Annotated in this window: 100 protein-coding genes and 1 tRNA gene; 28 read left to right on the top strand and 73 right to left on the bottom strand. The window is 53.9% G+C overall.

The window, feature by feature from the left end:
* Window positions 1-374: 374 nt before the first annotated feature.
* The 9 genes from ACFFK0_RS01905 to ACFFK0_RS01865 all read right to left on the bottom strand — a co-directional run bounded on the left by ACFFK0_RS01905 (window position 375) and on the right by ACFFK0_RS01865 (window position 6694).
* The gene (locus ACFFK0_RS01905; RefSeq protein WP_377468083.1) at window positions 375-1187 is read right to left on the bottom strand and encodes an arsenite methyltransferase; all 813 of its coding nucleotides are present in this window, start codon (window positions 1185-1187) and stop codon (window positions 375-377) included.
* A 264-nt stretch (window positions 1188-1451) separates the two neighbouring features.
* The gene (locus tag ACFFK0_RS01900) at window positions 1452-2507 is read right to left on the bottom strand and encodes a flavin-containing monooxygenase (protein ID WP_377468081.1); all 1056 of its coding nucleotides are present in this window, start codon (window positions 2505-2507) and stop codon (window positions 1452-1454) included.
* A 51-nt stretch (window positions 2508-2558) separates the two neighbouring features.
* A complete protein-coding gene (locus ACFFK0_RS01895; RefSeq protein WP_377468079.1) occupies window positions 2559-3008 on the bottom strand; it encodes a MarR family winged helix-turn-helix transcriptional regulator in 450 nt (149 codons plus the stop codon).
* Between the two features lie 104 nt (window positions 3009-3112).
* Window positions 3113-3556 carry a protein-tyrosine phosphatase family protein gene (locus ACFFK0_RS01890; RefSeq protein ID WP_377468077.1) on the bottom strand — a complete coding sequence of 148 codons (444 nt, stop codon included), beginning with the start codon at window positions 3554-3556 and terminating at the stop codon, window positions 3113-3115.
* 3 nt (window positions 3557-3559) lie between these two features.
* Window positions 3560-4030: an ArsI/CadI family heavy metal resistance metalloenzyme gene (locus ACFFK0_RS01885; protein WP_049869721.1), complete on the bottom strand. Its 471-nt coding sequence runs from the start codon at window positions 4028-4030 to the stop codon at window positions 3560-3562.
* A 10-nt stretch (window positions 4031-4040) separates the two neighbouring features.
* Window positions 4041-4466 (bottom strand): arsenate reductase (thioredoxin), encoded by a 426-nt coding sequence (arsC, locus tag ACFFK0_RS01880; RefSeq protein ID WP_377468076.1) that lies wholly within the window; start codon window positions 4464-4466, stop codon window positions 4041-4043.
* A gap of 30 nt (window positions 4467-4496) precedes the next feature.
* Window positions 4497-5909, bottom strand: a complete 1413-nt coding sequence (locus ACFFK0_RS01875) for an arsenic transporter (protein ID WP_377468073.1) — start codon at window positions 5907-5909, stop codon at window positions 4497-4499.
* Between the two features lie 15 nt (window positions 5910-5924).
* Window positions 5925-6248, bottom strand: coding sequence for an ArsR/SmtB family transcription factor (locus ACFFK0_RS01870; RefSeq protein WP_377468071.1), 324 nt, complete (start codon window positions 6246-6248; stop codon window positions 5925-5927).
* 14 nt (window positions 6249-6262) lie between these two features.
* Window positions 6263-6694, bottom strand: a complete 432-nt coding sequence (locus ACFFK0_RS01865; protein WP_377468069.1) for an arsenate reductase ArsC — start codon at window positions 6692-6694, stop codon at window positions 6263-6265.
* Between the two features lie 280 nt (window positions 6695-6974).
* Between ACFFK0_RS01865 and ACFFK0_RS01860 the strand changes: the two genes are divergently transcribed.
* From ACFFK0_RS01860 to ACFFK0_RS01845, 4 genes are all read left to right on the top strand, one after another.
* Window positions 6975-7346, top strand: a complete 372-nt coding sequence (locus ACFFK0_RS01860) for an ArsR/SmtB family transcription factor (protein WP_377468098.1) — start codon at window positions 6975-6977, stop codon at window positions 7344-7346.
* Entirely contained in the window at window positions 7336-9465 is a 2130-nt protein-coding gene (locus tag ACFFK0_RS01855) for a heavy metal translocating P-type ATPase (RefSeq protein WP_377468067.1), read from the top strand. The genes ACFFK0_RS01860 and ACFFK0_RS01855 overlap by 11 nt, the downstream gene beginning before the upstream one ends.
* A 7-nt stretch (window positions 9466-9472) precedes the next feature.
* Complete coding sequence (locus ACFFK0_RS01850; protein WP_377468065.1) at window positions 9473-10126, top strand: class I SAM-dependent methyltransferase; 654 nt, start codon at window positions 9473-9475, stop codon at window positions 10124-10126.
* 87 nt (window positions 10127-10213) lie between these two features.
* The gene (locus tag ACFFK0_RS01845; RefSeq protein WP_377468063.1) at window positions 10214-10666 is read left to right on the top strand and encodes a putative iron-sulfur cluster-binding metallochaperone; all 453 of its coding nucleotides are present in this window, start codon (window positions 10214-10216) and stop codon (window positions 10664-10666) included.
* Between the two features lie 161 nt (window positions 10667-10827).
* Here ACFFK0_RS01845 and ACFFK0_RS01840 read toward each other — a convergent pair whose 3' ends face one another.
* From ACFFK0_RS01840 to ACFFK0_RS01765, 16 genes are all read right to left on the bottom strand, one after another.
* The gene (locus ACFFK0_RS01840) at window positions 10828-11070 is read right to left on the bottom strand and encodes an SHOCT domain-containing protein (protein ID WP_377468060.1); all 243 of its coding nucleotides are present in this window, start codon (window positions 11068-11070) and stop codon (window positions 10828-10830) included.
* Window positions 11071-11238: 168 nt separating this feature from the next.
* Window positions 11239-11568, bottom strand: a complete 330-nt coding sequence (locus ACFFK0_RS01835) for a four-helix bundle copper-binding protein (RefSeq protein ID WP_377468058.1) — start codon at window positions 11566-11568, stop codon at window positions 11239-11241.
* A gap of 242 nt (window positions 11569-11810) precedes the next feature.
* A complete protein-coding gene (locus ACFFK0_RS01830; RefSeq protein WP_377468056.1) occupies window positions 11811-13103 on the bottom strand; it encodes a cell wall-binding repeat-containing protein in 1293 nt (430 codons plus the stop codon).
* Between the two features lie 13 nt (window positions 13104-13116).
* Complete coding sequence (locus tag ACFFK0_RS01825) at window positions 13117-14022, bottom strand: F510_1955 family glycosylhydrolase (protein WP_377468096.1); 906 nt, start codon at window positions 14020-14022, stop codon at window positions 13117-13119.
* Between the two features lie 138 nt (window positions 14023-14160).
* Entirely contained in the window at window positions 14161-15231 is a 1071-nt protein-coding gene (locus ACFFK0_RS01820; protein WP_377468054.1) for a sensor histidine kinase, read from the bottom strand.
* Window positions 15228-15920 (bottom strand): response regulator transcription factor, encoded by a 693-nt coding sequence (locus ACFFK0_RS01815; RefSeq protein WP_377468052.1) that lies wholly within the window; start codon window positions 15918-15920, stop codon window positions 15228-15230. The genes ACFFK0_RS01820 and ACFFK0_RS01815 overlap by 4 nt, the downstream gene beginning before the upstream one ends.
* A 108-nt stretch (window positions 15921-16028) precedes the next feature.
* On the bottom strand, window positions 16029-16700 hold the full coding sequence (locus tag ACFFK0_RS01810; RefSeq protein ID WP_377468050.1) for a TVP38/TMEM64 family protein: 672 nt from the start codon (window positions 16698-16700) through the stop codon (window positions 16029-16031).
* 43 nt (window positions 16701-16743) lie between these two features.
* On the bottom strand, window positions 16744-17598 hold the full coding sequence (locus ACFFK0_RS01805) for a class I SAM-dependent methyltransferase (protein ID WP_377468048.1): 855 nt from the start codon (window positions 17596-17598) through the stop codon (window positions 16744-16746).
* Between the two features lie 103 nt (window positions 17599-17701).
* A complete protein-coding gene (locus tag ACFFK0_RS01800; RefSeq protein ID WP_377468094.1) occupies window positions 17702-17926 on the bottom strand; it encodes a glutaredoxin family protein in 225 nt (74 codons plus the stop codon).
* Window positions 17927-17973: 47 nt separating this feature from the next.
* A complete protein-coding gene (locus ACFFK0_RS01795; RefSeq protein WP_377468045.1) occupies window positions 17974-18594 on the bottom strand; it encodes a nitrite reductase in 621 nt (206 codons plus the stop codon).
* A gap of 22 nt (window positions 18595-18616) precedes the next feature.
* Window positions 18617-19540 carry a DUF8832 domain-containing protein gene (locus ACFFK0_RS01790; protein ID WP_377468043.1) on the bottom strand — a complete coding sequence of 308 codons (924 nt, stop codon included), beginning with the start codon at window positions 19538-19540 and terminating at the stop codon, window positions 18617-18619.
* Between the two features lie 22 nt (window positions 19541-19562).
* Window positions 19563-22010, bottom strand: coding sequence for a heavy metal translocating P-type ATPase (locus ACFFK0_RS01785; protein WP_377468041.1), 2448 nt, complete (start codon window positions 22008-22010; stop codon window positions 19563-19565).
* A 29-nt stretch (window positions 22011-22039) separates the two neighbouring features.
* Entirely contained in the window at window positions 22040-22240 is a 201-nt protein-coding gene (locus ACFFK0_RS01780) for a cation transporter (protein ID WP_048743986.1), read from the bottom strand.
* 33 nt (window positions 22241-22273) lie between these two features.
* Complete coding sequence (locus ACFFK0_RS01775; protein ID WP_048743983.1) at window positions 22274-22603, bottom strand: metal-sensitive transcriptional regulator; 330 nt, start codon at window positions 22601-22603, stop codon at window positions 22274-22276.
* Window positions 22604-22730: 127 nt separating this feature from the next.
* Window positions 22731-23069: a metal-sensitive transcriptional regulator gene (locus ACFFK0_RS01770; protein ID WP_048743981.1), complete on the bottom strand. Its 339-nt coding sequence runs from the start codon at window positions 23067-23069 to the stop codon at window positions 22731-22733.
* 102 nt (window positions 23070-23171) lie between these two features.
* Window positions 23172-24596: an MFS transporter gene (locus tag ACFFK0_RS01765; RefSeq protein WP_377468036.1), complete on the bottom strand. Its 1425-nt coding sequence runs from the start codon at window positions 24594-24596 to the stop codon at window positions 23172-23174.
* 338 nt (window positions 24597-24934) lie between these two features.
* Between ACFFK0_RS01765 and ACFFK0_RS01760 the strand changes: the two genes are divergently transcribed.
* Window positions 24935-26590 (top strand): multicopper oxidase family protein, encoded by a 1656-nt coding sequence (locus ACFFK0_RS01760; protein ID WP_377468034.1) that lies wholly within the window; start codon window positions 24935-24937, stop codon window positions 26588-26590.
* 16 nt (window positions 26591-26606) lie between these two features.
* On the opposite strand, the gene ACFFK0_RS01755 is transcribed toward ACFFK0_RS01760, so the two are convergent.
* The 6 genes from ACFFK0_RS01755 to ACFFK0_RS01730 form a co-directional block, all read right to left on the bottom strand.
* Complete coding sequence (locus ACFFK0_RS01755; protein ID WP_377468032.1) at window positions 26607-27278, bottom strand: recombinase family protein; 672 nt, start codon at window positions 27276-27278, stop codon at window positions 26607-26609.
* Between the two features lie 766 nt (window positions 27279-28044).
* Window positions 28045-28533 carry a hypothetical protein gene (locus ACFFK0_RS01750; protein WP_155615551.1) on the bottom strand — a complete coding sequence of 163 codons (489 nt, stop codon included), beginning with the start codon at window positions 28531-28533 and terminating at the stop codon, window positions 28045-28047.
* Window positions 28534-28537: 4 nt separating this feature from the next.
* On the bottom strand, window positions 28538-31264 hold the full coding sequence (locus ACFFK0_RS01745; RefSeq protein ID WP_377468030.1) for a hypothetical protein: 2727 nt from the start codon (window positions 31262-31264) through the stop codon (window positions 28538-28540).
* Window positions 31261-32784: a tyrosine-type recombinase/integrase gene (locus ACFFK0_RS01740; RefSeq protein WP_377468028.1), complete on the bottom strand. Its 1524-nt coding sequence runs from the start codon at window positions 32782-32784 to the stop codon at window positions 31261-31263. Before ACFFK0_RS01740 ends, ACFFK0_RS01745 begins: the two co-directional genes overlap by 4 nt.
* Entirely contained in the window at window positions 32771-33964 is a 1194-nt protein-coding gene (locus ACFFK0_RS01735) for a tyrosine-type recombinase/integrase (RefSeq protein WP_377468026.1), read from the bottom strand. The genes ACFFK0_RS01740 and ACFFK0_RS01735 overlap by 14 nt, the downstream gene beginning before the upstream one ends.
* 195 nt (window positions 33965-34159) lie before the next feature.
* Window positions 34160-36775, bottom strand: coding sequence for an adenosylcobalamin-dependent ribonucleoside-diphosphate reductase (locus tag ACFFK0_RS01730; protein WP_377468024.1), 2616 nt, complete (start codon window positions 36773-36775; stop codon window positions 34160-34162).
* 378 nt (window positions 36776-37153) lie between these two features.
* On the opposite strand from ACFFK0_RS01730, the gene dat reads away from it, so the two are divergent.
* Window positions 37154-38002, top strand: coding sequence for a D-amino-acid transaminase (gene dat / locus ACFFK0_RS01725; protein ID WP_377468022.1), 849 nt, complete (start codon window positions 37154-37156; stop codon window positions 38000-38002).
* Here the strand turns inward: dat and ACFFK0_RS01720 are convergent.
* The 3 genes from ACFFK0_RS01720 to lipM all read right to left on the bottom strand — a co-directional run bounded on the left by ACFFK0_RS01720 (window position 37999) and on the right by lipM (window position 40572).
* Window positions 37999-38742, bottom strand: coding sequence for a metallophosphoesterase family protein (locus tag ACFFK0_RS01720; protein ID WP_377468091.1), 744 nt, complete (start codon window positions 38740-38742; stop codon window positions 37999-38001). The two genes, dat and ACFFK0_RS01720, sit on opposite strands and share 4 nt — an antisense overlap.
* 2 nt (window positions 38743-38744) lie before the next feature.
* Window positions 38745-39605, bottom strand: a complete 861-nt coding sequence (locus ACFFK0_RS01715; protein ID WP_377468020.1) for an AAC(3) family N-acetyltransferase — start codon at window positions 39603-39605, stop codon at window positions 38745-38747.
* A gap of 124 nt (window positions 39606-39729) precedes the next feature.
* Window positions 39730-40572: an octanoyltransferase LipM gene (gene lipM, locus ACFFK0_RS01710; protein WP_377468017.1), complete on the bottom strand. Its 843-nt coding sequence runs from the start codon at window positions 40570-40572 to the stop codon at window positions 39730-39732.
* Between the two features lie 242 nt (window positions 40573-40814).
* On the opposite strand from lipM, the gene ACFFK0_RS01705 reads away from it, so the two are divergent.
* From ACFFK0_RS01705 to ACFFK0_RS01695, 3 genes are all read left to right on the top strand, one after another.
* Complete coding sequence (locus ACFFK0_RS01705; protein WP_377468089.1) at window positions 40815-42635, top strand: DEAD/DEAH box helicase; 1821 nt, start codon at window positions 40815-40817, stop codon at window positions 42633-42635.
* Window positions 42632-43951 carry a YqhG family protein gene (locus ACFFK0_RS01700; protein WP_377468014.1) on the top strand — a complete coding sequence of 440 codons (1320 nt, stop codon included), beginning with the start codon at window positions 42632-42634 and terminating at the stop codon, window positions 43949-43951. Before ACFFK0_RS01705 ends, ACFFK0_RS01700 begins: the two co-directional genes overlap by 4 nt.
* A gap of 114 nt (window positions 43952-44065) precedes the next feature.
* Complete coding sequence (locus tag ACFFK0_RS01695) at window positions 44066-45145, top strand: hypothetical protein (RefSeq protein WP_377468012.1); 1080 nt, start codon at window positions 44066-44068, stop codon at window positions 45143-45145.
* A gap of 83 nt (window positions 45146-45228) precedes the next feature.
* Here ACFFK0_RS01695 and ACFFK0_RS01690 read toward each other — a convergent pair whose 3' ends face one another.
* The 4 genes from ACFFK0_RS01690 to ACFFK0_RS01675 all read right to left on the bottom strand — a co-directional run bounded on the left by ACFFK0_RS01690 (window position 45229) and on the right by ACFFK0_RS01675 (window position 50763).
* Window positions 45229-45927, bottom strand: a complete 699-nt coding sequence (locus ACFFK0_RS01690; RefSeq protein WP_377468009.1) for a tyrosine-protein phosphatase — start codon at window positions 45925-45927, stop codon at window positions 45229-45231.
* A 53-nt stretch (window positions 45928-45980) separates the two neighbouring features.
* Complete coding sequence (locus tag ACFFK0_RS01685; protein WP_377468007.1) at window positions 45981-49004, bottom strand: DEAD/DEAH box helicase; 3024 nt, start codon at window positions 49002-49004, stop codon at window positions 45981-45983.
* Between the two features lie 596 nt (window positions 49005-49600).
* A complete protein-coding gene (locus ACFFK0_RS01680; protein WP_377468004.1) occupies window positions 49601-49876 on the bottom strand; it encodes a YqzE family protein in 276 nt (91 codons plus the stop codon).
* A 227-nt stretch (window positions 49877-50103) separates the two neighbouring features.
* Window positions 50104-50763 carry a Bax inhibitor-1/YccA family protein gene (locus ACFFK0_RS01675; RefSeq protein WP_377468002.1) on the bottom strand — a complete coding sequence of 220 codons (660 nt, stop codon included), beginning with the start codon at window positions 50761-50763 and terminating at the stop codon, window positions 50104-50106.
* 188 nt (window positions 50764-50951) lie between these two features.
* On the opposite strand from ACFFK0_RS01675, the gene ACFFK0_RS01670 reads away from it, so the two are divergent.
* From ACFFK0_RS01670 to ACFFK0_RS01650, 5 genes are all read left to right on the top strand, one after another.
* Window positions 50952-51428 carry a phage lytic cycle repressor MrpR family protein gene (locus ACFFK0_RS01670; RefSeq protein WP_377468000.1) on the top strand — a complete coding sequence of 159 codons (477 nt, stop codon included), beginning with the start codon at window positions 50952-50954 and terminating at the stop codon, window positions 51426-51428.
* Window positions 51429-51510: 82 nt separating this feature from the next.
* Entirely contained in the window at window positions 51511-52122 is a 612-nt protein-coding gene (locus tag ACFFK0_RS01665; RefSeq protein WP_377467998.1) for a spore coat protein, read from the top strand.
* Between the two features lie 144 nt (window positions 52123-52266).
* A complete protein-coding gene (locus tag ACFFK0_RS01660; protein WP_377467996.1) occupies window positions 52267-52749 on the top strand; it encodes a MarR family winged helix-turn-helix transcriptional regulator in 483 nt (160 codons plus the stop codon).
* 17 nt (window positions 52750-52766) lie between these two features.
* The gene (locus ACFFK0_RS01655) at window positions 52767-53756 is read left to right on the top strand and encodes an ABC transporter ATP-binding protein (protein ID WP_377467994.1); all 990 of its coding nucleotides are present in this window, start codon (window positions 52767-52769) and stop codon (window positions 53754-53756) included.
* On the top strand, window positions 53753-54847 hold the full coding sequence (locus ACFFK0_RS01650) for an ABC transporter permease (protein ID WP_377467992.1): 1095 nt from the start codon (window positions 53753-53755) through the stop codon (window positions 54845-54847). The genes ACFFK0_RS01655 and ACFFK0_RS01650 overlap by 4 nt, the downstream gene beginning before the upstream one ends.
* A gap of 107 nt (window positions 54848-54954) precedes the next feature.
* Here ACFFK0_RS01650 and ACFFK0_RS01645 read toward each other — a convergent pair whose 3' ends face one another.
* A complete protein-coding gene (locus tag ACFFK0_RS01645; RefSeq protein WP_377467990.1) occupies window positions 54955-55812 on the bottom strand; it encodes an SDR family oxidoreductase in 858 nt (285 codons plus the stop codon).
* 138 nt (window positions 55813-55950) lie between these two features.
* Between ACFFK0_RS01645 and ACFFK0_RS01640 the strand changes: the two genes are divergently transcribed.
* Both ACFFK0_RS01640 and ACFFK0_RS01635 read left to right on the top strand, forming a co-directional pair.
* On the top strand, window positions 55951-56793 hold the full coding sequence (locus ACFFK0_RS01640) for a YheC/YheD family protein (protein WP_377467988.1): 843 nt from the start codon (window positions 55951-55953) through the stop codon (window positions 56791-56793).
* A 255-nt stretch (window positions 56794-57048) separates the two neighbouring features.
* Window positions 57049-57315, top strand: a complete 267-nt coding sequence (locus ACFFK0_RS01635; RefSeq protein WP_377467986.1) for a hypothetical protein — start codon at window positions 57049-57051, stop codon at window positions 57313-57315.
* Window positions 57316-57455: 140 nt separating this feature from the next.
* Here the strand turns inward: ACFFK0_RS01635 and fucU are convergent, their stop codons facing one another.
* Genes fucU through ACFFK0_RS01615 form a run of 4 tightly spaced genes read right to left on the bottom strand, consistent with a single transcriptional unit; the run spans window position 57456 to window position 60602 of the window.
* Complete coding sequence (gene fucU, locus ACFFK0_RS01630) at window positions 57456-57890, bottom strand: L-fucose mutarotase (protein ID WP_377467984.1); 435 nt, start codon at window positions 57888-57890, stop codon at window positions 57456-57458.
* Window positions 57891-57903: 13 nt separating this feature from the next.
* Window positions 57904-59049 carry a Gfo/Idh/MocA family protein gene (locus tag ACFFK0_RS01625; RefSeq protein WP_377467982.1) on the bottom strand — a complete coding sequence of 382 codons (1146 nt, stop codon included), beginning with the start codon at window positions 59047-59049 and terminating at the stop codon, window positions 57904-57906.
* Between the two features lie 33 nt (window positions 59050-59082).
* Window positions 59083-60231, bottom strand: a complete 1149-nt coding sequence (locus ACFFK0_RS01620) for a UxaA family hydrolase (protein ID WP_377467980.1) — start codon at window positions 60229-60231, stop codon at window positions 59083-59085.
* A gap of 41 nt (window positions 60232-60272) precedes the next feature.
* Window positions 60273-60602 carry a UxaA family hydrolase gene (locus ACFFK0_RS01615; protein WP_377467978.1) on the bottom strand — a complete coding sequence of 110 codons (330 nt, stop codon included), beginning with the start codon at window positions 60600-60602 and terminating at the stop codon, window positions 60273-60275.
* A 129-nt stretch (window positions 60603-60731) separates the two neighbouring features.
* On the opposite strand from ACFFK0_RS01615, the gene ACFFK0_RS01610 reads away from it, so the two are divergent.
* Window positions 60732-61745: a LacI family DNA-binding transcriptional regulator gene (locus ACFFK0_RS01610; protein ID WP_377467976.1), complete on the top strand. Its 1014-nt coding sequence runs from the start codon at window positions 60732-60734 to the stop codon at window positions 61743-61745.
* A 65-nt stretch (window positions 61746-61810) separates the two neighbouring features.
* The gene (locus tag ACFFK0_RS01605; RefSeq protein WP_377467974.1) at window positions 61811-63196 is read left to right on the top strand and encodes an erythromycin esterase family protein; all 1386 of its coding nucleotides are present in this window, start codon (window positions 61811-61813) and stop codon (window positions 63194-63196) included.
* 77 nt (window positions 63197-63273) lie between these two features.
* Here the strand turns inward: ACFFK0_RS01605 and ACFFK0_RS01600 are convergent, their stop codons facing one another.
* The 4 genes from ACFFK0_RS01600 to ACFFK0_RS01585 all read right to left on the bottom strand — a co-directional run bounded on the left by ACFFK0_RS01600 (window position 63274) and on the right by ACFFK0_RS01585 (window position 68185).
* Window positions 63274-64533, bottom strand: a complete 1260-nt coding sequence (locus ACFFK0_RS01600; protein ID WP_377467972.1) for an MFS transporter — start codon at window positions 64531-64533, stop codon at window positions 63274-63276.
* Window positions 64534-64542: 9 nt separating this feature from the next.
* A complete protein-coding gene (locus ACFFK0_RS01595) occupies window positions 64543-65157 on the bottom strand; it encodes a nitroreductase family protein (protein ID WP_377467970.1) in 615 nt (204 codons plus the stop codon).
* 279 nt (window positions 65158-65436) lie between these two features.
* Window positions 65437-66777 carry a (Fe-S)-binding protein gene (locus ACFFK0_RS01590; protein ID WP_377467968.1) on the bottom strand — a complete coding sequence of 447 codons (1341 nt, stop codon included), beginning with the start codon at window positions 66775-66777 and terminating at the stop codon, window positions 65437-65439.
* Entirely contained in the window at window positions 66770-68185 is a 1416-nt protein-coding gene (locus ACFFK0_RS01585; RefSeq protein WP_377467966.1) for an FAD-linked oxidase C-terminal domain-containing protein, read from the bottom strand. The genes ACFFK0_RS01590 and ACFFK0_RS01585 overlap by 8 nt, the downstream gene beginning before the upstream one ends.
* 113 nt (window positions 68186-68298) lie before the next feature.
* On the opposite strand from ACFFK0_RS01585, the gene ACFFK0_RS01580 reads away from it, so the two are divergent.
* Window positions 68299-69051: a FadR/GntR family transcriptional regulator gene (locus ACFFK0_RS01580; RefSeq protein ID WP_377467964.1), complete on the top strand. Its 753-nt coding sequence runs from the start codon at window positions 68299-68301 to the stop codon at window positions 69049-69051.
* On the opposite strand, the gene ACFFK0_RS01575 is transcribed toward ACFFK0_RS01580, so the two are convergent.
* The 3 genes from ACFFK0_RS01575 to ACFFK0_RS01565 form a co-directional block, all read right to left on the bottom strand.
* Window positions 69012-69662 carry a DUF2306 domain-containing protein gene (locus ACFFK0_RS01575; RefSeq protein WP_377467962.1) on the bottom strand — a complete coding sequence of 217 codons (651 nt, stop codon included), beginning with the start codon at window positions 69660-69662 and terminating at the stop codon, window positions 69012-69014. The genes ACFFK0_RS01580 and ACFFK0_RS01575 overlap by 40 nt on opposite strands.
* An 89-nt stretch (window positions 69663-69751) precedes the next feature.
* Window positions 69752-69834: transfer RNA gene (locus tag ACFFK0_RS01570), tRNA-Leu, on the bottom strand.
* An 84-nt stretch (window positions 69835-69918) separates the two neighbouring features.
* Window positions 69919-71124 (bottom strand): MFS transporter, encoded by a 1206-nt coding sequence (locus ACFFK0_RS01565; protein WP_377467960.1) that lies wholly within the window; start codon window positions 71122-71124, stop codon window positions 69919-69921.
* A gap of 152 nt (window positions 71125-71276) precedes the next feature.
* Between ACFFK0_RS01565 and mscL the strand changes: the two genes are divergently transcribed.
* Window positions 71277-71729: a large-conductance mechanosensitive channel protein MscL gene (mscL, locus tag ACFFK0_RS01560; RefSeq protein ID WP_377467958.1), complete on the top strand. Its 453-nt coding sequence runs from the start codon at window positions 71277-71279 to the stop codon at window positions 71727-71729.
* 56 nt (window positions 71730-71785) lie between these two features.
* A complete protein-coding gene (locus tag ACFFK0_RS01555; RefSeq protein WP_377467956.1) occupies window positions 71786-71968 on the top strand; it encodes a hypothetical protein in 183 nt (60 codons plus the stop codon).
* Window positions 71969-72137: 169 nt separating this feature from the next.
* Here ACFFK0_RS01555 and ACFFK0_RS01550 read toward each other — a convergent pair whose 3' ends face one another.
* Entirely contained in the window at window positions 72138-72812 is a 675-nt protein-coding gene (locus tag ACFFK0_RS01550; RefSeq protein WP_377468087.1) for an adenosylcobinamide amidohydrolase, read from the bottom strand.
* A gap of 143 nt (window positions 72813-72955) precedes the next feature.
* Window positions 72956-73189 carry a hypothetical protein gene (locus ACFFK0_RS01545; RefSeq protein ID WP_377467954.1) on the bottom strand — a complete coding sequence of 78 codons (234 nt, stop codon included), beginning with the start codon at window positions 73187-73189 and terminating at the stop codon, window positions 72956-72958.
* A gap of 156 nt (window positions 73190-73345) precedes the next feature.
* Between ACFFK0_RS01545 and ACFFK0_RS01540 the strand changes: the two genes are divergently transcribed.
* A complete protein-coding gene (locus tag ACFFK0_RS01540; RefSeq protein WP_377467952.1) occupies window positions 73346-73663 on the top strand; it encodes a hypothetical protein in 318 nt (105 codons plus the stop codon).
* Window positions 73664-73740: 77 nt separating this feature from the next.
* Here ACFFK0_RS01540 and ACFFK0_RS01535 read toward each other — a convergent pair whose 3' ends face one another.
* Both ACFFK0_RS01535 and ACFFK0_RS01530 read right to left on the bottom strand, forming a co-directional pair.
* A complete protein-coding gene (locus tag ACFFK0_RS01535) occupies window positions 73741-74061 on the bottom strand; it encodes a hypothetical protein (RefSeq protein ID WP_377467950.1) in 321 nt (106 codons plus the stop codon).
* Between the two features lie 96 nt (window positions 74062-74157).
* A complete protein-coding gene (locus ACFFK0_RS01530; protein ID WP_377467948.1) occupies window positions 74158-74730 on the bottom strand; it encodes a xanthine phosphoribosyltransferase in 573 nt (190 codons plus the stop codon).
* A 216-nt stretch (window positions 74731-74946) separates the two neighbouring features.
* Here ACFFK0_RS01530 and ACFFK0_RS01525 point away from each other — a divergent pair, with 216 nt between their 5' ends.
* The gene (locus ACFFK0_RS01525; RefSeq protein ID WP_377467946.1) at window positions 74947-75714 is read left to right on the top strand and encodes a hypothetical protein; all 768 of its coding nucleotides are present in this window, start codon (window positions 74947-74949) and stop codon (window positions 75712-75714) included.
* A gap of 45 nt (window positions 75715-75759) precedes the next feature.
* On the opposite strand, the gene ACFFK0_RS01520 is transcribed toward ACFFK0_RS01525, so the two are convergent.
* The gene (locus ACFFK0_RS01520) at window positions 75760-76371 is read right to left on the bottom strand and encodes a DedA family protein (protein WP_377467944.1); all 612 of its coding nucleotides are present in this window, start codon (window positions 76369-76371) and stop codon (window positions 75760-75762) included.
* Between the two features lie 110 nt (window positions 76372-76481).
* On the opposite strand from ACFFK0_RS01520, the gene ACFFK0_RS01515 reads away from it, so the two are divergent.
* Window positions 76482-77540 carry a YkvI family membrane protein gene (locus ACFFK0_RS01515; protein ID WP_377467942.1) on the top strand — a complete coding sequence of 353 codons (1059 nt, stop codon included), beginning with the start codon at window positions 76482-76484 and terminating at the stop codon, window positions 77538-77540.
* Here the strand turns inward: ACFFK0_RS01515 and ACFFK0_RS01510 are convergent.
* From ACFFK0_RS01510 to ACFFK0_RS01485, 6 genes are all read right to left on the bottom strand, one after another.
* Window positions 77466-77918: a hypothetical protein gene (locus tag ACFFK0_RS01510; RefSeq protein WP_377467940.1), complete on the bottom strand. Its 453-nt coding sequence runs from the start codon at window positions 77916-77918 to the stop codon at window positions 77466-77468. The genes ACFFK0_RS01515 and ACFFK0_RS01510 overlap by 75 nt on opposite strands.
* Before the next feature lie 19 nt (window positions 77919-77937).
* Window positions 77938-78378, bottom strand: a complete 441-nt coding sequence (locus tag ACFFK0_RS01505; protein WP_377467938.1) for a hypothetical protein — start codon at window positions 78376-78378, stop codon at window positions 77938-77940.
* Between the two features lie 271 nt (window positions 78379-78649).
* Window positions 78650-79102: a VOC family protein gene (locus ACFFK0_RS01500; RefSeq protein ID WP_377467936.1), complete on the bottom strand. Its 453-nt coding sequence runs from the start codon at window positions 79100-79102 to the stop codon at window positions 78650-78652.
* Between the two features lie 13 nt (window positions 79103-79115).
* Window positions 79116-82385 (bottom strand): AAA family ATPase, encoded by a 3270-nt coding sequence (locus ACFFK0_RS01495; protein WP_377467934.1) that lies wholly within the window; start codon window positions 82383-82385, stop codon window positions 79116-79118.
* Window positions 82382-83677 (bottom strand): metallophosphoesterase family protein, encoded by a 1296-nt coding sequence (locus tag ACFFK0_RS01490; RefSeq protein ID WP_377467932.1) that lies wholly within the window; start codon window positions 83675-83677, stop codon window positions 82382-82384. The genes ACFFK0_RS01495 and ACFFK0_RS01490 overlap by 4 nt, the downstream gene beginning before the upstream one ends.
* 161 nt (window positions 83678-83838) lie before the next feature.
* Window positions 83839-84963, bottom strand: coding sequence for a glycosyltransferase family 4 protein (locus tag ACFFK0_RS01485; RefSeq protein ID WP_377467930.1), 1125 nt, complete (start codon window positions 84961-84963; stop codon window positions 83839-83841).
* Between the two features lie 100 nt (window positions 84964-85063).
* Here ACFFK0_RS01485 and ACFFK0_RS01480 point away from each other — a divergent pair, with 100 nt between their 5' ends.
* On the top strand, window positions 85064-86200 hold the full coding sequence (locus tag ACFFK0_RS01480) for a GGDEF domain-containing protein (protein WP_377467928.1): 1137 nt from the start codon (window positions 85064-85066) through the stop codon (window positions 86198-86200).
* Here the strand turns inward: ACFFK0_RS01480 and ACFFK0_RS01475 are convergent, their stop codons facing one another.
* The 5 genes from ACFFK0_RS01475 to ACFFK0_RS01455 form a co-directional block, all read right to left on the bottom strand.
* Complete coding sequence (locus ACFFK0_RS01475) at window positions 86201-86971, bottom strand: Cof-type HAD-IIB family hydrolase (RefSeq protein ID WP_377467926.1); 771 nt, start codon at window positions 86969-86971, stop codon at window positions 86201-86203.
* 41 nt (window positions 86972-87012) lie between these two features.
* Window positions 87013-87963, bottom strand: coding sequence for an MsnO8 family LLM class oxidoreductase (locus tag ACFFK0_RS01470; RefSeq protein WP_377467924.1), 951 nt, complete (start codon window positions 87961-87963; stop codon window positions 87013-87015).
* Complete coding sequence (locus ACFFK0_RS01465) at window positions 87960-88418, bottom strand: MarR family winged helix-turn-helix transcriptional regulator (RefSeq protein WP_377467922.1); 459 nt, start codon at window positions 88416-88418, stop codon at window positions 87960-87962. The genes ACFFK0_RS01470 and ACFFK0_RS01465 overlap by 4 nt, the downstream gene beginning before the upstream one ends.
* Window positions 88419-88540: 122 nt before the next feature.
* A complete protein-coding gene (locus ACFFK0_RS01460) occupies window positions 88541-88816 on the bottom strand; it encodes a hypothetical protein (RefSeq protein WP_377467920.1) in 276 nt (91 codons plus the stop codon).
* A 247-nt stretch (window positions 88817-89063) separates the two neighbouring features.
* Window positions 89064-89270, bottom strand: a complete 207-nt coding sequence (locus ACFFK0_RS01455; RefSeq protein WP_377467917.1) for a helix-turn-helix domain-containing protein — start codon at window positions 89268-89270, stop codon at window positions 89064-89066.
* A gap of 200 nt (window positions 89271-89470) precedes the next feature.
* Here ACFFK0_RS01455 and ACFFK0_RS01450 point away from each other — a divergent pair, with 200 nt between their 5' ends.
* Window positions 89471-89899 carry a helix-turn-helix domain-containing protein gene (locus tag ACFFK0_RS01450; RefSeq protein ID WP_377467915.1) on the top strand — a complete coding sequence of 143 codons (429 nt, stop codon included), beginning with the start codon at window positions 89471-89473 and terminating at the stop codon, window positions 89897-89899.
* Window positions 89900-90019: 120 nt separating this feature from the next.
* Here the strand turns inward: ACFFK0_RS01450 and ACFFK0_RS01445 are convergent, their stop codons facing one another.
* From ACFFK0_RS01445 to queD, 4 genes are all read right to left on the bottom strand, one after another.
* Window positions 90020-91750 carry an ABC transporter ATP-binding protein gene (locus ACFFK0_RS01445; RefSeq protein ID WP_377467912.1) on the bottom strand — a complete coding sequence of 577 codons (1731 nt, stop codon included), beginning with the start codon at window positions 91748-91750 and terminating at the stop codon, window positions 90020-90022.
* Between the two features lie 608 nt (window positions 91751-92358).
* Window positions 92359-93060 carry a 7-cyano-7-deazaguanine synthase QueC gene (queC, locus tag ACFFK0_RS01440; RefSeq protein WP_377467910.1) on the bottom strand — a complete coding sequence of 234 codons (702 nt, stop codon included), beginning with the start codon at window positions 93058-93060 and terminating at the stop codon, window positions 92359-92361.
* Window positions 93061-93089: 29 nt separating this feature from the next.
* The gene (locus tag ACFFK0_RS01435; RefSeq protein WP_377467908.1) at window positions 93090-93797 is read right to left on the bottom strand and encodes a 7-carboxy-7-deazaguanine synthase QueE; all 708 of its coding nucleotides are present in this window, start codon (window positions 93795-93797) and stop codon (window positions 93090-93092) included.
* A gap of 1 nt (window position 93798) precedes the next feature.
* Window positions 93799-94269 carry a 6-carboxytetrahydropterin synthase QueD gene (gene queD / locus ACFFK0_RS01430; RefSeq protein ID WP_377467906.1) on the bottom strand — a complete coding sequence of 157 codons (471 nt, stop codon included), beginning with the start codon at window positions 94267-94269 and terminating at the stop codon, window positions 93799-93801.
* Between the two features lie 163 nt (window positions 94270-94432).
* Here queD and ACFFK0_RS01425 point away from each other — a divergent pair, with 163 nt between their 5' ends.
* Both ACFFK0_RS01425 and ACFFK0_RS01420 read left to right on the top strand, forming a co-directional pair.
* Entirely contained in the window at window positions 94433-95878 is a 1446-nt protein-coding gene (locus ACFFK0_RS01425) for an RsmB/NOP family class I SAM-dependent RNA methyltransferase (protein ID WP_377468085.1), read from the top strand.
* A gap of 131 nt (window positions 95879-96009) precedes the next feature.
* Window positions 96010-97311: an HD-GYP domain-containing protein gene (locus tag ACFFK0_RS01420; protein ID WP_377467904.1), complete on the top strand. Its 1302-nt coding sequence runs from the start codon at window positions 96010-96012 to the stop codon at window positions 97309-97311.
* Window positions 97312-97417: 106 nt separating this feature from the next.
* Here the strand turns inward: ACFFK0_RS01420 and ACFFK0_RS01415 are convergent, their stop codons facing one another.
* The 3 genes from ACFFK0_RS01415 to ACFFK0_RS01405 form a co-directional block, all read right to left on the bottom strand.
* Complete coding sequence (locus ACFFK0_RS01415; RefSeq protein ID WP_377467902.1) at window positions 97418-97828, bottom strand: cupin domain-containing protein; 411 nt, start codon at window positions 97826-97828, stop codon at window positions 97418-97420.
* Window positions 97829-97843: 15 nt separating this feature from the next.
* Window positions 97844-98263: an aldo/keto reductase gene (locus ACFFK0_RS01410; RefSeq protein ID WP_377467900.1), complete on the bottom strand. Its 420-nt coding sequence runs from the start codon at window positions 98261-98263 to the stop codon at window positions 97844-97846.
* 782 nt (window positions 98264-99045) lie between these two features.
* A partial coding sequence (locus ACFFK0_RS01405; RefSeq protein WP_377467898.1) for an ASCH domain-containing protein occupies window positions 99046-99611 on the bottom strand: 566 nt, incomplete at its 5' end.

The following is a 99611-nucleotide window of genomic DNA, read 5'->3' as shown; positions in this document are numbered from 1 at the left end:
ATAAATTCGACAAACCCGTGATAAAGGCCTGCTTTACGCGGACTTTTTCACCGGACTTCTAGAAGTTCATTACCAATTTCTAAAAGAGAAGAAGACTACTGATGTGAAAATGATCCACCGGATCACAAAAGATATTTTCAATTCTATCGAAAAGACAGAATAATGTGCTTGTGAGGGATTAGCATTTGGTTAGTGTCACTGCTCACATAATTTAACTTGATAATAATGGAATAGCATTCGGAATTGTCTACCGGAAGCCGAACGGTCCTATCTCCCCGGTCGGTGAATTCATTCGAAATAAAGGTGAATTATAGCATAAGGCTCCTGCAAATTGCAGGAGCCTTATGTCAATCAAGCTTTTGTTAACTATTCGGTTATGGTTTAACGGCTTTAATCACAGCCGAAGCAATGTAGTTTTGCACGTTCGATCCCGGCACCCAATCTTTTATAAATGTCTTCGAATCATCCTTCAGCTCTACAATTACATCCTTAAATCCGCTTTGGGTTAACATAGCTTTTACTTCATCAACGGAGGAAGCCCCGGAAATACACCCCGAATACATCACATCAAGGTCATTTTTGATTTCCGGAGGAAGCTCAGCGGTTGTGACAATATCCGAAATCGCCAAACGACCGCCGGAGCGCAGAACCCGGGATGCTTCGTCAAACACTTGCTGCTTGGCCGGAGATAGGTTAATCACACAGTTCGAAATAATTACGTCTACCGTTTGATCGGAAACAGGCAAATGTTCAATTTCCCCTAAACGGAATTCTGTGTTTGTAACTCCCGCTTTGGCGGCATTGGTACGGGCGCGGCTTACCATTTCCGGGGTCATGTCTACACCAATCACACGACCGGCTTCTCCAACTTGTCGCGAAGCCAGAAAACAGTCAAAACCTCCGCCGCTACCAAGGTCGAGCACAACTTCCCCCGGTTGTAGTTCGGCAATCGCTTGCGGGTTGCCGCAGCCAAGACCAAGATTTGCGCCGTCCGGAACAGCGGTTACTTCCTCGCTCGAATAACCAAGTTTGACAGAAACATTCGCGTAATCCACCGGTGAATTACAGCAACTGGAGCTTGCGGAAGTTGGCGCACAACATGAGCTGTCCTCTACCGGTTGCAAAGCAATTTCTTTATAACGGCTGCGAACATTTTGACGAATATGATCATCACTTACCTGATTCATGAATAATCACTCCTTAGTTTAATATTATTAAATCAACAGCAGCCTGTAGCACAGCACGCTGTTGGTGTTACCGGCATAATTTTCCGCAAAAAGAATCTCTCCGATTGCATTCGCGTGGCTTTGGACCATTTCCAAGCTTCCCTAGCAAATCGTTCGATTTCGTCTTGTTTTTGTCTCATGAGCGTTTCCGTAACGTACCAATTGTGGTTCATAAGGGGCACCCCTTTATCGAAAATGTGTAGCTTAATATTAGATGAGGTTCAGTCAGCGTTTAAGATGACGCAATAGCTTTTTAACAACAAACTGCGCGTCCGGCCCCACCCCCCTTAAGGTAGCAGAAGCAAAGGAACGCTGCCCTTCCAGCCCCACATAATAAAGCCCCAGAACGTCGCTTATGCCTGCTTGATGTAACGGCCTTCCTTCCGCATCCAGCGCGCCAATCGCTTGAAGGTAGGGAAGATGCGGCCGGTAGCCTGTCGCAAAGATCACCGTATCTACCGGCTCTTTTCTCCCGTTCGGCCAAATGACGCCATCCTCATAAAAGGATGTGAACATCGGTTGTTGATCCGGTTTTCCTGCCGCTACTTTTTCTTTGTAACCGCCCGAATCGTTCACCGCACTTGAACTCGGCGCGGTTTTCCCGAACCGCCAAAATGGAAAGGTGTCAAACCCAATCAGTTTGATCCAAAAATGCACATCCTGACCCAACAGCCTCGATTTCATGAATTGGACCGGCCGGAGTACCGCTAAAGACGTCTTGCTCACCTCGGCCAGCTCAACTCCGATCTGTACGGCAGAATTGCCGCGCCCGACCACCACTACGCGTTGATTGCGAAATGGCTCCGGATTCCGGTATTCGGAGGAATGAAGTGTGCGGCCTTGAAACGCCTCCTGCCCCGGTAAAACTGGCGTATAGGGATTGTGAAATGAGCCGGTCGCATTAATGATGGTGCGTGCCCGAAACGTATCCCCTACCATCGTACGGACCGTAAACCCTTCTCCATCCCTTTCGACCGATGCTACGCGTTGATTGGTTCGGACCGGCAATTGAAATTTTGCCCGGTAATCCTGTAAATAACGAATGACTTCATCACGCTTGGGATAGCCATTCGGATCGCCGGGGAACGTCATGCCCGGCATCGACGAAAAGCGTGCCGGAGAGAACAGTTTGAGACTATCGTAATAACGCGGCCACGAGCCCCCCGCCTCGTCGCTCGCGTCCAAAATCAGAAATCGAAGTCCTTTCTTCTGAAGATGATAGCCGGATGCAAGACCCGCCTGCCCCCCTCCAATGACAATCGTATCCAATACCTCATTCATACCCAACACTCTCCGATTTATTTGCAAATTGCAAGTATATGAGAAAAGAAATCACCCGATGGGGGTGGAACAGCATAGGCTGGATTTTGACATCGCTTCATTCAATAGCTTAATGGAGCGAATGACCGTTTCTTTTTCAAAATCGTTCATGTGAGAGAAAACTTCAGCTAAATAAGCGTTCATTTGCTGGTCAATCGTCGTGGCCACGTACTTCCCTTCTGTCGTGAGCGAAAGCACATACACCCTGCGGTCGTTCGGATCGGGCGATTTTTTGACCAAATTCATTTTAATTAACGATTGGATTTGTCGGCTAAAGGTCGTAATATCGGTCCCTAACGCCTCGGCTACCTGCTGAATGGACGGTTGATGATGGCGATCGATCTCGTAAAGAATATGGCTTTGCACTAAGGAAATATCGCAGCCACCAGCGGAGCAGCAATTTTTATTGAGAAACCCAAAACGGCGTGTCATGATTTGAAATAGTTCGCGAACATTTTCCACTGTGGTTCACCTCATGACTTAGTTATACAGTATTTACTTGCAAATTGCAAATGATTTAATCGCAAAGAGAAAAAACCACTCGGTTGGAGTGGTTTCTAGCGTGCTTATTTATCGGAATATATTTTGTTCAGGGATTCTCTCTGTGATGGTTTAATATCAAGGATGTTGCGAATGCTCTTCGCCTTGGCCTCGGCTTCGTCAAGCGTATCGCTTAATCCCAAAGCAAGCAAGGTGCCAGCGGCTACCGTACCGGTCCGTCCCTTTCCTCCGCCACAATGAAAAGCAACTTTCTTGTTTTGGTGATAAGCTTCAATGACGGCCTGGATCGCTTGCTCGAAAGCTTTTTCTTGCGGCATAGCGGCATGATCCGCTAACGGAATTTGAATCCATTTCGCACTCGCCGCTGGATAGGCGCATTCCGTCGCTTCGCCGCGAAGATCCACGATCACGTCGATACCTTCATTTTTCACCATCGATTCCACATCAGTTGCCGCGCCCATGAAAATTTTATCCGGAATCAAAGCATGGTAGGTTTTTTCAGACGACATGGACTATACTCCTTTTTTAAACGATCCAAACTCAATCGGAACCGGGGCCGCTGGCGGTGCGCAGCACAGGGACAAATCCCTGGCTTCTCCGGCGGATTCGAATTCGGAATCTTCTTTTGTGTAGAAAATCTCCCAAGCGTTGCCGTCCGGATCATATACCCAAACTTTATCCTGTACCGCATAGCAGCATGTGGTATTCATCTCGTCTATCAGCAGCAGTCCGCTTTGACGGAGCCTCTCCCCCATGGCCAGCACTTCTTCCGTATTATTCACTTGGAATCCCAAGTGGTTCAGAACACCCTTTTGTTCGAAGGGACGTACATTGAGCGAAAAATGAAGCGCCGGTTCTTCTAACTCAAATTTGGCGTAGTTATCTTTAACCTTACTCGGTTCTGCCCCAAAAAAAGCGCGATAAAACTCCAAAGACTTGTTCAGCTCCGTACAGTTTAAAGCAACATGCATTCGTTTGATCATCGTCGCCACCTCATTTCCCTTCTTTGACGAATTGTTCAATCCGGCTCTTAATCGAATCGCGAACACTGCGGAACTGGTTCATGATTTCTTCTTCCGTTCCGGTTGCTTTTGCCGGATCATCAAAACCCCAATGCCATTTTGTTACGTTCTTGTTGGAGATCACAGGGCAATGCTCGTCGGCATGTCCGCACAGGGTAATGACATAATCGGCACGATTCAAAAGTTCTGGATCGATCACATCGGAGGTGTTTTTGCTAATATCCACGCCAGCTTCTTGCATGACTTGTATCGCGCGCGGATTCAGTCCATGTGCTTCAAGACCCGCGCTTTTGACTTCATATTTGTCGCCGCCTAGCGCGTTTAAAAACCCGTCCGCGATTTGGCTTCTGCAAGAATTCCCGGTGCACAAAAAATAAATGAATGGTTTTTTTTCCATGGTGAACAATCTCCTTTTGATTTCAATTCGTTAATCGCCTTGATGAACTCTTTTCGCTTGTTTACTTCCCATATAAGACTTCATGATCAATGCAACGACCACCAGGACGATCACAATCACCGCAATACATAGCCATACATTCACCTGTAGCGTCTGGAGAACATAAAGCCATACATAAAGACCGGTAAGCGTAATAAACAATGTGGGAATGGTTAACAGAATGCCGACTTTAAAATAATAGCCCCATCTGATTTTCACATTTTTCGTGGATAGGACATGCAGCCAAAGCAGCGTAGCCAGGGAGCCGATTGGCGTAATTTTCGGTCCTAAGTCCGAACCGATCACATTCGCATAGATCAGCGCCTCACGAATGAAGCCATCGGTTTGTGTACCTTGGATGGCTAGCGCATCAAACATGACCGTTGGCATGTTGTTCATAATGGACGACAGGATGGCTGCAATAAAGCCCATACCTACGGTAGCCACAAATAACCCTTTGTCTGCGATCGCTTGAATGACGCCGCCCAGTGCATCCGTAAGTCCGGCATTGCTCAAGCCATAAACGACCACATACATGCCAATAGAGAAAATTACGACAGCCCAAGGAGCGCCTTTTACCAGTTTCCAGGTATGAATCGCAGGGCTTTTTCTCGCCGCGAACAAAAAGGCAATCGCAGCAACCCCGGCAATAATGGATACAGGAATCGAGAAAAATTCGCTGATAAAATACGCAACAAGCAGCGCGGCTAAAATGACCCAAGATAACTTAAACAGCCGCATATCCTTGATGGCTTCCTTCGGCCTTTTCAGTTGCGTGAGATTGTAAGTGTTCGGGATGCTTTTCCGGAAATACAGATACAGCACAATGAGGCTCGCAATGACGGAAAAGAAATTCGGAACAATCATGCGGCTCGCGTATTCCGCAAAACCGATGTTGAAATAATCCGCAGATACGATGTTAACCAAGTTGCTGACGACAAGCGGCAAGGAAGCCGTATCTGCAATGAACCCACTGGCCATAATAAACGGCAGGACCATCTTTTCATCAAACTTAAGTGCCCGGACCATGGCGAGTACAATCGGGGTAATAATCAAGGCCCCGCCGTCGTTGGCAAACAGGGCGGCAACCGCCGATCCAAGCAGGATGATAAATACAAACATGAGTAGACCGTTTCCGCGTGCCAGCCGCGCCATATGCAACGCAGCCCACTCAAAAAATCCGATTTCATCCAGTACCAGTGAGATTAAAATAATGGCCACAAACGCCAAGGTGGCATTCCACACGATGCCAGTTACGGTGCCGACGTCAGCGAAGCTGACCACGCCAAATAATAAAGCAAGGATCGCTCCGGCACTTGCCGACCAGCCGATGTTTAATCCTTTCGGTTGCCAGATGACAAAAAGCAACGTTACCAAGAAAATGAAAATCGCTACATAAACCATATGCGTCCTCCTGAACTACGTACAGCAATCATTGGTTTCGCAAACGGCAGGCTCAATCAGCGCCGCTTGCGAAGGAATTTCCTTTAGAATATCCAAAATATAAGGCTTGTCTTCCAGGCAGAGCGAATAATAAACCCATTGCCCCCTGCGCGACTCTTTGACCAAGCCCCCGTCCCGCAGCTTGCGCATATGCTGACTGATATTGGGCTGGCTTGTTTTCAAAATGTCCACGATCTCGCACACGCACAGTTCCTTCACCTGCAACAAGGCTACGATGGTGAGCCTATTCCGGTCCCCCAATAGCTTCATGGCATCCGCTACTTCTTCTAGTTTGCTCAACTGCTTCACTCCTTTTAAGCGACGGGAATGTCCATCCCTTTTAGCAACCCGATCACTTTCTCCCGAATCTCGTCACGCGCTCTCTTCACGTCTTCCAGGCTGCCGCCGTCTTCGCCCAGCGGATCAGTGATGTTCCAATCGACGTTCATGATCTTGAACGGCACGATGGGACACCGCTCCACAACTTGTTCGCACAGCTTGACGATCGCATTCGACGAAAGAAAAACCTTCATATCAATTTTTTTGCAAACATGCTGGGAAAGATCGATGCCTACCTCGCGCATGGCTTCAATGGTGTAAGGATGCACTTCATTGGATGGATTTAATCCGGCGCTCTCCACCACCACATGATCCCCGCCATAAAACTTGGCAAAAGCTTCAGCCATCTGACTTCGGCACCGATTTTGCCCGCAAAGGAAATAAATCCGTTTGACTTCCCGTTTCATTCTCCCACACTCCCCTGCCCGTTGTAAATAGCCATATAATTATTTGCTTATTTCTATTATGATCATATACGCCAATTGTTAACGCAGTATCAACGTTGAAAAAAAAGCCGCTACTAGTGAAGGATCTACCAATTATTGGTTCCGGGCCAAAAAAATTATCGGTGAATATTTTAGATACGCTTGAGAGATAATCAAATATACATTTGAATAATCGAAAAGTTTGTTGTATGATAACAATCAAATACTCGTTTGATTAAGAGGTGAGAATCATATGAGCGGTATGAAAGAAAAGGACTCATGTGAAATTTATTGTTATGACGAACCAAAAGTCCGTAAGGTACAACATGCACTTGAAGGACAAAATATTCAAGGCATGATAAAGATGTTTAAGGTTTTAGCTGACGAAACAAGAATGAAAATCGCTTTTGCCCTTTGCGAAGAAGATGAATTATGTGTTTGTGATGTGGCTAACATCATCGGTTCTTCGATGGCCACAGCCTCACATCATCTTCGCACCTTAAAGCAGCTTGGCCTAGCCAAATACCGCAAGGAAGGCAAATTAGTTTTTTACTCGCTAGAAGACGACCATGTTCGTCAACTGGTACAGCTAGCTTCTACTCATTCGCGGGAGTTGATCACCAATGGAAAATAAAATTGAAAACACCGAAGATAAAAACGTCTACAGAGTTCAAGGCTTTACCTGTACGAATTGTGCAGGCATTTTCGAGAAAAATGTAAAAGGTTTGCCTGGCGTAAAAGATGCACAAGTCAATTTTGGAGCATCCAAGATTACCGTTTATGGAAGTACCACAGTGAAGGATTTGGAAAAGGCTGGATCATTTGAAAGCCTGAAAGTTACACCTGAAAAGCAACGGGCTGTTGAAAAGAAAAAACCCTTCTTGCAAGAACATTGGAATGTTCTTCTTTCGGCCATCTTGCTTGCCACGGGTTACTTTTTGAGTGAGCAGTATGGTGAGGAAAGCGTCTTGTCCGCTGTTACTTACGTGGCTTCTATTCTCATCGGCGGTTACGAATTATTCAAAAAAGGAATCAAGAATCTTTTCCGGCTTCAATTCGATATGAATACACTAATGACGGTCGCCATCATCGGTGCCGCGGCGATCGGAGAATGGGGCGAAGGCGCGACTGTTGTTATCTTGTTTGCGATTAGTGAAGTTTTGGAACGTTACTCCATGGAAAAAGCGCGTCAATCCATTCGTTCCCTTATGGATATTGCGCCGAAAGAAGCACTGATCCGACGTGGTTCCGAAGAAATGACGGTAAGCGTCGATGATATACAGGTTGGCGACGTCATGATTGTAAAGCCAGGTCAAAAACTCGCAATGGATGGCGTGGTTATTAAAGGGACATCAACCATTAACCAAGCCGCGATAACCGGCGAATCGGTTCCCGTAACGAAAACAATTGATGATGAAGTTTTCGCAGGCACATTAAACGAAGAAGGATTGCTTGAGGTCAAAGTAACGAAGCACGTCGAGGATACAACCATTTCCAAAATTATTCACCTTGTTGAAGAAGCACAAGCCGAACGTGCACCTTCACAAGCGTTCGTTGACCGATTTGCGAAATACTATACGCCCGCGATTATGATTTTGGCATTAGGTATTGCCGTTGTGCCCCCTCTTTTCGTCGGCGCTGATTGGGGCGATTGGGTATATCGGGGATTAGCGTTACTCGTCGTCGGCTGTCCTTGCGCATTGGTCATTTCGACACCTGTTTCGATTGTTACAGCTATCGGAAACGCGGCGAAAAATGGCGTCCTTATCAAAGGCGGCATACACCTTGAAGAAGCTGGTCGCCTTGCCGCAATCGCATTCGATAAAACGGGTACGCTGACGAAAGGATTCCCGGAAGTAACAAATGTCCATACTTTCGGAACGAAAGACGAAAAAGAATTGCTTGCTATCGCGGCAGCTATCGAAAAAGGTTCGCAACACCCGCTTGCTTCCGCTATTGTTCGTAAAGCTGAAAATCTCGGAGCCGACTTATCCCTCGCCGTTGAGGATTTCCAATCCATAACCGGGAAAGGCGTTAAAGCAAGAGTAAACGGGGAATTGTATTACGTCGGTAGCCCAAAACTCTTTGCAGAACTTCACTCCGATATGAATGTTGAAACGAATCAAAGTATCGAAGCTCTACAAAAACAAGGGAAAACGGTTATGGTACTAGGCACAGAACAACAAATTCTTGCCTTAATAGCCGTCGCAGATGAAGTGCGTGATTCCAGTACAGGCGTAATTAAGCAACTACATGAAATTGGAATCAAGAAAACGATTATGCTTACAGGTGATAATCAAGCAACCGCCGAAGCTATCGGGCGGCGGTTAAATGTTACAGACGTTAAAGCCGACCTCATGCCGCAAGATAAATTAGATTACATCAAGCAGCTTCGTAAAGATTATGGCAATGTTGCAATGATTGGAGACGGCGTCAACGACGCGCCCGCGCTTGCGGCTTCAACGGTTGGTATCGCTATGGGCGGCGCGGGTACGGATACAGCTCTCGAAACCGCAGATATCGCTTTAATGGCTGACGATTTGAACAAATTACCCTATACGATTCGACTCAGCCGAAAGACACTTGCGATTATCAAGCAAAACATTACGTTTTCACTTGGGATTAAGCTGTTAGCTTTGGCTCTAATTGTCCCTGGATGGTTGACGTTATGGTTGGCCATCTTCGCAGATATGGGGGCTACGCTTATTGTTACATTGAATAGCCTTCGTCTGTTAAAAGTCAAAGGTAAGTAACCCGGCTATGAATAACCGTTGGAATAAAGTGATCTATAAGTTCTGGGCACCGTTTTATGATTACCTTTTTAATTCTGGGCCTTTTTTAAAGGCCCGGAAAAAGATTTTTGAGAGTCTCGACATTACGCCTAACAGCAAAGTTCTTTTTGTGGGTATAGGGACGGGAGCAGACTTGCAGTTCATTTTGGGCAAAAATGTTTCTGTTACTGCAATCGACTTGTCACCCGAAATACTTGGTCGAGCTAAGAATCAATATGACACTCCAAACGTTACTTTCATGGAAATGGATGCACAAAATTTGACCTTTTCACCGGAATCATTCGATATGGTCATTGCGAATCTGATCTTATCCGTAGTCCCTGATCCGAACCAATGTTTTCAAGAAATGATTCGGGTTACGCGAACTGGGGGACGTATACTCATTTTCGATAAGTTTGCCCCTCCATCTCGGGAGTTGCCTGTAATGAAGAAAATTCTTCGCCCCGTCGTAGCATTGATGGGTACAGACATCGGTCTTCATTTTGAGCAAATCATTATGCCCTACGAGAAACAGATTCGAGTGGATGAAGATGCATCAGCCCTATTTAACGGTATGTACCGAAAATCATGCTTAGAAAAATTACAAGATAACTCATGGCAGGTGACAGGAAGGGGAAAATGAGGAAGAATGACAATAAATATGTTATAAAATGTTGCGGGTAGTGTCAGCTTGAACTGATACTACTCCCTTTAAGGAGTTGCTTTTTGTATGGATTGCTGCACACCGTCCAACAACCTGAAAACATCCAAGACAACCAGTTGTCCTTCTTGCGGAGAAAAAGGCAAAAGTGTACCTCTCATTACACTAAAGTCTTTACTTATAGCTTCTTTTCTGGAAACCATCGAACCAGATAACACATATTATTTCTGTCCAAACCCTTCGTGTAATACAGTTTATTTCAGTGGTACTCATTCGCAAACATTTGAAGAGAACGCCTTAAAAGTATCTGTATTCCAAAAGAACTCCGGCATGGGTGTTCCCGTTTGCTATTGCTTTAATTGGACGAGAGAACGCCTTTTTCAAGCAATTAGTGATAATCAACGGCCAATTGAACAAATAAAAAAACATGTTCAATCGAATCGCTGTGGCTGCGAAGTAAACAACCCTCAAGGGGCTTGCTGCTTGGGCAATGTTACCACGTATATACGAAGTTTGAACTGACGAAAAGAAATGTAGCTCCGAATTTTCCCCATTTTTGCGGGTAGTGTCAGCTTCGCTGAGACTACCCGCAGTCTGTTCATTTTGTTTACGTTTCACCCGACCAAAAATCCCAAATCCCCCAAACAAACGACGGGTGATTAGATACAAAATTTCATTTACCCTTATTTGACGTCATTGATGACTTTTCTCATTCGCAAATACTCATCATCATCAATTTCATCTCTGACGTACCGTTCTTTAAGCAAAATCAAGGGACGATCCACAACACGGCTCTTCATCATCAGTAATCGAGCAACAACGTACACCGTTGCTCCAACAGTCAGTATAAAGATGATCGCACCGATGTACATCATAATGCACATCATGACCATCATCGAACGATCCATCATCATGCCATCCATCATTGTGAACACCTCTCTTTATGTACTGATACAACAACCGTCGTCCAAATGCAAGAATACAGTCCCCTCAATTCAACAAAAGTAGGCTCCAACTGTCTCCAACAGTCGAAGCCTACGCATCAGTTAAAACAGCCTATCCCCCAGAACTCTGGGAATAGGCTGTCATTGTAGCTAATTCGCCATAGACCTACAAGCTTTTGCACAAGAAAAACAGGCGTCGGCACAGCGCTGGCAGTGCTCTTCTTCATGCTTTTTACACTCAGTCCCGCATGCTTCGCAAACGTCGGCGCAAATTCGGCAAAGCTCCTTCGCATAGGAACTGTTATGGGACATTGCTTGCGCAGCAAAAGCACAAAGGTCGGCGCATTCCCGATCCAGCCGGATACAATCTTTCATCATCGCAAGGTGATCTTCATTCAAGCAAGCGTCGTAACAGTGATTGCAAGCAAGCATACACTTTATGCACTCATCAATACAATGTTGAAATTGCTCGTGGGACATGGGTTACCCTCCATTCCAAATGATGTATCTGTTATGTTTTACCCAAACGAGCGAATTCGATACACTATATACGAGTTTTTCTTAAAGCCAGCCTGACCGCTATATAAACGGCAACACCTATAATGGCAGCCATAAACAACGCGCAAAATAGCATCATAACCCACGACCATCCGTAATTCCCCATCATCCCCATCATCTCCAGACACCTGTTTTCATTTGGAAATTTATATTCGACCTCATAATCAATGCTTCATGCCCGGCATTTCGCCGCCTCCGGTTGTGCCCTCACTTGGTTTAGGGGACGGTTCTGTCTTTGTATTTCCGCCGCCATGCCCTTCCCCAGTCTCCGATACGATCTCCAGCATGGAATCGATCTCCCCTTGCGCCACGGCGGACAACGAATCCTCGCTCCCCGTTAACCAAGCATGATTGTAGGGCCCTTCCGTTGGTTCCTTTTTATATTTCGGTTGAACCGACATGACATAGGACATCACCGTATCCGGCAGTTTGTCTTTGTCCGTCCAGAGAAGCGGTGCATGTTTGCCTAAATGCGAGAATGGAGCCGCCGCAAGTGCCAAGGCTGTGGAATCTTTATTGACGAACGAAAAGTTATGGCCCGGTGTTGTGATTCCCCAGCCAAAACCGGTTGCCGAATCTTTATACTTCGCGAAGGCAACGGCATTCGCATATGGATCGTTGCCCGCAATACGAACTACTTTCCCATACTGACCCAATTGTTCTTGAACTTTGGCCGAAATAATTGATTCTGGCCCAAGTAAATAAATATTGGCTTTTCCTCCACGTGTCTTCAAAGCATCCACGGTTTCTTGCGGAACCTCATCCTTTTTAACATAAAGCAGCGGCTCCGGCATATGAGCAATCCAATTCACTGCTGGCATCGTATATTCTTCGCTGTCCATTGAACCAATAATGACCGAAGGCGGATTTCCCTTCGCGACAGCGGTATAATAAGCATCTACAGCTTTGGCTACGGCTGCCGGGTTGCCCCCTGCAATCTTGTCCGTCTTGTAGCCAAGCGCTTTTACCTGTTTCTCTACCTTAGGATCAAGATCCCCGACCAATATAACCTGGGTTCCTTTATTCGTGTCCGTCCCTATCGGTTTTAGTCTTTTCAATTCATTAAGCGTTACATCCGGTACATTATCTTTATTTACAAACAGTACTGGGCCGTTATTCGGGTGATGAATCAAATCTGCACTGACAAGGGCCGTTTGCCAATCTTTCGGGTTCGCCAGAATGACGCCTCCAGGACGGTTCGCATCTCTGGTTGCCATCCACAACGTTTTCGAAACAAGCACTGCAGCTTCCACCGGGTCTCTTGTATTGATGCGCGTCGTGTTTTTTGAGGCAATCCACGGCACCGATACCGTACTGGCCGGGCTTTGTGCCGAACCGGTTTGCTGGCCCATGGTGCTCATATCGTGTGGAGTGGAAGAATTGGATTTGTTAAAGCATCCGGTCAGGGCCAATGCTGTAGCCGCCGAAATAATACCGATTTTCAAGCCTTTTTTCATGCTTAAAAACCTCCTATTTTCGGTTGATAGTTTTGCCTTTCTCTGCAATTTGTATCCATGTAGCGCCGCGATCGGTAGAAAGATAGACATCTTTGGGTTCCGTTGCGATGACCAGCTCTTTCAGATTCGCCGGATTCTGGACAACATAGGTGATCGTCTCCTTGCTTGGCGTCTGGATCGCCAACGATTGTTGGCTCTCTATATTGATTTCAAGCAGTGAAGCATTGGGGCCGGAGGTAGCTGCCAGTACGTTGCCGGAATCCGTGAAAGTCAGGGCCGAAACCGGTTGTTCCGGAACCAATGGGGTAAACCTCTGACCGTAATCCCTCGTTAGATAGGCGCCTGTTGTTGTACCGACAGCAGCGATCGATGCATCAGAAGGGTGAGCTGCGATTGCTGTCATCTGCCCTTGGAGACCGGTTGCAGGACTGTTTGTCCAGGTTTTCCCTTCATCCTTGCTATAAAACAGCCCTGCCTGTTTCATTTTTGAGTTAGGTTCCGGGTTCGCCACGTATAGCGTATGCGAACGATACCCGGCTGTCATACCGTGTAGATCAACCTCTCCCTCAAGAGCGAGAACCGAGATGGTTTTCCCGTCATTCGTACTTTTCACAAGTCCTAATGGATTTTTATACTTCGAACCCGGTGCTGGATGGCCGCTGCTGTAAAATCCGTCATCGACGGCGGTGAAACCCATATAATCGTGCTTCTCTCCCGGACCTTCATTCCATGAACCGTCTGCATATACCTGTAATCCGTTGTGAACGGGAATGAAAAGCCGTTTTCCGTCTGCAGAGTAACCAAGGCCATGTAGGTGCATAAAAGTGGTACTCGCATTGGAATTCGGCGCTTGCTCTACCTTTTTTGAGCATGCCGTGGTCCCGATCAAGAGTACTGCCGCTAGTGCAAGCATCGTCATCTTTTTCAAAAAAAAATACCCCCCTCTGTAAAAAAGAGACCTGAATCCAGTGTCCCCCATGTATTTCCAAACCATTCGTTAAAAATGCAAGTCATATACAGTGTAATCGATACTTTTGAAGATTCGATGTAGAACGTTCTACTGTCTTTTGGGAAGCCGAATTGTAAAAGCGGCACCTTCCCGGTTCTCGGCTGAAATTTCCCCGCCGTGGGCTGCAATCAATTCCTTGACGATGGTTAACCCCAGGCCGCTGCCCCCGGTCTTCCGATTGCGGGACTTATCCGCCCGGTAAAATCGCTCGAACACATAGGGCAAGTCCTCCTGTGGGATTCCCGTTCCCGTATCTTGAACTCGGATCCAAACATGTCCGCTGTCTTCACTCCCCTCAATTCGCACTTCTCCGTGTTCAGGAGTAAATTTCAGAGCGTTGCTAAGCAGATTCACAAGCACCTGAATCATGCGATCATGATCGACAAAAACATGAATATGAGGGCTTACGGAACACCGTAGATAAACGTTTTTTTCACGATAGGCAGCAGCAACCAGTTCTTCGCCTCTCTCGATGATGGCCGCCAATGATTCTTCTTTTTGCAACAATTGAAAACCGGGCGACTCCACATGCGTCAGGTCTTCCAATTCGGCCACAAGCTGCGTCAATCGTTCGATTTCTTCATAACAGGAATGGATACGCTCCGGCGTAGGCTCCCAAATCCCGTCTTCCAGGGCACGCATATGGCTTTTGAGCGTAGCCAAAGGGGTTCGCAACTCATGCGCGATGTCTTCGGTCATCGTGACGCGCAGTTGCTCATGCTGCTGCAACTGCTCTGCCAGCGTATTTAGCGATGCGCCCAAGTCTGCAAGCTCATCTTTCCCTTGAATGTCCACTCTCGTACTCCATTCCCCGTCCGTCATGCGTTCCGCGACTCGCGTCATATGAATGAGAGGAGCCGAAATTCGTTTGGCCACATAAAAACCGAGAAATACGGCAAGTACAATCGCAACTAAACACGTCCAGATGATCGTTTGCATCAACGCTTGTTCCAAATGATAATTCAGTTCGGGTAATTCGTGCGTCATACCGGCTTGAGCTTGATACAAGGAGAAATGATAGTGTGTCGTCAAAATGACGCTAATGGTTGAAATCAGGACAATGCCAGCAGCAATCCCGATAATAATCAGAGCCAAACGGGTATGCAGACGCTTATTCATGTTGTTCCTCCTGCAAATCGATAGCCGGTTCCATACACCGTCACAATATAATTTGGGGACTTGGGGTCGCCCTCTATTTTTTGCCGGATATTTTTTACATGCTGATCGATCGTTCGGCTATCACCGTCAAAATCATAGCCAAGCACGCGTTCCACAAGCTCGTCTCGTGAAAAGTGACGCTGCGGATGCTTGGCCAGGACAAGCAGCAGCTTATATTCATTCGGGGTCAGGTTCACCGGTTGGCCGTCACGGAATACCTGCTGCTTTAACGAATCAATGATAAGTTCCCCTTGATTAAAGGCCAGGCGATCCGCAAGCAAATGATACTCGTCTGTACGCCGCATAATCGCCCGAACCCGAGCCACTACTTCGCGTGGGTCAAAGGGCTTGATCAAGTAATCGTCGGCCCCCATGGATAACCCCTTAATCCGATTATTCTCGGAAACCTTGGCGGTAAGCATCAAAATCGGAACAGAATGGATTTGACGAATCGCTTGGCAAACCTGCTCGCCCTCCATATCCGGAAGCATAAGGTCCAGGATGACGAAATCAATCGATTCGTTTTGCACGCGCCGAATGGCCTCGCTGCCCGTTTCGGCTTCAACGGTCTGAAAACCGTCTTTTTTCAAGTAGGATACAACCACATCCCGAATTTTCGATTCATCATCGACGACCAATATCGTTTTCATGACCATCCTCCGCGAATAACGCCTCTACGTATCACTTTACCCATGACTTATGTAGAACTGATGTAGATGCAAAGATGCCGTGCAGAAACAACAAAAGGGCGACCCGAATCAGTCCCCTTTTCCTCTATAGTATTCATCAGCCGGTTCTTTTTTATAAAGGGGTTCCATCCAGCGAAGCCACCCTCGACGGCCTGCGTATACAACCACCAGAAAGAACATGTAAATGAACAGCGTCCGTAGCATAACGGGCCAGTTTGAATCCAACTGACTCCCCATGACGGCAAACATAACCATGACCGGTACTTTCCCGACCGCAGTGGCCATAATAAAACTTCCAAAGGACATTCGGAAGAGTGCCGCACCGATATTGACGATTACCGCGGGGACGAATGGTAACAAGCGAGCCAGTATGACCGCAAAGAACGCATTACGCTCCAGAAGGAAGATAAAACGTTCTGTTCCTTTCACTGAAGCCATGAGCTGGCGGCCTCGTTCCTGAAAAATCAACCGAACCGCCCAAAAGGTCAAGGCTGCCGCGGCGGTTGAACTGGCCACATTGATCAAACTGCCCCAGATCGGCCCATACGCGGCCCCGATAATTCCGGCTACAATCCCAAAAGGAACGACCGGAATCATCGCAAGAAGGATGGCAGCCCCGATCATCCATGGAAGACGCTCCATGCCTCCAAGAGAGAGCCATGAAAGTAGAGAGTCCTTGAAGGTCATGACGGCGGCAATCACGACCCCATAAAGAAGAACAACCAATCCTTTTTTAATCATGTTTCCATTCCGTTCTCCAAAGGAAAGCTGCGCGCAAGCCCATTTATTTGATCCCCACAACTAGGAGCGATTCTGAAGGCCCAACAAATCCTGCCGGCCCTTCGAATGTCTGCAGCGCACGAATAATTTCCATATGCATCTGCTTGCGTTCTTCCTCACTGAGCCGTTTAATGATCTCGCCCAGCGGACCGGCGGATACCTCTTCTCGCCCACGTCGGCTAAACTCCACAGCCGAAGCATAGCGGTGAACATGCGGGATAGCCTGTACCGTTACATCCCGGAAGCCCACCGTCTGAAAGGCTTCTGCCAGTAAGTCGGGGTTACCAAGTGAGAACACGCCTGGTTTTTTGCCGCCTTCCATAATGGGGATGCCTGCATATCGTGAAATGATAGTCATCGGCAGGGACAAGGTCGGGTTGTTATCCGGACTCGACCATACGAGTGCCGCGAATTTACCGCCTGTTTTCAACACCTCTCGGATACCCGTCAAGGCCTGCTCCAGCTCCGGAACAAACATCAAACCGTGACGGGATATAGCCGCATCAAAGGTGTCTGTCGGCAAATCTACATGCTGGGCATCCATGACATGCGTTTGAATATTTGTGAGCGACTCTTGTTTCGCGATCTCGGCAAGGACCTGGAGCATGGTTGCCGAGATATCGGTAGCAACCACATTTCCCGCCGGACCGATCATCCGGGCGGCCTTGAACGTCTGGTCCCCGGTCCCCGCCGCTATGTCCAGAAGCTGCGTTCCTTCCCTAACGCCAGCTTCCCGCAGCATAAGCTCCGTCGCTTCCCCAAGAAGCCTTTCTCGATCGGCTCTGCTTCGATTCCAAGCCGCTACTTGCTCTGCGGTTTCCCATGATTTTGATGTTTCTTCATTTTGATCGGACGCCACGATAGTACCTCTCCTTATGAATGCTCCTAACATTCGGATTAAGGCAACCCCTCTTTAGTCACGGACACAAATAGCAGCCTGCGCGAGACTTGCCTATAAGTTCTTAGCCTACAAGGAGTTTGCTTATTTCATTCAAGTTCTCGGCAAAACCGACAAACACCTTGTCTTTAATGACGATGGTCGGTACGACCTGCTTTCCTGTCAGCTCCAGAACTTCTTTCGCATATTCGATATTTTCTTCACAATTGTAGTCAACATAGGGAACTTGATGCTCATTGAAATAGCGCTTGGCAAAGTGGCAGTCGCTGCAGGTCGGGATCGAGTAAATTTTGATTGGTTCTTTCGAATCGATTTTCGGTATGGAAGTTCGCTCCTTTACGCGACGATTTGTTTCAACTGCTCCATCGTGATCCGATCCACGAATTTGCTGAACTTCTCTTTTCCTTTTGCTTGTTGCTTGTAGAAATCAATAAGCGTAGATACAACAGGAACAAGTCGTTCCTCTGATATGCCGGAGACAAGCAGCCGACCCGTCGCAGCTTTGATGCCTTTAGGTTCTCCTCCAACGTAAATATCGAATGTATCCCGCATTTTGACGACAGCGATATCTTTCAGCAGCGGTTCACTTGTGCCCAGCGCACAGCCTGCGTAGCCAATCTTCAGCGGCGTGGGCGTCGCGATGCCAGCGATCGCCCGATTCAAGATGCGAGCCGTCTCCAGACCGGCTTCTTCCGCACCTTTGCAGAAGTTGCAGGCGATCAGGCTCTTGGTCGCAAATCCGGCCGGATATACTTCCAGACCGGCACGCTCCAGTTCTTCCTGGATGGCTTCTCGCTCATCAAGAGGCACTTCCACGTAAAGCTGCTTGAACGAGGTCATTTCAATTTTGGCGTCTGAACCGACAACCGTACCGATCTTGGCAAGTTGATCCGGCGTAAATAGGCTTCCCCCGACTTGAATCACAGGCGATACCGCCAGTTTCGTCTTATCTCCCATGATCATTCTCCTCTTCGATCCGTTATTTCACATTGACGACGAAGGGGACGGTGAACACCTCGCCATTGTGCTGAAATTGTCCCCAAATTTTGAACGTGCCGCTTTGCGGAAAAGAAGTCGCGAATTTCGCATCCGGCCCGGTTGCTTTCTCATCGATCGGATGAACATGAAGATACTGATTTGCGTCTTCCGAAAGAATCACGACATGGCCAACCGCGCCCAAATAAGGCTGCAGATTATTGATCCCCTTCTTCGTCTTTGCGTCGCGAATGTTGAAGGTCAACGTCACGTCTTCTTTCGGTTTGGTGGCGCTCATAGAGAGCTCAATTTCCTTGCCATCGACTTCTTTCACAGGATTTGCGTCAGCTGCAATCGCGGCATGCTTGCCTTCTTTGCCTTCCACCTTCACCCACTCGCTGAGCGTTGTATTGGTCCCGCCAGTCGGAATAAAATCCGCAAACACTTTGTACTCGCCGCCAGCCGGGAACGACGTATTCACCGTAAATGTGCCGTCTCCCTTAAACTCGGGGTGAATGTGGTTAAAGAACGATAAATCGTGATTGACGATAATGAGATGAAGCAATTTCTCGTGATTGACATCATATTTATTGACCAGTTTCCCGTCCTTATCCTTCACTTGAATGGTCAATTCTGTTTCTTCATTTGCTTTTGCGGCACCTGCGGGGAAGGCAAATGATGCTTGAAGATTCTCCGCAGCAGGCTTCGCATCTGCGCCATGGCCGCCGTGGCCGCCTCCATGATCCATCTCTCCCGCCTCCTTTTTCTCGTTTCCTGCAGGCTTCTCGGCGTTCTCTTGCCCGCTGATGGCTCCATGACCGGCATGATTATTTCCGCCTGCGGGTTTCTTATCCCCTGCTTTGCCGCATGCGGCCAATATGCTTAACGCAAGTACCGCCGCAGCGACGAGGATGATTTTCTTCTTCATGGTTTATATCAACTCCACTTCATTACAAGTTCGATGCAGAGCGTACTTTGACACGCTGCAGCCGCAAGGCGTTAAGGACGACGGACACGGAACTGAGCGCCATCGCCGCGCCCGCAACCCAAGGGGCCAGCAGTCCAATCGCGGCAATCGGAATGCCGAGGGTGTTGTAGCCGAGCGCCCAGAAGAGGTTTTGGCGGATGTTACTCATCGTCTTGCGGCTCATGTAGATCGCATCCGGAATGCTCGTCAGATCGCCGCGCATCAGGGTGACGTCGGCGGCCTCCATGGCCACGTCCGTACCGGTACCGATCGCCATGCCGATATCTGCCATCGCCAGCGCGGGGGCGTCATTGATACCGTCGCCGACCATCGCCACTTTCTTACCCTGCGCTTGCAGCTTCTTCACTTCTTCCGCTTTGCCTTCTGGAAGCACTTCGGCGCGAACATGATCGATGCCGACTTGCCCCGCAATCGCCCGTGCGGTGCGTTCGTTGTCTCCCGTGATCATGATCACCTCTATGCCCATTTCTTTCAGCCGCGTTACAGCCTCTTTCGATGTTTCTTTAATCGTATCGGCCACCGCGACGAGACCCGCATACGCTCCGTCAACCGCGATCAACATCGCCGTTTTTCCATCTTCTTCAAGCTGCGTCATCCGATCAAGCGCCTGTTCAACCGAAACGTCATATTTCGCCATCAGCTTGCGCGTACCGGCCAGAACCTCTTTGCCTTCAACGACGGCACGAATACCAAACCCTGGAATCGCCTCAAACTGTTCCGTTGCCGGAAGCTCGATGCCTTTAGCCCGGATTCCGGCAACGATCGCTTCCGCAAGCGGATGCTCGGAATCCTTCTCGGCAGCGCCAACTAAGCGAAGAAAAGCATGTTCGTCTATATTTGCAGCGGCAACATCCGTAAGTTCCGGTTTCCCCTTCGTTACGGTGCCGGTTTTGTCGAGAATGATCGCATCGATTTTGTGCGTGGATTCCAGATGCTCGCCGCCTTTGAACAGCACGCCAAGCTCCGCGGCGCGGCCGGAGCCCGCCATAATCGATGTCGGTGTAGCGAGCCCCAGTGCGCAAGGGCAGGCGATGACCAGGATCGCAATCCCTTTCTCCAGCGCATTTGCGAAATCGCCGGGTGTCACCCAGAAGTACCAAACCAGAAATGCGGCAACCGCAATCCCTACGACGATCGGCACGAAGATTCCGGAAATGACATCCGCTACCCGTTGAATCGGCGCTTTCGAGCCTTGCGCTTCTTCCACGACCTTAATGATTTGGGCAAGCGCGGTTTCCTTGCCGACTTTGATCGCTTTCAATCTCAATCTGCCGTTTTTGTTGACGGTAGCACCGATCACGCTGTCTCCGGCTTTTTTCTCGACCGGGATGCTTTCGCCGGTCAGCATCGATTCATCGACCGACGAACTTCCTTCCAGCACTTCCCCATCCACCGGGATCTTCTCCCCCGGTTTCACCACCACGATATCGCCGACGAGTACGTCTTCGACCGGAATCGTCATTTCCTGCCCGTCCCGAACAACGAGAGCCGTTTTCGCCTGAAGGCCCATCAACGTCTTGATCGCTTCGGATGTACGGCCTTTAGCCAGCGACTCGAACAGCTTCCCGAGAATAACGAGAGTGATGAGGACCGCGCTCGTTTCGTAGTACATCGATGGACCGTGATGCGCCATGCTGCCCATTGAGGCCCATTCAATTGTTAAGTATAAGCTGTAAAAGTATGCAGCTGACGTTCCGAGCGAGACGAGTACGTCCATATTGGCGCTCTTATTCCGCAGCGCTTTGAACGCGCCCACATAGAACTGTTTGCCAATGTAAAATTGAACTGGTGTAGCCAACGCCAATTGAAACCACGGATTCATGAAGAGTTCAGGCATCCAGATCCAGGATAAGAACGAGAAGTGGCTGACCATGGACCAGAGCAGCGGCAGCGAAAGAACGGCGGAGATGAGCAGTTTGCGCTTTTGTTGTGAAATGGCTTTCTCGCGATGCTCCGAAGTATTGGCTTCGTCTTGCTTCGGTATCGCTTTATAGCCCAGCTTTTCCACGCGTTGCTGCATATCGGAGATAGATACATCGGCCGCGTTGTACTCGACCCGAGCGGTTTCCATCGCGAAGTTAACGGAAGCGTTCGTGACGCCGGGCAATTTGCCAAGGCCTTTCTCAATCTTATTCGCGCAAGCCGCGCAGGTCATGCCTTCCAGTTTGAAATCAACGACTTCTTTTGCCGTACCGTAGCCGAGTTTCTGAATGCTTTGTTCCATTTGCGCGACATTTACTTTTTTCGGATCGTACGTAACCGTCGCCCGTTCCAGGGCAAAGTTCACGTTCGCTTCCGTCACACCTTCGAGTTTATTGAGTCCCTTCTCAATCCGGTTTGCGCAAGCGGCGCATGTCATACCGGTTAATTGCAGGGACGTTTGCTCCGTTTCCAGCCTGGCTGCATCCATCACGAACACCTCGTTTCTTTTCCGATTCGTTACACTACGTCGTATCCTTGTTCTTCAATAGCTTCCTTAATGGCAGTTATCGTCAGTTGGCTTTCATCGTACGCTACAGCTACCGTTCCTCCCGAGAGATCGACTTTGCCGCTTGCCCCGATTGTTTTCAAAGCCCCTTCAATCGAATTGACACAGTGTCCGCAAGACATACCTTCAACTTTCAACGTTACATTTTTCATGGATTCATTTCTCCTTTGACTGTTTATTGGTTTTTATTTCATCAGCTTTTGAATGGTCTGCAGCAGCTCATCTACGACTTCGGCATCGCCTTGTTGGATACGCTCCACCACACACTCTTTAAGGTGTCCTGTTAAAAGAACTTTTCGCACGCCGTTTAGTGCAGCTTGGATGGCGGCGATCTGATTTAACACCTGATCGCAATAAGTATCTTTATCAATGAGGCCTTTCACACCGCGAATTTGCCCTTCAATACGATTTAGGCGAACGGTCAGGTCCGACTTTACGGCAAGTGAATGGTGACTTCTTCGGCCATCTTCGGACGAACAGCATGCTTCTTCAGCCTTCACTTCCATAACGTCCATCGTCAGCACCTCCTTGATTCGTAGTATACCCCCCTACACTATATGTGTCAACGCTTATTTTACATTACCCCCCAACCCTATTTTTGAATCCAAACAAAAGGGATTCTCACGAATCCCAGGCCATTCCTTATTTCATAAGCTTATTAATGGTGACTAGGAGCTCGTCGATCACTTCGTTCTCTCCATCTTGAATACGTTCGATCACACAACTCTTCATATGATGCTCCAAAAGAAGTTTTCCTACACCGTTCAATGCGGACTGGACCGATGAAATTTGATTTAGCACATCATCGCAGTAAGTATCCTTCTCAATCAAACCTTTAAGCCCCCGAACCTGACCTTCGATTCTGTTGAGGCGGCTTATCAAATTGTTTTTCGTCTTTTCAGAATGGTGACTTTGCCGCCCGTTCGTGCAGCATGAATCGTGGGTAGGCGTCTGGGCATCATCTTGCGTAAGTTGCTCCATCCAAATCACTCCTTTCTCTCACTATTGTACCATAGTCCCCCTACCCTATACAAAGAAAACATAAAACGACCCAGCCGAAGCTGAATCGTCATCGTCAAATTCTTATTGCTTCGGTTTCCGTAAGAAAAGCAGCGCAATGAACGCGCCTGCGAGTGCGGCTATTGCCGCGCCGATAAACGCCGCATGGAAGCCGGTATTCAGTGCGGCAATTTGCTCTGTCCCTTGCTCAAGCTGCCCGCCTGTCCAGGAGGCTGCCACCGCAGACATGATGGCAAGACCAATCGCAGAACCGATCTGATAGCTTGTATTGGCGATCCCTGATGCGAGGCCCGTTTCTTCTGGCTTCGCCCCTGACATCGAAGCAATAGTGCCGGGGATGAAGGCAAGCGCCATTCCCAGTGCGCCAAGCAAAGATGCCGGAAGCACATTGGCCACAAAGTTCCCGTTGATCGGCGTATAGCCAGCTAACAGGAACAGAGAGCCTGCCAGAACAAGAAGCCCGATAACCAGAATGCTTTTAAAACCAAATCGTCCGACTAAACGCCCCGTTAATCCGATCATGACAACCATGACGAGAACCGTCATCGGGACAAGAGCTACGCCGCCAGCAAATGCTGAGAACCGTAATACTTGCTGCAAATACAAATTCAAGAAAAACCATAACGGAATCCACGCACCCGCCAGCAGGCCAAAAGCAATGTTGCCGACAAGTAAGTTCGGCACGGCAAATATGCCAAGCGGTATAAGGGGCTCTCTCTTTACTTTTTGAATCACAAAGAATACGAATAACAGCAATGCGGCAATGAGAAGCAAGGTAATCGTCTGAACTGATCCCCAGCCAACTTGCTCCGCCGTAACAATAGCATAAACAGCGAGCACAAGCGCCGCTGTGATCGCCAGCGCGCCGATAACATCAACACTCCCCTTCTGACGAACTCCGGCTGGAAGAACCCTCATGCTATAAATCAATGCGAATATCCCTACCGGGATATTGATGAGGAATGTCCAGTTCCAGCTGAGCCACTCGGTAATGACACCGCCAAGAAACACCCCCGCAGTACCACCAGCTGCCGCTGAGGCTCCCCAAAAACCGAGCGCCTTATTCAGTTCTTTCGGGTTATGACTGAATAAAATCATCACAATCGTCAGCGCGGCTGGCAAAATGAACGCCGATCCTAGCCCCTGCAGGGCTCTACCGGTATTCATTGCTGCCTCCGACCAGGCAAGACCGGCCAGCAAAGACGCCATGGAAAGAATGAGAAAGCCCAGCATAAACATTCTTCGCTGGCCAAACAGATCAGATAGGCGTCCGCCAAGGAGCATAAGGCCCCCCAGGAATATAACATATGCGTTGAATATCCACTGCAGGTTATCTTGAGAATAGCCGAGCGCTTCCTTTATAGCCGGAAGCGCCACCCCGATAATGGATGTATCCATAATCACCATGAATTGTGCGAGACAAAGCAAAAATAAGGCTCTCCATCTTCGTGCATCCGGCGCTGCAATTACATTTGCTTGCGTTGACATTTTGATTTCCTCCTTGCTGAAATTTTGAATTGGTTTGGTCAGTGCACTGACCACCTTCGATAAAATAGTATAGCCCCCTACCCTATTTGTCAAGAAGATTTTGTCAGCAAATTTTGTTCACGCAAATTGAAAAAAGACAGCCCCTAAGTTGGAGTTGCCCCTTCGCAATTATAAATGGCTCCGGTGTACGAAAGTATAAAGAACTAAACCTTTCTCTGCGAACTCCTTCCGTTCTTCAAAAGTTCTACACAGGCTTCGGCTATGATTGATCTATGGGAAGTTCAGTTACAGAAAGGAATGAATAAGCTATGAAGCTATGTTGGAGGCTCAAAAGTATAATGGCAATCGGAGCTTTATCTGTTATATTGGCCGGTTGTTCAGGTTCGATTGGTGGAATGAGCGGAATGGATCATTCGAAAATGAACATGGAGGGAATCAAGGAAACTCCCGAAACGCCAAATGCTCAAACGGAAAAGTCCGTTGTGTTAACGGGAAAAGAATTTATTTTGACTGCCACCCAGAGCAATCAGGAAATAGCCCCTGGAAAAACGTTGCCGGTTTGGACGTTCAACAATTCCGTTCCCGGCCCGCAAATTCGGGTTAAACAAGGAGATACGATAAAGGTCAATCTTAAAAATCAGTTGCCCGAGCCAGTCACAATTCACTGGCACGGCGTTCCTGTACCCAACGCCATGGACGGCATTCCGGGCGTAACACAAAATGCCGTTCAACCAGGCCAGTCGTTTACGTACGAGTTTAAAGCAGATGTCCCTGGCACTTACTGGTACCACTCACATCAGGATAGTGTAAATCAGTTGGATCGCGGATTGTATGGGGCATTCATCGTTGAACCGAAAGAAGGCACCGACGTTGACCGTGATTATACACTTGTCCTCGATGAATGGATGAGCTCCGGGGAAATGTCCGGCATGAATATGTCCGGAGGTAACATGTCGGAAATGGATCATAGCAAAATGAATATGGGCAGTTCGGATGGCAAAGACAATAAATCCAGCATGAACATGTCTGGCAATATGTCCGGCATGGATCACAGTACGATGAATATGGGGAACGAAAACAAAGCGTCGACCAATACCGATAATAGTTCCATGAATATGGGACACGATATGAGCATGTACGATCTGTATACCATAAATGGAAAATCCGGTTCGCTGGTAGATCAGCTCCCTGTTAAGGAAGGAGATAAAGTTCGAATCCGTTTGATCAATGCGGGCTTTCTGTCTCATCAAATTCATTTGCACGGACATGAATTCAAAGTTATTGCTACCGACGGACAACCTATAAACAATCCAGGTATCCTGAAAGATAATGTCGTAAGTATTGCTCCAGGAGAACGTTACGATATTGAATTTGTCGCCAGCAATCCGGGCCAATGGTTGATCGAGGACCACGGCGACAAAGCTGCTGTTAAAGGGATGAAAGCCACGATTGCTTATGAAGGAGCTCCCGCCGGTTCCGACAAAGCGAATGAAGCAGAGAAGCTGACGGCTGTCGATATGAGCCGTTACGGCCAAGCAGGCAAAGCCAACTTTACGTTAGATCAGAAGTATACGTTGGAATACACGATGAATTTGAATACCGAAATGAAAAACGGCGAAATGGTCTACACCATAAACGGAAAAACGTTTCCGGAAACCGAACCGATAAACGTCAAAAAAGGAGATACCGTCAAGGTTCGCCTTGTCAATAACTCGAAAACTGACGACCATCCGATGCACCTGCACGGTCACTTCTTTCAAGTGCTAAGCAAGAACGGGAAACCGCTTGAAGGATCTCCAATCATAAAGGATACGTTGAATTTGAAGCCGGGCGAAGAATACGTTGTCGTATTCGAAGCAGATAATGAAGGGAACTGGATGTTCCATTGTCATGATCTGCATCATGCTTCTGCCGGCATGGTAACGGAGCTGAAATATACAGACTATAAGACAAATTTTGTTGCAGACCCGAATGCAGGGAATAAACCGGAATAATGACCAGGGGATGGCTTCAAGCCATCCCCTGATTCCCATTCTCTGCATCGTCTTTTGAAGCAACGGGCGATTGCTTGTTCTGTCCATTTGCTCCCTCATACTCCCTCACCCGCCGGTAAAACGTCGGTTTTTTCATACCGATACTTCGCATAGCCTCGGTTGCCGTGATATGTCCTGCTTTCCATTCCCGGTACGTCCGGATAAACTTATCGTCAATCTCCTGCCTTGGCCTCCCGAACGTTACGCCATCCGCTCGGGCAACTTCGATTCCTTCCGCCTGCCGCTGCCGGTTCTTTTTCCGTTCCTGCTCGGCCACATATGCCAGCAGGCTTAAAAACTGGTCCTCCATGACTTTGCCGAAATCACCCATTTGTTTGAACTTTCGGGAATCGAACAGTGTTTCGTTATCCAGACATATGATATCTGCGCCGATCTCTCGCGTAATGGCTTTCCATTCGGCAATTATGCCGTCGTAATCTCGGCCCAGCCGATCCAGCGCATCTAGGTAAACCAGGTCGCCCTCTCTAATCATCAGACGCATTGCCTGATAGCGCGGCCGCTCAAAATCCTTACCGCTCTGCTTGTCGACAAATATGTATCTTTCATCAACGCCCAGCTCCCGGAACTTTACGAGCTGCCGTTCCGGATTTTGGTCTTTTGCCGATACCCGTCCATAAGCCAGCTTCAAGTCCCCCACTCTCCCCTAATTGCGTCTCAAAATGTAGTTGATTGAAACGAAACGTTCCTAAAGTGATTTTAATACATTTTGATACGTATAAACAGAGCAAAAAAATATGTATCAAAAAGCATGCTTTAAGGGACACATATCCTCAGTCTTGTGCACGTTACTAACCTTGGCTGTTTCTCACTCAACAGCATTAGTGAACAGGTAAGTGAGTTCCCTGAAAGGCATATGTTAAGATGAAAGCACCTTTTTGATACTTTTAAATTGTGTCTAGTCAACGGTGACTTTCCAACCACCTTCATGCTCTAAAGCTTTTGACCACGTGAATAGCCTGTTCAAGCAATCACAGTTTACCGATAGTATCTTGACCTTTATTAGGTTCACTCATGTCTACTGATATTCTTTCTATCCTGATCACGAAGATGTCCGACAAAAATTTGATCAGGATCTTCCGGAATATATTTGCGTTTTGATGCTCGTTCAAATTCATCGACCATCTTTGCAAATTCGCTTACATTCGGCTCAAGACCAAAAATACGCTTCATGTCTCTATAGTGGCGAAAAAAAACAACCTTCGCTTGTTGATCAGGATAGCCAATCGCTGCAACTCCGAAATAACGCCTTGTGCGTAATGTTTATACATCATGCGTCGGTTTGTCGTCTGGGAAATAATAAGCTGACTCCTCTCGATTTTGAGTTCCCGTACATTCTAATCATCGTTAAACGTAAAGTCAGCAGAGGACCGTAATTCGGAATAATAATTACTTTATTATTTTGTAAAGTTTCGTTCAAATTTCGTTAAAATTTCCTGTGCTTTTTTCTGGCCAAGTTCTCTTATTAAAACTCCATACAATCCTTGAAGTATTGCTCGGAGTTTATCATTTTCGGTTTTTATATCTTCATAATCCTTTGCTCGCTTTTTGTAATGATCTCTTTGATTTGTTGCTTCAGTGAGTTGTTTCTGAGTATTAGATAATTCCTTCCTAAGTTTTTCAATTAATTGAATCCCATCACTATCAGAGAGCCTCTTTTTCGTCATATGTGTTTGTTTACTTGGTGTTGTTCGCCCTTCATCAATCCATAAACGAAGCTTCTCAGCCCAATCAGGATAATTGTGATACAGTGATGTCGTTGTTATATTAACAGTCTTACAAAAGCTCGTTATTGTTATCTTCCGGTTTTTGAGACTTGTGATATTCTCCCATTCTTGCTCAATTCTTTGCCTTGTATCTTTGCCTGAAATTATTCTTTTCGGCATGTGTTTAATCCTCGCTTGTTTTAATAACTTCATCCAATAGTTCGGTACAATGCCGATATATGAAATGTCTAGAAATTCCGCTTCTTTTCGATAATTGATAGACAGATATCGGTACACGATCCTTGACCATCTGATTAAACTCTTGTATTATTATTTTCTTTTTGCTTTCTATAATGTCTATATTATAAGACTCAATTTTTTCAACCCAATGAAAAAAAGCTCTCGAACTGTCTTTATAAAATATATCCCTTGAAACGTTGCAAAAATTTGCGAACTCAACAACAGTTACTGGTTCGTTCGATGAAGTGATTTCATTCCATTTCGTTAACAACATCTCTTCCATTGCTTTTATTCTCTCGACTCTTTTCGAGTTAGTCCTATTTAAGTCATCCAAACGTTTCTTAGAATCTTTAAACGTAGTATTGAATAGGGTTAGGCCAATTTTAATGATTTTGCAAAAATCTTCAACAGCCACGAACTTACCGCTATTTTCTATGTATAGAAGCTCTTTCTCGATTCGTTCGAGTATTTCTTGGTTTCTTTGTTGCTTTGCCAGTTCCCGTTCTTTCAAATTTCGCTCTTTCTGTTCTCTTAAGATTCTCTGATCATTATTCTTTTTAATATTGCGTACAGATTCATTCCATGTGGCTAATTCTTCAACCAAATCTTTTGGAAAAATGGTATAGAAATCATTCCTATGAACATTTAATCTTTGTGCCAAAACAGTTATCTGGAGTTCTACATGTTGTTCCTTAGCAATAGCTAATTCTTGATAGGCTTGATTCACTTTTTCCTTCTTTTCTAAAGCAACTTGTTTTTCTTTATAAAGAGCGAGAGCCTTATAAATCTCAGGGAACGATATTCTCAAATTTCTTTTTGAAATGTGGGCTCTATCCAGAAATTCATCCAGGTTAATATGGTCATTGTTTGCTCTCATGTTATTATATATTTCATAAACTTTTGAAGTAACTTTATCTTTGAATTGTTTTCCTTTTGCTGAAGGCGGTATGCCCGTGGAATCCTTTGATTTATTTTTGCGCTTCTTTGTCCTAACTTCAATTTCGGCGTCAGTTCTATAAATATCTTTTCCAAATTCTTGTTCTGGTGTACTCTTTCCAAATAATACATTTGCAATACCGTCATAATAGTCCTTCATAAGCAATACATTTTTTAGCCCCCTACTCCCCGGAGCCTCACTTTGCCATAGCTTTGTTTGTTCTTCTAGAAACTTGGTATCATCGTTAATTGCCTCTATCGCACGAGGTGTAATTAACGCGCTAGTGCATGGTTCAGGAGCAGTAACTTCTCTGTTATGAAGACATTTTCTTGGATTTGGACATGGCCCTTTGTGCATCGGCCTAGTACAAAATCCATATCTTGTTGGCTGTACATACATTCCCATAGATTTTATATGCGCTTGATCTATATCCGCCATCCCGCCAACAAATACTGATCGATTTTCTAATAGCGGCTTTGAAATGCCTAATAACTTTCCTTCAGCAAGGGCATTATCAAGTTCAATGAGATGCCTTTCTTCCCCGTGAACATATACACCGGTTTGCTTATTTAGGACTTTGAGATTCCTGTGGTTCAAGTAGTTTGTAACATCTCCGAATCCACCGCCCCCCCTATATACGAATGATGCCAAGGTGTGCCGAGTCTGGTGAGGTCTCAAATAGTAATATTCTCCTTCGTATTTAATATTGAACCTATGTATAAATCCCTCCCTAACGACTTCCCCTTCTTCACTTTCCCGTCCATTAAGCCATGCTCTGAAAGCTTTAGAGGATATATTCCGAATTCCTTCCTCTAATGCTGCTGCTTTTGAATCTGTAAGGAATAGATGATTTTTGCCACTCCTGCGATAAAATTCTTCAGTTACAGTTTGTGCAGCCTCAATGGCTTCCCGAACTATATCTGCCATTTCTAAAGGAACATATTTTTCTTGCTCGCCTTGATGCGATTTACTCTCTATGTATTTGATCCATACCCCCGGTTCTTCATTATTTGTTGAGTCACGTAATGGATCGCGATCTAACAACAAAACTTGTGATATTCGAAGAGGTGTGCAGAGAAGTATTTTTAGAACTTGTAAATACAGTAATTCAGTAATTCTTGTTCGTTTACTAGGAGGCGCGTTTTTCCACTTTTCCCAGAGCTCTTGGTGATAGGTTCCTATAGCCTTGAAAAATTGATCTATGACGTCAATCGGAATAACTTGCGTCTTGTCCTCAAGAAGATCTTTTTCACGCTTTAATTTGACGATGTGATCTGGCCTAAATGTAATTGGCAACTTGTATTGTTTTCTAATCCATTTTCCAAAATTGCCTATATGTCTTGCAGTTAAATAAGCAGTCTGGTTTGGATATCTTTCATTAAGATAATCTGCGAAGCCTTCTGCAACTCTTTGATCTAAATTTATCAGCTGTTTTAGTTGTGGGTAATTACATATGAAGTACTCCGATAATTTTCTCAATGAAGTCAGCTGTCCCTGCATCCAACCGATGCTTAAGTCTTGAGCTAACCACCCGTATGACATATATGCTTTTGCAATTGGTTTGAGCCAGTAAACTATTGACTCGAAGCTTAGAAGACTTTCGCCAGGAGTTGCAGCGACAGTATTCCAATTGTGCAATTTCCATATATCATCCTCATACGTAAAGCCTGCTCCGGGGAACGGTTCAATATTACCCTGTTTGAATAAGTCCAGTGGTACTATTTTCAGTATCAAGCAATAACCCCCGCTAGTTTCATCTTTCGTTTGATATTAAGAATATGTCCCTCTAGCATCCCTGCGTGTGCTAATAAGTGCTCGATATCTCGATCATTTTCAGCAGTTGCCACTTTTGATAAGTACAGATCTCTTTCTATTTCGAAATTTTTAAGTTTTGAGACCATCGGAATTAATAGGGGGCAATCTCCGCAATGTATGCCCTTCTCACAGTCACCTTCAACCTCTTTGTCCTCAGTACATGCTCCGTAGATATTAGTGTGGTCTGGATTTCTTTTTAGCACTTCAGCTATTTCTGGGGGACTATCAGCTATCGGATCTACCACCGCAGGATTATACGCTCTGGAAAATCGTAAAGCATATTCCTTTAAAGCGTTTCGAATGTTTCGTGAAAGCTGGGCTTTTCCTTGCCGCACGTAATATATTTTAGTTGTACCTACATCAGCATGTCTAAGAATTAATCGCACTACTTCCTCATCATTAGTAGTTGATGCAAGGTAAGCACCCAATGTCTTCCTTCCATCGGAAAGTCGGATACCCGGACGATCAACGGGGTATTTACTCCAATATTTCTCCAAAAGTTTCCTCAATCGTTTATTTAATTGATTAGAACCCAAGACGTTTTCATCATCAATAAAAAGCCTTTCCGTTCCATGCGTTCGCCTAGCTTCACTTCCATATTCAATCAGTTCTTTAAGAATGGGAGCTGTTTCTTTACTTACCTCTATATAACCTTCTGCTTTATTTGGGGCACAAAGTAAAATCTCAACTGCTTCGCCAATTCGAATATGTTTGACTTCCATGACATTTAATTCTTCCGGTCTTACGGTTTCTTCAAAACAAAGAATAGTAGCCGCAATGGCTAAAAGATCCGGCATACCCTCAAGCGGTATTTTCCCTGTTGCTTTGAATTCTCTCCACGCATTCCATTCTTCATTAATCATTTCTAACAGATTTAATGTTTCATCTTCATTCAAAGCTCTCTTACTGGCTCGGTACATAGCTAACAAATTCGCATCACGAAATCGCCTTCTCATTGCGGCCTCAATTGTCTCAAGATCTTCATATGTAACACCAAATTTGTCTAAGAAGGCTGCCGTTTTAATTGCACTTTTTATGTGTACAAAATATCCCCTTCTTGTTGTAAGTTTTAATTTTCCACTAATATTCGCATTCTGCTCCTCGAGCCATTTCGCAAATCCCCCCCACTCAGTTTCAGTAAGTTTATTGAAATCGAAATCCTGCCGACCTCCCTCTGCAAGATATCTGTACACCCATCTAACACCATATACAAAGACTAGTGCATTATCTGCACCCTTCTCTTCCATCATCAACTGAGCCATCCCCATAATTTTTGATCGCTGGGTTGTGGGAAAGTCAGTCCAATAAATAAATTGCTTGCTCACTTCTCCTGCACTTCCACGTGAATTAGAAGGTATATGGAATACCCAAGTAAGATCATCTGTCTCTACAACATAACCTTTAACACATGTTATTTTTTGTTTTCTAGTCTTTTTCATTATTTGAACGCCCTGCTTTTATCATTCTACCAACTTTAGCTTTGTCTAACGCTTCTCTCCTGGCTGACGGAACTAGATGGGTATACTCTTTTGTAGTATTAATATCACTATGTCCAAGCTGCTCTTGTGCTGTTCGAATATCCGCTCCATACTTTAAAAGATTGGTAGCTGACGTATGCCGGAACATATGCGCATGCAGTTTTTCCATACCAGCTATACCACCTTCCGAAGGGGATTTATTCATTAAGTTCATTAGATGATCAATCGTATTGCGCGTAATACGCGAACCAATTGGATTCTGCCCGTTTCGATGGATACAGAATAAATATTGGTTCCCTAATTTAATTGCTGCAGTAGGACGATATAAGAGAATGTACTCATTTAGCAAATTAGCTAAATCTTTAGATATCACAATTACTCTTTCGCCTGATTTTTGAAGACCTCCTCTAGATTTTGATATACTAACCCTCTCGTACTCTTCCATATCTACTTTTATTGTTATTTTTCTTTCATGAAGGTCTACTTGATCAAGCTTGATGGATACTAACTCCCCCACTCTCACGCCCGTTTCAAGCAATAGTCCTATTATTGCATTATTTCTAGAAAGAATATCTGGCTGATTCTTATACTTTTCATAAAGCCAATTCCAAATATTTGTTACGGTCGTATCCGAAATATTCTTCGGCAATCTATTTTTATGTCTCCTAATTAGTTTCTCTCTCACCGTTGTCAATTCAGCGAGTGTAATCCCCCCCAGAATCCCCTGTCTCTTACTTCGCCCTCTTCTACTATCTTGAAGTAAAGGTTCATCATCAGGCGAGGAAATAAACCATTCCACAAATTGAAGCGTAGTTCTAAAAATCTGATATCTTGTGTAATCTGTAACTTTTTCCTTAATGAACAGACTATCCGTTTCTGTACTTCGTTTCTTCAATGCACTATTGAACCTCATAAGAGTTTCACGAGTAATATCATAAAGGTCAATTTCGTAGATATGAAGAAATTGAAAGAACTTCAATAAATTCCTCGAATATGTTCTTGCTGTTTCTGGGGAACTGGAAGCCATATTTATTTCCACCAACCACTTATTTGGGTAGAACATTGGTAATGGTCCATTAAAGATGCCTAGTACATACTGATCATTCTCTAAGAGCATCCAATCATTCTTTATCCCATTCATCTAGCTTGATTCCCTCTCTAATATATACATGTATATATAGATAATTCTACATTTATCAACAATTCCCTACCTTTTCCCCCATCATTTTTCTGCACCATAAAATAACACTAAGGCTATATACATGTGTATATAGCCTTAGTGTTATCATATCAAGGAAATTGACATCTTTAATCACATTTATTATTCATACCCGGTCTAACAACGGCTATATCCGCAGTTGGAGCAGTTCTTGCAGCCTTCGCTGTTCACCAGCGAGGCGGAGCCGCAGCCTGGGCACAGATCAAGGGAAGTGACCATCGCAGCTTTGCTGCTGTAGCTAGGTGCCGGAGCACTAGGTGGTGCGGCCGGAACCTCGATCACCTCTTGTGTAGCGGTGATGAACGGCTCGGCGCCGGATGTAGCCTGGCGGTACTCCTCGTGCGTCTCGAGCGCCTTGGCGACGGCGTCGGCGATCGATTCGACGCGGTTCGGGCCAAAGCCGATCGCGCCGGAGCCGCCGATACCCTTCAGGTGTTTAACCAGCAGCTTTACCTTATTGCCGTGGTCGCCGTAGCGCAGGAACAGCGAGATGACGCGGCCGAGCGCTTCGGACATCGCGAAGACGTCGGAGCCGGCTTTGCCTACGTTCATAAACAGCTCGCTCGGGGAGCCGTTCAGATCATTGATTGTGATATAGGCAACGCCCAGCGGAGTGTTGTATTTATACGTAGCTCCGCGCAAAATTTGCGGGCGACGCTTATATTCCTTATCGAAATCCTGCTCGGTCTTAGCGTCGATGTTGACGGCCAGCGCCGATGCGATTCCGGTAAGTGCCGCTGTATCCGCAGGAGCTTCAGCAGCAGGTGCGGCAGCTTCCGCCTTCGGCTCTTCCTTCTTATCGGTGCTCAGAACTTGAACGTCGCGGCTGCCGTCGCGGTAGATCGTTACGCCTTTGCAGCCGAGGTCGAACGCGAGCTCGTACAGCCGCTTCGTCTCTTCGACGGTAAAGTCGGACGGGCAGTTCGCTGTCTTCGAGATCGAGCTGTCGACCCAGCGCTGAATCGCCGCTTGCGCACGGATGTGATCTTCCGCGGACAGATCCATTGCCGTTACGAAGTAAGAAGGCAGCTCTTCATTCGGATGCGCGTCCTTCCATTCCTGGGCGATCGGAACATACTGCTTGTCGAAGCCGAGACGGCTTTGGCGATAATATTCGAAGGCAAAATACGGCTCAATCCCCGTCGACGTACCGACCATCGTTCCCGTGGAGCCGGTCGGCGCCTGCGTGATGACGGTAACGTTGCGCATGCCGTGCTTCTTGATCGCTGCGCCGACTTCCGGATACACGCTGAGCATATTTTTCATGAATCCGCTCTGGAAGAACTTGTCGGCTTGGAAATGCTTGAACGAGCCTTTCTCCCCGGCGATTTCGGCGGACGCAAGGTACGCTTCTTTCGCCATGAAGCCGTACAGCTTATCGAGGAACTCCAGCGACTCCGGCGAGCCGTAGCGGATTTCGAGCTTGATCATGAGCTCGGCAAGGCCCATCGTACCGAGGCCGACGCGGCGCTCGCCCTGCTGATTTTCACGGTTCTCGTCAAAATGATACGGCGTCTTGTCAATGACATTGTCGAGGAAGCGCGTCGAGTAGCGGACGGTCTTCGCCAGCTCATCCCACGCCACGTCATGCTTCTCGGCGTCGTAGAACTTCGACAGATTGACGGCGGACAGGTTGCAGACGCCCCACGCCGGCAAGCCTTGCTCGCCGCACGGATTCGTACAGATGATCGGGTTGAAGTACCAGCTGTTGGACATCTGGTTATAGTATTCCATGAAGACGACGCCCGGCTCCGCCGATTTCCACGCGGATTCGATAATCGTATGCCAAATGTCGCGAGCCTTGACGGTGCGGTACGAGATGACCTTCTTGCCGAGCTTCTTCCATGCGTCGAGGTCGCCGTTCCACACGTCGTTATACTCAGGGTCCTGCGTGTCCGGGAAGACAAGCTCCCAATCGAGGTCTTCCTTCACGGCCTTCATGAAGCCGTTGGAGACGCAAACCGACAGGTTCGCGTTCGTAATTTGGCCCATCGTCTGCTTGACGGTAATGAAGTCCACGACATCCGGATGCCAGTCGTTGATCATAAGCATCAGCGCGCCGCGGCGCGAGCCGCCCTGCTCGATCAAGCCGGTCGTGTAGCTGAACAGTCCGCCCCAGGAGACGGCGCCGCTCGACGAACCGTTAACGCCCTTCACGAGCGAACGGCGAGGGCGGAGCGAAGACAAGTTAATACCGACGCCGCCGCCGCGGGACATAATCTCCGTCATTTCGCTCAGCGTCGCCATAATGCCGCCGCGGCTGTCGTGCGGCGACGGAATGACGTAGCAATTAAACAGCGTCAGCTCGTCGCTCGCATCGGCGCCCGCCGCGATCCGGCCGCCCGGAACGAGCTTCCAGTCGTCCAATATGTAGCGGAATTTCTCAGTCCATTCCTGCTGCTTCTCCGGAGTCGCCTCAACCGACGCCATCGCTTTGGCCAGACGGTCCCACATTTCTTCCGGAGTCTTCTCTATATTGAGCGTCAGCTTCTCGACCGTCGTCTCGACCTTGTCGCCGCTGCGCAATTGTACGGTTACGTTACGGCCGTTACGCGCGATGACCTCTCCGACTTCCTTCGCCGGAAATTTCGGGTCATCCTTCGTCAGCGCGAGTACAACGTCGCCTACCTTCGTTTGCGTTGTATCGGCATTCTTCAATGCGTACCGATCCAAGAAAATTTTCTCGCTTAATCCTTCCAAACGCTTGCCCTGCTTCGCTTGCGTCGTCTCCAAACCGCAACGCCTCCTACGACAATGATAGCAACAAATTACTGCGATTCACACTAGATATAGTGTGCGAAATTCATTATACCTCACTAGATGTTGTGTTTCGAGTGGATGAGGGTGGAAAATCCACCATTAGGACGCCTTACGAGACGAATATCTCTTCATTTCGGCCTCAAGCTCTCTTTTTCGAAGCTAAGTATCTGAGAAAGTTTTACAATTTTCGCGAAAATACGGGCATAAGGACTGTCGAACTATGGCATACATTAATCTATTACGATGCGAACACGACCATGGACCCATAGACTTTGGACACTGTTTTGACGGGTCGATCATGACTTGCTAAACTTTAGGTACATTTGTCTATGGAAATAGGAGGAAGCATGGATGAAATGGATGATTTGGCATCATGAGCTTGTTTTACGTTCCGACGTGCGTGTGTCGCCGGATGATCGGGGCTATGTATTCGGTGACGGAATTTATGAGGTGTTTCGCGTATATGACGGCCGTATATTCGAACCTGAGGCTCATTTCGAGCGGCTCATCCGTACGGCGGAGGGCACGAAGCTGACGCTCCCGTACGATACGGCGTCTATTCAACGTCGGCTCGAGGAGCTGCTGGATCGCGAAGGGGTTAGGGACGGCACGATTTACCTGCAGATCACGCGCGGCGAAGCGCCGAGGGCCCACCCGTTCCCTGCCGGTGCGGAGCCGAATCTGATGGCATACTGCAAGGAGCTGGCCCGTCCCAGCGAAGCCATGAGCCGAGGCATATCGGCAGTTACGCTCGACGATATTCGCTGGCTTCGCTGCGATCTGAAGACGCTCAATTTGCTGCCGAACGTGCTGGCCAAACAGGAAGCGGTCGAACGCGGGGCGGACGATGCGATCTGGCACCGGAGCGGCACCGTGACGGAGTGTTCGGCTTCGAACGTGATGATGGTCAAGGACGGCATCGTGCGCACACATCCGGCGAACCACCTGATCCTGCACGGGATTACCCGCGCCGTCGTCCTGCGGCTGGCAAAGCGGCTGGAGGTGCCGGTCAGGGAAGAAGCGTTTACGCTGGAGGAGCTTGCATCCGCAGACGAGCTGTTCGGCACCGGAACGACCATCGAGGTCATGCCGATTGTCGGCGTTGACGGCCGCCCCGTAGGAAACGGCCAGCCCGGACCGGTGACCCGCAAGCTTCAGCAAGCTTTCGAGGAAGAGATCGCGGCACTCCGCCGCCGTTAAGACTTGAGACCCCGATATTTGGCCGTGCGGAGCTCTTTGGCATAGGCGTCGAGCGACGGCATGCCAAGCTCCTCGGCATCCCGAACCGCCTGCTCGATGTCGTAAGGCACCCGGACCAGCTGGATGGAGAACGGCTTCAAGCCGGTGCTTGCCCGGTCGCCCTCCAGTATGGCGTAAGCGGCTTGCGTCACATCGAGCGGGTTGCCGACGGAGCCGGTATTGAACAGGACGCGCCCGTTCAAATGCTGGACGAACGCATTGTGCACGTCCCCGTACCCGACGACATCCGGCTCTGCGGCCTGATCGTCCGCCGTGCCCGTCAGCTCGGTATTGGCAAACATCGCCATCCGCTCCTCGATCGGCTCCCATGGCTGAACGCGGTGGTAGATGCTCTTCGCCGAGGCGTGGTACAGCCGGATCAGACGTCCGCTGAGCCGAAGGTCGACGGAGAGCGGCAGCATTTTCAAGTAGCGGAGCCGTTCTTCGCCGAGACGCATTTGATGCCAGCGTAAGGTCGGGTCTTCCGTCGGATTCGATATGAAATCGTCCCAATTTCCCCGCACGATCAGCCGGCACTTCTCGCGCATCAGGTCGACCGCCTCCGGAGAATGGGGACCTTTGCCGACAAGATCGCCCAGGCAAATAATGTCTTCGATACCGCGTGTCCCGATGTCGTCCAAGACGGCACTGGCCGCCGTCATATTACCGTGAATATCGGAGATGACTGCAATACGATGCAGCGTCATTCCGTCCCCTCCCCCATAAGATCCGTATGGATGCCGCGATGCAGCCCCATCCACATAACCGCGTAATCGACCAGCTCCCGCTGCGGCATGAGCAGCGCCTGCGCTTGACCTACTTTCCCGTGCGCGACGAGCCCCGTCGCTTGTGCGAACGCGTCCCCGATAGCGGGAAAATCGTCCGTCACGAATTGAATGTCCAAGTACGTCGTCCATTCGCGCCGCCCGTCGATCATAACCGGCGCCGCATATTCCCGCTGCTCTTTGCCCGGGTAATGCGCCCGGTATTCGGCCAAATGAATCGAGGTGTTATTGTCATGTCCGACACCGAGCAGCAGCACCCAGCCGTCATGGTCGTACAGCCGGGCGAGCGGAGAGCGTTCGCCCAATCCGTCGTTCAGCGTCTGTCCGGCGAGCAGCGCGCCGGCCAGCTTCCCGCGTGCGGCGAAGGAGAGCTGGGGATGGGCGCTCCGCAGCGTGCCTGGCCAAGTCCGAAACGTCTCCACGATCGCTCCCATGCCGCGCGTAGGCGTTAAGCCGGGATCGAACGCGGGCATATGCTCGCGGATGATCGGCCACCAAGCCTCGGGGACCGGCGGATTCTGCCATACGGAGGGCTCCGATAAGCCTCCGGTCTGGGTCGGCATGAGCAGCGTGCCTTCTTCGCCGACGGCCTGGGCCAGCGCCATAACGACAGCCTGCGCTCCGCCGACGACCCAGCCGAGCGAGCTGAGCGACGAGTGCACGATCAGCGGCATGCCCGGCTCGACGCCGAGGTCTCGCAGATCGTTTGCCAGCGACTGGGCGGTGGCGGGGAGCCCCTGTGTTGCTTCGATAACTTGGCGTTCGCGTTCCAGCGGCATGAGCAGCACTCCTTCCTTATTGGTAATATCCCCTTCGCTCAGATGGATGCATGCCGGGGTTCGGGCGGGAAGCGTCGCCCGCAACCGCGCCTTGCCGATTCCCTCGTTTCCGGCAGGCAGCGTTCTATCGCCGTCTGTTCCACTCCTCCGTGCCGTACTTCTCGGCCGCAAGCTTCGCTGCCAGCGCCCGCTCCGCTCCGCTCAGCTCCCCGTCCGCCAGCGTAACGCCGAGCGCTTCGGCGATGCCTGCGCGAAACGACGCCTCCACATCCGGGAGCCGGGCGGCCGGCCGCCCCATCTCCCGCAGAACATCGTTAATGGCGACGGCCTTCTGCGTGAAGCTGCGCTTCATCCGCTCCGCCACCTTCTCGCTGGAGAAGGTCAGCAGCCGGAACAGCCGGTCCACATCCATATCGAGCAGAATCGATCCGTGCTGCAGGACAACGCCCTTATGCCGGGTCTGGGCGCTGCCGGCGACCTTGCGCCCTTCCACGACGAGCTCGTACCAGGACGGCGAATCGAAGCATGCCGCCGAGCCGGCAGATGCATACTGCGTCTTCTCCTCTTCCGTGGCCAGCGACACCATTCGGGCGTCGAGCCCGAGCCCTTGAAACCCGCGCAGCAGCCCTTCGCTGAGCACGCGGTACGCCTCCGTCACATTCGCCGGAATGCCCGGGTACGACTCCGGCACGATGATGCTGTACGTCAGCTCCATATCGTGCAGCACCGCACGGCCGCCCGTCGGACGGCGCACGAACCCTACCCCCTCGCGGGCGATCGCATCGAAGTCCAGCTCCGCCGACTTCTGAAAATAGCCGATCGACAGTGTCGCCGGCGCCCAGCCGTAAAACCGCACGGTCGGAGGCACGCTGCCCTCGCTTACTGCCGTCAAAATCGCCTCGTCAACCGCCATATTATAAGCGGGTCCTTGATGACCCGTATGCACAAACCGCCACGTATCGCTCATTCGTCTTTCTCCTTTACCAAGCCCAATCCGGGAATGCTCTAATCTTACTAAATCCGCCAACGCTTGTGAAGGCGAACGACGCACAGACATACACCCGGGGCCGAAGCAAACGCCGCACTCGAAACCGATGACCTACGGCTTCCGCGCTTCCAAGTTATGAAAGCACCTCCGCTGGTACATACTAACAAGTAAATCTGCGAAAGCCGCACAGCATTCCGACTCAGGAGGACACCATGAGCGACATGATGCTTCAACCGGGCGTCCGCCCGATCCAGGATGGGCTTCAATTGCATATGGACCGCAGCCTGCTGCAGGAGCTGCAGAGCCGGAGCGACCAAGGCGGGCCTTGGGATCCATGGGCCATGTTCAAGCTGGCTTACGAAGCGGAGCAGTCGGAGCTCATCCACAGCTTCGAGGATTTGCAATGTTTGCGGTACGTGACCGAGCTGACGCCGATGGCGCATCAGATCGAGACGGCCAAGCGGGTGCTGTACGACATGCGCGGCCGCGCCATTCTCGCCGACGAGGTGGGACTCGGCAAGACGATCGAAGCCGGACTTATCCTTAAAGAATATTTGGTGCGCGGGCTGGTCAAGCGGGCGCTCATTCTCGTCCCCGCCTCGCTCGTCCTGCAATGGGTGCGCGAGCTGAACCAGAAGTTCGGCATTCCCGCCGCCGCCCAGAAGAAATCGTATATGTGGCAGTCTACCGACATTATCGTCGCTTCCATGGACACGGCCAAACGCGATCCGCACCGCGATATCGTACTCGGACTCGACTACGATATGGTCATCATCGACGAGGCGCACAAGCTGAAAAACAAAAAAACGACCAACTATCAGTTCGTAACCGAGCTCCGCAAAAAATATTGCCTGCTCCTCACCGCCACGCCGATTCAGAACGATCTGAAGGAGCTGTACAACTTGATTACGCTGCTCAAGCCCGGTCAGCTCGGCGCGCAGACGAACTTCAAGTCCAATTTCGTGCTGTCCAAGCGGACGCCGAAGAACGAAGGTCTGCTGCAGCAGGAGCTGTCCAAGGTGATGATCCGCAACCGGCGGGGCGACGGCGGGGTGCATTTTACCAAACGGATCGTTCGCAACGTGGAGCTTGAGCTGTCTCCCGAAGAGCAGGCGCTTTACGACGGCGTGACCGATTTCGTCCGGACCCGATACGAAGAAACGAAAGGCGATATCGCCTCGATGCTGGCGCTCGTCACGCTGCAGCGGGAAGTGTGCTCGTCGCGCGACGCCGTGTTCATCACTCTCGTCAACTTGTTCAAGAAGACGGCCGAGGACTCGCCGCAGCGCGCCCGCATCTGGGAGCTTGTGAGCAAAATCAAGGCGATCACCGCCAACACAAAGGCCGAGAAGGCGATGGAGCTTATCCGCGAAATTAACGACAAGGTCATTGTGTTCACGGAATATCGCGCCACGCAGGAGTATTTGCTCTCCTATTTCAAAGAAGCGAAGCTGATCGCCGTTCCGTACCGGGGCGGAATGAACCGCGGCAAGAAGGACTGGATGATGGATCTGTTCAAGAGCCGGGCGCAGGTGCTGGTCGCGACGGAAGCCGGCGGCGAAGGGATCAACCTGCAATTTTGCCATCACATGATCAACTTCGATCTGCCGTGGAACCCGATGCGCGTCGAGCAGCGGATCGGGCGCGTGCACCGGCTCGGCCAGCAGCATGACGTGAAAATTTACAACTTGTCAACGAAGCGGACCATCGAAGAGCATATCCTTTCCCTGCTGCACGAGAAAATCAACATGTTCGAAGCGGTCATCGGCGAGCTGGACACGATTCTGGAGCGATTCGACAAGAAGACGTCGCTGGAAACCTCCCTGTTCAAATTGGCGATGGAGTCCCGCTCCGATGACGAACTGCGGCGGCGGCTCGACGAGCTCGGCAACGAATTCCGTGCGGTATGCGAAGAAACGGAACAAACCGCCGATCAGCCGTTCTCCGGTTTATTGGACGCCGTAGGCGGGGCCGTTGTCCCAATTGCGGCGGGCGGCGGAGGCCAAGCAGCCGGCTCCGGGGAGGTGAGCGCGGACCGATGAATGCCGAGCAAATCCGCAGCTTCGTGCATGCTTATTTGGAAGCGTATCAATGCGACATTGTGGAGAAGGCGCCGACCCATGTCACCGTCAAGCTATCGGTTGAGGCCGATAAGGAGCTGACGAACCGGGCGTATTATTGGGGGTTCGTGGAGCGCACCGGCGCGCCGGCGGAAACGATGACGATGACGTTCGTCTTCGACCCGCCCGCCTACCAAGCCTTGAAATCAGCGAAGCCGTTCTCGGGCGGCGGGCGGCCCGGTCAGCCGGGACAGCCCGCTGCCGGGCCGGGGGCGCAAGGTTCCGCAGCAGGGCTCGCGAGTGCGGCCCCTGCCGGCGGCGGTTCTGCAAGCAGCGCTGCGGCGGGCGGAGGTGCGGCTGGCCCAACCGGGGGAGCCGCGGCGACTACGGGTGCCGGTTCGGCCTCGGGTATCGGTTCGGCCTCGGGTGCCGGTGTGGTGGGAGCAGGCGGGATTGCTGCGCGATCCGGGACATCCGGAGCTGCCGTATCGTCCGGGACAGCTGCCGGATATCGCTCAGCCCCGGGAGGCCAAATGGGGCCCTCCGCACCTGCCTCGCGCCCTGGCATCGGCGGACCACCCGCTCCGGGAACCGGCGCGGTCGTCTCCGCGGTGCAAGGCGCCCCCGGCACGTCGGACAGCATTCTTGGCCGCTATTTCGGCTTCGTGCCGACTACGGTAACGGCCCGCGTGCCGACGGACGACGTGACGTTCGGCTCGCGCAGGCTGCAGCAGCTGTTCCAATCGGCGAAGACGCGGGGGCGCTTCGTCCGGATGTTCGAGGAGCCCCGCGAAACGGCGAATGGACGCGCGCCTGCCTATGAGACGTGGCTGCACGTCAATTTCAAGGTCGAGCTCGTCTGCGATATGAAGCGGAGTGAGGTGCATTCGCTGGCGATCGGGCTTGCATCCGGGATCATCCGCGAGCGCTTCTTTGAGGAGGAGCTGCTGAAGCGCAAGCTGACCGCGCGGCTGCCGGACAACATTCGCCTGCTTCCGGACGTGCTGCCGTACGGCGAAGCGGCGGCGCGTCTGGAAGCGCACGTGGAGCAAACCGTGCGGAGCTACGACCACAGATGGGCCGAGCTGGCCGGCGAACATCTGCGGGAGGAGCTGGAGCGGATTGACGCCTATTACGGAACGCTGCTGCAGAACGCCGACCCCGAGCAGAAGCCGGATATCGAAGCGCAGTACGACAACCGCAAGCGGGAAATCGACTGGCAATACCGGCCGCGCATCGAAGTTTCCGTCATCAACTGCGGTTTCTTTCATCTGCAGGCCGAAGCTGCCCAAACTTAGGCATAAGCTGACGCCAGTCGCTAAAAGTTCCTAAATTCCATAGGACAACAAACAACAACCTTTTTATGACATAGCTAGTACAATCAAAGCATAGAATGGTAGGTGACGTAACGGATGCGACCATCGCTTTGGACAGCCGCCCTGCTTCTGGCAGTCGGCTTCTCCTTCGCCCTTCCGGCGCTGTCCGACCTCGATCCCGGGGCGGACGCCGCCGCCGCTCCGGCCGCTGCCGTGCAGGCGGCCGAACCAGCCTCGGCAGCCGAACCGCCTGCCGCGCCCCAGCCATCGGCGCCTGCGGAGCAGCCGGCGCCGGAAAGCGCCGCTGCAGCCGCCGCGGCGCAAGACTCGCCGCCTGCGTCAGCGGCGGCGAAGCCGGCGGTCGATCTCGACGATTCGATCGACCGGTGGCGCCAGGCGCTCGCCCGCGAAAGCGGCTTCAGCGCCTGGAAGAACGCGAGCTGGACGAGCTATCCGCTCGGTCCCGGCACGCACGGCTACATCGTTCTGTTCGTCGAGGGCGGCAAAGAGGTCGGCTACATGATCGTCGGCGCTTCGCCGGAAGGCACATTCAAGCTGATTGAATACGGAACCGGCCCGCGTCCTCTGTTCAGCTTAACGACGCTGTACCAAGCTTTGGTGCAGCAGGAACTCATTCCTTCTTCCATGAATCTGGCCGAATTTCTGAACGACCGGTTAAGCCGCAAAGAGCGGCTGTACGCCGGACCGATGCATGCCCTATGGAAGCTGACGCTGAATGGCGAGGTCGTCTATTTGGATGCCAAGACCGGTGAGAAGCTCCCGGCGGACGAGACGCTGTTCCCGAAGTCCAACACCGGAAACAAACCGGCAGCCGACAAAGCCGGCACCCCCGGCCTAACCGGTCAACCCGACCAAGCCGCCCAAGTGCAGGCTAAGGCGCTGCTCCCTGAGTTCGATCCGTACGACCGGATCACTTGGGTAACGGGCAAGCCGCTCAGCCTCGCTTCCTTCGACAGCGTGAAGAAAACGCTCTCCGGCAAATCGCGCCTCCTCTACGTCGCGGAGCTGTACGACGGCAAAGTCACCGTACCGCTTGCCGTTATCGGCTACCACGTCTGGAGCAAGCCCGGCGACTCGTATATGGCCGTCGATCAGGACGGCGTCCGCTATATCCGCTACGACTCACTCGGCGGAGTCGGAAGATTTTACCCTTAACTTTGGTTTCTCCTCTTCCTCATATAGGAAAAGCATTCTCGAGCAACGCTCGGAACGCTTTTCCCTTTTTTACGTCTATGCGGTTAGATGCGGCTCATCCGCTCCAGGATCGCGTCCGCCTTGCCGTCGCCCGCGTGCTCGCGAATCCGGCGGAACCCTTCCCCGAGGTTCGGCTTGCGCCGGATGTTATGCGCGTCCGACGCCAGCGTATGCACCCGGTCCTCGTTCAGCAGCTGTACCGCGAACGCCTGTGCATCATCGCCATTCTTGCCGAGCAAGCTGTCGGCCGACACCTGCGTCCAGGCGCCGAGCTCGAGCAGTGCCGTCAACAAAGCAGGATTTTCACGAAAAAAAGGATGCCGCTCCGGATGCGTGATAATCGGCGTCGTGCCCCGGCTCACGAACCACCGGACGATGTCCGGCGATTCCGGCAAATAACCGCCCCACGGCTCCTCCACGAGCACGTATCGCCGCTCCGCATCGAGATATCCGAACGTACCCTGCTCCGCGTAACGATAGACGAAATCCGCACTTTCCAGCCGGATCTCGTTTCCCGCCCTCAGCGTCAGCGGAATGCCGAGCTCGTCCAGCGTCGCCTGCAGCTCCTGCACCTTGCGCCGGACCACGTCGATCTTTACCATCAAGTCGTTCGTAAAATGCGGCGTCGCCACGATTGTCTTGATGCCTTCCTCCACAGCAACCCGTGCCATCTGTACCGATTCCTCTAGATCGCTCGCCCCGTCGTCGACGCCCCAAAGAATATGACAATGAATATCGATCATAGGTCTCCCGTCTCCTCTCCCTATCTCCCTAACGCCCTATCTGTCTGTAACCGTCATATCGTTAAAATCTCGCGAAGCTCCTGCTCCGTCAATCCGGAAAGCGCCTCTTCGCCCGGCTGAATGACATCGTCGATCAGTCTGCGTTTGCGCTGCTGCAGCTCGTACATTTTGTCCTCGATCGTCCCCTGAGCGATAAGCCTGATGACCTGCACGACGTTCTTCTGGCCGATCCGGTGCGCCCGGTCCATCGCCTGCAGCTCGACGGCCGGATTCCACCACAGATCGTACAGCACGACCGTATCGGCGCCGGTCAAGTTCAGCCCCGTGCCGCCGGCTTTCAGCGAAATGAGAAACAGCTCGCGCTCTCCCTCGTTGAACCTGCTGCATAACTGTACGCGTTCGGCTGCCGGAGTATGCCCGTCCAAATAAAAATGCGACACGCCCCGGTACGCCAGCTCGCGGCCGATCAAGTCGAGCATTTCCGTAAACTGGGAGAAGACGAGCAGCCTCCTCCCCGCCGCCCTGCACTCCTCGACAAGCTCGAACAAAAGCTCGAATTTGGCCGAGCTGCCCGTGTAGCCTTCGACGAACAGAGCGGGGTGGCAGATTAGCTGGCGAAGGCGGGTAAGACCGGCCAAAATTTTGATCCGGTTCTTCTGAAAACCGAAGTCGTCCTCGTTCAAATGCTTGTACGCGTCGTGCTGCAGCTTGGCGAGGTGAGCCGCATACAGCTGCTTCTGCTCCGGCAGCAGCTCGCATGCCGCCATCGATTCGATCTTCTCCGGCAGCTCCTTCAGCACATCTCTCTTCAAGCGCCGCAGCAGGAACGGACGTATGCGTCTGGCCACCTCTTCCTGGGACAGCTCGCCGAAGCGCTTCCTGTTCGGAAACAGCTCCGGGAACACAACCGCATAGATCGACCACAGCTCCTCCAGCCGGTTTTCCATCGGTGTGCCGGTTAGAGCGAACCGCTGCCTCGCTTGAATCACCTTAACCGCCTGTGCCGTTTGGGTCGAAGCGTTTTTGAACGCCTGCGCCTCGTCGAGAATGAACGTATGGAACATTCGCCCCGCATACAGCTCGGCGTCGATCCGCAGCAGCGGATACGACGTAATGATGACATCCGCTTGTCCGATCGCTTCGCGCGTCAGCTTATGGCTTCGCTCCTGCCTTTCCCCGTCCGCGACGACCGCGCGCACCTCGGGAGCGAACCTCCGCAGCTCGTTCAGCCAGTTGTACGTCAGCGACGCTGGAGCCACGATAAGCGCCGGCTCTCCGCGGTCGCGGATATCTTGCAGTTCGGATACAAGATAGGCGATGCTCTGCAGTGTCTTGCCCAGCCCCATATCGTCGGCCAGCACGCCGCCGAAGCCGTAGTGAGCCAGTGCCTTCATCCAGCCATAGCCGAACTTCTGGTAGTCGCGCAGTACGGATTCGAGACTTGCCGGAACGGGAAAATCCAATCGCTCGGGATGCCGCAGATGCTCCAGCAGCTCTCGCAGCGACTTGCCGATTTTTACCGAAGAACCGTAGCTTGGCTCGCTTTCCAGCAGCCGCAGTCCGCGTACGGCCGGAACCCGAAGCTCCATGTTCGCGTTCAAGTCGCCTTTGCGGACACCGAGCTCGTTCAGCAGGCGCACCAAATCTTGAAACTCCGCGCTTTCGAGCGGGAGCAGCGCTCCTTCCGGCATCCGGTAATATTGGCGCTTGACTTCCAGCGAACTCACGATGTCGCGGATGACCGATTGCGGGATTCCTGACATATCGAAACGGATCTCGAGCCAGTCTACCCGCTCATCCACATTGACCGTCACCCGCGGCGGCTTCAAATCCGTCACCAGTCTCGCTTTGACTGCCGATGTCGCGTAAATGTCAACAAGCTTCTCCAGCTCGGGAACGATATGATACAGAAACCCGTATTCGGTCTCCTCGTCGTCGATAAAGAAGCCGCCCGCCGTCTGAACAAAGCCGCCCCGCTCCAACAGCTCCATTATGCGCCCTTCCCGGTCTCCATCGCGCATTAGAATGCGCCGCTCGCCGCGCCGGCTGTGCTCGGTATTCAGCGGATCGATCACAATGTCGCCGTATTGAAATTCCAGCCCCGCGAGCAGCCGGTCTTTCACCCGATCCAGGTACAATCGCGCTTTCAACGGCAGGACGACGATCCGATCCGTCACCGCTTGCGCGATTCGCACATTCCCCAGCTTCATCAAGCCGGGAATCGCCTTCTCTACGAAAGCATCGAGCTGCCCCGATAAAATCTCGACATGCTGCTGGTCCGCTCTTTCGAGCAATTGCTTCAGCTCCGCCAGCTGCCTCGCCTGCTCCGGCTCCATGCGGAAGAGGCGATGTCCGCTTAGAGCAAGACCATAAGCTTCCAGAACGGTCATCTGCTCCAGCCCGCGGACGGTTAACCGGCAGCCTTCCTCCGGCAGCTCATCGAGCCGAAACTCGAGCGGCAGCGGTTCATCCGCGACAAGGAAAGTCGGATACGCCGCACCGCCATGCTCCAGCAGCGCATGCTGCGACTGGGCGGCAAGCGGAATCAGCTCCTCCCAGGCATCCGGCGGTACCGTAAGGGTCCGGTCTCCCGCCGTACGGGCCATACCCCCATTTGACAGGTTAACCGAGTCGTAGTACCACTCTTCATGGTTCATCAGATCGATCAGCTTGCGTACGACGGCATGATCCTCCGGCAGCAGAACATGCTTCGCAGGATCATAGACGAACCCTTTGGTGATCGGAAACGCTTGCCCCCGTTCGACGGCGCGCAGGAACTCTCTCAGCTTTTGCACGATGTACAACCGCTTCGGCCCGATTTTCATGTCAATCCCTAGCATCGTTCTTCGGCTTCCGGCCGCAATCGGACTTAGGGTGAACTCCACCGCCAGCGTCGTTCTCGTATCGGCAATATACCTGCCGGCTGTCGAACGCGATGACCTGCCGCTGCCGAACAGTCCGAGAATGCCCCGCACCAGCCCTTCGTCGTCCACAGGCGTCTCCCCATGTGGATACAGCAGCGACGTATACGATTTGCCCCGCGAACGGGCGCTTTGTTGCTCTTCATCGTAGCTCATAGCAGTACCTTCCTAGTAACCTATATAATATTATGATAGCAGAATTCGCTCTGAAGTAACAAAACGCCGGCGTTTCTCTTCTTAAGCGTGATAGCCATGACTGTTACGTCAGGCGGATTTTTCGATAACATTTTTTGCAGCAATGTCGTGATCGATCTTATATGAACGAGTACCATACTATTCGATGTGAAAAATAACACTCTTCTTCGGCATATACAGCCAACAAAGTGTCTTGAAGTCCCGATAAACTTTTGATCAACGTAATTAACTGGAAATCTTACGCTTACATTTGAGAAATCATCCATTTTTGGTTCTTTAAGCGGAATGGTTCCGCTTACATGCGCACAATTCTGTGCAAATCGGCTTTTCACAAAAATTAGGATGAGGTTTTCCGTCTAAAGTACGACAATCGCCTTTTTTCGCCGAAATAGAGGGAGTTTTTCCGCTAAGTCAACGATACAACAGCAGGTTTGTCGACGATACTGTACCAAGCTCAAACGCCTAAGCCACCCGAAGATTGGATTGGCCATGGCCGAATCAAACAATTGCCTATTAAAAAAAGCACCCTCTCGTCTCTCCAACGATCAGGCGCCTCTTCATCCACCGTTGCCGGCACGTTCTTCCTCCCTGCTCACCTTGCCGGTACCGTCTTTCCACCGCGCTGCACGTTTGCGTAAGGATTGCCAAGCGCTGCGCGTTTCCTTGAACCACATCCCCATCGCCAGCGGCAGCATGCCGAACCAATGCACATCCCAGCGGCCGCGCTTCCCCTTGATGGTCTCCTTCACCTTCAGCCGCTCGTCCCGCGGGGTGTCGATATACGTGACGACTCTCTGGGTAATGTACTTGATCAGCTCATCGCTTTTGGCCATCGACGGTTCACCTCCCTTTTCCAGTGTAGCCCGAATGCCGCCCGCCTAAACGAAAAATCAGCGACTGACGCCATACGCAAGGACGAGTGCGTTTACGGCTATAAGCCGGTACGGGATGCAGCGCTGATTGCTCGGCATCTAACCTGAGCTTCAACTCCACCGGAGCGAAATTAGCCAAAATCGACAAAACCCCGGAGCGGGCTCCGGGGTTTCCTGCTATACACCGATTAATCGCGGCTGAAGCCGGCGATCGAGGCGATGAAGCGAAGCAGGTACAAGAACAGGTTGATGAAGTCTAGGAAAATGTTGAGCGCCGCCATCGGCACTTCCGATGCGTGAACGCCGTCGCGATATTGCGCGATGTCGTACAGTACCCAGCCGCTGAATACGACGACGCCGATGCCGGAGAAAATGAACGACATCATATTGCCGAACGGCAGGAACAAATTCATGATGCCCATGAGCATCAGGCCGAGCGTCGCCGCAACAAGGAAGCCGCCCAGGAAGCTGAAGTCGCGCTTCGAACGCGCCGCATAGAGCGACAGGCCGCCGAATATAGCCGCCGTAGCGAGGAATGCGCCGGATACGACGTTCGCGCCCAGCTGGCTGCCGTAGGCCATAATGACCGGGTACAGCGCGACGCCGGTTACCGCCGTAAAGATGTACAGGAACGGATAGCCGATCATCTTGCCGCGCATCCGCATGACGATGGCTGCAATAAGCATCCCCAGCTCGATGAAAATAAACAGCGGAATGATTTGCGGCGGAATGACCATCGCGCCAATCATCATTCCCACGAACGAGACCAGCAGCGACGTAGCGAACGTCTGTAAAATGTGCCCGAGGCTTCCCACTTCCGCCCCTGTGATGGTTCTTTGCATGTACATGTATGTTCACTCCTTATCGTCTTTCTTCAAAATAATTGTAACCGACAGCTGCAACGCTTTCAATCTTAAATACTTTGTCATGTTTCTAGAAGACTTGTATATAATGTACAATCGTTTGTCTCCGCTTATACATAATATTCGACATGTGTGAGAGCAAACTGCACTACTGTATTGGGAGGAAATAGTGAATGGCAGTACGATTGGAAACGGAGTATGGGGTTATTGTTGACAAGTTGGCTGTTTGTCCGCAGGATGCCGTCGTCCTGATCTTGATGTTAGAGGGCATTACGGCAGAAGAAATCGCCGAGCTGACAAGGGGGCAGATTGACGAAGGCACACGGATGCTATCGCTTCCGCAGCGAAAAGGAGGCATCCGGTACCATCCCGTAAGCAAAATCTGCATTCAACTTCTACAGCAAGCGCTCCAGCAAACGAGTTATCCAGCCAAGCTGCCGGACGGCTCGGCATACGAGCTAAAGCTCGAGCCCAGCGAGTATGTAATCAAGCTCAGTCTGTGGGATCATGTCGGGCAAGAAGCTTTCATCCAGGACCCGGCGTCCGTGCGTTTGCGGACCGTCTACACCCGGCTCAGAAAGCTGACCGAGCTCGATCCAAAGCTCAACCTTCCGATGGCGTCAAGCACCGATATCGATCTGGTCTCCTGACGCATACATACGAGCAAGAGGGGTTGGGCAACGCTAAAGTGTTGCTGGAAGGCAACTACACTTTAGCTATCGGAGGATTTACATGTACACGCAGCAAAATGAGCAGTCGTATTACCGAAATTATGCCGCCCACGAGTTTTTGGAGACCCAGGAGGAGCTGCGGACGAAGGCGGCGAACCTTGAGCTGTACGGACTTTTGTTCGCCATGGCGAAGGATACGCATTTGAAAGATATTTTGTACAATCAACAGCGCAGGATGCTGGAAAGCTACAACTATGGCGTACAGCTGGTCCAAGGGCGTGCGGCCTCGATGCTGCCCCATACGCCTCAGCTCCGGATTTACGAGCAGCCTCAGACGGGCATGGAACGCCAGCAAATGGCGACGCAGCCGAATCCGAACGCAACCGAGCTGTCCGACATGACCATTGCCACGCTAGCGCTGCAGATTCATAAGAACGGAGCTGTCAATGCGATGCGCCAAACGCTGGAATGCGTCGACGAGCACATTCGCCGCTACCACGCGACGTGCGCAAACATTTGTCAGGAAATGTCCTATGAAATATACCAATACATGAATTACCGCGGATTTTACCCGACACCCCAGCTCGCCAATCACACGATGTGGACGATGACGCAAGGCATTCAGCAAGCTTCGGAGCAGCAGCCGTATCAAACCCATTTTCACTCCCATTAGCCATTGTCACCGTGAAGACGGAAGGACCTCCTCCTTCCGTCTTTTTCCTGTGTTCGCATTGACACATGACGGTGGGATCGGTATACTTTCTTTGTCAATCTGAAAAATTACCATTTAGGAAATATCGAAGCGAGGCGACACTCCATGACCTTACCAGATGATCGGACCCGCAAACATATTCGATGCGTCAGCGACTTCCTTGCTCTTGTCGGCAAGAAAATGAAGCAATGCGCGGAGTACAATCAGCGGCAATGCTCGCAGCAGCTGGAAGACGGCCGCATTACGGCGCAGGAATTCGCGATTGTGCTGGCACTTACGGAATACGGTACGATGCCGGTCAAAGAAATTGCTTCGCGTCTTCAAGGCGTTTCCCTGAGCACGTTGACCCGCATGCTCGATAAGCTTGAATCAAGCGAATTCATTACACGTACCCTCGATCCCGGCGACCGGCGCAGCTTCCTCATTTCCGCTACGGACAAAGCGCGCGCCGCCGAAGAAAGCTATAAGCGGCAGGTCGATCAAGTTGCGGAGTCAATGATCGAATGCTTAACTGCCGAGGAGCGGCAGCAGCTCATCGAGCTTCTGGGCAAGATGCGCCTTCAGCTGCGAGGCGAATCCCCACAATGAAATTTAGGAGGTAAGCAATGAACAGCCCGGAGCAAGCGAATCGGAATGGCCCATCCAGCGGCCAGCCGATCATCGAAGTTGAGCGTTTGGCGAAACAGTACGGCGCCCATACCGCCGTCGGCGGTGTCAGCTTTACCGTAATGCGCGGAGAAGTGTTCGGCCTGCTCGGTCCTAACGGCGCCGGTAAGACGACAACGATGGAGATGATCGAAGGGCTTCGCAAGCCGGACGGCGGCACGGCCAAAGTGGCCGGCTTCGACACGCAGAAAGAGCTGCAGAAGGTGAAGGAAGTTATCGGCGTTCAGCTTCAATCGACCTCCATGTTCGAATTGCTCAAGGTGAAGGAAATCGTTCAGATGTATGCAAGCTTCTACCCGAAGCCCGTTCCGATCGAGCCGCTGCTCGACTCGATGATATTGACCGAGAAGCTTAACGGCCGGGTTAAGCATCTGTCCGGCGGGCAGAAACAGCGGCTCGCCATCGCCCTCGCGCTCGTAAACGATCCGCAGGTCGTCTTTCTCGACGAACCGACGACCGGGCTCGATCCGCAGGCGCGAAGAACGCTGTGGGATATTATTTTACGGCTGAAAGAACAAGGAAAAACCATTGTGCTCAGTACGCACTATATGGATGAGGCTCACGTCCTTTGCGACAGAATCTGCCTCATGGACCAAGGCAAGGTAATCGCCCTCGATACGCCGCAAGCTCTTGTCCGCAGCCTGCATTCGGACAGCGCCATCGAGTTTCGGGCCCCGGGCTACGAATCGCTGCCGGAGTCCGAGCGAGTCTCCATCGTTCAGCTGCTGCAGTCCGTTAATGAAGTGAAGCAAGTCGAAATGCGCAAAGATGTGTTCGTCCTCTACACCGATAGTTTGCAAACTTCTTTAATCGACTTCATCGGCAAGACGAACGAGGCGAGGGTCTCCTATGCCGAGCTGCAGACCCGCACGGCAACGCTCGAGGACGTATTCATCCATATGACGGGAAGGAGCTTGAGAGAAGGATGAACTCCGCCTACATTCAGCTGACGATCGCTCAGCTTCGTATTTTCTCGCGCAACCGTCAAGTCCTGATCTTCACCCTGATTTTCCCGATTCTGCTCATGGTTGCCCTCGGTTCGTTCGTCGGCCGCGGCAGCTCCGTTTCGCTGGATACGATCGTGATTGACCGGGACCAGACATCGCAATCGAAGTCTCTGTTCAGCGCGCTGCAGGGCCAATCGGCGCTGCGTGCGGAAGCCGCCGGCGATGAAGCGGCCGCCCTCGATGCGATCAAGAAGGGCGAGAAACAGTTTGTCGTCGTGATTCCCCAAGGATATGGCGCCCAAGTCGGCGCTGCCGGCGGAAGCGGCAAGCTTGACGTCTACTTCGACGAGACCAATTCAACCGTTGCGGCAGTCGGTTTGCCGGTTATCGAGCAGATCGTCGACGGCGTCAGCAAAACGATCACCGGCTACAAACCGGCCGTTACGGTTGAACGCAAAGGCGTACGCTCGCTGAATCTGACTTATATTGATTTTCTCGTTCCGGGCATAGTCGGCATGATGATTATGTCCAACAATTTGAACGGAGTCGCCGGACAAATCGCCTCCTGGCGGGAGCGCGGCGTCCTTCGCCGCATGCAGAGCACGCCGCTGCGCGCATCGACGTTCATTGCCGCCCAGATTACGGCCCGTCTGCTGTTGAACGGCATACAAGCGATGATCGTGCTGCTCATCGGCGCGCTGTTCTTTAACACGCAGGTGAACGGTTCTTGGCTTCTGCTGATTATGTTCGTCGTACTGGGCACGCTCGCTTTCATGGCCATCGGCTTCATTATAGCGGGCCTGGCGAAGACGCCGGAATCGGCCGGACCGATCGCTGGCATCATCTCCTTCCCGCTGCTGTTCCTCGGCGGCGTCTTCTTCCCGATCAACTCCATGCCGGAGGCTATGCAGTCGATCGTGAAGCTGCTGCCGATCGCGCACTTGACGTCCGCGCTGCGCCAGGTTATGAACGTCGGCGCCGGGCTCACCGAGCTGTGGCCGGAAGCCGCACTACTCGGCGGCTGGATGATAGTCGCATTCGTTATTGCGAGCTTTACGTTCAAATGGGATTAATTCCAGGCGACAAAAAGGACTTCGGCTGCACTTCAATGCGTCCGAAGTCCTTTTTTTGTTGCATGAGGTCAATATGCGAAGCATTTTTTCTGCGGATTAGCGGGGATTTATGGATGACCGAGCACTCGCTTGACGACAAGCTCAATCCAGCTCCACGGCAGCAGCTGCTTAAGCGCGATGTTGCGTCGCACGCCGCGGCCGATCGGATAGCGGAGCTTGGGCGGCCTGCGGCTTAAGGCGATACGAGCGATCAGCTCCGCCACTTCAGACGGGTCGCCGCCCGACGCGGCAGACTGCTTCATCATCGACTGCACCCCGCTAGCAAGCCTGGCATAGGCGGAATGGGGGTCTGCATGAAAATCGCCTCTGCTCCAAATATTCGTTTGATACGGCCCCGGCTCGACGATCGATACATGCACTCCGAACGGCAGCAGCTCCAGCCGAAGCGATTCGCTGAAGCCTTCCAGTGCGAATTTGGACGCCGTATACGGCCCCATCGCCGGAAAGCCGAAACGGCCGCTGATGCTTCCGATTTGGATGATGCGTCCGCGTCCCGCCTCCCTCATATAAGGCAGCACCGCCTTCGTCATGGCGATGACGCCAAATACATTCGTATCGAACTGCCGCTTCCAGCCCTGCAGTCCGATCTCCTCCGTAAAACCCGCAACAGCGATTCCGGCGTTATTCACCAGAACGTCAATGCGGCCGTATGTTGCGACGATTTGCCTGACGAGCTCCTCCGTACGAGCCTCAATCGTGACATCGAGACATTCGCAGACGAGCCGGCCCTCGACCCCGGCCTGCCTGGCTTGCTCCAGCAGAGGCCCCCGCTTGCTCAGATCCCGCATCGTCGCTACAACGAAGCAGCCGCCGCGGGCCAGCTCGACGCACGTCCCCAACCCAAATCCGCTCGACGCCCCGGTAACAATCGCCACCGGCATTCCCGAGCTCCCTCGACTCGTCACCGTCACCGGCCTCCCCTTTACATATACTGTTTCCATTGTATCGGCTAGCTCCGCCCTATTCCAACCGACGCCCGTACCTCTCTGCTTGGCAACCCATATGATGGGAACAGAGACAAATTCATATGAGGCGGTGATACCATGGTGAAACGTCCGAAGCGCCGATGGGACAACACGAAGCTGGGGAAGGCCGTATTCTTGTCGACGAACGATAAGATTCGCCCCTTCGTACCCGACACCCGCAAAGCGACTAGGGCAGCAGTGGCCTCCATGCTCGAGCAATACGGCACGATCTATGTCAAACCGACGATCGGAACGGGCGGCAGAGGAATTTTTCGCGTGTGGATCCAGCAAACGGCATCAGAACCCAGCCGGCTACTCGATACAGACGAGCAGCAGGCTCAAGGTCAGGAAGAACAAGCTCCGGCACAAACCGTCTACTGCTATCAACGCGGCCTAACCGCTCGGACATTTTCGACGTTTGATGACCTGTATACATCAATGAAGGAGAAAATGGGTCCCAAGTACCACGTTGTTCAGAAAGGCATCGACCTGCTCCATTATGGCGAGCGACCCTTCGACGTTCGCGTGATGGTGCAGAAAAATGTCCGCGGAGCTTGGGTCGTGACCGGGATTATCGGTCGTGTCGCCCACCCTCGCAAAGTCGTCACCAATTACCATAACGGCGGAACGCCTCTTCCGATGCAGCTGCTGCTGAAGCCGCATATCGATCCGGCCGAGCCTCAGGAAGCCTATATTCGTTCACTGTGCAGGCTCGGGCAACAGATCGCCCGCCATATGGAAACCGGCTTTACGTGGGTGCGCGCGATCGGCATTGACTTTGGCATCGATACAGATCTTCGGCCGTGGGTGCTGGAAGTCAATACGCTGCCGGACATGAACATTTTTCGCAAGCATCCGGATCCGTCCGTATATCGCCGTATGGTGCGCCTCAGCGGATTGGCCCGCCGGGCAGGGCATTAGGACGTTTGGACGATATACGGACATTCTTTTCAAAAAATATAGACTTTAGCCCTTCTCGTTTCCTCTCGATTGTAGTACAATAGAACTACAATAACTAGGCAACTACCAATGAGGGAAGCGGTGATGCGTATGGCACTCAGTTTGACAGTAGACAATTGCCCGAAGTGCGGAGCCATTTACCATAAAAATTTGCGAAATATGTGTTCCGCCTGCAGCAAGCAATTGGACGATACACTGGAGATTTGCCATCGCTTTATGTGGAAGAACGAGAAAGCTACCACAGAGCAGCTGCACCAGGCAACCGGCGTGCCGATCGACACGATCGAGCAGTTTCTTAAGCAGGAAAGGCTGCGCATTCGTTCGTTTGTCAATCTGACCTATCGCTGCGAGCGCTGCGGTCGCGGTATCCGGGAAGCCAGAATATGCCTGCACTGCGCTCATGAGTTCAAGCAGGCGTTCCAGCCGGAGAAGCGCGCAGAGCCGGCGGCGGCTGCCGGCATAGGCTTTCGTTCGCGCATGTAACCTAAGACGACCGCTCAGCCTCGGACAGAGGAAGGAGCGGTCGTTTGTTTTGGGCGTCGTCAAACCAGTCTATTGAACGTTGCTGTACTGCGGCCGAATACGGCTTCCCTCTGCTCTGCCGAACAGCCGGGCGTCGATTCTCATTCCGGCTTGATCACTCCTTTGGTCAACAGGATGTTCGCATACGCCGCCTTCTCCCCCGTTGCCACGATTGCATACGCCAGCTTGGCGCGTTCGTAGAATTCGAACCGTTCGATCAGCTCGATGCCGGGCCTGCTGCCTTCATGCTTCGCGATAATCGCTTTGTACTGTTCCCAGATGGCCGGGGCCTCCGGATCGCCCGGTACGACCTGCATCAGTCCGACCGGCTGCGGCACATACGTATCCAGCGGGAATAAGGCGAGAATCGCGTCGAGCAGCGCCGGTACGCCGTGACCGTCCGCACGGATCAAGGAAGAGGCGCAGGAGGCCGCAGGAAAATTGCCGTCCGCCAGCACGATCGTATCGCCGTGGCCCATCTCCATCAGCGTCTTCAGCAGCTCCGGAGATAAAATGGCCGGTATTCCTTTCAGCATGCTGTTTCCTCCTTTAGGCTTTGATGGTAGGTTCGTCAAAAGGCGCCGTATCGGCGATTTCCTTCAGCGTAACGGGCCGGTTCTCGTTCCACGACACATACGCGCCAAACACCATCTGCAGCGTCCGCAGGTTGTCGGTTACGCTGTTTTCCGGTTGCCGGTCCTGTTCAATAGCGAGCAGCAGCTCGCCCATCGTGCCCATGAAGGCATGCGGAAACCATTTGCCGTGCAGACGCGGCGTAAACCAATAATCCTCGTGCACCGCCTTCGTATAAAAGCTCAATGTATCCTCCCGGCCGACCGGATAGTTGTACAACGAGCCGTTCGTTCCCTTGACGATGCCTTCCGTTCCTTCGAAGCGAAACGTCGCATACCAATCGTCTTCCCCGCCGATATGGTTATGATTGTCATGAATGAGTCCGCGCGCCTCACCCGGGAATTTGATATGAAGCAGCGTGCGGGTTTCCCCTATGCATTGTTGTCCGGGAAACCGCGCCCCGTCTGCATACACATATTCCGGCTCCCCGAACAGGAACCGGATCGAGTCGATATAATGAATGCTGTGATACATAAACTCCAGCGTCGGCATTGTTCGCAGCCATGGCCAGCTGGCGAACTCCTGCTTGACGTTGACGGCGATGCTCGCCTGCAGCAAGTCGCCGAGCCAGCCGCGCCGCATCAGCGTATGACTGGCGCGAATGCCCGGCGACCAGCGCATTTGCTGGTTGACCGCCCCCTTCACCCCGGCTGCGGCGCACGCCTTGGCGATGCGAACCGCGTCGGCGTAATTCTCGGCCAACGGCTTCTGGCACAGCATATGCTTACCCGCCTCGGCCGCCTGCACCGCAAGATTCGGCTGCACCTTCGCCGGCACGGCAAAGTCGACGACCTGCACTTGAGGGTCGGACAGCAGCTGCTCGTAGGTATCGTACACTCGACCGATCCCGTATTGCGCAGCCAATGCTTCTGCGCGAGCCTTGTTCACATCGTAGATTCCGGCCACATGGAACCCTGCCATCCGATACGCCGGAAGATGGCACGCTGCCACGATCTCTCCGGCGCCGACGATCGCTATGCCGACATCCTTATCGCTGGGAAGAGCCGGTCGATAATTCAAATCCAGCCATTCCGCTTGCACGCTTCCGTACCCGACACTCACTGTCGACAGCTCCCTTCTGTTCCATCCCGTTTCTTACAAGCTCGGGCCGATCCGGTTGATGCTGAATTCCTGGTGGCCGAGAAGCTCGGCCTTCGTCATTTTCCCGGCGGCAACCTCTTGAATTTCCGTCCAAATGCGCTCACCCGCTTCTTCCAGGCTGAGCGTCCCGCTTAGCATGTCGCTGACATCGACGTCCATGTTGTCCTCCATCAGCTTGGCGACGCGGCTGTTCGCGGTAATCTTGATAACCGGAATAACCGCCGCTCCGGTCGGCGTTCCCCGGCCTGTCGTAAAGCAAACGATATGAGCGCCCCCCGCAGCCATACCGGAAACACATTCGATGTCGTTGCCCGGCGAGTCCATAAAATACAGCCCGCCGTCCGGTATCGGCTCGGCGTATTCGATAACTCCGCGGATCGGCGCCGTGCCGCATTTGCTGATACAGCCGAGCGACTTCTCCTCGATCGTGGATAATCCTCCGGCGATGTTGCCGGGGCTCGGATTGCCGCCTCTCATGTCCGCGCCCATCCGCTCGACCTCCTTCTCGAACCGGTCGACGATATGGTACAGCTTCTCCTTGATTTCCGGCGTCTCGCAGCGCTCGGCCAGTACATGCTCGGCGCCGATAATTTCCGTTGTTTCGCAGATGACGACGGCGCCGCCCTGCACGGCAAGCGCGTCGGCTGCGGCCCCAAGCGCAGGATTCGAAGCGAGACCGCTCGTCGCGTCCGAGCCGCCGCATTTGACTCCGACCTTCAGCTTGCTGAGCGGTACCGGCACCTTCGGCTCGCGCTCCAGCACCGCCATCATCCGCTTCGCTTCCTCTACGCCGTGCTGGATCGCTTTGACCGAGCCCCCGACAGACTGGATGTCGAAGAACACGACAGGTTTACCGGTAACCTTAATGGCATCGGCAAGCGCTGCCGGATCGACGACCTCACAGCCGAGCGACACGACGATGACGCCGCCGACGTTCGGATTGCGGCCCGTACCGGCCAGCACTTCGAACGTCCGGTCTTTGTCCGCGCCGATCTGGGAGCAGCCGTGCTGATGCGGTATGGCTACCGTCCCGGGAACCAGCTGCGCGATCCGGTTCACGACTTGGTTCGCGCAAATAACGGTCGGAATGAGCAGCAGATGATTGCGAATGCCGATTTCGCCGTTCGGGCGCTTATAGCCCATGAATGCCGCCTCATTACCCTTACTTCGTGCTGAAGCTGTCGTCATACGGCCTCACCTGCTTTCTTCGCTTGATCTCCGCGTCCGCGGATGCCTTCGATGTTGTGCACATGCACATGCTGTCCGGCTTGAATGTCGGCGGTGGCCCGCCCGATCACTTCCCCGTATTTGCGTACGTCCGCACCGGCCGGGACGGCCGTAATCGCAACCTTGTGGCCGAAAGGAATCGGATCCGCAAGTGTAACCGTTTCCAGACTGCCGTTCAATAAATAGCGAATCGTTTCGCCGGATTGCATGTCCCGCAGTGCGGTAGCTACGTGGTCGCGCCCGTCCATGACGAGGGCGTCGGCCCCGGCTTCAAACTGATGTCCCATGAGCTGCATCTCCTTTATAACCACAAATTGGGGTTATCGATAACACTAACGTATCAAGCATCCCTCTTGCTGTCAATCATTTTGTTGCTTACAATAGATTCTAATGATTTCGGGGCGGGTGACGTCGGTATGATTACGATCTATGATATCGCAAAGAAAGCGAACGTGTCCGCAATGACCGTGTCGAGAGTTATCAATAACACCGGCAAAATCAGCGAGGCGACGCGCAAACGGGTCAAGCAGGTCATGGAGGAGCTGCACTATGTGCCGAATTCCACGGCCCGCAGCCTGGTTCTGCAGAAGACGATGATGCTGTCGCTGCTCATCACGGATATTACAAACCCGTTCTTCACGACGGTTGCCCGCGGTGCGGAGGATACGGCCAGGAAGTTCGGGTACAAAATGTTATTCGGCAACTCCGACGAGGATTACACGAAGGAGAGCGAGTACGTCGATTCCATTGTCTCGACCCGCGTCGACGGCGTCTTGTTTGCTCCTGCCGGCGACGGCTCGCTTGATCATTTGACGCGGCTGCAGAAGCACCGGATTCCGTTCGTCATTCTTGACCGGGAAGTGCCCGGCATTGAATCGGACCTTGTGCTTGGAGACAGCAAGGAAGGCGCGAGGCGGCTTGTTGAGCATTTGCTGCAGCTCGGCCATCGGCGCATCGCTCTGGTGAACGGATCGCCGGACGTATCGACGGCCCGCCTGCGCCAGCAAGGCTATGCCGATGCGCTCAAGCTGGCGGACATTCCGTATGATGATGAGCTGGTCGTGCACATCAGCTACCGCGATTTCCGGGATGACGGGGCGCTCGACCGGCTGCTGGGCTTGGAGCGGCCCCCTACGGCAATATTCGCCGCCAACAATGTGCTCGCCGTCGGCATGATCCGGGCATTGCGGGAACGAGGCCTGCGCGTGCCGGACGACGTATCCGTCGTCTGCTTCGACGATCTCGGCCTCGCTTCCGTGCTCGATCCTTTCTTGACCGTTGCCGCCCAGCCGGCGTATCAGTTCGGCGCTCTCGGCGTGCAGATGCTCCTCGAACGGATCGAAGCGGGACCGGAGCTGCAGCGAAGAACGATTATGCTGCCGTCGGAGCTGATGCTTCGCAGCTCGGTCAGACCGCTTGCCGATGCATGATCTTGCAGAAGCTGGGGAATCTTACCGCTAGCAGTCATTTCAGAGCTAGCGGAGGTTACGAACATATGGCAGTGAAACGGCAGCAAGTCATCGATGCAATCCGCCGTCAGGCGCAGCCGCTGCAGGCTGCATCCGATTTGGATGCGCTTGTGCAGGCGGCGGCGGGCGCCAAGGTAGTGCTGCTCGGAGAAGCGTCGCACGGCACAAGCGAGTTTTACCGCTGGCGGACGGAGCTGACAAAGCGGCTCATTACGGAGCACGGCTACCACTTTATCGCCGTCGAGGGCGACTGGCCGCCTTGCTACGAGGTCAACAAGTATGTGAAACGGATGTCCGGCGCGAAGCGCGATGTGAATGACACGCTCGCCAGCTACTACGACCGCTGGCCGTCCTGGATGTGGGCAAACGAGGAAGTGCGGGAGCTCGTGGAATGGCTTCGAAGCCACAACGAACGGCAGGCTGACGGACGCGGCGCCGGATTTTACGGCATGGACGTATATTCGCTTTGGGAATCGATGGAGGCGATCATGCGCCACCTGGAGCAGTCCGGACAAACCGAGCTGCTCGAGACGGCTAAAACGGCGTTCTCCTGCTTCGAGCCCCATGGCCGTGAAGGCCAGCAATACGGCTTATCGGCGGTATATTGGGCGGAAACCTGCGAGGATGAGGTCGTCCGGCTGCTGCAGGAGCTGCAGGACAAGCGGCAGCGGGCGCCCGGCGCAGGCGATGCCGAAGCGGCACTCAGCGACGAGCTGAACGCGCTCGTTGCCAGAAACGCCGAGCAGTATTACCGGACGATGATCCGCAGCGACTCAAGCTCCTGGAACGTCAGGGACGAGCATATGACGGAAGCGCTCGACAGGCTGCTGAAATTTCACGGCCCCGAGGCGAAAGCGATCGTCTGGGAGCATAATACGCATATCGGCGACGCCCGCGCCACCGATATGGCCCGCGAAGGCATGGTCAACGTCGGCCAGCTCGTTCGCGAACGTTACGGCCGGGAGAACTGCTATGCGATCGGCTTCGGCACCCATAGCGGTACCGTCATCGCGGGCAAATCATGGGGAGCAAAGGCGGAAACGATGCGTGTGCCGGCAGCCGTGGAAGGAAGCTGGGAGGATCTCGTTCACGAAGGAAGCGGCGGGCGGGATGTCGTTCTCATGTTCAGTCGCGGCAAAAGTGAAGGTGCAGGTACGAGGGCTCCTGATGCCGACGGCAAGCCAATGCAAATCGAAGACTATGACGATTTGATGCTGGCGCCGGAGCCGGACGACCGGGATGTGTTCATGAACACGTTCGATCACCGCGCCATCGGCGTCGTATATCACCCCGGCCGAGAGCACTGGGGCAACTATGTGCCCTCGGTCATGGCCGACCGCTACGATGCGTTCATTTTCATCAACCGCTCTGAAGCGCTTCACCCGCTGGCGCCGGAACGGGTCGGCGTATAAGACCGATCTCCGGCAGCGGAGCGTGACCGCATAAACGGCCTCGGGCAGCTCGGCAAGAGCTGTACGGGGCCGTTTGCTTATGCCGACGCTGCCGAAGCCGCAGCCGATCCAGCCTCTTGCGATGCCGCTCCTGCAGCGCGAGCCGATGCCGCGATGCGAAGCGCCTGCCAGAAGCTGATCGCAAACATCAGCCCCGCCGCGGCAAACCATCCGGACGTGCCGAACCAAGCGGTGATCGCACCCCCAAGCAATGGACCGGCAAGGCTGCCGAAGAACATCCACGAATTGACGGCCGCATACGTGCGGCTCTCCATACCGGGCTGAACAAGCCGGCGCACCTGCGCTTGAATGTTCGGCATCATCCCGGCGATGCACAGACCGAGAAGGAAGCGGCAAGCCAGAATAATCGGGTACAAATGCGTGAAAGCTTGCACGGCGCACAAGCATGCCGCCGCCGCCGTCGACAGCTTCAAGAGCGGCAGCGGACCGATCCGGTCGGCTGCCCGGCCGAGCAGCGGCGAAAACAAGATGACGGCCAGCGACGTTACGGACAGCGTAATCCCGAGCTGCCATTCCTCGCTTAGCCATGCAAAGCGATAGGTCGACTCCGCTACATAATACGGCAGAACGGGCTGCATCCCGACCAGCGAGAAATTGACGCAAAGCGCGCTGAGCAGCAAGGAAGGAAGCGGTTTGCAGCGCCATAGGACGACCCAGTCCTGCTTGAACGACGTCTTCGCCGCGGCATCGGCCGGCTGTGCCAGCGGCGCCTCCTTAACGAACAGCGCGACGCAGACAGCCGCCAGTGCGATGCACAGGCTCATGGCCGGAAACGCTTCGCGGGCCGGGAGCAGCGTAAGCAGCAGCGACCCGGCAAGGGGCCCGAGCAACGAGCCTGTTTCGCCCATCGTCTGCATCGTTCCCGCCGAAACCCCGACCTTGCGTTCCGCAGCTCCGATCAGCACCAGCACCATGGCAAACGGTAGGATGCCGGTAAAACAGCCCTGCACAAAACGCAGCGCCGTGAGCAGCCAAGGCTCGTGAGCAAGCGACATCAGCGCCGTAACGACCGCCATCCCGAAGCCGGACCAGAGCATGACCGGCTTGCGCCCGTAACGGTCGCCGAACCGCCCGAGCAGCGGCATCGCCAGCATCATGGCGATGAAGTTGGAGGAGAAGATCAGCCCCGACCAGATAGGCAGACGACCGCCGCTGACGGCCCCGCTCTCCTGGAGAAAGCCGGGCAGCAGCGGCGTAAACATGCCGTGCGCCGTCGAGACGAGCAGCTGCACGGCAAGCAATGCGGCAAATTGACGATTCCAGCTGTAGCGCTCCATCGCGGCGCCCTAGAAGGAGCCTTCGATGATACTCTCCCGCAGCGGGCGTCGGCCGCTCGGCAGCTCTTTCTCCTGCAGCGCCTCCGGAAGCGCTTCGCGTGCGCCGCGGTAACCAAGCGCGACGATCGCGTGCAGCTCGACATGTTCCGGCACGTTCAGCACTTCGCGCGCCTGATCCTTCTCATACCCGCCGACCGCTCTCGTAGCAAGGCCGAGCAAATGCGCCTGCAGCGCGATGGAGGCCCAAGCGGCACCTGCGTCGAAAGCGTGGGACGGACTCGGCTCCCCGTTGTCCCTCAGCTTGCTCGAAGCGATCAAAATGAGCACAGGCGCGTGATCCGTCCATGCCCGATTGCCTGGCTTGATGAACGACGCGAACTTTGCCTTCTGCTCGTTCGTCTTCGCCACGATGAAACGCCATGGCTGGCCGTTGCTGCCGGACGGCGCCCAGCGGGCCGCCTCCAGCACCGTGTACAGCACGTCGTCCGATACCGGCTTCGCCTCAAACGAACGGGGCGACCAGCGGTTTATAAATACCCCATCAACCGGGTGATCCGCCCGGCGATGAGCCGCGACCTCAGGCACAATTTGCGCTTGCAAAGTTGGTTTGGCTTCCGTTGTCATTTGGATTACCATCCTTTTCCTCGAAGATTTCCATTTTTAATAACCCAGACATACCAGTCAAAATCTGTGCAAAGCCTCATTAAGCATCAAAACCAATTCCATCTGTGCGCAAAACGCAAAACGGAGACATGCCTGCGCCATGGCAGGAACGCCTCCGTTTGTACGGTAGGGTAAGTTATCGAAATAAACTACACTAATCCAATGGGAATTAACTTAATTGAAACCGATCATATCAGGCCCAATGACACTATGCAATATTTATTTTTGGAAAAAAGTTCTCTACGAGTTCCGCTTATAAGCGTCATACAGGAAATCGACGAGATGCACGGCTTGCATCCCTTTGCCCTTCGCATGCTTCTCGATCCCCAGCTTCATCTGCAGCAGGCAGCCGGGGTTGCTCGTTACGATGTAATGCGCGGCGGTCGCCTGCGCATGCCCCATTTTCCGCTCGAGAATGGTCCCCGCCATTTCCGGCTGCGTAATGTTGTAGATGCCTGCCGAGCCGCAGCATGCGCCCGCTTCCATCATCTCCACGAACTCGACGCCGGCCGTGTTATGCAGCAGCTGCCGGGGCGCTTGACCGCCCCTCATTACGTTCTTGAGGTGGCAGGAATCCTGATAAGTTACCCGCACCGAAGGAGCTCCGCCGCCGGCGCGCTTCGGAGGGCCGAGCTCCTTGCCGTTTTCCAGCAGCAGCTTGCTCACATCGATGACCCGGCGGGCGAACCATTCGGCTCCCTCCCTCCACTCCGGCTCATTATGCAGCAAATGATCATACTCCGTCAAAATCGCACCGCAGCCGCCCGCATTGGAGACGATATAATCAACGCCGATATCACGGAACGCGCGAATATTATTCTTGGCGAGCTGCTTCGCCAGATCGGCTTCGCCGCTGTGGGCGTGGAGCGCGCCGCAGCAGTTCTGCGCCTCGGGGATGACAACCTCGAAGCCGGCAGCGGACAATAGCTCCACCGTCTTCCGGTTCGTCTCCGTGAACAGCACATCCATCAGGCAGCCGCGGAACATGCCGACCGTCCCCCGCTTCTCGCCTTCGGCTGGTATACGGGTTCCTAGCAGCTCCACGACGCCTTTGCCCGACGCCTCCGGTAAAATCCGCTCCATATCGGCCATATGTTTGGAAAACATGCCGACGATTCCAAGCTTGCGCGCCGCCTTCTGCAGCCCGGACTGCCGGTACAGCCGAAGCCCTTTGCCGAGCAGACGCATCCGCCTCTGATGCGGGAACAGCCCGCGGAATACGACGCCGCGCACGGCCTTCACCCACCAGCGATGCCTCGTCGTATGGTCCTCGATCGCATCCCGGGCCTGCTCGATCAGCCGGCCGTATTTGACGTCGGCCGGACAGGCCGGCTCGCAAGCCCGGCAGCCGAGACAGTGGCTCATCTGCTCTTCGAAGCGGACGTTCGGCTCGAGCAAGCCGTCGACCGTCGCCTTCATGAGCGAGATGCGGCCGCGCGGCGATTCCGCCTCGATGCCGGTTTCCTTGAACGTCGGGCAGGCGGGCAGGCAGAAGCCGCATCGCATGCAGTTCGTCAGCTGATCGTAATCGAGCTTCTGCTTGAGCGCCTCCTGCAAGGAAGCTGACGATCGGTTAGCCACGGCCGATCACCACCCTGCGCCGGGCTTGTTTCGCGAACATTTTGCCCGGATTCAATATGCCGTACGGATCGAACGCCGCCTTGATCCCCTTCATCACTTCAATCCCCGCTTTTCCGACTTTCCACTCCAGGAACGGCGCCTTGACGAGTCCGACTCCGTGTTCGCCGGTTATCGTGCCGCCGAGCCGGATGGCCGCCTCGAATATTTCCTCGAACGCCTCCTCCACCCGGTGTACCTCGTCGCGATCGCGGGCGTCGGTCGTCGCCGTCGGATGCAAATTGCCGTCGCCCGCATGTCCGAACGTACAGATCTGCACGTTATGCTTCTCCGCGATCCGGTTAATTTCCAGCACCATATCGGCAATCTTCGAACGCGGTACGGTCGCATCCTCGAGAATTGTCGTCGGACGCAGCCGGGCCAGCGCGGTGAAGGCGCTGCGCCGCGCCGTAAGCAGCTTTAGCGCCTCTTCCTGATTGCATGCAACTTGAATTTGATCGGCCTGTTCCTCGCGGCAAATATCGGCAATGCGGGCCATATCCCGCTCCACCGGCTCCGGCTCGCCGTCCTGCTCGATCAGCAATATCGCTGCCATATCGCGCGGCAGGCCGAGCTTCGCGAAGTCGTCGACGACTCGTATCGTCGGATTGTCCATAAACTCGAGCGTAGCCGGAATGATCCGGCTCTCGATAATCTTGGATACGGTGCGCGCCGCCCCGTACAAGTCCTTGTACATCGCCAGCATTGTCTTCTTATGCTTCGGCGGCGGAATCAGCTTGAGCGTAGCCTCCGTAATGACGGCCAAAGTCCCTTCCGAGCCGACGAGCAGCTTCGTCAGATCGTAGCCAGCGACATCCTTCATCAGCTTGCCTCCGGTGCGCAGCACTTCGCCGGAAGCGAGCACGCATTCGAGCCCGATTACATAATCCTTCGTCGTGCCGTATTTCAGCCCGCGGAGGCCGCCGGAGCATTCGGCAATGTTGCCGCCGATCGTCGAGATCGCCATCGAGCTCGGGTCCGGCGGGTAAAACAAGCCGAGACCTTCGATATGCTCGATGAATTGTTTCGTGATCAGTCCCGGCTGAACGGTGGCCGTCAAATTTTGCATATCGACCTCGAGAATCGCGTTCATCCGGTGCATGACCATGACAACGCCGCCTTGGACGGGGACGGTGCCGCCGCACAGATTCGAGCCCGAGCCGCGGGAGATGAGCGGAATGCGGTGCTTGCTCAATATTTGCATAATGGCGGAAACTTCAGCCGTACTGGCCGGGTAAATGACGCCGTCCGGCAGGTGCTGGAGCATCGGCGTACCGTCGTAGGAATGCGTGACGAGCGATTCCGGGTCGTCTTTATAATAGGCTTCGCCGACGACGCCGCGCAGCTCTTCGCGAATGTGCTGATCGAGCATGGGATCATACCCCTCCGCAATCAAATTGATCATGTGATCTGATGACTTTTCTGCCATTGTATCTTATGATTGAATAGTTGTATAGATGCTTTTTACCTTCGGAGGCTACGTTCATGTCGATTCAGCACGTGAAACCGCAAAAAGGCTCGGAAATCGTGATGCAGCACCTCAAAGATCAAATCCGTTCCGGAACATACCTTCCCGGCGCCAAGCTGCCTACGGTCGTGGAGCTGGCGGAAAGCTTCGGTGTCGGACGCTCCACGATCCGCGAAGCGCTGAGCGCGCTGAAGGCTATGGGCTGGGTCGACGTCCGTCATGGCGGAGGGACGTACGTCCGCAAGGAGCTGCCGGACGAAGATGGCGGTGCGGGCGGCGGCGGGAGCGGCGGCGGACCGGGGGATCTGTTCGAAAGGTCGGAATCGTTCGTTGAACTGCTCGAGGTCCGCAAGTTTATCGAGGTCGGCTGTGCCACGCTGGCGGCTGAGCGGCGTACGAACGAAGACTTGGAGGAGCTTGCGGCCATCATCGGCCGGATGGAGCAGGCGCTTGGCGACGAGGAGGCCAGCGACGTTGCCGACATTGACTTCCATCTGCGCATCGCGCGCGCTTCGCACAACGCGTTACTGGCGGACATGATGGCTTCGATGGCTCAGCGCCTGCAGGAGAGTATGAAGGATTCGCGCCGGCTCTGGTTTTTCGCGGAGCGCGCCGCTGCCGAAAGCTTGCTCGCCGAGCACCGGGCCATTTATGAAGCGATACGGGACGGCGACCCCGAAGCGGCTTCCAGCCGTATGATGCAGCATTTGCTGAAGGTCGACCGTGTCGTTCAGCGCGAGAGGCCGGCGCCCGATGAAGGTTCGCGGTAAACCGTTCGCACGATAATTTCGGCGATAACGACATCAAGCGCCAGACTGCCCCATACTCCGGCCGTATAAGCGGCAACATAGTCCGCTCCGAATACGCCGGTTCCGATGAATGCGATCGCCTTCGTGAAGAAATTCGTGAAGCAAAACATGAAGCTGCGTACCATCCACCGGCGGTGCTTGTGTACATTGCCGCGCCGAATATACACGAATGCTGCGGCCGTTGCAGCCAGCCACAGGATGTTCATGACGTTGAACCCTACGCTGCTCAGCTTGCCTCCTGTTGCGTGCGGAGCCATGTAACCGGAAGTCAAATCCGTGACGGCGACCGCAAGCAAATAGGTGTATCCGAGCAGACGATGCAGCTTCTTCCGCCTTGCAAGCAGGACGGGAGAGAAGTTTAGCGCCCCGGCACTGAAAGCGATGGCCGCCGCAGCGAGATGAACATGCATGACTGTCAGCCATACGGGCTTATGAAAGGAGGGCCTTAGGACAAGCTTCTCCTGCAAAAAATGACTCGCCTGCGGATCAACGATAACATACAGAACACCCATATACAGCAAAAATGCGGCGATAAACGCCAGCATCAGCTTATAAGCTACATTAGATCTCAACTCTCCGCCGGACTCCTTTCCCTATGGACACAATAAAAACCCGCGGCAAAGGTATGCTTTGCTGCGGGTTTTCGTTCATTGCCTTATAGTGCGGTCGAGAGGAGTCGAACCTCCACGGGGTTGCCCCCACTAGAACCTGAATCTAGCGCGTCTGCCATTCCGCCACGACCGCATATGATATGTGCACGCCCTTAAGATCGGCGAAACTTATCGTATCACGGTTACGAGCGGAGTGTCAAGCATTCAACAAGCCCATTTATTGGCTGCCGTGCAGCCTTGCCGCCGCCTCGTCGATTCGCCGCGTACGAATGATGAGCGCAATGGCGATCAGCGCCGCACCGTTTAGGGCGAACACGAACGGAATCGAGACGAAGCCGCCAAGAAACCCGCCGAGCATCGGTCCGATCATGATGCCCAGCTGATTGAACGACTGATTGAGACCGAACGCCCGGCCCCGGTATTCCGGCGCTGTCGTCTGCACGATCAAGGCGTTGAGCGCAGGGTACACCCCCGCGAAGAACAGACCGTAGCTGAAACGCAGTACGCCAAACGCCACATAATGGTGGAACACGAGCTGCAGCAAATTCCCGACGCCGCCGCCAATCAACCCGATCATAAGAATCCGGCCGTAGCCGAATTTCGTGCCGAGTTCACCCCATTGCGGAGCGGCAAGCGCCGTCGCCACCCCGACCGCGGAGAATATAATACCCGCCGTCACTTTGGCATCGCTGCCGCTGACGCCAAGCTCCAGCACATAGAGCGTCAGAAGCGGTTCAACGATCATGACGGAAGCCGACACGATCGATACAATCACAAGCACCGACATGAGCAGCTTGTTGTGGGACAGCTCTCTAATATCATTGATAACTCCGGAGCGCTTCGCGGCCGGCTTAAAGTTTTCTTCTTTCGCGAACGCCCAGGCAATGACAAAAGAAAGGAACACGACCCCGCCTGCGACCAGGAACGCTTCCCGGTTGCCTACCCAGCTGCTGACGAAGCCGCCGAGCATCGGTCCGACGATGCTGCCGACCGCATTCGAGGTCGCCATCACGCCCAGCGCGTAGCCGACTTTATTTTCCGGAGTATTGGTCCCGACCATCGCGATCGCCGAAGGCACATAACCCGCGAGCAGCCCTTGACAAATACGGACGGCCATCAGCTCGACGGGATGATGCACGAAATAGGTTACAAAATAGAGCATCGCCAAGCTAAGCCCCGAGCGCAGCAGCATCGGCTTACGGCCGTACTTGTCGGCCAGCGATCCCCAGAACGGAGCGATTAACGCGCTGGCCAGGAAGCTGATGCCGAATACCACTCCCGACCAAGCCTCCACATGCTCATGGACGCCAAGCTCGTCTCGCAGAAACAACGGCAGAAACGGAATGACAATCGAATAGGCCGTCGAACAAAAAAACACACCAATCCACAGCACGAGCAAATTACGCCGCCAAGAACCTTCCATCGGTTACACCACATCCTGTCTGCATAATCTGACTTCACACGGCGATAACTCGTCGCTCGAATTCCGTTGCAATTGCAACGATTGACGCATTGATGTCCGGCCATTACTATAAACATCATACCATGTTACCGCTGAAGGAGCGATGTTTTATTATGTGGAATGAGTTTAAGAAATTTATTATGCGAGGCAACGTGATCGATCTGGCCGTGGGGGTCATTGTCGGGGCCGCCTTTAACAAGATCGTCACCTCGCTGGTGAACGACGTGATTATGCCGCCTATCGGCTTACTGGTCGGCAAGGTGGATTTCAAGGATCTGTATATTAATTTATCCGGCAAGTCATATTCCAACTTCGAAGCAGCGAAAGCGGACAGCGCCCCTACAATCAATATCGGCGTGTTTATCAACAACGTGCTTGACTTTCTGATCGTCGCTTTTGTCATCTTCATCGTCATCCGCCAGCTGAACCGGTTTAAGAAGAAAGAGGATGCCCCGTCCGACGACCGCAAGGACTGCCCGTACTGCCGTTCCAAAGTGGACAAGCTGGCTGTCCGCTGTCCGCACTGCACTTCGCATCTGACGGAGGTTCCCCTGAATTCGCATTAGCGGAGCCGATTCGGGGCATGCTACAAGCACTTGTTCCCGAGGAAGGAGGCTTTGCAATGAACGAAGAAAACATCCGCGAGCTGGAGCCGAAATATACCGGCAACAGGCGTCACCTTAGCGAAGGGGAAGCGGAGGCGATCGCCCACGATCCGGCCAATTCGAACAGCGACGACGATCTGCCGGCCGTCACGGAGGATCTTCCTGCGGTAGGGCTTCTCGGCTTCAACCGCGCGCCGTAACCGTCCCGCTAGCAGGAACGCCCCCCCTCTCCCCCCTTTGGATATATCCGGTTTGCGCGAGGGTGCCCAGTCATTCAAAAAGAGCGATGCCGTTCTTCGAACGGACATCGCTCTTTTCTCATCTAACCCGCCTTTAAGGCCGGATCGATCCGTCACAATAGCTTCGCGCCTATGCTTTAGCTGCCCGGTATGCCTGATACCGGCGTCCGGACTCGACCACGGCATCGTACACCGTCCTGCCGATCAAATAGCCGACCTCCGTGGCGGTGCCGGCATACCGGTGCAGCGGCCCGTGCCCCACCGCCGCGATCAGCACCGCGTCGGTCGTCGTGCCGGTCGCATACGCGGCCGGCACTTCCGGGGCGCAGGACGGAGCGGCTACGCGCTCGTCCAGCGCCTGCAGCGCCGCGGCCTTCGCCTCGGTCGCGGTCAGCACGGCGCCAGCCATGGCCGCATCGGTCATGGCGCCGCCGACGAGCACGATCGTATTGATCGTGCCGGGATACAGCTGCGGGGCCGGCAGTGCCAGCCCCGCCCGAGCCTTGTTACCAAGTCCAACGGTAACAAGGCTCGTCACCCGCGCCGCCCCGCAGACGGCGCTCGCCACCGCGGCGTCGCCGACGCGCGCCGCGGTCATCAGGCAGGCGGTCGCCTCCGGCTCCAGCCGCTGCCTGCGCAGGAACGCCTCCATCTCGGCGTTCGGATCGGCATGGTCGTACGTTATGCCGACTTGGCGATTGACGAGCAGGCGGCACTGCCCGAAGCCGCCGCCGAAGGGGGCGGTATTGAGCGTGCGAAGAGGCTCGTCCGACACGGCCAGCAAATACGGATACGGCTCGTCCATCGCCGTCACCCGCCACGCCCGTACACCGGGAAAATCAAGCGGCAGATCCTCGCGCGTCACTCCATGCTGACCGTCCAAGGGCCGATCCGAGCCCCATGCCCGGGACCCTGCCCGGCTTCCGCTTTCCGATACCACTACGCCGTTCACCGCCCCTCGAGTATTTGCTCGACGTCCATCGGCCGCTCCTCCTTGTAGGGCATATACGTATAGTTCCGGTCCAGCTGTACAAGCCGTCGGTTTCTTTTCCGAATAACTACAAGCTTGTCGTCCCATGCGACGACGAACCCTCTGACATCGTTAGCAGGGTCGGCGTCACGCACCACGCGCAGCATCGTCCCATCGATGCGGTATTGATCCAGCTGTTCGTCAGATATCATCGTGATCGTCACCTCCCCCCTAGCATACAATATTCACAGGCCGAAGAACAACGCCGCCCCTACCTGCATGTCCGCAAGCCTTGCACCGTCCGTACATACGAAGCGCTGCGGCCGGGCATCCTAGTGGAAACAAATGACTGGGAAGAGGTGCTTGCGGTGGAGAAGAAAACATTTTACGTAACGGTTGAGCACGGAACGATCCTGGCCGATCGGGAAGCCGACGGCTTTGAATTCGAGATAGAAGCGACCGAAGAAGAGCTTGACCGGCTGCAGCAGCTGTTTGAAGATACGTCGGCTGCGGAAGAAGCGACGGCGGCCCGCGGTATGTTCGCGCCTGTGAACGTCGAAGCTTACAACAACGATTACGATGATCATTTGGTGCAGGTATACCGGATGCTCCATAAGCTCGGAACTCCGGAAACGAAACGCCATATCGAGAGCATGAACATCCTGAACGCACCGGTCTCAGGCTGACCAATACCGGCAGATGCGCGTACGCAATAAAGCCCTCCGTCGTCCGACGGAGGGCAATTCGTATGATTCCGATGCTATTAGCCGACTCTGGAGTCGTTCGTTTCGAACCAGAAATCGAGCACTTTGCTCGACATAACACGCTTCTTGATGTAGTCCGTTTGCTGCTGCGAGAATTGCTGTTCCCATTCTATGGATAGCTCCGTGCAGAGCTTCACAATTGTTAACAGCTCCGACCAGGCGACATAACGCTTATACCAAAAAAATTGAGGATGCTCGATCATATAGGGATACAGGTCATCAAACTCGGTGTGCTTGCAATCCAAGGCACGTTCGAAATGAATCTTCGCTTCGGACAACTTCGTCATCATGTAATTCGCCGGAATATTCGGATTCCCCATCTTCATGCCTCCTCTCTGTGTATCACCTTGACATCATTATAAAGGAAAAAGCGGTTACATGGAAGGCGTATTCCGTATGAAAATAAAGGGGCTTGTTCAATCCGCAAAAGTGATGCGGCCGCCCTCCAGCGATGCGATGCGCGCCAGAGATTCGACGCGGATGCCGCGCTCCCGAATCGAGGAGCCCCCGGCCTGGAACGCCTTCTCCACAGCAATGCCGACACCGAGCAGCTCGGCCCCCGAACGCTCGATAATGCGGATCAATCCGCGGGCAGCGTCACCGTTCGCAATAAAGTCATCCACGAGCAGCACCCGGTCGTCCGCCTTCAAGAACTCCGACGCGACCATAATGTCCGTCACGATCCCTTTCGTGAAGGAAGGCACTCGCTCCACATACAAGTCGTCCACCATCGTGACCGGCTTCTTGCGGCGCGCAAACACCAGCGGGACGCCAAGCTCGTATGCTGTAGCATATGCGATCGGGATGCCGGAAGATTCCACCGTCAGCACTTTGGTCGGCTTGCTTTCGCCGAACAGACGGGCAAATTCCTGACCAATGGCCTTGATCAGCTGCGGGTCGACCTGATGATTCAAAATGGCATCCAGCTTCAAGATTTGGTCGGAGACGACGGCACCGACCTCTAGTATCCGTTTCTTCAGCAGTTCCATCCCGGTACCTCCCGCCTTAGATTTATCAGTAAAGTATCACAATGACCAAGTAGGTTTCAAGTCCTATTTTCAAAATGGTGCTTCCTGCCAGTGTAACTTTTCCCCATTTCAAGCCGTTATATGTATAGATAATACTTGATGTGAACCAAACGAACCGTTAAGATTGATAAAGGCTGCCAACCAAGCCATCCACAAATAGGAAAGGAAGAATGCCTTATGCAACGACAAGCGACCGTTGTCGCCTATCGATATATTGCCGGTTTGCTCATTATTGCGGCATTGGCAGGCTGCGGACGGATGCCCGCCGAGCCTGCGGAGCTGAGCAGTCCTCAGGAGGGAACGCCCGGCTACGGATCGACCCGAAACAGCGGTTACCCGGCTCCTCCAACGGAATCGGGCAGAGATGCAGTCGTATCTAAAGATACGATGCATATTTCCTCTTCGACCACTGAGCCGCCCGTTTCGTATGCCGCACCTGCTGCCGCCCCTTCTGCCGCGCCCAATCTGCCTGCCGCCGAACCGAGCAAGCCTGTCGGCAAGTCGGAGGCGCAAGCCGCTCCGGCCCAGCCGAAGCCGAAGGTCGACGCGGAAGATGCATATAAGGAAGAAAATCCTACGCTGCTCGGTTTAACCTTACATACGGAGCGCGACGCAGTCCTCGCCAAGCTGGGCAATGCGAAGAATAAATTCACGATGGATGACGATGCCGATCCGATTACCGTGTACGAATATGCCGATTTCTCCGTAGGCTTCAATAAGGATAACCGGCTCGAATTCGTCGACGTGCACTCGCCGGATATCGACCCCGGACTGCACGGCCTGCGCATCGGACAAAGCGTTGACGATGCCGTGAAAGCGTTAGGCAAGCCGGATACGAGCTCCACCGTCGTGCTGACTTACCGTACGCAGGGAACGGTGCTGAAGCTGGACCTGGACGCGAAGAGCGGGCTTATCCGGTCAATCAAATTGTTCGCCTCGAAATAAATATAGCCGCTGAAGGTGAATGTGCACCTCAGCGGCTTTTTTACGTCACGAATGGGGGACTTTGTTCCGCCGGTAACGGATATAGAAGAAAAGAGAGACGATCACAATGACCGCAATCACCGAAATGCAAATGCCAAAAAAACGATGAATGACATGCAGCATCTCGTCTGCATTCTCGCCGATAATATGCCCCAGCGTAAAAAAGGTTGCGCACCAAATGAAGCCGCCTGCCCCTGCATACATCACGTATTTCCACCATTTGACCCCGCTGACCCCCGCCAAATAGCAAGTGAAGTGGCGAATTCCCGGCACAAAATAGCCGAAAAATACGGCCCATAGCCCATATTTATGAAACCACGTCTCCGCCCGTTCGATCCGATGCGGGGTTAGCTTGATCCATTTGCCGAATTTGAATAAAAACGGCTTGCCGACCTTGAGCCCTAGCACATAGCTGACCAGCATGCCCGTCATCGAGCCGGCGTAGGCGACCGTTATCGCCAATGTGAACGACAGCGGTCCTCCGGTAGCCGTCATGGAACCGGCTACGGTCATCAGCGTCTCATCCGGTACAGGAATGCCGACAATACCGGCGGCCAGGAGCAAGTATAGGGCGATGTAGCCGTAGTTCGTCAAGAAATCCAACATCGTTTGCTGCACCTTGCCACACTCCTGTACACGGGATTTGATCTCCATTAGGCATGCGCTTGTCCACTCGGTCATACCTTGTACTAAACGCAGCTCGCAGAGCGAAAGGTGGAGACCGTGCGGTGAAATCTTCGGTATCGTCAATAGGTTCGATAATCAAAGTTGCCTTCACATATGTCGGGACAATTGTCGGTGCGGGCTTCGCTTCAGGACAAGAAATTTTGCAATTCTACACCAGGTACGGCTGGATGGCCGAGTTCACGATAGCCTTATCCAGTATATTGTTTGTTTGGCTCGGGATCAAGATGATGCTGCTCGCTTACGACGTCAAGGCCGTGTCTTACGAAGATTTGAACCGGCATCTGTTCGGACAGCGTGTCGGTAACTGGATCTCCATATTCTCCTTGATCGTTCTGTTCGGCATTACGTCCGTCATGCTGGCCGCCAGCGGATCTGTGTTCGCCGAGCAGCTGCATCTATCTCCTCAAACCGGCTTGCTCGTCACCTTGTTCGCTTCGTATTTCGTCATTGTGAAGGGCATGAACGCGATCATGAATGTCAATTCGATCGTTGTGCCGATCATGGTCATGTTTACGGTTCTGCTCCTCGTTTACACGCTGAACAGCCCCGGCGGCGACAGCTGGCTGCACTTGTCCACGGACCACTCTATGACCAGAATATGGCTTGCGCCGTTCCTTTATGTGTCCTTCAATCTGGCAACCGCACAAGCCGTGCTCGTTCCCGTCGGCGCAACGATCCGCAATAGGAACGTGCTGCTCGCCGGCGGTTTGCTCGGGGGCGTCATGATCGGGCTGCTGCTGCTTGCCGTACACATCGCGCTCGCCGCCCAAATGCCGGGCATCGCCCAATTCGATATTCCAATGGCGCATTTGATCAGGCCGTTCGGGACAACACTGCAGTTTCTATATATTTTCGTCATCTACGGCGAAATCTTTACGACCTACATCGCCAATGTGTACGGCATCACGCTTCAGCTTCAGAACTACATGCGCGTGCCGCGGCAAGTCATCATCGTCGCTATACTGACGCTGTCGTATTTCTGCGGACAATTCGGCTTCAAGCCGCTGCTCACGACACTTTATCCGCTATTCGGTCTGGTCAGTATCAGCTGGCTCGTCATGCTCGTCTGGCGTCCCACTGCGCGCTCCGCCCCGCGCTGACGGCGGCTGCCCGGATATGAGCCGGCTCGTGCGCAGCACAATGGCCAGCCGAATCACCATTAGCACCATGCCGAGGAATGAAAACACAACACCGCATAGAAGGTACCCGTAATGATAAAGCGGGTAGCTGGCGCGGTCGCGAAGCACACCGAGCAGATCGGCCAGCAGCAGCAGCGTCCCGCAGCCGAACAGCGCCAGCACCGCCGCATCGAATGCGCTCCAGTGCATGAACAGCTTTGCCGCCGCTTCCGTTTGTGCTTCGGGCGTGCCGCCGCGCTGATTGGCCAGCTGCCGGACCGCCCATGCGGTATAGATGAGCGCTGCGGTTACCGCCACACCGAGTACACTGCCGAATACGGCCAACACCATTTCATTCATCGAATAGCTCCACCTTCGGTTATGGAATACGCGTAAGCGCCAAGACCAGTGCATAGGTCAGCGCAAAAGAAATGATCGGAGCGGCCCAGAGGAGCACCGTGATGAGACGGTGCGTCCCGGTCCGTTCTTTCGTCATCGGACGCCATATGATTCTTTCCGCGATGCTGTCCCGATCCCGCTCGATGCCGCGGTAGGTGAACGGCTTCTGTCGGATTGCCGCCGTATGCACGACCGGATCGGCTCTTTGGCCCGCTGGAGGTGTACGAGGAGCAGTCGAAGCAGACACTTCGCCGGCATCTGTTCGCTCACTCGTTTCACTCTCTCCGGCGTTCGATGGTTTGCTGCCGGAGCTGCCGGAGACCGGCTTAATGGTTCCCCGGCTCCAGCCGACCCGATATGTAATTTCCCGGGGCGAATCGCCGCCCGGCGGCCGATTTCCCGGCTTCTGCTTGTCATCCATGGACTTCGTCCGATCCTTCCGTGTCCGCTTATATTTCTCTATAGTAGACGATCGCGGCATGGAAGGAAAGCATTATTCGTTACGGCAGGCTCCATGTCACAGAAGATGCTCCGGAAACGAACGCGCAGCCGATTCCCGTCTTTTGCCGCTTTCGGTTATTCACCGCTATATACACCGCCTTCCCCTGCTTCTTTCCTATAACGGAACGCCAAATAGGCCGCCCGAAGGCGGCCTCGTCTTCCACACAGCAAACGTTCTACCTAAAATGAAATCATCGCCCCGCGCTCATCGAATACCGAGGTCGGGTTCCAGTCAACTTCCCATACGTTGAATTCCGGGTCGGCGAAGTACCGGTTCTGCCGCCCCAGAAGGCGTCGCTAGGTTCTCGGAGAACTCGAGCTCCGATGTCGCGAGCGTGCGCCATTACACTGTCGACCTGCTCCGGCCGGTCCACATTGATGGCCAGCGTTACGCCGCGGAATGCCGCTGGCGCAGGCGGCTGCGGCGCAAAAGCTTCCTCGGCTGCCGCTGATGCGTCCATCCCCATATCCTTATAAAGCTCTTCTATGGGAAATATCGTAAGCATCACGCCCGCTGTCCGAAACACGGCATAATTGTCGGAACTGAAATCCGATTCGCTCCATCCGAATTTGCTGTAGAAGGCGCGCAGCGCCGGAACGCTTTGGGCACCAAGAGTAAGCAAGCTGATCCGTTGCGGAATCACGAGAAATCCTCCTTTATTTCAGGTCGATGACCTGCAGGTTCGGCAATGCCGCGCGTGCCTCCTCCACAATATGCGCGTGGCACGTAAACAAAAGCACATGGTGGGACTTGGCCGTATCCTCAAGAAGCTCCAGCGTTCGAATCATCCGGCTCCTGTCGAAATTCACCAAAATATCGTCAAGCAGCAGCGGCGGAGCCGCCTCCTTCGCGTATTCTACGGCGATGGCAAGGCGCATGGCCAAATACAGCTGCTCCGCCGTTCCGCGGCTGAGCCGCCCCGGGTCTACCGTCTCGCCGTCCGGCCGCAGCGCGAGAAGCCGCTGCTCCCCGATCGGTGCAACAATCCGCGTATAGCGCCCTTCTGTCATCGCATCGAACAATTCGGAAGCCCGCTGCAGAACGAACGGCTGCTTGTCCCGTTCGTACAGAAGCCGCGTACGGCGGAATAAAGCGGCCGCCATCGCCAGCTCCGTCCACTCGGCCGCCTGCCGCTCAAGCTGTGCGCAGAGCTCCTGACGGCGCTGCATACGGTCGGCATGCTCGATGCTGCTCTCCAGCTGCTCCAGCTCGCCGGCGATGCGGCCGCGCTTGTCCCGGAGCGTCATATCCTCCTGCTCCAGGCCGGACAGCTCATCGCGCAGCAGCTGCAGTTCCCGCTCCAGCACCGATTCTTCCCGACCTTCAAGCACCTCGTTCAAACGCTGCAGCGGATCGCCGCCTATCCATGCTTCCAAGGCGGCTATAGCGGTGACGCGTTCCTGCTCCAGCTGCAGCTTCCGTTCGTGAAGCCGCGCGTGCAGACGCAATTGCTGCTCGTCTGCAGCCTCCGCTGCCGCCAGCAGCTCCGCCTCCCTGCGCTCCAGCCGGGACCAGGGCGGTGCAAGCTCGGCAAGCTCCGCCGTCAAGCCTTCCTCCTCCGCCTTTAAGCGCTCCCGCTCGGCTTCCTGGAGCTGAAGCGCCTCGTCTTCGCGCTTCCAGCGCCGGATCGCAGCGTTCGGCGATTCGCCGGTCTCCAATACAAGCCGGGATCGAACAGCTGCGTCAAAGCTGTCAAGCTCGGCGGCAAGCGCTTGGCCGCGAGCATCCAGCTCGTCGAGACGGGCAAGCAGCTCCTGTCCATGCTCTACCAGCTGCAGCAGCTCCATCACCGCTTCCGGGGACAGCTCCGCAGGCAGCTGCATCGCCGCAAGCCACTCCCGCCAAGCGGCTTGTTCCGGCGCAGCACGCTCGGTCAGCGCCGCCAAACGGCGCTCAGCCTGCTTGCGCAGCTCCGCGGCGCGTTCCGCTCCGGTCTGAAGCGCGGCACAGCGGTCGCGCCTGCGAAGCCAGGCGTCACGGTCGCGTGCCCACTGGGCGGCAAGCTGCTCCCATTCGGCGAGCGACTGCTCCAGCCAGACGAGAGCCTGCTCCCAGGCGTTCGCGGAGCCCCGGGAGGCGTGAGCCCCGCGATACGGCGGCCGCTCGTCCTCAAGCGCTTCCAGCGAAGCGGCCGTTTCCGCAGGAACGGTGAATCGCTGCACCAGCACAAGCAACCGGCGCTGCAGACGGCGGGCCTCGTCCGTCAGCGCCGCCAGCCGCTCGTCGAAGGGCTCGTCCGCCGCCTGCATGCGCCTCCGCTGCTGCGGCCTTGCGGGACGAAGCAGAAACCCGGACACCGCGGCGAACACAACGAAGATCGCAGCGGCGGCAGCGAGCCGGTCGAGGCTGACCAGCCAAGCCGCGGCAACCAATCCGAGCAGCAGCACTGTCACCGGCAGCGCGTACCTCTTCATCGGCGCGGCGTCATCCGCTTTCGTCCGCTGCAGAAGCTGTTCACGGTGCCGGCGCTCATCCGCAGCGCGATCGCGCAGATGCGCCGCCTCCGCATCCAGTCTGCGCCACTCCTCGTAGTCGCGCCGGATCGCTCTGGCCAGCTGCTCGGGCGTTTCTTTCTCCGTCATGCCGGCGTAAGCGGTATCCTGTTCGAAGCCCCAAGGATACGAGGACTCGGTTGTGCGGCGCCATGACTCCAGCTCCAGTGCGGCCTGCCGCAGCTCATCGGAGGCTTCCGCCTCCCGCTGCGCCGCCTGCTCCAGCTCCGCCTGAAGCCGGGCGCGCTCTTGCGATCCGGCCGCCAATCGTTCGCGAAACTGCCGAACCGTCTCGCGCCCGTCTACCGTAACCGGAGTGTTCCGCAGCCGCTCCGGCTGCCAGTCCGCGCCCAGCGAGCGAAGCAGCGCATCCAGCCGCTGCCCGAGCTGGCGCCGCTCGCCCTGCAGCTGCTGCGCTTCGCGCTCCGCCTGCTCGCGCCGCGGTGCCCGCTCCAGCAGCGCCAGCAGCTGCGCCCTCGCCGCATCGTCCGCGGCTGCCGGCGCCAGCGCCTCCAGCCGCTCGCGCACGCGGCTGCGGCGCAGCTCCAAGCGCTCCCGCTGCGCGAGGAGCGCCTCCCGCTCGGCGGCAAGCGTCTCCCACCGGGAGACCGCCGCCTCGGGAAACGCCGGGAATGCCGGCAGCGCCGCCCATTCCCGCTCGATCGCCCGCAGCGCGAGCCACGTCGGCCGCGCTTTCACGAACAGCGCGAGCCGCTCCGCCCGCCCGCGCGCCTCCGCGCTGCGCGAGGCCAGCTGCGCCAGCGCCTCGTCCAGCGCAGCCGATTCGCGCCGCAGCGCCTCATAGCGCGGCAGCTCCTCGCGGCTGCGGCGCAGCGCCGCATCGATCTCATCGATCGCCTTCACCGTCACGGCGATCGGCTGATTGCGGCCGCGCGGCCGGAACAGCTCGTCCATCCGCTGCAGCAGCCGCTTCTCGGCTTCGCGGATCGCCGCGCCGTCGGCGCCGAACCCCGCGCCGTACAAGAAGCTCGCAACCTCGTCCGTCTGCAGCGTACGCAGCTCCTGCAGCTCGCCGAGCCCGAACGCGAACAGGCTGCGGTACAGCTCGGCGCTGATGCCGCCGAGCATAGTCTTCAGCAGCGCTTCCCCGCCTTCCGTCCCGTCCTGCAGCGACACGCGTACGCCGGTTCCCGACATCCCCCGGCCGGCCCGTTCATAACGCTCGACCCGGACCAGCCGCCCGCTGCCGTCCGCAAGGGTCAGCGCACCGCCATAAGCGCCGCCGGCGGCGGGCTCATAGCGCATGCCGCCGCCCCGGGGCGGAAAGCCGAACAGCACATAGCGGACAAAATTCATGACCGTGCTCTTTCCCGCCTCGTTGCGGCCGTAGACGACCGTCAGCGGACCGCTCATGTCCAGGCGAACGTCACGCAGAGCACCGAAACCGTCGATCTGCAGCCGTACGATTCTCATAGGTCTCCACCTCCGGTACCGCCGAGGGCGTCGATAATCCGCTGTTCGGCCCGGCGCAGCAGCTCCTCCTGCCTCTGCTGCAGCCACGTCTCGTTCAGCCGCCGGCCGATAACGCTCTGCAGCTCCGCCGCAGCCTCGGCGGCAAACGCCTCCAGCTCCGCCGGCCGCTCGCGCAGCTCCTTCCCTTGCCGCAGCAGCTCGCCGAGAAAGCTCGGCTGCGCAAGCAGCGACTCCACATCGACCGCCCCGGACGTGCGAGCTTCCACCGATTCGACCCAAACCCAATCGTCCCGGCCGGCGGCAAGCTCTGCCTGCGCCTCTTCCCGCAGCATGCCGGCCAGCTCCTCCAGCGTGCGGCTCCTCCGCAGAACGTCATGGAGCGTCCCCCGTCCTTCCAAGATAAGCCGCACCATCGCCGGCCTTCCTCCCGCCGCCAGCCGCACGCTTTCGATCGTTTGCGCCAATTCGCCCAGCAGCTCTTGTTCCCCGGAGAGACCGCCGATCGGCACCCGCTCCACCGCCCAGCGCACGTCATCAAGCTCATGGAACGTCAATCGAACGTCCACGCTGCCGTCCGCCGCCTCTACGAGATAGCAGCCCTTGGCACCGGTTTCCCGCACGCTTCGGCCCTGCGTATTGCCGGGGTAAACGACCCACGGCCGCTCGTGCAGCACTCGTCTCGAGTGGATATGCCCAAGCGCCCAGTAGTCGATGCCGCTCTCGACCAAATCGCGAAGCGAGCATGGGGCATAATTGTCGTGCCCCTCGTCGCCGTCCACATTCGCATGCAGCACCGCCACCTGAAACACGCCTTCCGTGCGCTCCAGTCCGCGAAAGCCGAGCGCCAAATTGTCGCGAACCGCCGCCGCTGCGAACGACTGTCCGTGAATTTCAGCCACGACGCCCCGCCCGGGCACTTCGACCCGGAATGTCTCCACCCGATCCGCGGCGAAGAACCGCACCCCTTCCGGCCAGTCGAGCCGCGCTCCCCGCCCGTCCAGAGGGTCATGGTTGCCGTGTGCGGCAAACACCGGCACGCCGCCGGCCGCCAGCCTGCCGAACGCCTTCTGCAGCCGCAGCTGCGCGCGCAGCGAACGATCCGCCGCATCGTACACATCGCCGCCGATGACAACGAAATCGACCCGTTCCCGCAGCGCCAGCTCAACCAGCGCATCGAGCGCGCGGAACGTCGACTCGCGTACGCGCTCCCTGATCGCCGCCGGCAGCTCGGTCATGCCCCGGAACGGACTGTCGACATGCAAATCCGCCGCATGTATAAACCTGACTTTCATTCGTATTCCACCACCGCGCTTCTGCGTCATCAGCTTTATTTTCCATCATTATAGCTCTTCCCCGCAGCCGCATGCAAACATAAGTTCGCTATCACGGCAAAAATAACGGTTCCCCATTCGTCCGCCTCCGGACCAACGAGGAACCGTTCCGGTTCCGGACTCTATTTGCGATACGTGTCGTAAACCGACTTCATCTGGTGAATGACCCGGTTGAGCGAATACATGCGTTTCGCCTTCTCCCCGGCCGCACGCGCCAAATTGTAACGGTATGACGGATCGAGCACCAGCTTCTCCAACGCCAGACACAAGGCGTGTGCATCGTCCACCGGCACCAGCAGCCCGTTCACCCCGTGCTCGATCTGCTCGCTGATCCCGCCGACATCCGTACCGACGAGAGCGAGCCAGCACAACGCCGCTTCGGCGAACACCGACCCGAACGACTCCGCCCGCGACGGCAGAACGAAGACGTCGAAGAACGGCATGAACTCCTCCGGATGAAGCATATACCCGTAAAAAATCGTCTCTTCATAGATGTTCAGCTCGACCGCCAGCTTCTCCAGCTCCGGCCGGCTGTCGCCGTCCCCGATCAAATGCAGCACGAACGAATGCCCGCGCTGCTTCAGCTCGGCGCAGGCGCGCAGCAGCGTATCGAGCCCCTTCGCCGGTACGAGCCGGCAGACGGTGATGAATTGCGGCACCGCATTCTCGTGCGGCATCGGCCGGAACCGCTTCTCGTCGAAGCCGTTCGGAATGACGCCGATCCGTTCGGCGTCCTGCACATAGTCCGAAATATATTGCTTGAACGAATGGGATACCGTCAGCAATTGATCGACCGTACTTTCCAGCTCGCGGTAAATCGATGTCAAGAATGAATGCTCCGGACCGCCTGAAGCGATTTTTCCGTTGAGGATCAGCTCGCGTTCGTAACTGGAATGCACGGTCATCAATACCGGCGTATCCGGAAACAGCTTCTTCATGACGAGCGCGGCAATCGGATGATGCGCATGGATGAGGTCGTACGATTTGCGGATGCGCAGCTTCGTCCACCAGACGTAATCCTTATACGTTTGTATGTATTTATCGACGACAGGATGGCCGGCATACACCTTCCAGTCGAACGTCTCAAAACCGACTTCTTCCGAGCCCTTATTGCGAATCCGCTTCGGCAGCGAAAACATCTCCATCTCCCAGCCCATTCGCTGAAACCGTTCCTGTACGTAGGGAACCATGGACGAAACCCCGCCCGGCTGCTCCGGCGGGAAAAACAATGCCTGCAAAATGTTCATGCTGTCCCCTCCTTGTCTGCCACATGCCTCTCTCTATTGTACCTGCTTGGGACTATTTTTGCTATAATAGGTGCATTCATCATATATTCGGAGGAACTCCATGATTTCTATCGACCTGCAGTCGGGCCGTGCAGCCCCGCTGATCTCCGATCTCGTCGTACTCGTCATCTTATCGTTAATGCTCGTGATCGCCGTTCGTCTTTGGGTGGATCGCCGCAAGAAAGCTTACCGCTCGCTCGCCTGGTCGATCGGCATCATTATGGCGCAGTACGCCCTTCAGCTTTACCTGCACTCGTCCGCTCAGCCCTCCGAGACGATCGCCTACTGGACGCTGCTGCTGCGGACCGTATCGTTCTTGCTCGTCAATATGAGCATATTTCAGCTGTACAATCCAACGAGGGCCAAGCACCGGATCATGATGACGATGTTCCTGCTCGGCGCGGGAGCCGTATCGCTGCTGCATATCTACATGCCGAGCCTGTTTCAGGGTACGGACGCGCAGGTTCGAATGCTGCAGGGACTCGGGATGGATCTCTATTTGTTTGTGCTTATTTTCCTCAGCTTCAATCTGATCAGCCCTTTTATCGCGCAAACGGGCAAGTATCAAGCGGCGATGACGATTTACTTCACCGAACATGTTGCCCACGTGCTGAACCGCTACGTGTTCGGCGACGCGCAGCCTTTTCTGTCCTTGCTGAAGGCTGTGCTGCCGGTCGTATTTTATTTTATTCTGTTTATATTTTTGTTCGAACGCGTCGTTGAAATCATGCAAGCGATCTATAATACGTCCATAACGGACGGGCTGACCCGGCTCTACAACCGAAAATTTTTCGATAAACGCGTATCGCAATACGTCCAGCACGGTTATCCGGTATCGGTTTTGTTTAGTGATATCGATAATTTCAAAAAGCTGAACGATACGAAGGGTCACCATATGGGAGACGAGGTACTGAAGCAGGTCGCGGAGATATTGAAGCAGGAGAGTGAGGAATGCGGAGTTGCAGGACGGTACGGGGGCGAGGAGATGGTGCTGCTGATTACGGATCCTACGATTGACATGGACCAGTTCGCCGAGAAAATCCGCTCCCGCATTGAAGCCGAAACGATTGTGACCGCGTCGATCGGCTACAGCAAATACAAGAGCGGCATTTCTCCGAACGAGCTGATCCGCCAGGCGGATGAAGCGATGTACAAAGCGAAGACGAGCGGGAAAAATAAAGTCGTCAGTTACGGCTGATCAGCTCAACACGTAGCGGTCGACACCGTTGCGGATGCCGTCATCGTGCATTGAAGTCGTCACATGGCGCGCTCTTGCCTTCACAGCGTCCGGCGCATTGCCCATGGCAATGCCGGTGCCGACGAATTCCAGCAGCTCGACATCATTGAAGCCGTCGCCGAACGCGGCGGCTTCTTCGCGCCTGACGCCGAGATGATCGAGCAGCCGCAGCAGACCTGCAGCCTTATGCGTGCCCTTCGGGTTGATGTCGACCGCCCAAGGGCGCCATCTGTGCAAATAAAACTTGCCCGGATCGCTGCCGATATACGGCTGCTCTTCGTGCTCGCGGACGTATGCAATACACTGATAGATTGGAGGAACATCATCCTCCCGGCGCAGAACAACCGGCTCCAGAAAGCCGATCTCCTCCTGGGCTTGACGAAACAGAGGGTCATTCGGCCGATTCGTCAGCATCAGCTCCGCTCCGTAGAGCAGCAGGCCATGTCCGTTCTCATCCGCCGTATCCAGCCAATGACGAACGAGCTCCGGCTCGAACGGCGTTCCGAATACCGTTGTTCCTTTATGCCCGATATGAGCCCCGTTGCACGTAATCGCCCATTCGATATCGAGCTCCTTCTGCAGCGCCCCTACCTCAAATTCGCTGCGCCCGGTGCACAGCGCGACGATTATTCCGCGGCTCTTCAGCTCGGCAACCGCCTCACGGGTCGATTCCGGCATATAGTCTCTCTCTCTCAGCGTTCCGTCCACATCGAAAGCGACCAGCTTGATCAACGGCTCCACTCCTATCCTATCTGTCTATAAGCATGCTCCTATTATATCACGCCGTTCGCCTCGGCGAGCAACCGGAACGATTCCAGACGCTGCGCATACGTGCCTGTCATCGTCACCAGCAGCAGCTCATCCGCTTCGTATTGCCGCTGCAGCTCATCCAGCTTGCGGATGACACGATCCGGCTTACCGTACACCAGCTTGCGGGCGCTGGTCGCAGGATCGTCAGCCGCAGCTGCAGCCCGCTCCCCGAAGGCCGCCTTCGCCCCTTGCAGCGACACTTCTCTCGCCTCTTCTTCGCTCTTCGCGCACACGACGCCGACCGCAACGATCGTCCGGGGCTTCTGTCCGAGCTCGGACGGCACGAATTTCGACCGATACGAATTCAGCACCGTCTCGCCGTCCTCCGCACTCATAAATTGGCCGAACACGTATCCGGCTCCGCGCTCGGCTGCATATTGAGCGCTCCTGGCATTCGTGCCCAGCAGCCACAGCTCGGGAGGCACAGGCGGCAGCGGTCTTGCCGCAACCGGTTCTCCCTCCACGCGATACCGGTTCGCCAGCAAGCTTACGACATCGTCGAGCAGCTGCGGCATGTTCCGAACCTGCTTCAGATACGAGTCGCTCAGCGCCATGGAGACATGCGCATTTCCGCCCGGCGCTCTGCCGATGCCGAAGTCGACCCGTCCCGGAAACATGGCTGCCAGCAGGTGGAACGCCTCCACCGCTTTGACGGGCTTATAATACGGGAGCAGCAGAGCCCCTGAGCCGATCCGTATGGTCGACGTATGGGCCCCAAGATACGCCAGCATCACTTCCGTATTCGTGGATGCGACACCCGGCATATCGTGATGCTCCGTCACCCAGTACCGCCGGAACCCCCACGCTTCAGCGGCCCTGGCAAGCCGTACGGACTCCTGCAGCGCCTCGGCTGCATCGGCTTGTTCCAAGAGAGGTACGAAATCGAGAATGCTCCAGCTGCGCGTTGCCGTCATTCGTTCGCCTCCCGTTCTTGAAAATATGCCATCGTCCGCTCCAGCAGCCGCAGCAGCTCCGCTCCGTCCCGTTCCCCGAGCCGGGCCGCTAGCCCCGCAAACTGCTCGAGATATCGCTCCTCTTCCGCTGCGACCAGCCGCTCCCCTTTCGGGGTCGGACGTACAAGCGACACGCGTTTATCTTCGGTGCTTTCCGTACGGATGACGTAGCCCTTCTCCTCGAGCGCCTTCAGCTTATGGGTAGCCGCCGCTTGCGTGATGCGGAAGGCCGAGCTGACCGCGGATATTTTCACGCCTTGACCGTTATGTTCATTCGCAGCCAATACATCCAGCGCCGCCAGGAATTGAAATTCGTTTGCCTTTAAATCCTGTACCGCTTTACCTTTCAGAATGGACCGGCGCAGCTGTCCGAAGACTAGCGCCAATTGTTTGCCGAGCTCCGATTGATTGTGCATAGACCCGCTTACGCCCCTTTCATTTACCAAGTAAACTTTATGTGGTGTAGATTGTCAAGGGTGAGGCATCGGTCACAATAAGAAAGCGGCGATATGCTCGCCGCAGTTTGATCTATATGGAGTTACTTGATGCCGCTATTCTTCGCCGTTGCTATAATGACGGCAATGCCGGCATCGATAGCTTTCACGGCTGCTGCGGTCGGGTGTATGTTTTCTCCTCCAACAAACCATTCCACTTCGAACACGAATGCTGCGACAAGCCATACTCGAACATGGCGAAACATGGGACAAGCATTTTCCCACAAGAAAAGCCTGCGTAAATACAGGAATCTATCGAATAGCCAGATGTCTAGGCTCGATTCCTGCAAATATGCAGCCATTTGATTTAAAACGTCCATACCCGCCCCTTCGCAGCAAAGATGACTGCACTTTTACATCCATTCGCCTCAAATAACCGATTCATGATCAAAATGGCTGCACTTTTACATGAAACCTTTGATCAATAGCTCCATTCTTACTGTTCATCGTGGTAAAGAGGGGGAAGGGTCTCATCAGATCTATACGTTCTGGCTGATATGAATCATTCTATAAACTCGGGGAGCGTTGAAAATATTGGGTTGATTGTGCCGACGTTCATTGCCCTGACTAATGGATCTCGAACAATTCCTCCACTTGACGCTGAAGCAAATCGCTCAGCCGTTTGGCCGTAGCCGGTCCAACCGGTTTGACGGAGCGCTCCAACAGGCTGATGTACGAATGACTTAGTCCAGCTCTTCTCGCCAAATCCCGCTGAGACAACCCTTGCACGATTCTGGCGCGTGCGAACACTTCCGATTTTGCGGTAATTTTCATAGATTGGCTTGCCTCCTCTCGTTCTCATCCTGTTCCCATGATTTCCATTATACCATTAATCTTTACTTATGCAACCATATTTGTTTACTTAAGTGACTGTTATTTCAACCAAGTTGCCATCGCCTTGGCTGCGCGGTATGATAGATTTATTCACTAATGTTTACTAATGCCAACTATTATTTACTGCGGGTGTTGTGTCGATGTATTTTTACGATCATTTGCGAGACTTACGCAAGCTGAAAGGCTTTACGATCCGTGAGCTCGCCGACCGTTCCGGCGTCTCCGCCGCGTATATTTCCCAATTGGAGAACGGAAACCGCGGCGTACCTTCTCCCGATGTGCTCATGAAGCTATCGGAGGGACTCAACGTCTCGTATTCTTCGCTAATGGAAATTGCCGGCTATTTGGAGTCGAAGGAGCAGGACAAGCCGCCGGCTGCGAAAGCTCCGGTCAATTTGCGCCGTTTCCTTCGCGAGAACGACCTTATGTTTGACGGAGCCCTGCTGACGGACACCGATAAGGAATGGATCGAGCGCATGCTGACCGTCCTGTTCTGGCGCGGCAAGCAGGCGGAAGGTGATGCAGCGGAATATGCCGCGTCAAGACGAAGTACGCCGGCAGAACCGTAAGGCACGGACGCATAAAAGCCCCGGTCGGATCGTCGGATCTGTTCCGGGGCTTTATGACCATTTATGACCATAGCGGAATGAATAATTTTCGTCTGGCTTACGAACAGGAGATTTGTTGTTTTATGCGGTTATTGTTCCGAACTGGGCTTCATGCAGCCTCGCATAAACGCCGCCTTGCCGGAGCAGCTCCTCATGCCGCCCTTGCTCGGCGATGCCGTCCTCCGTCACCACGACGATGCGGTCGGCGTGGCGGATCGTGGCCAGCCGGTGGGCGATGACAAGCGTCGTGCGGTTGCGCGACAGCTCCTCCAGCGATTGCTGAATGATTTGCTCCGTCTCCGTATCCAGCGCCGACGTCGCTTCGTCGAGGATCAGGATCGGCGGATTTTTCAGGAACATCCGGGCGATCGCCAGCCTCTGCCGCTGACCTCCCGACAGCTTCAGCCCCCGCTCCCCGATGACCGTGTCAAGTCCATCCGGCAGCGAATCGAGGAACGCTTCCAAATGAGCCCGGCGGGCCGCCTCGCGGATGTCCCGCTCGGAAGCGCCGAGCCGGCCGTAGCCGATATTGTCGCGGATCGTGCCGTTGAACAGGAATACGTCCTGCTGCACGATGCCGATTTGGCTGCGCAGCGAAGACTGCGTCATTTTGCGGATGTCGATGCCATCGATCGTAATCGCGCCTTCATCCACTTCATAGAAACGCGGGATGAGCGAGCAAATCGTCGACTTGCCTGCACCCGACGGACCGACGAGCGCGATCGTTTCGCCGGCCTTTACCTCGAGGTTTACCTGCTTCAGCACCTTCGAATGGCCTTCATACCCGAACGTTACTTGGCTAAGCACAATGTCGCCGCGCAGCTGCCTAACCTCGATTGCACCCGGCGCATCGCGAATGTCCGGCGCCGTATCCATCAGCTCGCAAAACCGCTTGAACCCCGCCATCCCCTTCGGATAGCTCTCCATAAACGCGTTAATCCGCTCAATCGGCTTCAGAAAAATGTTCACATACAGCAAAAATCCGACCAGTTGTCCATAAGTCAGCTCTCCCCGGTAAGCAAACCAGGCGCCGCATACGAGCACGATGAGCGGAATGAGTCGCGTCAGCATGTACATGCCCGACGAAGAGAAGGAGATCGACAAGTATGAACGCAGCTTGGCTTTCCGGAACCGTTTGTTGTTGGCTTGGAACTCGTCGATTTCATGCTGCTCGTTGCCGAACGACTTCACGACGCGGATACCGGAAATGCTGTCCTCCACCCGTGCATTGATGTCGGCAATGCGGGAAAACATGTCGTCGGCCGCGACGTGCAGCTTCTTGTTGAAAAATACGATCAGCCATACGAGCAGCGGCACGACCGTGAACGTAATGAGCGCCAGCTTGCCGTTGACCATCATCATAATGCCGAACGCGCCGACGAAAGTCATCATCGCGATGAATATGTCCTCCGGTCCGTGATGCGCCAGCTCGCCGATCTCAAACAGATCGTTCGTCAGCCTTGACATCAAACTGCCCGTCTTCGTATTGTCGAAGAAGCGGAACGACAGTCTCTGCACGTGCTCGTAAAGCTTCTGCCTCATATCCGTTTCGATATTGATCCCAAGCATATGACCGAAGTAGTTAACGATGAACTGCATCCCCATGGAAATCAGATACAGCGCGAGCAGCCCTGCGCTTGCCCACATGATCGCCGTCCAGTTCCCGCCGGGCAGCTCCGTATCGACCATCCGCTGTACCGCGAGCGGAAACGCCAGCTCCAGCAGAGCAGCGAGGACGGCGCAGCCGAAATCCAAATAAAACAGCCGCCGGTGCGGCCGATAATAAGCGATAAAGCGACGTATCGTCGACATCGGTGAGAACAGCCTCCTTGTTCATGTTGTACCCATGATAAGGAACGGGAGCGAGCCGGGTCAAGGGAAAGATTGGATGATAGCCGATTTGGCGGGGGGAAGTTTGGGGAGAAGACTTGGGGTGACGAGGCGTTTGTGAGGCCGCCAAGCGGTTTGCACTCTCTGGTAGTCAATTTACATAATAATCGTCTTCATGTAAGATTCCGCTTCGCGCCCTTTTAGAGATGATATCCCACTTTTGAATCGACATGCGAACAAAAAGTCCGCTTTCTTTCGTTGAATCAACTTTTATAATTCACTGCTTCTCTCTGTAAATGTGTACCAAATTGCATCTGGAACTGAGGAATGATTTAAACGCTTTTCGGCTAAATTTATCAAATCATCCGACTGTGGTCCAACAAAGTAAGTCATTTTCCTATTTTGATTAATAATATCGATCGCTTTATAATAGTTGAATAAAGTCATAGGGTTAGCAAACTCCTATTGGAGAGAACGCCACCTGCCCCCCGCGCCCCCCTGCTTTAAGCCACAACTTCATTCCGCAAAAATAAAGCGCACACCGTCCCCCTACTTCGGAGGCCCGGTATACGCCTTGTTCTCACGCTATCTTATGAACGCTCGTAACGAATCGGATCGCTCGAACCGGCTTCCTCGAACCCTTTCAGGCGCAGCCGGCAGCTGTCGCAAACCCCGCACGCTTCCTCGCGGCCGTTGTAGCAGGAAGTGGTGAGCTCGTACGGCACACCGAGCTTCATGCCTTCGCGGATAATTTCCGCTTTCGACCAATGAATCAGCGGCGTTTCGATGCGAATGCCTTTGCCTTCGACGCCTACCTTCGTGGCAAGCGCGATGACTTCCTCCACCTTGGCGATGAATTCCGGACGGCAGTCCGGATAGCCGGAGTAGTCGAGCGCATTGACCCCAATGTAAATCGCGTCGGCGCCGGTCACTTCCGCATACGAGGTCGCGATCGACAGGAACAGCAAATTGCGGCCGGGCACGTAGGTAACAGGAATGTCGGACTCCGACGTCCCCTCTTCGCCTGCACCTGACATATCCGGAACATCAATCGTATCGTCCGTCAACGCGCTGCCGCCGAAGTCGCGCAGGAAATCCATGCGGATCACCCGATGGCGGTCAAGAACGCCGTAATAGGCAGCGACCTTCCTCGCGTTGTTCAGCTCGATTTTGTGGCGCTGGCCATAATCGAATGTAATCGGGTACAGCTCGTACCCTTCCGCTGCGGCGATGCCCATGCACGTCGTGCTGTCGAGTCCTCCGCTCAAAATAATGACGGCTTTCTTGCTCATCGGATCATACTCCTAACTTAACGAATAGTTTATACGCCCCGCATGGCGGGATCCCAAATGACTTTGTGCAGCTGCATATTCAGCTTGACGTTCGTCAAGCCCCGCTCCAGCATGAGCTCCACGAGCCGGCGGGGCGGCATCGTCTCCCACACCGGACTGAACAGCGGCAGCGCTGCGGTCGGATACCGTGTCAAAATGCGGCATGCCTCCTCGAAGTCCGCCGCGCTGCCGATCACAAACTTCAGCTCGTCCTGCGGACGAAGCAGAGCGAAGTTCGTCGGCACCATTTTATCCGACTCGCCCGAATCGGGCAGCTTGTAATCCATAATGTACCGGACTTTGGGGGAATCGATGCCGGAGATGAACGGAGCGAGGTCGATCGCCCCGTTCGTCTCGATATGCACGTCCTCGATATGCGGCAGCGCCGCCAGCGCTGCGGCCAAAGCCAGCGACTTGTCTCCGTACAGCAGTGGCTCGCCGCCCGTCAAACAAATACGGCGTGACTGGTACGACTGCACGCGTTCGACGATGTCCCTGATCGTCATCACGAATTCGGCCTCGGCCGGCGGGTACGAATACGTTGTGTCACACCAAGTGCAGCGCAGGTTGCAGCCGAACAACCGGACGAATACGGTCGGAAACCCGGCGCCCGTTCCTTCTCCCTCGACGGTCTCGAAGATCTCCACCATAGGCAGCTTGATAGCGGCGGCATCGCGCACGCCCATCTCTGCAGTCATGTTACGCCTCCTCCATCAAAGAGCGCGTCACGGCGGCATAGCTGGTCGGCGTCTCCCAGAGCTTCACTTCTTCAAGCCGGACCGCCGGGTACAGCCCTTCCTCCACAAGTCCCGCCTGAAGCTGCTCGTACATCCAGACGACCATGTTTTCCGCCGTCGTATTCATGGGCGGCAGCACTTCGTTCAAGTAGCGGTGGTCCAGCACATCGATGACGCGCTCCTTGGCGATCCGCTTAATGTCGCCGAAATCGATCGTCAGCCCGCGCGCATCGACCTTGCCGCTCATGACGACCTGCAGCTTGTACGTGTGACCGTGCAAGCTCTTGCACTTTCCTTCATAGCAATGCAGATGGTGGGCGCTGTCGAACGTGAACTCTTTCGAGACGAGCACGGTTTTGTTATGATATTTGAGTTGATGCTCGTGGATGTCTTCACCGAGCGTTTGGATTTTACGCGGAATTTCGTATTCCATGATGCTCCCTCATTTCCAGATCAACGGCATACGCCGTCCGTATGGACGTGCGCGTTTACCGGGGCGGATTCAGCCGGCTATCGTGACACTCGCGTCAGCCCCGGTCCGATGCGGCTAGCAAAAAAGCTCTACTATTATAGCATGTAGCGTCAAATTGCGACAGATGGATATTCTAACCTATGAGCGATTGAACCGAAGGAGACCAGAAACTGTGAGCGTGCAGCTACCTGAAGCCTATATGGAAAGGATCAAACGACAGCTGGGAGGTGAGGCGGACGAATTCCTGCGCTCCTACGGGGAGCCCCGCACTCACGGCCTGCGCTTGAACCCGTTAAAGCTGGGGATTGAGAATCCGACCGCGAGTACGATTCGCGAGATGTTCGGATTAACCCCCGTCCCGTGGTGCCCGACCGGCTACTATATCGACGAAGAAGCGCGGCCGGGCAAGCACCCGTACCACCAGGCGGGCCTTTACTACATGCAAGAGCCGTCGGCGATGGCGCCGGCCGAGCTGCTCGCGCCGGTTCCCGGCGAATTCGTGCTCGACCTCGCTGCGGCCCCGGGCGGCAAGACGACGCAGCTGCTCGGCAAGCTTCAGGGCGAAGGCCTGCTCGTATCGAATGAAATTCACCCGGCTCGCGCCAAAATTTTATCGGAGAACGTGGAGCGGATCGGCGCCGCGAACGCAATCGTCGTCAGCGCCTCGCCGGACGAGCTGGCGGAGCGGTTTCCGCAGGCGTTCGACGCGATTATGCTGGATGCGCCCTGCTCGGGTGAAGGCATGTTCCGCAAGGATCCGGATGCAACCCTCGAATGGTCGCCGGCCCACGTGGATATGTGCGCCGCGCGCCAGGAGGATATCGCTATGGCTGCGATCCGGATGCTGAAGCCGGGCGGGCGGCTCGTCTATTCGACGTGTACGTTCAACGAAGAAGAGAACGAGCGGCTCGTCGCCCGGCTGCTCGCCCTGGAGCCGGCGCTCGAGCTTGAGCGCACGGAGCGGCTGTGGCCGCACCGCGTTCGCGGTGAGGGCCACTTCGCCGCGCTGCTGCGGCTGCGCGGCAGCAGCGCCGGGCCGGAGGCGGGGCCGGGCGAAGCCCGCATCGCCCCCGCCTCCGGCAAACGCGCGCGGCGCGGCGGCACGGGCCCCGCAGGGGCGCCGCGCCTGCGCGAGGCCGCGGAACGCTGGGACGCGTTCCGCAGCGAGGCGCTGCCCGGCTTCGCCACGGGCGCCGGGGAGCCGCTGCTCTTCGGCGAGCAGCTGTACTGGCTGCCGCACGCCCCCGGCGGGGCGCTGCGCAGCGAACACCTCGCCGGCCTCAAGGTGCTGCGCCCCGGCCTGCACCTCGGCGCGCTCCGCGCCGGCCGGTTCGAGCCGGCCCACGCGCTCGCGCTTGCCCTCCCGCGCGGCGCCGCGGCCCGGGAATGCCGCCTGCCTGCGGAGTCCCCCGAGGCGGCGGCGTACCTGCGCGGCGAGGCGCTCGCGCAGCCGGAGCTTGCCGCGGGCTGGACCGTCGTCACCGTCGACGGCTACCCGCTCGGCTGGGGCAAAGTGTCCGGCGGACAGCTCAAAAACCATTACCCGAAAGGGCTGCGCCGCCACAGCTAGGGCATAAGGAACGCCGCCATAGCTCTTTTTGTCAAATTTTGACCGTTGACCTAGACATGGCAAGGGGCATCCCCTATAATGAAAATAACTATGAAAATGACAATCGGCAATTGCAGCAAGGAGTGCTCTTCATGTCGTTATGGCTCGGAAAAACAGTAAAACACGACGTGCTTAACAGCTTCGGCCTGCTCGTTCTGCAAGGCGGTACGGTATTGACCGAGAGAAGCCTGCAGCTGCTCGAAAAACATCGCATCGATCCGGCGGAGCTGAGCTACGCCGAACCCTCCTTGTTGTCAACGGTCGGCGACTCCCCCTACGATCAATTGTTTCGCGAAACGATCATGTCCTCCGAGGAACTCTTCGATTATGCCAAGCGTACGAATAAGGTCCCGCTGTCGGAGTTTCAGAAGCGCATCGTTCCCGGCATTCATGAGGTTTCCCTGAATCCGGACCTGTTCCAGCTGTTTCGCGATATCCGCGGCAAAGATACTTACACGTACGAGCATAATATCGCCGTCGGCGTGCTGGCGAACATGATCGGCATGTGGCTGCAGCTGCCGGAAGCGGACATCCAGCATTTGGCGCTGGCCGCAACGCTTCATGACGTCGGAAAGGTCAACATACCGGACGAAATTTTGCAGAAGCCCGGCAAGCTGACCGAAGAAGAGTATAAGCTGATTCAGAAGCATACGATCTTCGGCTACGATATTCTCAAAAATACCGAGGGAACGAGCCACCGCACCGCCCTTGTCGCGCTCCAGCACCATGAGAGGGAAGACGGCAAAGGCTATCCGTTCGGCATACGCGGAGACAAGATCGATTTCTTCGCCAAAATCGTGGCGATCGTCGATATTTTCCACGCCATGTCATCCCGCAGACCGTACCATGAACCGCTGCCGTTCCAGCAAGTGATCGATCGGATGAAATCCGGCTCCTTCGGCGAGCTGCAGCCGAACATCGTACACATGTTCATGCGCAGATTGGCAGCCTCGATCATCGGCAATCAAGTCAAGCTGTCGGACGGGCGTATCGGCGAAATTATTTACTTGTCTCCGAACGAGGATGAGATGAAGCCGATCGTGAAGGTGGAAGGCGAATTCGTCGATCTGAAAGTGGTCCGCCACCTCCATATTGTCGATGTATATGGCTCGCAAACATCGGCTAAGGGGATTGTGTACGAAACGGAGTGCGGAACATGGTTCGGCGAAGACGACTTGATGGAAGTGATCGATTGGTTCGCTGAGCGGGAGCCGCTCTTTCAGGGGCTAAACGGCAGGCAATATTCGTATCTCAGACAGCTGCTGCTCGATTATTTGCTGGGCTCGCCGACGCGCGAAGTCCCCCAGGTGGTGCTGGAATCCATGTCTTATGAGAGGCGAATCGAGATGCTGGACAACGTCCGGAAGGAACGATTGCAGGACTACGCCGGATAATCATATGTGTATGCTGACAAGCACTTGTTTCCTTCGACAGGGACAAGTGCTTGTTCATTACTATCCATCCAGACAAGAAATAAGGGCTTTTTCGTAAACTCAACTATTACGTTAATTTGTTATATTCCTCATCCGATACCGGTTCTAACCTTTCCGGTTTACCTGCAGTGATTGCGATATGTTCAAACCAGCTGTCTTTTGTAGCGCCATGCCAATGTTTGACGCCATCGTAGGTAACGATAACATCACCGGCTTTTAAGAATTGAGCAGGCTTTCCTTCTTCCTGGTACCATCCTTCGCCGCCGGTTACTAATAAAATTTGATACCCATCACGATGAATATGCCAGTTATTTCTGCATCCTGGTTCAAAAGTGACATTCCCGACACCAACATTCACTTTAGGATCAGCTACTAAGGATTGAAGATAACTTTGCCCCACGAAATATTGTGCAAATGCTTCATTTTTTTCGCCCGCCGGGAAAATAACGCCATGTTTTACTTCTTCATGCTTGGCCATTTTAGCTCCTCCTGTTTACTTTAATTTCCCGCCGAATACCGGGAAGAAACTATGCTCACCGTAATTCCGGATGTGCTCTACATTCTTAAGAATCTCCATATCTTCATCGCTGATAACAAAATCAAGCTCCGCATTGTTTCTCATGTGATCCGGATTTGCCGTCTTAGGAATGACTACAAGACCAAGCTGGATATCATAACGCAGGCAAAGCTGAGCAACAGTTACTCCATACTTATCTGCTATTGCCTTAATCTCCGCATGATCAAGGACTGCACCGTGTGCAATTGGCGAATATGCCTCTACCAGGATGTCATTCCTTTGACAGAATTCAATTAGCTTCAAGGGAGTATTGCTCACATGCGCCAATATCTGATTTACCATAGGCTTGATCTCGCAGCTTGCAAAAATATTCTCTATATCATCCTGAAGGAACAATCGTCACCGTAACATTACCATTAATTTTCGACCGCTTTTCAACTCCGGATTCAATATAGCCTCACGAGACCATTTGAATAACCAAATTGAAGTTGCCCCAAAACCTTGAGGCAACCGTTTTGCAGCGGTCGGGCGAAATAATAAACCTGATTTGTTTAATCAACACCTGCCTATATTTTTAAGCAAAAGCAGGATAATTGCAATGGTCAAATCTATTCAGTTCGTTGAATAATAGACAAATTATGAATAAGCGTTGATTTGGAAATAAAATTTCGGACACCATCGGTTATGCTAGGCAACAGTATCCATTACCTTTGACATATTTTCAAACGTCATTTTCTTGCGATATGTGGATTACTGAACATATTGGTTTGAATATTTTGCAAACAATCATGTATTATTTTTCAACAATGTTAAACATGAAAAGTGCAGCTTATTTTCGTGGTCGATTCCTCGATTTAATCGTCCAAGAGTATAAAGTTGAAGTGATGTAACCGAAGGAAAAAATCAAGGATTAAGTGAAGATGTGATTCTTCAATTATTTGGGGCAGCGGTCGTGCGGGCTGTGGGATGGTGGTTCAGGAATGGAATGCCTTTACCACCTTGTGTCATAGCCGAACAAACAGGAGTGTTGTTAGATATGAATTTGTAGTCGACGAAGATTTGAACGACCAATCGGATATTCATATTGTATTAGTGAAATTCAGCTGGCAAAAAAAGCTCAGTCGGTCGAACTGGCCAACTGAGCTTTGCGAGCAAACGTTCCCGGCTTAACGACTGCGTTATCCCGTAATTGGTTCAAAAACTACGGTAAACACTTCACAGAATACAGGCATTTGGTAGGAGAAGACATTCCCTGTACGCTTGCACTCCTTGGACAGATATGATTCATGTGCCATTCTCCAGTAAGACAGACTTAGATCTCCCTCTCCTTCCATTATCGCAAACTCTTCATCTACCTCGATAAATGGCACGGTACATGTATGAACAGTTTGGATGATACATCGGGCTATGCCTTCCCAATCTGTCACGATGCTGTAATCTCCAACCTGCGGTAAAGGCAGTCCGTCATGCTCGAAAAACCAAGGTGAATAAGCAGTAGCTCGCTTACGCCGCCCAAGAACTAATGACAGCAATCCATCCGAACTCTTTTTATTGTCTCCAAAACGAAAGACAAATTTATAAGACTCGGGCTGGACTCCTTCCTTTCTGCTGGCTTCTATGAATTTCTCCCACATCAAATTAACAGATGAGTCATAAGACATAACTGTCCCTCCTAAATAATTCTTAAGCCTCTCGGAATAAAAATTCCCGCATCGGCTCTGGCCTTTCGGCCAGGGTCTTGTTT

Origin of the sequence: Paenibacillus chartarius, assembly GCF_042432825.1 — a bacterium.
GTDB classification, from domain to species: Bacteria; Bacillota; Bacilli; order Paenibacillales; family NBRC-103111; genus Gordoniibacillus; species Gordoniibacillus chartarius.
The sequence above is the reverse complement of the archived record's forward strand: the minus strand, read 5'-3'. Positions and strand labels throughout refer to the sequence as shown.

Coding starts and splice junctions, on each gene's coding strand:
- ACFFK0_RS01640 (WP_377467988.1), top strand. CDS start 55,951: ATGGTGAAACGTCCGAAGCGCCGATGGGACAACACGAAGCTGGGGAAG.
- ACFFK0_RS01820 (WP_377468054.1), bottom strand. CDS start 15,231: ATGAATAAGCGTCTGCATACCCGTTTGGCTCTGATTATTATCGGGATT.
- ACFFK0_RS01435 (WP_377467908.1), bottom strand. CDS start 93,797: ATGACTGCAGAGATGGGCGTGCGCGATGCCGCCGCTATCAAGCTGCCT.
- ACFFK0_RS01415 (WP_377467902.1), bottom strand. CDS start 97,828: ATGGCCAAGCATGAAGAAGTAAAACATGGCGTTATTTTCCCGGCGGGC.
- ACFFK0_RS01905 (WP_377468083.1), bottom strand. CDS start 1,187: ATGAATCAGGTAAGTGATGATCATATTCGTCAAAATGTTCGCAGCCGT.
- ACFFK0_RS01675 (WP_377468002.1), bottom strand. CDS start 50,763: ATGTACATGCAAAGAACCATCACAGGGGCGGAAGTGGGAAGCCTCGGG.
- ACFFK0_RS01875 (WP_377468073.1), bottom strand. CDS start 5,909: ATGGTTTATGTAGCGATTTTCATTTTCTTGGTAACGTTGCTTTTTGTC.
- ACFFK0_RS01835 (WP_377468058.1), bottom strand. CDS start 11,568: ATGTCCCACGAGCAATTTCAACATTGTATTGATGAGTGCATAAAGTGT.
- ACFFK0_RS01635 (WP_377467986.1), top strand. CDS start 57,049: ATGTGGAAGAACGAGAAAGCTACCACAGAGCAGCTGCACCAGGCAACC.
- ACFFK0_RS01655 (WP_377467994.1), top strand. CDS start 52,767: ATGAACAGCCCGGAGCAAGCGAATCGGAATGGCCCATCCAGCGGCCAG.
- ACFFK0_RS01480 (WP_377467928.1), top strand. CDS start 85,064: ATGATTTCTATCGACCTGCAGTCGGGCCGTGCAGCCCCGCTGATCTCC.
- ACFFK0_RS01455 (WP_377467917.1), bottom strand. CDS start 89,270: ATGAAAATTACCGCAAAATCGGAAGTGTTCGCACGCGCCAGAATCGTG.
- ACFFK0_RS01850 (WP_377468065.1), top strand. CDS start 9,473: ATGAATAACCGTTGGAATAAAGTGATCTATAAGTTCTGGGCACCGTTT.
- lipM (WP_377468017.1), bottom strand. CDS start 40,572: ATGAGCGATACGTGGCGGTTTGTGCATACGGGTCATCAAGGACCCGCT.
- ACFFK0_RS01885 (WP_049869721.1), bottom strand. CDS start 4,030: ATGATCAAACGAATGCATGTTGCTTTAAACTGTACGGAGCTGAACAAG.
- ACFFK0_RS01890 (WP_377468077.1), bottom strand. CDS start 3,556: ATGTCGTCTGAAAAAACCTACCATGCTTTGATTCCGGATAAAATTTTC.
- ACFFK0_RS01775 (WP_048743983.1), bottom strand. CDS start 22,603: ATGGACGTTATGGAAGTGAAGGCTGAAGAAGCATGCTGTTCGTCCGAA.
- ACFFK0_RS01750 (WP_155615551.1), bottom strand. CDS start 28,533: ATGCCGAAAAGAATAATTTCAGGCAAAGATACAAGGCAAAGAATTGAG.
- ACFFK0_RS01460 (WP_377467920.1), bottom strand. CDS start 88,816: ATGGACGTTTTAAATCAAATGGCTGCATATTTGCAGGAATCGAGCCTA.
- ACFFK0_RS01765 (WP_377468036.1), bottom strand. CDS start 24,596: ATGTCAACGCAAGCAAATGTAATTGCAGCGCCGGATGCACGAAGATGG.
- ACFFK0_RS01840 (WP_377468060.1), bottom strand. CDS start 11,070: ATGATGGATGGCATGATGATGGATCGTTCGATGATGGTCATGATGTGC.
- ACFFK0_RS01510 (WP_377467940.1), bottom strand. CDS start 77,918: ATGAATGAAATGGTGTTGGCCGTATTCGGCAGTGTACTCGGTGTGGCG.
- ACFFK0_RS01650 (WP_377467992.1), top strand. CDS start 53,753: ATGAACTCCGCCTACATTCAGCTGACGATCGCTCAGCTTCGTATTTTC.
- ACFFK0_RS01740 (WP_377468028.1), bottom strand. CDS start 32,784: ATGAAAAAGACTAGAAAACAAAAAATAACATGTGTTAAAGGTTATGTT.
- dat (WP_377468022.1), top strand. CDS start 37,154: ATGAAATGGATGATTTGGCATCATGAGCTTGTTTTACGTTCCGACGTG.
- ACFFK0_RS01665 (WP_377467998.1), top strand. CDS start 51,511: ATGTACACGCAGCAAAATGAGCAGTCGTATTACCGAAATTATGCCGCC.
- ACFFK0_RS01505 (WP_377467938.1), bottom strand. CDS start 78,378: ATGGATGACAAGCAGAAGCCGGGAAATCGGCCGCCGGGCGGCGATTCG.
- ACFFK0_RS01825 (WP_377468096.1), bottom strand. CDS start 14,022: ATGACGATGCTTGCACTAGCGGCAGTACTCTTGATCGGGACCACGGCA.
- ACFFK0_RS01565 (WP_377467960.1), bottom strand. CDS start 71,124: ATGGAAGGTTCTTGGCGGCGTAATTTGCTCGTGCTGTGGATTGGTGTG.
- ACFFK0_RS01585 (WP_377467966.1), bottom strand. CDS start 68,185: ATGCTCGATCAGCACATTCGCGAAGAGCTGCGCGGCGTCGTCGGCGAA.
- ACFFK0_RS01690 (WP_377468009.1), bottom strand. CDS start 45,927: ATGATCGATATTCATTGTCATATTCTTTGGGGCGTCGACGACGGGGCG.
- ACFFK0_RS01685 (WP_377468007.1), bottom strand. CDS start 49,004: ATGAGCTACGATGAAGAGCAACAAAGCGCCCGTTCGCGGGGCAAATCG.
- ACFFK0_RS01810 (WP_377468050.1), bottom strand. CDS start 16,700: ATGATTAAAAAAGGATTGGTTGTTCTTCTTTATGGGGTCGTGATTGCC.
- ACFFK0_RS01535 (WP_377467950.1), bottom strand. CDS start 74,061: ATGGGGAATCCGAATATTCCGGCGAATTACATGATGACGAAGTTGTCC.
- ACFFK0_RS01530 (WP_377467948.1), bottom strand. CDS start 74,730: ATGGAACTGCTGAAGAAACGGATACTAGAGGTCGGTGCCGTCGTCTCC.
- ACFFK0_RS01600 (WP_377467972.1), bottom strand. CDS start 64,533: ATGGAGCGCTACAGCTGGAATCGTCAATTTGCCGCATTGCTTGCCGTG.
- ACFFK0_RS01620 (WP_377467980.1), bottom strand. CDS start 60,231: ATGGGCTATAAGCGCCCGAACGGCGAAATCGGCATTCGCAATCATCTG.
- ACFFK0_RS01495 (WP_377467934.1), bottom strand. CDS start 82,385: ATGAGAATCGTACGGCTGCAGATCGACGGTTTCGGTGCTCTGCGTGAC.
- ACFFK0_RS01580 (WP_377467964.1), top strand. CDS start 68,299: ATGTCGATTCAGCACGTGAAACCGCAAAAAGGCTCGGAAATCGTGATG.
- ACFFK0_RS01705 (WP_377468089.1), top strand. CDS start 40,815: ATGATGCTTCAACCGGGCGTCCGCCCGATCCAGGATGGGCTTCAATTG.
- ACFFK0_RS01490 (WP_377467932.1), bottom strand. CDS start 83,677: ATGAAAGTCAGGTTTATACATGCGGCGGATTTGCATGTCGACAGTCCG.
- ACFFK0_RS01865 (WP_377468069.1), bottom strand. CDS start 6,694: ATGAAACGGGAAGTCAAACGGATTTATTTCCTTTGCGGGCAAAATCGG.
- ACFFK0_RS01550 (WP_377468087.1), bottom strand. CDS start 72,812: ATGGACGAGCCGTATCCGTATTTGCTGGCCGTGTCGGACGAGCCTCTT.
- ACFFK0_RS01470 (WP_377467924.1), bottom strand. CDS start 87,963: ATGACGGCAACGCGCAGCTGGAGCATTCTCGATTTCGTACCTCTCTTG.
- ACFFK0_RS01485 (WP_377467930.1), bottom strand. CDS start 84,963: ATGAACATTTTGCAGGCATTGTTTTTCCCGCCGGAGCAGCCGGGCGGG.
- arsC (WP_377468076.1), bottom strand. CDS start 4,466: ATGGAAAAAAAACCATTCATTTATTTTTTGTGCACCGGGAATTCTTGC.
- ACFFK0_RS01680 (WP_377468004.1), bottom strand. CDS start 49,876: ATGGCCAAAAGCGATGAGCTGATCAAGTACATTACCCAGAGAGTCGTC.
- ACFFK0_RS01545 (WP_377467954.1), bottom strand. CDS start 73,189: ATGATATCTGACGAACAGCTGGATCAATACCGCATCGATGGGACGATG.
- ACFFK0_RS01770 (WP_048743981.1), bottom strand. CDS start 23,069: ATGGAGCAACTTACGCAAGATGATGCCCAGACGCCTACCCACGATTCA.
- ACFFK0_RS01695 (WP_377468012.1), top strand. CDS start 44,066: ATGCGACCATCGCTTTGGACAGCCGCCCTGCTTCTGGCAGTCGGCTTC.
- ACFFK0_RS01855 (WP_377468067.1), top strand. CDS start 7,336: ATGGAAAATAAAATTGAAAACACCGAAGATAAAAACGTCTACAGAGTT.
- ACFFK0_RS01660 (WP_377467996.1), top strand. CDS start 52,267: ATGACCTTACCAGATGATCGGACCCGCAAACATATTCGATGCGTCAGC.
- queC (WP_377467910.1), bottom strand. CDS start 93,060: ATGAGCAAGAAAGCCGTCATTATTTTGAGCGGAGGACTCGACAGCACG.
- ACFFK0_RS01465 (WP_377467922.1), bottom strand. CDS start 88,418: ATGCACAATCAATCGGAGCTCGGCAAACAATTGGCGCTAGTCTTCGGA.
- ACFFK0_RS01735 (WP_377468026.1), bottom strand. CDS start 33,964: ATGAATGGGATAAAGAATGATTGGATGCTCTTAGAGAATGATCAGTAT.
- ACFFK0_RS01450 (WP_377467915.1), top strand. CDS start 89,471: ATGTATTTTTACGATCATTTGCGAGACTTACGCAAGCTGAAAGGCTTT.
- fucU (WP_377467984.1), bottom strand. CDS start 57,890: ATGCTGAAAGGAATACCGGCCATTTTATCTCCGGAGCTGCTGAAGACG.
- ACFFK0_RS01610 (WP_377467976.1), top strand. CDS start 60,732: ATGATTACGATCTATGATATCGCAAAGAAAGCGAACGTGTCCGCAATG.
- ACFFK0_RS01795 (WP_377468045.1), bottom strand. CDS start 18,594: ATGGGAGATAAGACGAAACTGGCGGTATCGCCTGTGATTCAAGTCGGG.
- ACFFK0_RS01790 (WP_377468043.1), bottom strand. CDS start 19,540: ATGAAGAAGAAAATCATCCTCGTCGCTGCGGCGGTACTTGCGTTAAGC.
- ACFFK0_RS01420 (WP_377467904.1), top strand. CDS start 96,010: ATGTCGTTATGGCTCGGAAAAACAGTAAAACACGACGTGCTTAACAGC.
- ACFFK0_RS01595 (WP_377467970.1), bottom strand. CDS start 65,157: ATGACAACGGAAGCCAAACCAACTTTGCAAGCGCAAATTGTGCCTGAG.
- ACFFK0_RS01815 (WP_377468052.1), bottom strand. CDS start 15,920: ATGAAAACGATATTGGTCGTCGATGATGAATCGAAAATTCGGGATGTG.
- ACFFK0_RS01425 (WP_377468085.1), top strand. CDS start 94,433: ATGGATATTCTAACCTATGAGCGATTGAACCGAAGGAGACCAGAAACT.
- ACFFK0_RS01605 (WP_377467974.1), top strand. CDS start 61,811: ATGGCAGTGAAACGGCAGCAAGTCATCGATGCAATCCGCCGTCAGGCG.
- ACFFK0_RS01860 (WP_377468098.1), top strand. CDS start 6,975: ATGAAAGAAAAGGACTCATGTGAAATTTATTGTTATGACGAACCAAAA.
- ACFFK0_RS01845 (WP_377468063.1), top strand. CDS start 10,214: ATGGATTGCTGCACACCGTCCAACAACCTGAAAACATCCAAGACAACC.
- ACFFK0_RS01760 (WP_377468034.1), top strand. CDS start 24,935: ATGGCAATCGGAGCTTTATCTGTTATATTGGCCGGTTGTTCAGGTTCG.
- ACFFK0_RS01445 (WP_377467912.1), bottom strand. CDS start 91,750: ATGTCGACGATACGTCGCTTTATCGCTTATTATCGGCCGCACCGGCGG.
- ACFFK0_RS01700 (WP_377468014.1), top strand. CDS start 42,632: ATGAATGCCGAGCAAATCCGCAGCTTCGTGCATGCTTATTTGGAAGCG.
- mscL (WP_377467958.1), top strand. CDS start 71,277: ATGTGGAATGAGTTTAAGAAATTTATTATGCGAGGCAACGTGATCGAT.
- ACFFK0_RS01525 (WP_377467946.1), top strand. CDS start 74,947: ATGCAACGACAAGCGACCGTTGTCGCCTATCGATATATTGCCGGTTTG.
- queD (WP_377467906.1), bottom strand. CDS start 94,269: ATGGAATACGAAATTCCGCGTAAAATCCAAACGCTCGGTGAAGACATC.
- ACFFK0_RS01715 (WP_377468020.1), bottom strand. CDS start 39,605: ATGCCGCTGGAACGCGAACGCCAAGTTATCGAAGCAACACAGGGGCTC.
- ACFFK0_RS01670 (WP_377468000.1), top strand. CDS start 50,952: ATGGCAGTACGATTGGAAACGGAGTATGGGGTTATTGTTGACAAGTTG.
- ACFFK0_RS01900 (WP_377468081.1), bottom strand. CDS start 2,507: ATGAATGAGGTATTGGATACGATTGTCATTGGAGGGGGGCAGGCGGGT.
- ACFFK0_RS01555 (WP_377467956.1), top strand. CDS start 71,786: ATGAACGAAGAAAACATCCGCGAGCTGGAGCCGAAATATACCGGCAAC.
- ACFFK0_RS01785 (WP_377468041.1), bottom strand. CDS start 22,010: ATGGATGCAGCCAGGCTGGAAACGGAGCAAACGTCCCTGCAATTAACC.
- ACFFK0_RS01615 (WP_377467978.1), bottom strand. CDS start 60,602: ATGGGACATCAGTTTGAAGCCGGGGCCGACGCCCTCGTCATGGACGGG.
- ACFFK0_RS01830 (WP_377468056.1), bottom strand. CDS start 13,103: ATGAAAAAAGGCTTGAAAATCGGTATTATTTCGGCGGCTACAGCATTG.
- ACFFK0_RS01780 (WP_048743986.1), bottom strand. CDS start 22,240: ATGAAAAATGTAACGTTGAAAGTTGAAGGTATGTCTTGCGGACACTGT.